Source organism: Aliidiomarina sanyensis, assembly GCF_003987175.1.
Classification (GTDB): Bacteria; Pseudomonadota; Gammaproteobacteria; order Enterobacterales; family Alteromonadaceae; genus Aliidiomarina; species Aliidiomarina sanyensis.
The window spans coordinates 57,672-173,014 of the sequence record NZ_PIPM01000005.1 but is presented as its reverse complement, the minus strand read 5'-3'; the positions used below and the strand labels follow the sequence as shown (position 1 = coordinate 173,014).

The 115,343-nt window shown below is 51.8% G+C and carries 109 protein-coding genes and 1 other RNA gene (2 of these 110 cut by a window edge); 38 read left to right on the top strand and 72 right to left on the bottom strand.

Going from position 1 to position 115,343, the window contains the following annotated elements:
- From suhB to CWE11_RS06860, 4 genes are all read right to left on the bottom strand, one after another.
- A protein-coding gene (gene suhB / locus CWE11_RS06875; RefSeq protein ID WP_126776868.1) for an inositol-1-monophosphatase crosses the window boundary here: on the bottom strand, nt 1-515 show its 5' portion. 286 nt of this gene lie to the left of the window's left edge; the window shows 515 of its 801 coding nt (coding positions 1-515); its start codon is at nt 513-515; its stop codon lies off the left edge, out of view.
- Between the two features lie 343 nt (nt 516-858).
- Entirely contained in the window at nt 859-2,661 is a 1,803-nt protein-coding gene (locus tag CWE11_RS06870) for a DUF1302 domain-containing protein (RefSeq protein ID WP_126776867.1), read from the bottom strand.
- A 192-nt stretch (nt 2,662-2,853) separates the two neighbouring features.
- Entirely contained in the window at nt 2,854-3,786 is a 933-nt protein-coding gene (locus tag CWE11_RS06865) for an electron transfer flavoprotein subunit alpha/FixB family protein (protein WP_126776866.1), read from the bottom strand.
- Nucleotides 3,783-4,532: an electron transfer flavoprotein subunit beta/FixA family protein gene (locus CWE11_RS06860; RefSeq protein ID WP_126776865.1), complete on the bottom strand. Its 750-nt coding sequence runs from the start codon at nt 4,530-4,532 to the stop codon at nt 3,783-3,785. The genes CWE11_RS06865 and CWE11_RS06860 overlap by 4 nt, the downstream gene beginning before the upstream one ends.
- A 175-nt stretch (nt 4,533-4,707) precedes the next feature.
- Here CWE11_RS06860 and CWE11_RS06855 point away from each other — a divergent pair, with 175 nt between their 5' ends.
- On the top strand, nt 4,708-5,130 hold the full coding sequence (locus tag CWE11_RS06855; RefSeq protein WP_126776864.1) for a SufE family protein: 423 nt from the start codon (nt 4,708-4,710) through the stop codon (nt 5,128-5,130).
- Here the strand turns inward: CWE11_RS06855 and tcdA are convergent.
- Genes tcdA through rppH form a run of 6 tightly spaced genes read right to left on the bottom strand, consistent with a single transcriptional unit; the run spans nt 5,108 to nt 11,214 of the window.
- Nucleotides 5,108-5,911: a tRNA cyclic N6-threonylcarbamoyladenosine(37) synthase TcdA gene (tcdA, locus tag CWE11_RS06850; RefSeq protein WP_198675613.1), complete on the bottom strand. Its 804-nt coding sequence runs from the start codon at nt 5,909-5,911 to the stop codon at nt 5,108-5,110. The two genes, CWE11_RS06855 and tcdA, sit on opposite strands and share 23 nt — an antisense overlap.
- 12 nt (nt 5,912-5,923) lie before the next feature.
- The gene (locus tag CWE11_RS06845; RefSeq protein WP_126776863.1) at nt 5,924-6,757 is read right to left on the bottom strand and encodes a thymidylate synthase; all 834 of its coding nucleotides are present in this window, start codon (nt 6,755-6,757) and stop codon (nt 5,924-5,926) included.
- The gene (gene lgt / locus CWE11_RS06840) at nt 6,757-7,608 is read right to left on the bottom strand and encodes a prolipoprotein diacylglyceryl transferase (protein ID WP_126776862.1); all 852 of its coding nucleotides are present in this window, start codon (nt 7,606-7,608) and stop codon (nt 6,757-6,759) included. The genes CWE11_RS06845 and lgt overlap by 1 nt, the downstream gene beginning before the upstream one ends.
- Nucleotides 7,609-7,627: 19 nt before the next feature.
- Nucleotides 7,628-8,422, bottom strand: coding sequence for a sulfite exporter TauE/SafE family protein (locus tag CWE11_RS06835; RefSeq protein ID WP_126776861.1), 795 nt, complete (start codon nt 8,420-8,422; stop codon nt 7,628-7,630).
- Entirely contained in the window at nt 8,422-10,695 is a 2,274-nt protein-coding gene (gene ptsP / locus CWE11_RS06830) for a phosphoenolpyruvate--protein phosphotransferase (protein ID WP_126776860.1), read from the bottom strand. The genes CWE11_RS06835 and ptsP overlap by 1 nt, the downstream gene beginning before the upstream one ends.
- A 3-nt stretch (nt 10,696-10,698) precedes the next feature.
- Nucleotides 10,699-11,214: an RNA pyrophosphohydrolase gene (gene rppH / locus CWE11_RS06825; RefSeq protein WP_126776880.1), complete on the bottom strand. Its 516-nt coding sequence runs from the start codon at nt 11,212-11,214 to the stop codon at nt 10,699-10,701.
- Nucleotides 11,215-11,387: 173 nt separating this feature from the next.
- Here rppH and mutH point away from each other — a divergent pair, with 173 nt between their 5' ends.
- Together mutH and CWE11_RS06815 are read left to right on the top strand one after the other, a co-directional pair.
- On the top strand, nt 11,388-12,080 hold the full coding sequence (mutH, locus tag CWE11_RS06820; RefSeq protein WP_126776859.1) for a DNA mismatch repair endonuclease MutH: 693 nt from the start codon (nt 11,388-11,390) through the stop codon (nt 12,078-12,080).
- The gene (locus CWE11_RS06815) at nt 12,073-12,795 is read left to right on the top strand and encodes a DUF2982 domain-containing protein (RefSeq protein ID WP_126776858.1); all 723 of its coding nucleotides are present in this window, start codon (nt 12,073-12,075) and stop codon (nt 12,793-12,795) included. Before mutH ends, CWE11_RS06815 begins: the two co-directional genes overlap by 8 nt.
- On the opposite strand, the gene CWE11_RS06810 is transcribed toward CWE11_RS06815, so the two are convergent.
- Nucleotides 12,728-13,519, bottom strand: coding sequence for an EAL domain-containing protein (locus CWE11_RS06810; protein ID WP_126776857.1), 792 nt, complete (start codon nt 13,517-13,519; stop codon nt 12,728-12,730). The two genes, CWE11_RS06815 and CWE11_RS06810, sit on opposite strands and share 68 nt — an antisense overlap.
- Nucleotides 13,520-13,737: 218 nt before the next feature.
- Between CWE11_RS06810 and CWE11_RS06805 the strand changes: the two genes are divergently transcribed.
- The 6 genes from CWE11_RS06805 to CWE11_RS06780 all read left to right on the top strand — a co-directional run bounded on the left by CWE11_RS06805 (nt 13,738) and on the right by CWE11_RS06780 (nt 19,771).
- The gene (locus CWE11_RS06805; RefSeq protein ID WP_198675612.1) at nt 13,738-14,193 is read left to right on the top strand and encodes an ATP-dependent zinc protease family protein; all 456 of its coding nucleotides are present in this window, start codon (nt 13,738-13,740) and stop codon (nt 14,191-14,193) included.
- Nucleotides 14,190-15,095, top strand: a complete 906-nt coding sequence (gene rimK / locus CWE11_RS06800) for a 30S ribosomal protein S6--L-glutamate ligase (protein ID WP_126776856.1) — start codon at nt 14,190-14,192, stop codon at nt 15,093-15,095. Before CWE11_RS06805 ends, rimK begins: the two co-directional genes overlap by 4 nt.
- 15 nt (nt 15,096-15,110) lie before the next feature.
- Nucleotides 15,111-16,142, top strand: coding sequence for a succinylglutamate desuccinylase/aspartoacylase family protein (locus tag CWE11_RS06795; protein ID WP_126776855.1), 1,032 nt, complete (start codon nt 15,111-15,113; stop codon nt 16,140-16,142).
- A gap of 16 nt (nt 16,143-16,158) precedes the next feature.
- Nucleotides 16,159-17,196, top strand: a complete 1,038-nt coding sequence (locus CWE11_RS06790; RefSeq protein WP_126776854.1) for a class I SAM-dependent methyltransferase — start codon at nt 16,159-16,161, stop codon at nt 17,194-17,196.
- A complete protein-coding gene (locus tag CWE11_RS06785) occupies nt 17,197-18,903 on the top strand; it encodes an ATP-binding protein (RefSeq protein ID WP_126776853.1) in 1,707 nt (568 codons plus the stop codon). It abuts the gene before it with no gap.
- Between the two features lie 124 nt (nt 18,904-19,027).
- Nucleotides 19,028-19,771: a response regulator gene (locus CWE11_RS06780; RefSeq protein WP_126776852.1), complete on the top strand. Its 744-nt coding sequence runs from the start codon at nt 19,028-19,030 to the stop codon at nt 19,769-19,771.
- 48 nt (nt 19,772-19,819) lie between these two features.
- Here CWE11_RS06780 and CWE11_RS06775 read toward each other — a convergent pair whose 3' ends face one another.
- Nucleotides 19,820-20,185: an Hpt domain-containing protein gene (locus CWE11_RS06775; protein ID WP_157981313.1), complete on the bottom strand. Its 366-nt coding sequence runs from the start codon at nt 20,183-20,185 to the stop codon at nt 19,820-19,822.
- 187 nt (nt 20,186-20,372) lie between these two features.
- Here CWE11_RS06775 and folE2 point away from each other — a divergent pair, with 187 nt between their 5' ends.
- The 4 genes from folE2 (at nt 20,373) to CWE11_RS06755 (ending at nt 24,548) form a co-directional block, all read left to right on the top strand.
- A complete protein-coding gene (gene folE2 / locus CWE11_RS06770) occupies nt 20,373-21,296 on the top strand; it encodes a GTP cyclohydrolase FolE2 (protein ID WP_126776850.1) in 924 nt (307 codons plus the stop codon).
- A 55-nt stretch (nt 21,297-21,351) separates the two neighbouring features.
- A complete protein-coding gene (locus tag CWE11_RS06765) occupies nt 21,352-22,374 on the top strand; it encodes an adenosine kinase (protein WP_126776849.1) in 1,023 nt (340 codons plus the stop codon).
- A 32-nt stretch (nt 22,375-22,406) separates the two neighbouring features.
- Entirely contained in the window at nt 22,407-23,804 is a 1,398-nt protein-coding gene (gene ahcY, locus CWE11_RS06760) for an adenosylhomocysteinase (RefSeq protein ID WP_126776848.1), read from the top strand.
- Nucleotides 23,805-23,969: 165 nt separating this feature from the next.
- On the top strand, nt 23,970-24,548 hold the full coding sequence (locus CWE11_RS06755; protein ID WP_198675611.1) for a GNAT family N-acetyltransferase: 579 nt from the start codon (nt 23,970-23,972) through the stop codon (nt 24,546-24,548).
- On the opposite strand, the gene CWE11_RS06750 is transcribed toward CWE11_RS06755, so the two are convergent.
- From CWE11_RS06750 to rplU, 8 genes are all read right to left on the bottom strand, one after another.
- Complete coding sequence (locus CWE11_RS06750; protein ID WP_126776847.1) at nt 24,545-25,888, bottom strand: NAD(P)/FAD-dependent oxidoreductase; 1,344 nt, start codon at nt 25,886-25,888, stop codon at nt 24,545-24,547. The genes CWE11_RS06755 and CWE11_RS06750 overlap by 4 nt on opposite strands.
- Before the next feature lie 25 nt (nt 25,889-25,913).
- Complete coding sequence (locus tag CWE11_RS06745; RefSeq protein ID WP_126776846.1) at nt 25,914-27,056, bottom strand: ABC transporter permease; 1,143 nt, start codon at nt 27,054-27,056, stop codon at nt 25,914-25,916.
- A complete protein-coding gene (locus tag CWE11_RS06740) occupies nt 27,053-27,787 on the bottom strand; it encodes an ABC transporter ATP-binding protein (RefSeq protein WP_126776845.1) in 735 nt (244 codons plus the stop codon). Before CWE11_RS06740 ends, CWE11_RS06745 begins: the two co-directional genes overlap by 4 nt.
- 12 nt (nt 27,788-27,799) lie before the next feature.
- Nucleotides 27,800-29,245: an alpha/beta hydrolase gene (locus CWE11_RS06735; RefSeq protein ID WP_126776844.1), complete on the bottom strand. Its 1,446-nt coding sequence runs from the start codon at nt 29,243-29,245 to the stop codon at nt 27,800-27,802.
- Between the two features lie 158 nt (nt 29,246-29,403).
- Nucleotides 29,404-29,916, bottom strand: coding sequence for a type 3 dihydrofolate reductase (folA, locus tag CWE11_RS06730; protein WP_126776843.1), 513 nt, complete (start codon nt 29,914-29,916; stop codon nt 29,404-29,406).
- 31 nt (nt 29,917-29,947) lie between these two features.
- Nucleotides 29,948-31,144 (bottom strand): Obg family GTPase CgtA, encoded by a 1,197-nt coding sequence (gene cgtA / locus CWE11_RS06725; protein WP_126776842.1) that lies wholly within the window; start codon nt 31,142-31,144, stop codon nt 29,948-29,950.
- A 128-nt stretch (nt 31,145-31,272) separates the two neighbouring features.
- Entirely contained in the window at nt 31,273-31,530 is a 258-nt protein-coding gene (gene rpmA, locus CWE11_RS06720) for a 50S ribosomal protein L27 (protein WP_126776841.1), read from the bottom strand.
- A 17-nt stretch (nt 31,531-31,547) separates the two neighbouring features.
- Nucleotides 31,548-31,859, bottom strand: a complete 312-nt coding sequence (rplU, locus tag CWE11_RS06715; protein WP_126776840.1) for a 50S ribosomal protein L21 — start codon at nt 31,857-31,859, stop codon at nt 31,548-31,550.
- A gap of 171 nt (nt 31,860-32,030) precedes the next feature.
- Between rplU and ispB the strand changes: the two genes are divergently transcribed.
- Nucleotides 32,031-33,002 (top strand): octaprenyl diphosphate synthase, encoded by a 972-nt coding sequence (ispB, locus tag CWE11_RS06710; protein WP_126776839.1) that lies wholly within the window; start codon nt 32,031-32,033, stop codon nt 33,000-33,002.
- A gap of 70 nt (nt 33,003-33,072) precedes the next feature.
- Here the strand turns inward: ispB and mdh are convergent, their stop codons facing one another.
- Nucleotides 33,073-34,008, bottom strand: a complete 936-nt coding sequence (gene mdh, locus CWE11_RS06705; RefSeq protein WP_126776838.1) for a malate dehydrogenase — start codon at nt 34,006-34,008, stop codon at nt 33,073-33,075.
- Between the two features lie 184 nt (nt 34,009-34,192).
- Here mdh and argR point away from each other — a divergent pair, with 184 nt between their 5' ends.
- Nucleotides 34,193-34,660 carry a transcriptional regulator ArgR gene (gene argR / locus CWE11_RS06700; protein WP_126776837.1) on the top strand — a complete coding sequence of 156 codons (468 nt, stop codon included), beginning with the start codon at nt 34,193-34,195 and terminating at the stop codon, nt 34,658-34,660.
- Nucleotides 34,661-34,680: 20 nt separating this feature from the next.
- On the opposite strand, the gene CWE11_RS06695 is transcribed toward argR, so the two are convergent.
- The 9 genes from CWE11_RS06695 to CWE11_RS06655 form a co-directional block, all read right to left on the bottom strand.
- On the bottom strand, nt 34,681-35,589 hold the full coding sequence (locus CWE11_RS06695) for a Dyp-type peroxidase (RefSeq protein ID WP_126776836.1): 909 nt from the start codon (nt 35,587-35,589) through the stop codon (nt 34,681-34,683).
- Nucleotides 35,590-35,739: 150 nt separating this feature from the next.
- A complete protein-coding gene (gene ggt, locus CWE11_RS06690) occupies nt 35,740-37,443 on the bottom strand; it encodes a gamma-glutamyltransferase (protein WP_126776835.1) in 1,704 nt (567 codons plus the stop codon).
- Between the two features lie 268 nt (nt 37,444-37,711).
- A complete protein-coding gene (acnB, locus tag CWE11_RS06685) occupies nt 37,712-40,300 on the bottom strand; it encodes a bifunctional aconitate hydratase 2/2-methylisocitrate dehydratase (protein ID WP_126776834.1) in 2,589 nt (862 codons plus the stop codon).
- Nucleotides 40,301-40,487: 187 nt separating this feature from the next.
- A complete protein-coding gene (locus CWE11_RS06680; RefSeq protein ID WP_157981312.1) occupies nt 40,488-40,973 on the bottom strand; it encodes an alpha/beta hydrolase in 486 nt (161 codons plus the stop codon).
- Nucleotides 40,974-40,975: 2 nt separating this feature from the next.
- The gene (locus CWE11_RS06675) at nt 40,976-41,362 is read right to left on the bottom strand and encodes a CBS domain-containing protein (protein WP_126776832.1); all 387 of its coding nucleotides are present in this window, start codon (nt 41,360-41,362) and stop codon (nt 40,976-40,978) included.
- Between the two features lie 29 nt (nt 41,363-41,391).
- Nucleotides 41,392-41,742 carry a P-II family nitrogen regulator gene (locus CWE11_RS06670; RefSeq protein WP_126776831.1) on the bottom strand — a complete coding sequence of 117 codons (351 nt, stop codon included), beginning with the start codon at nt 41,740-41,742 and terminating at the stop codon, nt 41,392-41,394.
- A complete protein-coding gene (locus CWE11_RS12245) occupies nt 41,739-43,229 on the bottom strand; it encodes a DUF1538 domain-containing protein (RefSeq protein WP_126776830.1) in 1,491 nt (496 codons plus the stop codon). The genes CWE11_RS06670 and CWE11_RS12245 overlap by 4 nt, the downstream gene beginning before the upstream one ends.
- 154 nt (nt 43,230-43,383) lie before the next feature.
- Nucleotides 43,384-44,676: a chromate efflux transporter gene (gene chrA, locus CWE11_RS06660; RefSeq protein ID WP_126776829.1), complete on the bottom strand. Its 1,293-nt coding sequence runs from the start codon at nt 44,674-44,676 to the stop codon at nt 43,384-43,386.
- Nucleotides 44,677-44,807: 131 nt separating this feature from the next.
- A complete protein-coding gene (locus CWE11_RS06655) occupies nt 44,808-45,695 on the bottom strand; it encodes a LysR family transcriptional regulator (RefSeq protein ID WP_126776828.1) in 888 nt (295 codons plus the stop codon).
- A gap of 125 nt (nt 45,696-45,820) precedes the next feature.
- Between CWE11_RS06655 and CWE11_RS06650 the strand changes: the two genes are divergently transcribed.
- Together CWE11_RS06650 and CWE11_RS06645 are read left to right on the top strand one after the other, a co-directional pair.
- Nucleotides 45,821-46,924 (top strand): efflux RND transporter periplasmic adaptor subunit, encoded by a 1,104-nt coding sequence (locus CWE11_RS06650; RefSeq protein ID WP_126776827.1) that lies wholly within the window; start codon nt 45,821-45,823, stop codon nt 46,922-46,924.
- Between the two features lie 2 nt (nt 46,925-46,926).
- On the top strand, nt 46,927-49,986 hold the full coding sequence (locus CWE11_RS06645) for an efflux RND transporter permease subunit (protein WP_126776826.1): 3,060 nt from the start codon (nt 46,927-46,929) through the stop codon (nt 49,984-49,986).
- A gap of 24 nt (nt 49,987-50,010) precedes the next feature.
- Here the strand turns inward: CWE11_RS06645 and CWE11_RS06640 are convergent, their stop codons facing one another.
- The 3 genes from CWE11_RS06640 to CWE11_RS06630 are packed head-to-tail and all read right to left on the bottom strand — an operon-like array spanning nt 50,011 to nt 52,987.
- Complete coding sequence (locus tag CWE11_RS06640; protein WP_126776825.1) at nt 50,011-50,607, bottom strand: hypothetical protein; 597 nt, start codon at nt 50,605-50,607, stop codon at nt 50,011-50,013.
- Between the two features lie 57 nt (nt 50,608-50,664).
- Nucleotides 50,665-51,147, bottom strand: coding sequence for a methylated-DNA--[protein]-cysteine S-methyltransferase (locus tag CWE11_RS06635; protein WP_126776824.1), 483 nt, complete (start codon nt 51,145-51,147; stop codon nt 50,665-50,667).
- 31 nt (nt 51,148-51,178) lie between these two features.
- Nucleotides 51,179-52,987, bottom strand: a complete 1,809-nt coding sequence (locus tag CWE11_RS06630; protein WP_126776823.1) for a glycerophosphodiester phosphodiesterase family protein — start codon at nt 52,985-52,987, stop codon at nt 51,179-51,181.
- A 179-nt stretch (nt 52,988-53,166) separates the two neighbouring features.
- Here CWE11_RS06630 and CWE11_RS06625 point away from each other — a divergent pair, with 179 nt between their 5' ends.
- Nucleotides 53,167-55,674: a zinc-dependent metalloprotease gene (locus tag CWE11_RS06625; RefSeq protein ID WP_126776822.1), complete on the top strand. Its 2,508-nt coding sequence runs from the start codon at nt 53,167-53,169 to the stop codon at nt 55,672-55,674.
- A 73-nt stretch (nt 55,675-55,747) separates the two neighbouring features.
- Here CWE11_RS06625 and CWE11_RS06620 read toward each other — a convergent pair whose 3' ends face one another.
- Complete coding sequence (locus tag CWE11_RS06620; RefSeq protein ID WP_157981311.1) at nt 55,748-56,836, bottom strand: MBL fold metallo-hydrolase; 1,089 nt, start codon at nt 56,834-56,836, stop codon at nt 55,748-55,750.
- Between the two features lie 137 nt (nt 56,837-56,973).
- Here CWE11_RS06620 and CWE11_RS06615 point away from each other — a divergent pair, with 137 nt between their 5' ends.
- Nucleotides 56,974-57,318, top strand: coding sequence for a hypothetical protein (locus tag CWE11_RS06615; protein ID WP_126776820.1), 345 nt, complete (start codon nt 56,974-56,976; stop codon nt 57,316-57,318).
- Between the two features lie 44 nt (nt 57,319-57,362).
- A complete protein-coding gene (locus CWE11_RS06610) occupies nt 57,363-57,539 on the top strand; it encodes a DUF6435 family protein (RefSeq protein ID WP_126776819.1) in 177 nt (58 codons plus the stop codon).
- Between the two features lie 6 nt (nt 57,540-57,545).
- Here the strand turns inward: CWE11_RS06610 and CWE11_RS06605 are convergent, their stop codons facing one another.
- From CWE11_RS06605 to ampD, 9 genes are all read right to left on the bottom strand, one after another.
- On the bottom strand, nt 57,546-59,612 hold the full coding sequence (locus CWE11_RS06605; RefSeq protein WP_126776818.1) for a M13 family metallopeptidase: 2,067 nt from the start codon (nt 59,610-59,612) through the stop codon (nt 57,546-57,548).
- A gap of 154 nt (nt 59,613-59,766) precedes the next feature.
- A complete protein-coding gene (gene ribA / locus CWE11_RS06600; protein ID WP_126776817.1) occupies nt 59,767-60,369 on the bottom strand; it encodes a GTP cyclohydrolase II in 603 nt (200 codons plus the stop codon).
- A 197-nt stretch (nt 60,370-60,566) separates the two neighbouring features.
- A complete protein-coding gene (locus CWE11_RS06595) occupies nt 60,567-61,073 on the bottom strand; it encodes a hypothetical protein (protein ID WP_126776816.1) in 507 nt (168 codons plus the stop codon).
- 154 nt (nt 61,074-61,227) lie between these two features.
- Complete coding sequence (lpdA, locus tag CWE11_RS06590; RefSeq protein ID WP_126776815.1) at nt 61,228-62,652, bottom strand: dihydrolipoyl dehydrogenase; 1,425 nt, start codon at nt 62,650-62,652, stop codon at nt 61,228-61,230.
- Between the two features lie 93 nt (nt 62,653-62,745).
- Nucleotides 62,746-64,494 carry a dihydrolipoyllysine-residue acetyltransferase gene (gene aceF / locus CWE11_RS06585; RefSeq protein WP_126776814.1) on the bottom strand — a complete coding sequence of 583 codons (1,749 nt, stop codon included), beginning with the start codon at nt 64,492-64,494 and terminating at the stop codon, nt 62,746-62,748.
- A 10-nt stretch (nt 64,495-64,504) separates the two neighbouring features.
- Nucleotides 64,505-67,186 (bottom strand): pyruvate dehydrogenase (acetyl-transferring), homodimeric type, encoded by a 2,682-nt coding sequence (aceE, locus tag CWE11_RS06580; RefSeq protein WP_126776813.1) that lies wholly within the window; start codon nt 67,184-67,186, stop codon nt 64,505-64,507.
- Between the two features lie 27 nt (nt 67,187-67,213).
- Entirely contained in the window at nt 67,214-67,969 is a 756-nt protein-coding gene (pdhR, locus tag CWE11_RS06575) for a pyruvate dehydrogenase complex transcriptional repressor PdhR (RefSeq protein WP_126776812.1), read from the bottom strand.
- A gap of 210 nt (nt 67,970-68,179) precedes the next feature.
- On the bottom strand, nt 68,180-68,974 hold the full coding sequence (ampE, locus tag CWE11_RS06570; protein WP_126776811.1) for a regulatory signaling modulator protein AmpE: 795 nt from the start codon (nt 68,972-68,974) through the stop codon (nt 68,180-68,182).
- 3 nt (nt 68,975-68,977) lie between these two features.
- Complete coding sequence (gene ampD, locus CWE11_RS06565; protein ID WP_126776877.1) at nt 68,978-69,544, bottom strand: 1,6-anhydro-N-acetylmuramyl-L-alanine amidase AmpD; 567 nt, start codon at nt 69,542-69,544, stop codon at nt 68,978-68,980.
- Nucleotides 69,545-69,679: 135 nt separating this feature from the next.
- Between ampD and CWE11_RS06560 the strand changes: the two genes are divergently transcribed.
- From CWE11_RS06560 to yacG, 9 genes are all read left to right on the top strand, one after another.
- Nucleotides 69,680-70,204, top strand: a complete 525-nt coding sequence (locus tag CWE11_RS06560) for a retropepsin-like aspartic protease family protein (protein WP_241971746.1) — start codon at nt 69,680-69,682, stop codon at nt 70,202-70,204.
- A 36-nt stretch (nt 70,205-70,240) separates the two neighbouring features.
- On the top strand, nt 70,241-71,143 hold the full coding sequence (gene nadC / locus CWE11_RS06555) for a carboxylating nicotinate-nucleotide diphosphorylase (protein WP_126776810.1): 903 nt from the start codon (nt 70,241-70,243) through the stop codon (nt 71,141-71,143).
- 118 nt (nt 71,144-71,261) lie between these two features.
- Entirely contained in the window at nt 71,262-71,726 is a 465-nt protein-coding gene (locus tag CWE11_RS12215; protein ID WP_126776809.1) for a pilin, read from the top strand.
- Between the two features lies 1 nt (nt 71,727).
- Nucleotides 71,728-72,723 (top strand): GspE/PulE family protein, encoded by a 996-nt coding sequence (locus CWE11_RS06545; RefSeq protein ID WP_157981310.1) that lies wholly within the window; start codon nt 71,728-71,730, stop codon nt 72,721-72,723.
- Complete coding sequence (locus CWE11_RS06540) at nt 72,720-73,913, top strand: type II secretion system F family protein (protein WP_126776807.1); 1,194 nt, start codon at nt 72,720-72,722, stop codon at nt 73,911-73,913. The genes CWE11_RS06545 and CWE11_RS06540 overlap by 4 nt, the downstream gene beginning before the upstream one ends.
- Nucleotides 73,914-74,023: 110 nt before the next feature.
- A complete protein-coding gene (locus CWE11_RS06535; RefSeq protein WP_126776806.1) occupies nt 74,024-74,878 on the top strand; it encodes a prepilin peptidase in 855 nt (284 codons plus the stop codon).
- On the top strand, nt 74,875-75,483 hold the full coding sequence (gene coaE, locus CWE11_RS06530; RefSeq protein WP_126776805.1) for a dephospho-CoA kinase: 609 nt from the start codon (nt 74,875-74,877) through the stop codon (nt 75,481-75,483). The genes CWE11_RS06535 and coaE overlap by 4 nt, the downstream gene beginning before the upstream one ends.
- Nucleotides 75,484-75,522: 39 nt before the next feature.
- Entirely contained in the window at nt 75,523-76,284 is a 762-nt protein-coding gene (locus CWE11_RS06525) for a cell division protein ZapD (protein WP_126776804.1), read from the top strand.
- Between the two features lie 27 nt (nt 76,285-76,311).
- Nucleotides 76,312-76,515: a DNA gyrase inhibitor YacG gene (gene yacG, locus CWE11_RS06520; protein WP_126776803.1), complete on the top strand. Its 204-nt coding sequence runs from the start codon at nt 76,312-76,314 to the stop codon at nt 76,513-76,515.
- A 43-nt stretch (nt 76,516-76,558) separates the two neighbouring features.
- Here the strand turns inward: yacG and mutT are convergent, their stop codons facing one another.
- The 3 genes from mutT to CWE11_RS06505 all read right to left on the bottom strand — a co-directional run bounded on the left by mutT (nt 76,559) and on the right by CWE11_RS06505 (nt 80,762).
- Nucleotides 76,559-76,954, bottom strand: a complete 396-nt coding sequence (gene mutT, locus CWE11_RS06515) for an 8-oxo-dGTP diphosphatase MutT (RefSeq protein WP_126776802.1) — start codon at nt 76,952-76,954, stop codon at nt 76,559-76,561.
- 1 nt (nt 76,955) lies between these two features.
- Nucleotides 76,956-79,688 carry a preprotein translocase subunit SecA gene (secA, locus tag CWE11_RS06510; protein WP_126776801.1) on the bottom strand — a complete coding sequence of 911 codons (2,733 nt, stop codon included), beginning with the start codon at nt 79,686-79,688 and terminating at the stop codon, nt 76,956-76,958.
- Nucleotides 79,689-79,832: 144 nt separating this feature from the next.
- Nucleotides 79,833-80,762: a M23 family metallopeptidase gene (locus CWE11_RS06505; protein WP_126776800.1), complete on the bottom strand. Its 930-nt coding sequence runs from the start codon at nt 80,760-80,762 to the stop codon at nt 79,833-79,835.
- A gap of 33 nt (nt 80,763-80,795) precedes the next feature.
- Between CWE11_RS06505 and CWE11_RS06500 the strand changes: the two genes are divergently transcribed.
- The gene (locus tag CWE11_RS06500; protein ID WP_126776799.1) at nt 80,796-81,104 is read left to right on the top strand and encodes a DciA family protein; all 309 of its coding nucleotides are present in this window, start codon (nt 80,796-80,798) and stop codon (nt 81,102-81,104) included.
- Nucleotides 81,105-81,153: 49 nt separating this feature from the next.
- On the opposite strand, the gene lpxC is transcribed toward CWE11_RS06500, so the two are convergent.
- The 16 genes from lpxC to mraZ all read right to left on the bottom strand — a co-directional run bounded on the left by lpxC (nt 81,154) and on the right by mraZ (nt 99,140).
- Nucleotides 81,154-82,068 carry a UDP-3-O-acyl-N-acetylglucosamine deacetylase gene (gene lpxC, locus CWE11_RS06495; protein WP_126776798.1) on the bottom strand — a complete coding sequence of 305 codons (915 nt, stop codon included), beginning with the start codon at nt 82,066-82,068 and terminating at the stop codon, nt 81,154-81,156.
- A gap of 289 nt (nt 82,069-82,357) precedes the next feature.
- Entirely contained in the window at nt 82,358-83,524 is a 1,167-nt protein-coding gene (ftsZ, locus tag CWE11_RS06490) for a cell division protein FtsZ (protein WP_126776875.1), read from the bottom strand.
- Between the two features lie 77 nt (nt 83,525-83,601).
- On the bottom strand, nt 83,602-84,810 hold the full coding sequence (gene ftsA, locus CWE11_RS06485) for a cell division protein FtsA (protein WP_420808386.1): 1,209 nt from the start codon (nt 84,808-84,810) through the stop codon (nt 83,602-83,604).
- Between the two features lie 69 nt (nt 84,811-84,879).
- Nucleotides 84,880-85,644 (bottom strand): cell division protein FtsQ/DivIB, encoded by a 765-nt coding sequence (locus tag CWE11_RS06480; RefSeq protein ID WP_126776797.1) that lies wholly within the window; start codon nt 85,642-85,644, stop codon nt 84,880-84,882.
- Between the two features lie 4 nt (nt 85,645-85,648).
- Nucleotides 85,649-86,575: a D-alanine--D-alanine ligase gene (locus CWE11_RS06475; RefSeq protein ID WP_275540958.1), complete on the bottom strand. Its 927-nt coding sequence runs from the start codon at nt 86,573-86,575 to the stop codon at nt 85,649-85,651.
- Nucleotides 86,572-88,047: a UDP-N-acetylmuramate--L-alanine ligase gene (gene murC / locus CWE11_RS06470; RefSeq protein ID WP_126776796.1), complete on the bottom strand. Its 1,476-nt coding sequence runs from the start codon at nt 88,045-88,047 to the stop codon at nt 86,572-86,574. The genes CWE11_RS06475 and murC overlap by 4 nt, the downstream gene beginning before the upstream one ends.
- Complete coding sequence (gene murG / locus CWE11_RS06465; protein ID WP_126776795.1) at nt 88,044-89,129, bottom strand: undecaprenyldiphospho-muramoylpentapeptide beta-N-acetylglucosaminyltransferase; 1,086 nt, start codon at nt 89,127-89,129, stop codon at nt 88,044-88,046. The genes murC and murG overlap by 4 nt, the downstream gene beginning before the upstream one ends.
- Nucleotides 89,126-90,388, bottom strand: coding sequence for a cell division protein FtsW (gene ftsW, locus CWE11_RS06460; protein WP_126776794.1), 1,263 nt, complete (start codon nt 90,386-90,388; stop codon nt 89,126-89,128). The genes murG and ftsW overlap by 4 nt, the downstream gene beginning before the upstream one ends.
- Nucleotides 90,375-91,727: a UDP-N-acetylmuramoyl-L-alanine--D-glutamate ligase gene (gene murD / locus CWE11_RS06455; protein WP_126776793.1), complete on the bottom strand. Its 1,353-nt coding sequence runs from the start codon at nt 91,725-91,727 to the stop codon at nt 90,375-90,377. Before murD ends, ftsW begins: the two co-directional genes overlap by 14 nt.
- Before the next feature lie 13 nt (nt 91,728-91,740).
- Complete coding sequence (gene mraY, locus CWE11_RS06450; protein WP_126776792.1) at nt 91,741-92,826, bottom strand: phospho-N-acetylmuramoyl-pentapeptide-transferase; 1,086 nt, start codon at nt 92,824-92,826, stop codon at nt 91,741-91,743.
- Nucleotides 92,820-94,238, bottom strand: coding sequence for a UDP-N-acetylmuramoyl-tripeptide--D-alanyl-D-alanine ligase (locus CWE11_RS06445; protein ID WP_126776791.1), 1,419 nt, complete (start codon nt 94,236-94,238; stop codon nt 92,820-92,822). Before CWE11_RS06445 ends, mraY begins: the two co-directional genes overlap by 7 nt.
- Nucleotides 94,235-95,692 (bottom strand): UDP-N-acetylmuramoyl-L-alanyl-D-glutamate--2,6-diaminopimelate ligase, encoded by a 1,458-nt coding sequence (gene murE / locus CWE11_RS06440; protein WP_126776790.1) that lies wholly within the window; start codon nt 95,690-95,692, stop codon nt 94,235-94,237. The genes CWE11_RS06445 and murE overlap by 4 nt, the downstream gene beginning before the upstream one ends.
- On the bottom strand, nt 95,685-97,421 hold the full coding sequence (locus CWE11_RS06435; RefSeq protein ID WP_126776789.1) for a penicillin-binding transpeptidase domain-containing protein: 1,737 nt from the start codon (nt 97,419-97,421) through the stop codon (nt 95,685-95,687). The genes murE and CWE11_RS06435 overlap by 8 nt, the downstream gene beginning before the upstream one ends.
- Nucleotides 97,412-97,747 carry a cell division protein FtsL gene (gene ftsL / locus CWE11_RS06430; RefSeq protein ID WP_126776788.1) on the bottom strand — a complete coding sequence of 112 codons (336 nt, stop codon included), beginning with the start codon at nt 97,745-97,747 and terminating at the stop codon, nt 97,412-97,414. The genes CWE11_RS06435 and ftsL overlap by 10 nt, the downstream gene beginning before the upstream one ends.
- Nucleotides 97,744-98,682: a 16S rRNA (cytosine(1402)-N(4))-methyltransferase RsmH gene (rsmH, locus tag CWE11_RS06425; protein ID WP_126776787.1), complete on the bottom strand. Its 939-nt coding sequence runs from the start codon at nt 98,680-98,682 to the stop codon at nt 97,744-97,746. The genes ftsL and rsmH overlap by 4 nt, the downstream gene beginning before the upstream one ends.
- Nucleotides 98,682-99,140 (bottom strand): division/cell wall cluster transcriptional repressor MraZ, encoded by a 459-nt coding sequence (gene mraZ / locus CWE11_RS06420; RefSeq protein ID WP_126776786.1) that lies wholly within the window; start codon nt 99,138-99,140, stop codon nt 98,682-98,684. The genes rsmH and mraZ overlap by 1 nt, the downstream gene beginning before the upstream one ends.
- A 193-nt stretch (nt 99,141-99,333) precedes the next feature.
- On the opposite strand from mraZ, the gene CWE11_RS06415 reads away from it, so the two are divergent.
- A complete protein-coding gene (locus CWE11_RS06415) occupies nt 99,334-101,511 on the top strand; it encodes a putative bifunctional diguanylate cyclase/phosphodiesterase (RefSeq protein ID WP_126776785.1) in 2,178 nt (725 codons plus the stop codon).
- A 27-nt stretch (nt 101,512-101,538) separates the two neighbouring features.
- Here the strand turns inward: CWE11_RS06415 and rnpB are convergent.
- Together rnpB and rsmI are read right to left on the bottom strand one after the other, a co-directional pair.
- An RNA gene (gene rnpB, locus CWE11_RS06410) (RNase P RNA component class A) lies at nt 101,539-101,906 on the bottom strand.
- Between the two features lie 78 nt (nt 101,907-101,984).
- On the bottom strand, nt 101,985-102,809 hold the full coding sequence (gene rsmI / locus CWE11_RS06405; RefSeq protein ID WP_126776784.1) for a 16S rRNA (cytidine(1402)-2'-O)-methyltransferase: 825 nt from the start codon (nt 102,807-102,809) through the stop codon (nt 101,985-101,987).
- 96 nt (nt 102,810-102,905) lie between these two features.
- Here rsmI and CWE11_RS06400 point away from each other — a divergent pair, with 96 nt between their 5' ends.
- From CWE11_RS06400 to CWE11_RS06385, 4 genes are read left to right on the top strand one after another with little or no spacing between them, the layout of a single operon-like run.
- Entirely contained in the window at nt 102,906-104,768 is a 1,863-nt protein-coding gene (locus CWE11_RS06400; RefSeq protein WP_157981309.1) for a penicillin-binding protein activator, read from the top strand.
- Entirely contained in the window at nt 104,746-105,096 is a 351-nt protein-coding gene (locus CWE11_RS06395; RefSeq protein WP_126776782.1) for a YraN family protein, read from the top strand. Before CWE11_RS06400 ends, CWE11_RS06395 begins: the two co-directional genes overlap by 23 nt.
- The gene (locus CWE11_RS06390) at nt 105,096-105,662 is read left to right on the top strand and encodes a D-sedoheptulose-7-phosphate isomerase (protein ID WP_157981308.1); all 567 of its coding nucleotides are present in this window, start codon (nt 105,096-105,098) and stop codon (nt 105,660-105,662) included. The genes CWE11_RS06395 and CWE11_RS06390 overlap by 1 nt, the downstream gene beginning before the upstream one ends.
- A 2-nt stretch (nt 105,663-105,664) precedes the next feature.
- Complete coding sequence (locus CWE11_RS06385; protein WP_126776780.1) at nt 105,665-106,243, top strand: BON domain-containing protein; 579 nt, start codon at nt 105,665-105,667, stop codon at nt 106,241-106,243.
- Nucleotides 106,244-106,326: 83 nt separating this feature from the next.
- On the opposite strand, the gene CWE11_RS06380 is transcribed toward CWE11_RS06385, so the two are convergent.
- The 8 genes from CWE11_RS06380 to zapE all read right to left on the bottom strand — a co-directional run bounded on the left by CWE11_RS06380 (nt 106,327) and on the right by zapE (nt 112,650).
- A complete protein-coding gene (locus CWE11_RS06380; protein WP_126776779.1) occupies nt 106,327-106,794 on the bottom strand; it encodes a ClpXP protease specificity-enhancing factor in 468 nt (155 codons plus the stop codon).
- A gap of 11 nt (nt 106,795-106,805) precedes the next feature.
- The gene (gene sspA, locus CWE11_RS06375) at nt 106,806-107,441 is read right to left on the bottom strand and encodes a stringent starvation protein SspA (RefSeq protein ID WP_126776778.1); all 636 of its coding nucleotides are present in this window, start codon (nt 107,439-107,441) and stop codon (nt 106,806-106,808) included.
- 77 nt (nt 107,442-107,518) lie between these two features.
- The gene (locus CWE11_RS06370; RefSeq protein ID WP_126776872.1) at nt 107,519-108,253 is read right to left on the bottom strand and encodes a cytochrome c1; all 735 of its coding nucleotides are present in this window, start codon (nt 108,251-108,253) and stop codon (nt 107,519-107,521) included.
- The gene (locus tag CWE11_RS06365) at nt 108,253-109,518 is read right to left on the bottom strand and encodes a cytochrome b (protein WP_126776777.1); all 1,266 of its coding nucleotides are present in this window, start codon (nt 109,516-109,518) and stop codon (nt 108,253-108,255) included. Before CWE11_RS06365 ends, CWE11_RS06370 begins: the two co-directional genes overlap by 1 nt.
- Nucleotides 109,518-110,105, bottom strand: coding sequence for a ubiquinol-cytochrome c reductase iron-sulfur subunit (gene petA / locus CWE11_RS06360; RefSeq protein ID WP_126776776.1), 588 nt, complete (start codon nt 110,103-110,105; stop codon nt 109,518-109,520). The genes CWE11_RS06365 and petA overlap by 1 nt, the downstream gene beginning before the upstream one ends.
- A gap of 248 nt (nt 110,106-110,353) precedes the next feature.
- Nucleotides 110,354-110,746: a 30S ribosomal protein S9 gene (rpsI, locus tag CWE11_RS06355; RefSeq protein ID WP_126776775.1), complete on the bottom strand. Its 393-nt coding sequence runs from the start codon at nt 110,744-110,746 to the stop codon at nt 110,354-110,356.
- A gap of 16 nt (nt 110,747-110,762) precedes the next feature.
- Nucleotides 110,763-111,191 carry a 50S ribosomal protein L13 gene (gene rplM, locus CWE11_RS06350; RefSeq protein ID WP_126776774.1) on the bottom strand — a complete coding sequence of 143 codons (429 nt, stop codon included), beginning with the start codon at nt 111,189-111,191 and terminating at the stop codon, nt 110,763-110,765.
- A gap of 331 nt (nt 111,192-111,522) precedes the next feature.
- The gene (gene zapE / locus CWE11_RS06345; protein WP_126776773.1) at nt 111,523-112,650 is read right to left on the bottom strand and encodes a cell division protein ZapE; all 1,128 of its coding nucleotides are present in this window, start codon (nt 112,648-112,650) and stop codon (nt 111,523-111,525) included.
- Between the two features lie 96 nt (nt 112,651-112,746).
- Here zapE and CWE11_RS06340 point away from each other — a divergent pair, with 96 nt between their 5' ends.
- The 3 genes from CWE11_RS06340 to CWE11_RS06330 all read left to right on the top strand — a co-directional run.
- Entirely contained in the window at nt 112,747-113,196 is a 450-nt protein-coding gene (locus CWE11_RS06340; protein WP_126776772.1) for a Z-ring associated ZapG family protein, read from the top strand.
- A gap of 206 nt (nt 113,197-113,402) precedes the next feature.
- Nucleotides 113,403-114,761: a DegQ family serine endoprotease gene (locus CWE11_RS06335; RefSeq protein WP_126776771.1), complete on the top strand. Its 1,359-nt coding sequence runs from the start codon at nt 113,403-113,405 to the stop codon at nt 114,759-114,761.
- Between the two features lie 174 nt (nt 114,762-114,935).
- Nucleotides 114,936-115,343: the beginning of a trypsin-like peptidase domain-containing protein gene (locus CWE11_RS06330; RefSeq protein WP_126776770.1), read on the top strand. 657 nt of this gene lie beyond the right edge of the window; 408 of the gene's 1,065 nt are visible here — the first part of the coding sequence; it begins with the start codon at nt 114,936-114,938; its stop codon lies off the right edge, out of view.

Sequence of the window (115,343 nt, the reverse complement as noted above, 5' to 3'; positions counted from 1 at the left end):
TTGAATACCTTTTGATAGTCCGGCAACAAATGCTTGAGTTTGAATGGGAATCCCGTTGCAAGGAGGGTGCCTTCCAATTCTTTTCGAGCCGAAACGCGAATGCGGTATCCGTTCAATTGTGCTCCCGCACCACGACTTGCAGTGAACATTTCTTCGCGCACGGGATCATACACAACAGCGTGTTGTGTAACGCCTTTATGCATAAGCGCAATCGAGATACAGAAGTGCGGGATTCCGCGCATGAAGTTGGTGGTGCCATCGATCGGGTCGATCACCCACAGGTACTCTCCCTTCGCATGATGCGCGCCAGACTCTTCTGCGAGGAAATCGTGGTCTGGGTAAGATTTTTGAATGGTCGCGATGATGGTCTGTTCGCAGGCTTTGTCGATGTTCGTGACAAAGTCGTTAGCGCCTTTTTCTTCATACTCGACTTGGTCGGGTTGTTGAAAAGATTTCATGGCGACACGGCCGGCTGCACGTGCAGCACGCACCGCAATATTTAACATTGCATGCATGGGAGGTTCCTGTACTGGCAAAGAGCGAGTGAAAAATCGGCGGCATTATATGCAATCCCAATGCGGAATACAACCAAGGGCTTCGGAGGTCGCGGTGTATTACCTCCGCTGCGCTGGGTTTTGCTCGGGCGTGAATTCGCTCTTGGGCCCTTCGCGGGTTAGTCCCTCTGCAGGGACGCCGTGAACCCATCCATGGGGGCTTGACTGCCGCATCCATGCGGCAGACACCCTGCAGAGGGACTAACCCACTCCGGGCCACGCGAAATCCCCCTTGAGCAAAACCCAGCGCAGCTGAGGTCACAAAAAAGGCTCCCGGAGGAGCCTTTTGGAATTTCGTTGTCGTTTAGAATGACATCGAGAAGCTAGCAGAGATGTGGTCACGGTCCTGCATTGGATCGTAATCCGCGCCTTGATAGCGGTTGTAACCCACTGTGATCCGGTATTTGTTGCTCAAGTAGTTCGCGTCAAGCAACAGACCCAAGTTCTGGCGACCTTCGATGAAGTTCGGGTTTGGTGAATACCCTTTCACATCATGGTTCCACGCGATCGTTGGGTTAATGTTCCAGCCCATGAACGCATTCGAGAAGTTAAAGATAAAGCGTGTCCGATAACCCCACGAGAAGCTCGTGACAAACCCATCACAGTTCATGTTGCCAGCAGGGCTAGGATTACCTAGCGCCATTTGGTCAGCCACCGACAAACACTTGCCATACACTGGGCTGCGACCGAAACGCTGCTCATCAAGACCTGGTAGATCAGAAACGTAGTTGGCGCCCACTTCACCGATGAACGTCATCCGATCCGAGCCCCAGAGGCGCTCGAAGAAGTTTACGAAAGTCATCTGTGCTTGCCATACTTCGAGCTCTTCATAACCCCGAGCGCGATTCCCAACCGCAACGCCGTCTGGGCGTGCTTCGATTAAGCGCGGAGTAAACGTACTCGGCACTTCTGGGCGGAGACCCGCAGTCAAAATTTCAGTGGTGTTGATCTGCACCGCTTGATTTGGACGGTAGCTTACCTCACCTGACCATGACCACTCGCTCAGGGTGGTACTGAAGCTCACGCCATAAATCTCGTTATCTTCCGGATATTCAGCGTAGTACATCGGTCCTAGCTGAGAGACCACGTTATTGCTGAAGTTATTCGTCCGCCAATCGGTCGCGGAAATAATCGGCGCCGTGTTGTGAACGTTCAGGTAGTAAAAACCAAATTCCGTGTCGAGATCCATCGAGTAGTAGCGTGCTGAAACACCAAAACTCCCCGTGTCACTCGCTTCCACATCGTCTGTCCGAGTCAGGTACAAACCAGCTTCAACTGACTCACGGTCGCTCAAGAAACGACCCGGCGCCACCTCTGGATTCAGGGTGACTTTGTTACAGCCTGGGCCACCCAAAATATCAACGGTCGAGAAGAAGGTTCCGCATCCGTCGAGCTTGGTGTTATCCCACTCGAACTGCCAGAACGCATCCAAACTCCACGCATCGCTTAAACCGATCGATGTGCTCACCATGCCGACCGGCAACAGGGCTTCACGCACTTCAGCACCGGGACGGCGGGCCGCGTTTACGTCTAGTGGGTTAATCGAGTTCACACCGTTAAAGATGAAGGTACTCTCACCCCAGCTCAACACTTGACGTCCCACCCGCAAATCGACCGGGCTATTGCCTAAATCGAAGCTGGTGTAATAGAAGGCGTCGAGAAGGTTGATGCCCTTCCCTTTGGAGTAATCATCAAAAGAGTTTGGGTCAAGGCGCACATCAGGGAAGTAGTTGGTTCCTGTATGGCCATGCGCTACGCCTTCTCGCTCCAACACTGCGTCGTACCAGTAGTTAAACCGAATGAAGACGCCACCAGCGTTCTGAGTGCGAATATCTACATCGTGAATGCCACGAAAAACCCAAGAGGTTAAGTCACCCCGATCGAAGTTCAGGTTACCATCGTCGGCAACGCCTGATTGGCCCAAGCCACCTTCAAAGTTTCCTGGGTGCAGCACCCGAATATCACGCTGACCTGTCCGCCACGTTGCGCCCACGGAAAACGTGGAATCGAACGATACTTCGAACGGACCTGCAGAAAAATCAGCGGCCTGTGCAGGCATTGCAATTGCAAGTGCGACAGCAGAGGCAAGAGGGAGTTTTTTAAACATAGTTGTTTTTCTTTTCATTGTTGTTGCCACCTATCCTGCGTACCCCGAACTGGGAGTCCCTGGCTAATGACTGTGCAAAAATCATGTCTGATTAATCATGATTTCGCAAGTATTTACACCCATTTAACCAACTTTTTTGTAATACTTTATTAACAAGCAGGTTAGCAGAGGACCGACCTGCTTGTCACGCAGTTAAGATAAAGCGCTTTCGAGTTGTGGTAGCACCTCAAATAAATCAGCCACTAGGCCATAATCCGCGACCTGAAAAATAGGCGCTTCTTCATCTTTATTAATGGCAACAATGACTTTGGAGTCTTTCATTCCCGCAAGGTGCTGTATTGCTCCACTGATTCCCACCGCAATATACAGCTCTGGAGCGACGATTTTGCCGGTCTGACCGACCTGCATATCGTTCGGGACAAAACCCGCGTCAACCGCAGCGCGTGATGCGCCAATTGCTGCGCCTAGCTTATCCGCTACCTTTTCTAGCAATGCAAAGTTCTCACCGTTTTGCATGCCGCGTCCACCGGAGATCACCACCCGAGCTGCCGCCAAATCAGGACGCTCCGACGCCGCGACTTGCTCGCCAACGAAGCGCACTTTATCTGATTCGAAAACTGCATCAAGTGACGTGACCAAACCTTGGCCACCGTCGGCTGCCACCGCATCGAAGGCCGTAGCACGAACGGTAATGACTTTCACCGCTTGCTGACATTGAACTGTGGCAATCGCATTACCCGCGTAAATTGGACGACGGAACGTATCCGGCGCTTCAACTGAGATGATGTCCGAAATCTGGGCAACATCGAGCAAAACGGCAACACGCGGCATGAAGTTTTTACCCGTGGTGGTCGCAGGAGCCACAATATGGCTGTAGCCCTCAGCGAGGCTGACCACCAACGCACTGATATTCTCGGCCAGCTGATGTGCATAGGCCGCATGATCGGCACAGAAAACCTTTTGTACACCGGCAGCTTGCGCTGCTGCTTCAGCGACCGCACCACAGCCTTCGCCGGCCACCAACACATGGACGTCATCACCCATAGCTTGTGCTGCAGTCAGGGTCTTCAGCGTGGCTGGATTGAGCGTTTTATTATCGTGTTCTGCAATGACTAAAATGCTCATAATACTTTTGCCTCGTTTTTCAATTTCTCAACCAACTCTGCTACGTCTGCAACTTTCACCCCAGCGCTGCGCTCTGCAGGCGGCTCTACTTTTAACAGCGCAACCTTTGCCGCAAGCTCAACGCCCAAGTCCGCTGGCGTTTTCACGTCTAGCGGCTTCCGCTTCGCTTTCATAATATTTGGCAGCGATGCATAGCGCGGCTCGTTTAAACGCAGATCGGTGGTCACCACGGCAGGTAACGTGAGCTCAACGGTTTGCAGTCCACCGTCCACTTCACGCGTGACTTGCACTTTGCCATCGTTAATCTTCACTTCCGAAGCGAAGGTTCCTTGTGGCATATCGGTCAATGCAGCAAGCATCTGACCGGTTTGGTTGTTATCTGAATCAATCGCTTGCTTGCCCAAGATAACCAGCTGCGGCTGCTCTTCGGCAACTACTTTACTGAGTAATTTTGCAGCGCCCAAAGAATCGGGCATCGTGTCTGTCTCGACGTGAATGCCGCGGTCGGCACCGAGTGCTAATGCGGTGCGGATTTGCTCCTGGCACGCTTTCGGTCCAATCGATACCACCACAATCTCTTCCGCAGTGCCTTTCTCTTTCAGGCGCACGGCCTCCTCCACTGCGATTTCACAGAAAGGGTTCAACGCCATTTTAACGTTGCTTAAGTCCACATCGGACTGATCGGCTTTCACACGGACCTTGACGTTGTAGTCAATGACGCGCTTTACCGCGACCAAGATTTTCATAACTTCTTCCTTCTCGTCATTCATACGTCAAACAGACATAAGCGTGCATTATGTAAAAGCGGCCTGCACGAAACAAGTGATCAGGCTATAATGCGCGCAAAATTCAGTTGAATAGAGTGTCAACTCAAGCTGGCACCCTGTTTTAAAACATACTTACCGGCGTAGGCACCGAATCATGGCACTCTCCCAACCATTCCCAAACAGCGCACAACTTCAAGCCGATCTGATTGCGCTTCGTCAATGGGAACAGCGACTTCGGTATTTACTACTGCTGGGGCGTGATTATCCTCATACGGACATTATGCGGCCAGAGTTTAGTGTGTTCGGCTGCGAGGCGGCCGTTTGGGTTAATATCCAAGCAGATCACTCAAACACGGAGACTCGGTGGTGGTTTGTCAGTCACAGTGAATCTCGGCTCGTTGCCGGTTTATTGCTGGTACTCCTTGCGCCTATTCAGGGGAAAACGCGCGATGAAGTAAGCGCATTCCAAGCGGCCGATTGGCTGCAGGCATGTGGTCTCGAGCAGCAGTTGAGTCCTTCTCGCAATAACGGGCTTCATCGGGTCTTAAAGACCGTCAAGAGCTCGGTGTGTGCTTAGGAAGGACCCGTTCCATCAATTTGCTTGCCGCCAGCAAACCAAAACTCGCAGTCACCATCATGGATGCTCCAAATCCTGTCGCACAATCGAGTCGCGTTGCTTCATGCCCCGGTTTAGCGTAAGAAACATCACCACCTAGCACTGGGTACCGCAATTGTTCTGTTGAATACACGCAATCAATCCCAAACTTGCGCTTAGGATTCTTACTAAACCCATGATCACGACGCAATTGATTGCGTACTTTTGCCATCAGTGGGTCTTGCGTCACCTTGGAAATATCCGCAATGGCTAATGCGGATGGATCAATCTGTCCACCCGCACCTCCCGTGGTGACGATCGGGATTTTACTCCGCTTACACCATACCAACAGGGCAATTTTGGCACGCAAACTATCAATTGCATCCAATACCCCATCGGGACGCTCAGCGAACACCTCGGATAAATTGTCAGGGGTGACGAAGTCGTCAATGATCCGCAGCTCCAAGGATGGATTGATATCGCGTAAACGGGCAGCCACGACTTCGGTCTTTGGTTGGCCCACCGTTGATGTGAACGCATGGGACTGCCGATTGGTATTGCTCAGGCACACATCATCCAAGTCGATGAGAGTGAGTTTTCCCACACCCGTTCGTGCGAGCGCTTCGGCGGCCCACGAACCGACACCTCCAAGACCCACGACGGCGAGGTGCAGTTGTCGGATGTGCGCCGCCTGTTGAACTCCATACAGGCGTTCAATTCCACCAAAGCGACGTTGCCACTCCTGCAAATCTGTCTCGTTCATTACCCGTACCGTTTAGATAGCGACTGGCGCTTTGATATGTGGATGCGCTTGGTAGTTTACAAGCTCAAAATCATCATAGGTGAACGCAAACAGGTCCTTCACGTCTGGATTTAAACGCATTTGTGGAAGCGGATGAGGTTCGCGACTTAATTGCAGCTTAGCTTGCTCCAAATGATTGGAATAAAGATGTGCATCGCCAAACGTATGAATAAACTCGCCGAGCTCCAGTTCACACACTTGCGCAACCATCATCGTAAAGAGTGCGTAGCTTGCAATGTTAAAAGGCACACCTAAAAAGATATCCGCACTTCGCTGATAAAGCTGACACGACAACTTGCCGTCTGCGACATAAAACTGGAATAGCGTATGGCAAGGAGGTAACGCTTGCTTGCCGGCTGCCGCATTTTCCCGTGGGGTCATTCGCGTATCGGGTAGAAGTGCCGGATTCCATGCACTAATTAACAAACGACGAGAATCAGGGTTGCGCTTAATCTGCGCTATAAGTTCGCTGATTTGATCGACAGTACCACCATCCGGTGTCGGCCAGTTGCGCCACATCGCACCATACACGGGGCCTAAATCGCCATCTTCGGTCGCCCATTCATCCCAAATACTTACACCATTCTCTTTGAGGTACTGAATATTGGTTTCGCCTTTCAAAAACCACAACAGCTCATGAATGATTGAGCGCAAGTGACACTTTTTTGTGGTCACCAGGGGAAAGCCAGCGGCCAGGTCAAAACGCATCTGATAGCCAAAAATACTGCGTGTGCCAGTTCCAGTCCGATCTTCTTTTACGGTCCCATGCTCAAGAACATGGCGCATTAAATCCAAATATTGACGCATTACGAACCTCGTTTCTTTTTGGGTTGTGCTTGCTTTGTTTTCTTGGCGGGAGGCGGCGTCGAAGCACTGAAGCGTCCTTGATATGCCAGCGTCATCAAAATAGCCCCAGCAATGATCATTGGGATGGAGAGCCACTGTCCCATCGTAAACACACCTAACATTCCAAGATGCGCATCTGGCTCCCGGAACAGTTCCGTAATCATTCGCGCGGTACCATACCCGACCAAGAATAGACCACCAACTGCACCCACTGGACGGGGCTTGCGGCTAAATGCCCAGAGAATTAGAAAAAGGACTAAACCTTCTGCAAATGCCTGGTAAAGCTGGGATGGATGACGTGGCAAAGGTCCTCCGGTTGGGAATACCATAGCCCACGGAACATCGGACACGCGTCCCCAGAGCTCGCCATTAATAAAGTTGCCAATTCGTCCGGCTCCCAAACCGACGGGTACCAAGGGAGCAACGAAGTCACCGACACTTAAAATCGAACGGTTGGTTTTGATTGCGTAGATGACGATTGCCGTAATTGCCCCAATTAATCCACCATGGAACGACATACCACCTTCCGCAAATCGGAATAAATAAAGCGGGTCACTCACCACGGTGGGGAATTGATAAAATAGCGCATACCCGACCCGACCACCGACGATGAGCGCGATGAATCCCCAGAACAACAAGTCCTGCCAGTTCTCACGACTCCAATTCGGATCGCGATCGGCTTGGCGATTCCCCCACCAATAGGCAAAGCCAGCACCGACCAGATACATCAGACCATACCAATGGACAGCGAGCGGTCCGAGTGAGATAGCCACGGGATCCCAACCTGGAAACTGCAAATAATCTGAACTCATGACGTGAAAGCCTATATCCCTACGAAATAAATAAATGGACCGCAATGGTGATTAAGAGTACCGCAAAAGCTCGCTGTAAGTAACGCACTGGAAGTCGATGAGCGATCGACGCACCCACGCGCGCAAAAACCGCCGAGGTCGCCACGATAGCAAGCCATGCGGGTAAATACACATAGCCAACCAACCCCGGAATCGAGGCATCCCCTAAGTCGGGACGGCCCAGCATATAGGTGAGAGTCCCGACCGCGGCCAATACCACACTTGTGACAGCAGCAACCGCCACGGCGTTGCGCATCGCGATTTGATAAAAATGAAGCAGTGGAACCACGAGCGCACCACCACCAATCCCAACAAGCGCTGAAACCACACCAATCACCGCCGACCACGCACGAACAATCCAATTGGGCGGACCGCCCTCACGTTTACTCGGCTGTCGCTTCCAAATCATGCGCAGTGCCAGCAGCGACAGGATTACCGCGAATATGCGCTGGAGTAATTCCGGTGCGAGCTGAGTGCCCAAATAAGCGCCGAGGAAGCCCCCTAAAATCAAAGTAGGTAGGATCACGCGAACCCAGGGCCACAACACATAACCGCGCTTTGCATGCCCTCGCGCACTCGCCAACGTGGTGATCATAATGGTCGCGAGGCTCGTTCCAATCGCTGTGGGGACAACGATACTGGCAGGTAAGCCAAGGCTCGGTAATAGGTAAATCAGGAGTGGGACAATCAAGACACCACCACCGATGCCAAGCATACCTGAAAGCAATCCTGCAAAAACGCCCGCGATCACACACATCAGCAGACTGATCAGCATTACTTACCTGCCCTTACGAAGCCGCCCAGACCGAGAGCCTCAAGTTTTAAGGTGACCAACCGACGCACTTGGTCTGGATGTGAACACGACAATGCTTGCGTCAGAAGCACCTGCAGTACGTTGCTATCCACATGGCGCAGAATCCAGCGAATCTTATCAAGATTATGCGTACTCATCGACAGCGTTCGATAGCCCATCGCCACGAGCAGAAGTGCCCCACCTGGGTCCCCGGCCATTTCCCCACAGACACTCACTGGCTTTCGCAATTCCTCACAGCGTTCAACAATATGTTGCAGCGCGTGAAGCAATGCAGGGTTGTAGGTATCGTAGAGGCTAGCCACCCGCGCATTATTACGGTCCACTGCGAACAAATACTGGGTTAAATCATTGGTACCCACTGAGAAGAAATCGACTTTTTTTGCTACCGCTTCCAATTGATACAAAAGCGCTGGAACCTCGACCATAACGCCTACCAGCGGCCGAGTCAGCTGTTCTTGCTTATCGCTTTGCGCGAGCTCATTTCGGACTTCGAAGTACGCTTGATTAATCAACCGTGTCGCTTCATCGACTTCATCGAGCGTGGTGATCATCGGGAGCAGAATGTTTAGATTCTCATACCCCACGCTCGCCCTAAGCATGGCGCGTACTTGCACCAAGAAAATCTCGGGGTGGTCTAGGGTCATGCGGATTCCGCGCCAGCCCAGAAACGGGTTTTCTTCCTGAATCGGAAAATACGGCAATGGCTTATCACCACCGATATCGAGCGTCCGCATCACGACGGGAACCTTTTTGTGAGCTCGGAGCGTTTGACGATAGAGATCCAATTGCTCTTTTTCCGTTGGAAACCGCTCGCGCATCATAAACGGAATCTCGGTTCGATAAAGGCCAATGCCTTCATAGTGTCCCCAGCGATCCTGACCATGCTCAACGTTCATTCCAGCATTGACTTGCAAGCTCACCCGCACACCGTCCTCGGTTTGCGCGGGTTGATCTCGCCCTTCTGCAACAATTGCTGCAAGCTCGAGTTCTTCGTTACGAAGTACCTCGTACTCTTCGAGAAGTTGCGCGGGCGGGTTGACAAACACATCACCGCTGTAGCCATCGACGATCAGTTCGCGTTCCGATAAATAGGTCAGCGGGACTTCATTGATTCCGAACACGGCAGGGATACCCATGCTGCGTGCCATAATTGCCGCATGCGAGTTTGCAGAACCATGAAGTGATACTAAACCCTGTAATTTATCCCGCGGGACCGATGCCAACATGCTGGCTGTCACTTCATCTGCAACCAAAATGCACGATTCAGGGAAACTTTGTTGGGCTCCATTCCGTTCTTGCAAATACGAGAGAATTCGTTGTCCGAGGTCTCGCACATCAACCGCGCGCTCACGCAAGTAGGGATCGTCAAGACCTTCAAACTGTGCAACAAAATCTTCGACCACCATCTTCACGGCGGTTTGTGCCATCCAGCCATCTTTGATTTTTTTCTCGACCGCATCCCCAAGGCTAGCCGCATCCAACATGCCTTGGTAAACATCAAAAATGGCGAGGGTATCCTCCGCAACATACTCGGCTACTTGTTCCGCCAAGCTGCGTAACTCCATGCGGGTCTGAAGCACCGCCTTCCGGAACTTGTGAATCTCACGCCAGGGATACTCGGTGCGCCGAGGGACGACCGAACTCAGTGTTGCTGCAGGTTTTCCGATAAAGGCTTGTCCAATGGCAACCCCGGGGGCGCCGGCCAGTCCGGTTAAGTTGCGCAACCATGGCGAGTGTTGCCCTGTGACCAGTCCTTTCGCTTCAGCGTGGGCAATGACAGCAGCAAGCTGTGCCGCCAGTGTCACCACAAATGCTTCTTCCTCGCCCGAAAATGCGCGTGCTTTTTTTTGCTGAACCGCTAGGACACCGAGGACTTTACGTTGGTGAATAATGGGCGCAACCAGCATTGCGCGGTAGGCTTCTTCACCCACCGATTCGACCAACTTAAAATTGGGATGCTCCGCGGCGTTCGCGAAGTTGAGGGGTTCTTCTCGTTGTGCCGCGAGGCTTATGAGACCCTCGCCGAATTGGAGACTAACACGTTGATGAGTATCTAATTTTAGGCCTTCAGTGGCCATCAAAACAAACTCTTGGCGATCGTGATCCGCAAGATAAACACTGCAAACATCACTTCCAAGCGCCGCGCGAACTCGATTGACAATAGCGCGCAGCGCCGAATCAAGATCCGGAGCCTGATTCACGACCTCTACTATGCGCTGCAGCGTTGTCAGCATAATCTATCGCTTTCGTTTATGACGTTTTGGACGTGGTTTCCCTCGAAAAGGCATCGCGACGTGAGCGAACTCTTTCATCACTCGGCGGTATACATCGCGCTTAAACGCGACGACCTGGCGAACCGGATACCAATAGCTTACCCAGCGCCAACCATCGAACTCAGGGTGACCTGATTGCAGTACGTCGACCTCGGACTCAGGACATGTGAGTTTGAGCAAGAACCATTTTTGCTTTTGGCCAATACAAACTGGCTTAGCTCCTTTACGAACGAGTCGTTTCGGAAGTCGGTAGCGATACCAGGTGCGACTCGTGTAAACAATTTCTACCTGCTCTGGCCGCAGTCCAACTTCTTCGTAGAGCTCACGATACATCGCTTGTTCCGGAGTTTCGCCATCGTCGATTCCTCCTTGGGGGAACTGCCAACTTTGCTGGCCAAAGCGTCGTGCCCAAAAAACTTGCCCTTGCTCGTTACATATCACTATGCCGACATTTGAACGATATCCCTCGGCATCAATCACGCGAGCATCCTCATAAATTCCTCTTGAGTCCGATTCTTCCATAAAGCAGGCCCCGCGGCAAATATCTTCACATGCGCCTTGGCCGACTTCACTTCATACACAATTGCGCCTGAGACTTGCACCCTGCCGGTGAAGTCCATACCATGAACCCCGATTAACAACGAGTAAATGTCGTGGCTTTAACTGTACCCTCCGCACCACCCAAACATCTTGCTGAATTGCAGGCGCGAGCGCATGCACTGACAGGATACACGTTTGCTGATCTTGCACATGTTGCAGGATGGCAGGTCCCTGCTGATTTTCGCAAAGCAAAAGGCTGGACGGGGCAACTTATTGAGCTTTTTTTGGGGGCCACCGCAGGGTCAAAACCTGAACAAGACTTTCCAGACCTCGGGGTTGAATTAAAGACAATTCCCATCACCCCGGACGGCAAACCCCTTGAGACCACGTATGTTTGCATTGCGCCACTGACCGGTTACAACGGTGTCGAATGGGAAACCTCCAATGTGCGCAATAAATTACGCCATGTCCTATGGATTCCTGTCGATGGTCGTCGCCAGATTCCAATTCCAGAACGGATCGTCGGTGTCCCTATCCTATGGCAGCCCAGTCTTGAAGAAGAAGCCATTTTAAAAGCTGACTGGGAGGAACTCACCGAGTTCATTACCCTAGGGCGGGTTGACCAAGTGACTGCACGCCATGGCACGGCCCTTCAATTGCGCCCGAAAGCAGCAAATGCCCGCGTCGCAACACGCAGTGTCGGCCCGGACGGGGCACCCGTGCAAACGCTTCCGCGCGGCTTTTATCTAAAAACACATTTCACGCAGCGCATACTGCGCCATGCGCTAGGACTGACTGATGGCTGAACAACCCGCAAATACCTCAATGCCCGAACAAATTGTGCATCCGCAAGCAAAACGCAATGGTCTGGTCATCACCGTGCTGGGGGGAAGTTTGTTGGTTGCCACATTCCTGTGCAATGCAATCTTTCAGGAATTTCCGCTTGCCTTGCTGATCACCGGCACCGGTTTTTCACTGGTTACCCTAGCCGTGGGGATTGGCAAGCTGATCGAGCCCCCCGCGTCGTTGATCATGAATCCTAAAGCGATCGTTTATCAACATCGAAAAGGACAATGGCAGTTAACCTGGGACAATATTCAACGGATTGGAATTCCGACGATTCAGCGCGGCATTGATCGAATTGAAGTCCCAGTGATCGGTTTTCGGCTGCATTCGTATGACGCCTTGCTACAGAACATCGACAAGCGCATGGCGGTCCATGTTTTGCTCGAACAACGTCAGCTCCTCGTGGTGGCCCTGCGGGCTGAGAAGCCCGACTTGGAAGATTTCACGCCCTATTTTGATGTTCCTTCAAAATACAAAACGGACTCCGAGACGATCTACGATGGTGTGCTCGCGTCTTTTGCACTGCGCATGCAGCACATGCGTGAGCTGCTCGGATATGACCTGTTTATTTCCGACAATGCGCTGGACCGTCCCGCAGAAGAATTCGTTAATTATCTTCGGGAACTACAAGCGACGCGCAGTGACTATCTTGTAGACGAGTCGTCCGCTGAGTAAACGGGTTCGTCAGTCCTTCGATCAGTGGCTTACTGAAATAGTATCCCTGCATCAGCTGAACACCTTGGTCGAACAAAAAGCTGTATTCATCGTGGGTTTCAACACCCTCAGCGACAATGCAGATTTCAAGTTCCCGAGCCACGCTCAGAATACCCCGTAAAATAGTCTGTGAAACGCGACGCTGGTGAATATTTCGGATCAGCGCCATGTCGAGTTTAATCATGTCCGGCTGAAACTCAGCAAGCAGATTGAGTCCCGCATAGCCTTCACCAAAATCATCAATGGTCGTTAAAAAACCATTTCGCTTGTAGGTTTCAAACACTTCAAGAAGGAGACTATGATTTTCAACCCGCTCATGCTCGGTGACTTCGAAGATAATGTTTTGATGGGGAAAATCGAGTTTCTTTGCCATCCGAAAGGTCCGCTCGAGGCAGGTTTCTGGCTCATAAATAGCATTGGGTAAGAAGTTAATGCTAAGTTTTTCCTGCATTTTTAATTTGGATGCCGTTTCAATTGCGGTGGTTCTGCAGGTTTGGTCAAAGCTGTAGATGTTATCGGAGTTCACCCGCGCAAGGACTTCCCCCGCACCTTCGCCATCTGCACCACGAACCAGCGCTTCGTACGCGTACACTTCTTTCTTTTGTACCTGTACGATCGGCTGAAACGCCATCTTAATTTTAAAGCCCATTCCTTTATAGCAATTACATTGCTCACAGACTGACATGAGTTTCACTCCATTCGGTTTTACGTTACATTTGCGCTATAACCTGTCAGCGACTGTGTGAATGTGGTGAGCGACTTCGTTGCAGCGCGGTCCTTCACTGCCACGCTATGTTTTGTCCGTGCGCACCCCATCGTGACAACATCACGATCGCCGATATATCGACAGCAATAAAACGAATGCCGATATACTTAAGATCAACTCTAACATGAGGTTTTTGCGTGAGCGAGCAAATACATCCAGAAAAAATAACCGGTTGGCGTGAATGGCTCGCCCTGCCCGATTTAGGCATCAACGCGATCAAAGCGAAAGTAGATACCGGTGCGCGTACATCTTGCTTGCACGCGTTTCGGCTGGAACCTTTTGAGCGAAACGGCGAAGAATGGCTGAAAATTTGGGTTCACCCCATTCAAAATGACCTGACCGAGCACGTATGTGAAGCGCCTGTACTCGAGCAGCGGGAAGTGACCGACTCGGGCGGGCACAAAGAAATTCGCTACGTCATTCGCACACGCGTACAAGTTGGCTTCGGACCATCGGCGGACGAATTTTTGGCTGAGCTCACCCTGACAAACCGTGATACAATGAAGTTTCGGATGTTACTCGGACGGCAAGCACTCAATGGGCGCTATCTCGTGGATCCGCAAGCGTCATATCTACAAGGAAAACCCTTATGAGAATCGCCATTCTCTCGCGCAATAAACATTTATATTCAACGCGTCGTCTGATTGAGGCGGGTGAAGCGCGTGGACACGAGATGCACGTTCTCGACCCATTACGTTGCTACATGAACATCAACGCCAAAGAACCAGAAATTCATGTCCGAGGGAAAATCCTGCCAGAATTTGATGCCGTCATTCCGCGAATTGGCGCGTCGATCACATTTTATGGAACTGCCGTTCTTCGTCAGTTTGAGATGATGGGTACCTACCCACTCAATGAGTCCGTTGCGATTAGTCGAAGCCGCGATAAACTGCGCTCATTGCAATTACTTTCCCGGAAAGGGATCGGCCTGCCAGTCACAGGCTTTGCCAGCAAACCAACCGATATTCCTGACCTGATTGATATGGTCGGCGGTGCCCCCCTGGTCATCAAGTTACTTGAAGGGACACAGGGGATTGGGGTGGTATTGGCGGAAACCCGCAAAGCAGCCGAGAGTGTGATTGAGGCGTTTATGGGGCTCAATGCCCATTTTATGGTGCAAGAATACATAAAAGAAGCGGGCGGTGCGGATCTCCGTTGCTTCGTGATCGGGGACAAAGTAATTGCTGCGATGAAGCGACAAGCCAAACCCGGGGAGTTTCGTTCAAATCTACACCGTGGCGGCAGCGCAACGCTGGTGAAATTAAGCCCTGCGGAACGTGCTACAGCTGTCAAAGCGGCAAAAACCATGGGGTTGAACGTTGCGGGGGTTGATATCCTTCGTTCAAATCACGGCCCACTGGTCATGGAAGTGAATTCCTCACCTGGTCTTGAAGGGATCGAAACTGCGACTGAGAAAGACGTCGCAAGTCAAATTATTACCTTTATTGAAAAGACGGCTAAGCAAAATCGTACGCGCACCAAAGGTCGCGGATAAGTAGGAACTCGCAGTATGGCTCGTAAACGCGCACTTCCTTTCGAATTGGGCGACCACGCGATCGCCCCTGGCACTCAAGAGCGTGTGCTTCTCCCCGCCGCACGCTTATATAGCGATACCCCCTTGGATTTGCACGTCGAAGTGCTGCACGGCGTTAAACCCGGGCCGGTTCTTCTCGTGTGTGCCGCCATTCATGGTGACGAACTCAATGGTGTCGAGATCTGCCGCAGATTGATTCAAGTGATTGACCCGAAACAACTCACTGGAACCTTATTGCTTGTGCCGGTCGTCAATATGTTCGGATTTATCCAGCAAACCCGCTACCTGCCGGACCGTCGTGACTTAAATCGATGTTTCCCGGGTTCTGAGCGCGGTGCACTTGGGAGTCGCTTAGCGCACCTTTTCCGCACCAAACTGGTCGAACGGGCGACCCATATCATCGATCTTCACACGGGTGCGATTCACCGCAGCAATCTACCGCAAATTCGGGTAAATCTGGATAATCCCGAGGCAACTGCCATGGCGGAAGCGTTCAATTGTCCCGTGATCATGAATGCCAAAGACCGCGATGGCTCGCTCCGATCACAAGCATCAGAGCTGGGTATCCCTCTGATTTTATATGAGGCAGGAGAGGCGCTCCGGTTCGATTACTCAGCCATCAAAGCAGGGGTCAATGGCGTGACCAACGTCATGAAAATGCTCAAGATGATGAAAGGCCGTCGTACCCGTAAGAAAGTGACGCCGGTATTTGCCCAACGTTCGGTATGGATGCGAGCTGAAGGCGATGGTCTTGTCCTGCATAAGGTTTCTTTGGGGGATACTGTCGCACGAGGCCAACTGCTCGCGCACATCGCCCCCCCTCACGGTGGGGAACATACGAGCGTGTATGCGAGTGTCGGCGGCATTGTGATTGGAATCAGTAATATCCCAGTGAGTCATGAGGGTGAAGCACTGTTTCATATTGTCTGCTTTGATGCGGATGAAATACCCCATGCGTCCGAAATGGTCGATACCTTTGTTGAAGCGTATCCTGATCGTCCTAGTTAACCGATGAGTCCGTTCAATGCTTGATGCTGCAGCCCAACTTATTCTTCGGCAAGCCACTGAAATACAGGCCAATCGGCTTCTCGTGGTCAATCCCGCAGAAGGCACCATAGGAGCACTTCAGCACCATTGGCCGGAACGCGAACTCGATGTCTGGGCGTTGCATGTACGCGGTAAGCAGGGTGCGCTCCATTCAGTCTGCTTCGCAGCACAATTCGAATCACCCAAATCCGTTAACTATGACGGTGTGCTTGTATTTTTACCGAAGGAAAAACAATTAATGGCCATGCTGATGGCCAACCTGCGCGCGGTCGCTCAACCAGGAACGCCATTGTGGCTGTGCGGCCATAAAGATACGGGCATTAAATCTCAATTAAAGACGGAACACGAAGGCTGGGCCCCTTTTTATAAAATCGCCAACGGCAACCATTGCCAACTGCTTCGCACCGAGCTTCATCACGCGTGTCCATTCTCCCTCGAGGCGTGGTTAAGTCGCTATCAGATTTCACGGCCCGAGGGGGACATCACGGTCACGACCCTCCCGGGTGTTTTCAGCGCACAACATCTCGATGCGGGCACAGAACTGCTACTCGATCATTTGCCGCCTCATATCAGTGGTCACGTGCTCGACTTCGGCTGTGGTGCTGGCGTTATCAGTGCGGTCCTCGCGTTGCACCCTCAAGTCACGCAGATTAGCGCGCTTGATGTCAGTCCGCTCGCGTTAGCCGCAACTCAACTGACCTTGGCTCCTATCCTCCAACGCGAAGATGGTCTACCACAAAAGCAGCTCTCCCTGATCGGTTCGGATGGGCTGAGTGATTTTAACGGACCTGTCGACTGGATCGTGACCAATCCACCGTTTCACACCGGAAAACGCACGGATTACGAAATTACCCGAGATTTTATTAGGAAAAGCCGCACTATTCTGAGTCCTGGGGGAAGATTACTGCTCGTCGCGAATCGGTTTTTACCCTATCGTGAGCACCTGGAGGCCATTTATCGCCATGTCGATATCCTGGCTGAGAATTCAAAATTTACTGTCTGGAGCGCACATTAAGTGGCTACCCTGAAGCAGTCTGAGACGCCATCGAACACGCAGCAGAAGCGGCGCTTTGAGCGGTGGTCGCTCGTGCAACGTCTCAATGTGATTGTTTCTGGGATTGTCGCCTTTGCCTTGCTTATATTTATCGCGATGACGGCGCTCTGGGTTTCTAATTCAGAGCGCAATCAACTGGCCCAACAAACCACAACCCTTGCACAGCAAATTGCGAGTCAAGCCGCTGGAATTGAGATGGGTGAATCTCAACTACAAATGATGTTGAGCGGCCTTTCTCCCTATGAAAGCATCTTGCATGCCCACATTTATACCATCAGCCCCGATGGCGAAACCTTAACTTACCTGATCGGCTATCATCAACAAGGGCGCTCACCTCTGCCCAGCCAAGAGAACCAAATCGATGGCTCGGTGCAGCATGTATTTACATCCGATTACATACAAGTCACAGTCCCCATCTATCAAGACCGGAATCTTACCGGTGTGGTCATGCTCCGTTCTTCGTTGCATGGGGTAAAATCGCAGTTTCAACGTCATTTATCGTTCTCGCTCGGTATCTTTTTGGTCGTGATGCTCAGTGTGACTGTCGGTCTGCGATTCTTTACTCGCAGCCTCGAAACGAGCATTCATCGCTTCACACGAGCCATCGCCGATGCTAGTCAGACCAAAGAACGAACGCTGGATAACACGCCGTATTTACCCTCTGAGTTTTCCGAGCTACGGCACCAAGTTCGTCGTTTGCTGGAAAAGTACCGCCAAGAGCAACGTTATGCGGAGCACGCATCGGCTCAAGCACGCAACGCGACTGAACGTCTGGACTCGGAAGTAAGTGAGCGCACACATGCATTACTTGAAGCCAACCGCAGGTTGACGCAGGCGTTGGAGGAATTACATCAATATCAGCGCAAACGCTTAACCGAAGATAAGCTCGCTTCGCTGGGTGATGTGATTGCCGGTATTTCTCATGAGCTGAATACGCCCATTGGCGCTGCCATCACCGCTGCAACCCTTCTGGAGGATAAGCAGCGAGAACTTGAGGATGGATTGCTGGAGCATGAGCCCGAATCTCCAGAGCACTCCTCGTTGCTCGATAGCTTTTTTGAACAAGGGCGTGAAAGTCTGCGGATTATAAATAAGAACCTCGATCGGTGTGCAGAACTCGTGCGTCACTTTCAACAAATGGCGATGTTTAATCGTAACGATACACCCCACGAGGTCAATCTGCGCGCATGTGCTGAACGAACCATTGAACGCGTTGAAAATGCACTGGTGGTTCCAGAACACGTCCGCATTGTGCTCGAGTGCTCCGAAGATCAAACCGTTCAATTGCGCCCATTGGTGATGGAGCAGCTCCTCACCGAATTGATCGAAAACGTCATTCGACATGCAACCATTTATACGGATGATGGCGAACCGCTGCCGCTGACCACAACCATTCGTATTTGGATGGAACATGGTCAGATACTTGTGGAAGTCGCAGATGATGGCCGGGGTATCGCACCAGAGATTCTTGCCCGTATGTTCGAGCCCTTTGTGACCTCCGGTCGCTCGCAAGGCGATAAAGGCCTTGGTTTGTACCGAGTCTTCAATTGGCTCACCCACCTGTTGCATGGGGACGTGCAGTGTGAGAGCGATGTATTTGTCAAAAACGAAGACCGCCCGCATGGGACACGCGTGACGCTCTACATTCCCATGGAACCCTCAGCCTAATTTCCGGTCAACATGGCATCAAGTTGTTAAAAAAAAGGGGGGATAACTTGCATTATTCACTCCTGAAATCATATTCTTATATATTGAGCAAATTGCTAGCACCGCGCGGAGAATAAAAAACAGCATGGAACCAACAAATAACGTCAGACTCTTAATCGTCGAAGACGAAGTGGTGACGCGCCAAACATTGACTCGCTTGTTCCAACAAGAAGGGTACGATGTATTTGATGCCGCCGATGGTCGCCAAATGGAACACATTATGGCTCAGCAACCCATTGATATTATTATCATGGATGTGAACTTGCCCGGCCAAAGCGGTCTGGAGCTGGCTGAGTCCCTGCGTGAACAAGACAATATTGGTTTGGTCTTTCTCACCGGCCGCGATAGCGATGAAGATCGCCTCCTCGCCCTCGAACTCGGTGCCGATGACTATCTGATTAAGCCGTATAACCCGCGGGAATTGACGGTTCGGGTGCGCAATCTTGCGCGCCGCATCGAGCAAATTCGACAGCCGAGTGATGAACAGGTTGAGGGCAGCTTACAGTTTCACTTTAACAACTGGGTTCTTGACTGCGACAGCCGTTGCTTATATTCCCCAGATAAGAAAGTATTCCGGTTACCGAAGAGTGAGTATCGGGCCTTAGAGCTGTTCTTGACACAGCCCGGTAAAATTCACGATCGCGATACACTCGTGCGCAAAATGCTAGACCGCGAGCTGCGTCCGAATGATCGGACGGTCGACGTCGCAATCCGCCGTATCCGTCGCCATTTTGAAGCGCATCCTGATACACCGAATCTCATCACCACAATTCACGGTGAAGGGTATCGCTTTGTGGGAGACGTCTCGACCAAAGTAGCTGACCGCTAAGGGACTATGCCAAGCAATCTGAAAAAACGGGCCGCAGGGTCCGTTTTTTTAATCTCGTGCACCCGTTTGTTGAGCCAACCAGTGTTCAAGCTGCTCGAGATCTTTGGCGAGTTGAGCCTCCCATGCCTCAACTCGGGCCGGTAAATCGGTAAACACCCATTCGTCACGCTCGATTTCCTGCATCGATTGTCCCAATCGAATAAATCCCAAAGCGCGACAACTTCCCTTTATTTTGTGTGCCGAACGACGCACCTCAACCTCATTTTGAGCATTCACCAAGCCTTTGAATTCCGTTAAATATTCAGGTGCCATTTGCTTAAAAGTGGCCACACTGGCTCCGAGGCCTTCAGGACCAAGGATTTCTAAATACTGATTGAGTAACTCGTAATCAAGATATGTTGTTTGCGTGTTCATAAATCCAATCATCTGCTTTGCTGCGTATTGTTCACTGTAATATACGCTGACTGCTCTAACAAATCCGCGTTCCGTGAATGAAATCGTCCGAGAGGGGTGAAGCGTTCACTGAATTTGAGGTATACTTAGCGGTCATATTTTCGACACAGCGCGTTGGCTCGGGCCAACCTGGACGGAGAAGTACTGCATGCCGACTTCTATGCCGGATATCGCAAATCAAGCCCAAGCTCAAACTGAGGGTTCACTCGATTGGGTGGGAATGAGCAACATAGAAATGCCAGTAATGGTCGCCAGTGAGTCGGGGTTACCGCAACAAGTGGGCGCCCGAATTGAAGCTTTTGTGAGTCTTGATGACCCGAAAGCGAAAGGCATTCATATGTCACGACTCTATTTGGCCGTGGACGAACTCGCAAACGACGACGTGTTGAGCGCCAGCAGCGTTCGGAGGCTGCTCGATCGCTTTGTGGAAACTCACGATGACTTGAGCACGAAAGCCCATGTTTCGTTTGCCTTCGAATATCTCTTGCGCCGTAAGTCGCTTATTAGCGGAAAGCAGGGCTGGAAAGGCTACCCTGTTTCCGTGTCCGCGACCTTCAATGGCAAAGAGTATGATATCGAACTAAAAATCGGTGTGACCTACTCCTCAACCTGTCCTTGTTCAGCGGCGCTTGCACGACAGCTCATTCAAGAAGCGTTTCAAAAACGGTTCAAAGATGCTGAAGTGAACGCTGAGGACGTCAAAGCATGGCTCGGTACCACCGAGGGAATCGTGGCAACACCGCACAGCCAGCGTTCGCTAGCCGAAGTGCAAGTCAAGCTGCGCGATGATGTTGATATTCTGCCGATCGTCGCCATGATTGATCGAATTGAAAGTTCACTGAAGACGCCAGTCCAAGCAGCGGTTAAGCGTGAGGATGAGCAAGAGTTTGCTCGTTTGAACGGACAGAATCTGATGTTCTGTGAAGACGCGGCGCGGCGCCTCCAACATGAACTCAATAAAGTCTCCACCGTGCTCGATTTCAAGATCCGTGTGAACCACTATGAGTCGTTGCACGCGCATGATGCAGTGAGCGTGACAACAAAAGGAATTACGGGCGGTTATCGCCCGTAATTTCCTGTATACTAGCCGGCTCGTTTTTAATCAAAGTTAGCGTGAAGCAACCGTAATGAAATCTTACGACGTCGTTGGCGTGGGGAACGCCTTGGTGGATCAAGAATTTAAAGTCACAGACGCATTCTTGGCCGAACACCGCATTGAAAAAAGTATCATGACACTGCTCGATGAGGCGCAGCAACAGCTGCTCCTCAATGAGCTTCATAAACACTTCAAGCTTGAGAAACGCGCAGGTGGCGGGTCGGCAGCAAATAGCTTGGTCGCGTTCAGCCAATTCGGCGGGAAAGCGTTCTATTGTTGTAAAGTGGCGAACGACGACGATGGTGACTTTTACCAACAAGACCTCGCTCGTGCTGGGGTGCAAACCCATCTGATCAAGCAAAACAATGATGGACACACGGGGAAGTGTGTCGTCATGGTTACCCCCGATGCAGAACGCACCATGTGCACGTTTTTGGGCATTACGATCGACTTCTCAACCGATGAGTTAGAAGAAGCTGTAGTGGCTGATTCACGCTATTTGTATGTAGAAGGCTATTTAGCAACTTCTGAGATTGCCCGGGACGCGGTACGTCGCGCACGTGAAATCGCAGTAGCGAACGATACGAAAATCGCCCTCACCTTCTCTGATTCGTCCATGGTGAAGTACTACAAAGAAGGTCTGGATGAGTTTCTCCAAGCGGGCGTTGAGATTCTGTTCTGTAATCAGGAAGAAGCAGAGCTCTACACCGGCATCGAAGGGCTCGAGCCCGCCATGGAGAAACTGTTAGATTATGCGCAACAGGTGGTCATTACGCGTGGGAAGCATGGCGCGCTGATCGGCACCCGTGAGCGTCGGATTCAAGTTCCTGGTTTTCCGGTCCAAGCAATCGATACGAACGGAGCCGGTGATATGTTTGCGGGAGCCTATTTATTTGGCATCTCCCAGGGCATGACGCCTGCCCAAGCTGGCACCCTCGCGAGCCGTGCCGCGGCTGAAGTGGTCAGCAACTATGGTCCGCGTCTCACACAAGCGATTCAACAGGAGCTGCTTGCAGAACTCGGTCTTGAACAGACCGCTCAGGTCGCGTCCTAATCACCCTATTTTGTTTTAGAGAGAGAATTACTATGTCTGCACAACCCGCTGTCGCTACTGCTGCGAAACAAGACTTCAAAGTCGCGGATATCAGCTTGGCTGATTACGGCCGCAAAGAGATCCAAATCGCCGAGTCTGAAATGCCAGCATTGATGAAGATTCGCGACAAATATAAAGCAAGCCAACCGTTAAAAGGCGCGCGGATCATTGGCTGCATTCACATGACAATCCAAACTGCAGTGCTCATTGAGACGCTCGTCGATCTCGGAGCCGAAGTGCGTTGGTCATCGTGCAACATCTTTTCGACCCAAGACCATGCCGCTGCGGCGATCGCTGCGGCAGGAATCCCTGTATTCGCATGGAAAGGTGAAACAGAAGAAGAATACGAGTGGTGTCTCGAGCAAACGTGTTTGAAGGATGGTCAGCCGTGGGATGCCAACATGATCCTCGATGATGGTGGCGATGTCACGTTGCTCATCCACGACAAGTATCCTCAAATGCTTGAAAAAATTCATGGCATTACCGAAGAGACCACCACGGGTGTTCATCGCCTGCTGGAAATGTTGAAAAAAGGCACCTTAAAAGTACCGGCCATCAACGTCAACGACTCGGTGACCAAGTCGAAAAATGACAACAAATATGGTTGTCGACATTCATTAAATGACGCAATTAAGCGTGCGACCGACCACCTACTCTCCGGCAAGAAGGCCTTGGTAGTGGGTTACGGTGACGTGGGCAAAGGGTCAGCCGCCTCATTGCGCCAAGAAGGAATGATTGTAAAAGTCACTGAGGTCGATCCAATCTGTGCCATGCAAGCCTGTATGGATGGTTATGAAGTTGTGTCTCCATACCTGAACGGTGTAAACACAGGTTCAGCAGCGGGGATTGATACCGACCTACTAGGCAATACTGATCTGATTGTCACGACAACCGGCAACGTGAATGTATGTGATCGCTATATGTTAGCGGCCCTGAAAAAGGGTGCTGTGGTCTGTAATATCGGTCACTTTGATAACGAGATCGACACCGCGTACATGCGCAAAAACTGGCGATGGGAACAGGTGAAACCACAGGTTCACACAGTTTTCCGTTCAGATAGCGCAGACGATTATTTGATCCTGCTCTCGGAAGGTCGTTTGGTGAACTTGGGGAATGCAACCGGACATCCAAGCCGGATCATGGACGGCTCTTTTGCCAACCAAGTCCTCGCTCAAATTCACTTGTTCGAGAAAAAGTATGCGAACATGAGTGCCGCAGAGAAACAAGCAAACTTGACTGTCGAAGTGTTGCCAAAACACTTAGATGAAGAGGTTGCTCGCTACATGGTCGAAGGATTTGGTGGTGTCATTACGAAAATGACCAATCAACAAGCCGAATACATTGGCGTGAGTGTCGAAGGCCCATTTAAGCCAGACAGCTACCGCTATTAACAGCGAATCTGTCCTGGGGGGCGATGCCCCAGGACGCCTCACACGAAACAAAAGCCATGGTGTCCCATAGAGACCATGGCTTTTTTTATAGAAGTCCTGTCGAGCGTTGGCAGCCAACCGACAAAGGGGTGTATAATCGCGACATCATAAAAAGGAGCAGGTTGTATGGCGGCAAACATTCCCCAGCTCCGTTTCCGGCAAATGGAAATGGCAGACTTCCCCAACGTCATGGCACTGGGTAACAAAGTGCATGGCGACAATTATCTCACCGAAGAGAATCTTCCTGACTACTTCGCACGCGGTCAATCCGATGACGGTCGCAATTTGCATTGGTTAGCATTTGCTGACGATATTCTGGTAGGAATTCGGATTACGTTTGCTCCGGGAAAGTGGGATGTCGATACCTGGTGTACTCCAAGTGCTTGGCCGTTTCCTGCAACACAGCTTTGTTATTTTAAATGCTCGGCGGTCGACCCTGATTTTCAAGGCGGCGGTGTGGGCAAGTCCTTGCTATATCACTCCATCATTGAAGCGCAGGGTGCGGGGTGCCAAGGTGGCTTAGCCCATATCTGGCGACAATCCCCGAACAACAGCGCCTTTGAGTATTTTAGTCGTTGTGGCGGTGAACTGATTCAAGATCACAAAGACCGCTGGTATCGTTCCTCGGTAGACGATGGGTATTATTGCCCCGTGTGTGACGGGATCTGTCACTGCACTGCAGCGGAAATGCTGCTGCGCTTCTAGCGCAGCGCGCTCCACGCATACATTGCGCGCAGGGCTGCACGGCGTAAGCTTGGAAATGGAAAACGTGGGAGCTCTCCGTGATAAAACGGCAATTCCGGTAATTTATCCCCTGCCGCCTTTTGGGCCAGCCGTTTTCCCGCAAGGCTCGCAAACGCAACGCCCGCCCCGCAGTATCCCATACTCGTAAACACACCAGAACTCGGTGAGTACACGCGCGGCATTGCGTCAAACGATACACTAACCCAACCGGACCAATAAAAATCCGTGGTGAGTTGGCGTAAACGCGGGAACGTTTGTGCCAGTGCGCGTTCAAGACGCGCACGATGCCTTGGATGGGTTGATTCACTCCCGCTGACTGCGCCTCGCCCACCAAACAATAAACGTCCATCCGGCAAGAGTCGGTAGTAGTATTTCAGAGTGCGCGTATCCATCATCATGTCCGTCGAACGGAGCCCGTTTTCCGCTTGCTCTGCTGCTGTGAGAGGACGCGTGACCAAGATACTCGAAAGTACCGGAAAGTGCCTTTGGCTCAATGCCGCAAAGGGTTGTTTTGAAAGATAACCGTTGGCACAAATGAGAACCTGATTGCAGCGAATCGCCCCTTGTTCGGTCACAATTCGGTGCGGGGCGTTGTCCCCGCGACTGTTCGGGCTGCCGCTTGTCTGCCAATCAATGACTGGATGATGGGGGACACACAGAACGCCTGCAGTCTGAGCTTGTTCAAGGTACACCCCGACCAGAGCGCGTGGATTCACTGATCGCGCGGGTGTAATCGCCAGTGCGCCATGGCTCCATGAAATGCCCGGAATCGTCTCCTGTAGCTCGCTAGGAGACACCCATTCAGCATCAAGTAGGGTTGGTTGATATAGTGCTTGCTGGGCTTGTAGCGACCGTCCCATCTTAGCGCTATGCGCCAGCCGTAAATACCGCGACGGAATCAAATCGCACGATACGGATGCGCTATCGACCGCAGCATCAACGTGGGCCAAGCTCGCGGCAAATTCGTTTTGTACCGCTTGGGCAACATCCGCACCAAATTTACGTTGGTAATCCGCGAAACCCAGGCGCCCAGTTCCCGGTAGCAAAAACCCGGCATTACGAGAACTACACCCCGCCCCTATTGCGCCAGCATCAATGAGAACGACTTCGCGCTGGTAGTCCCGTGCAAGCGTTATGGCGGCATTGAGGCCGGTGTAGCCCGCACCAATCACAACCACATCGGTTCGGTCCGGTAAAGCGTGCTCCGCGACCGGAGGTAGCACTGTGTGTGCTGCCCAATAGGAATGCACCCCCCGTTCGTGATCCCGAGGGATCACGGATTGTTGGAGCGGATCGTACATCGGTGTGGTTGCCTCCTACCGAAGATTAAAGTCCAAAAACCACTTTCTCACTCCGCAACATGCGGGTGACCACCCAAACCAACAATCCAGTTAGCAGCAAAGTCACCAATCCACCGATCAACACCGGAATAAACGCGATCGGTTGGCCTGCAATGGTGGAGAATAATACATGATGTTGCGAAGTAACGGGCAGCAGTTGTAATACCGGATGCTCGAATCGGCTGAACTCGAGCGCAAAGACCGCAGCCATCGGTGCAAACATAACCAGTGAGATATAAGTCTGCGCCTCTTTAAATGACTTCGCACGGAAACTCACAAACAACTGCAAAATACTCGCGAATAATGCCAATGGGATGAGCGTGAGTGCAATCACTAACTGATCCATTGGACTGAACGCAAAGTCGATTCCAAGTTTTTCGAGGGGAACAAAAAGAAACACCGCAGGAATCAACAAGAGCGCCAACACCCCCCCTAAAATAGCGAAGGTCGCAGCGGCGGTCATTTTGGCAGCTACCAAAATATGGGTGGCAACCGGCTGAGCAAGCAAAAACTCAAGGGCGTTCCGCTCCCGTTCTCCTGCACTCGTGTCAATCGCCACGTTCATGCCGGAAAAGAACACGGACATCAGGACAAAAACCATAACCATGCCCAAGACGAGGGCAGCGCGGGAGCCTTTGGTTGCCGTATCCTGCCGTTCCACACGTAACGGTTGAATGACTTCCCCACTGATACCTCGCAGCGTTAAACGATGCATGGCAATGGTTTGATTGTATTCACGCAGTGCGCTTTCGAGACGCGAACGTTGGCTCTGCAAGTTCCGTTCGCTGTAATCCGACCGCACAATAATCGGAATCGGACGTGCGCGCTCCAGACGACTTTGGTAATCCTCGGGAATGGTTAACCAGATATCCTGGGCAGGATGCTCATCATTCCCCGCCAAAATACGACGAGATTCCAAAAATTCCACCAGTGCAGGCGCATATTCTGCACCATCGATATGTACCCGGACATCACGCTCTGACACCACATCTTTAATTAAAACCAGAAAGGCCACCGCCATCAAAAGAGGACCAAATAAGGCATAAGACATGGCGGCCATCAGACTCCGTCGGTCACGAACTGCGTCGATCATCTCTTTACGCCAAATCGTCAAGAACACAGAACTCATAACATAATTCCTTCTTCAGTGCCGATCAGCGTGACAAACGCATCCTCAAAACTCGCTTTCCCAGTCCGTTCACACAATGCTTGCGGGGAGCCCTCTGCTTTGACTTGTCCCGCCACCATAATGACCACATGGTCACATAAGGCCGCAACTTCTTGCATTACATGGCTCGAAAATAGAATACACCGGCCCTGCTCCCGCAGCCGGTACAATAACTGACGAAGGATGCGCGTACTCATGACGTCGAGTCCACGACTCGGTTCATCCAAAATCAGATTTTGCGGTTGATGCACAATCGCTTGTGCGAGAGCAACTTTCATCCGCTGTCCCTGAGAAAATCCTGCCGTTCGGCGATCGGCAATTTCTTGCATATCAAGGTCTGCAATGACCCGATCAACGGCCGCTTTCAAAGCTTGGCCTTGCAAGCCGTGCAGCGCGGCAAAATAAGCCACGTGCTCGCGCGCCGTAAGACGCTCTTGAAGGCCGAACTTATCCGGAAAAATCCCAATGCGACGACGAACCTCAAGCGGGTTTTCCGCTGCGTTAACCTGATCGACTTCTGCATAGCCCGCATCCGCCTTAATCAGACCATAAATAGAACGCAAACACGTGGTTTTCCCTGCTCCATTTGGGCCAAGTAACCCGGTAATCTGCCCATCGTCGGCAGTAAATGACAGGCCGTTCAAAGCCTGAACATCTTTGTAGGCTTTCGCTAATCCCTCTGTCTTAATCATCCTGAGTGCTCCTCACATGCCCGCAGCGTTAACATTTCGCACAAACGGCAACAACCGAGTGCGGTCGATACATGAGGCATCAAGTTCTGCCCCAGGGCGATCGAGAAACTGTGCCACCAAGCGGTTTGCACAAGTGTGGGACACAATCGTATGGCCGCCGTGCTCAGCAACGATATGTCTGCTGTTGGGGAGCGTTTCCGCCGCGAGTTCAGCCCACTCCGGTGGTGTCACCGGATCCTGTTCACCCGAGAGCAAAAGCACCGGTAACTCGCTATACACTGGTTCAGCCCACTGCGGATCCCCTGAGTTCACCGGCCAACCCGCACACAGGCTCATGAAATCGTCGGTCAGTTGTCCACCCATGAAAATGTTTTCACGGTCGCGGGTTAACAGCGTTTCATCGACGCGGGGCATGTCTTCTTGGCACAGCACCGATAAGGTTAAACCAAGATACATTGGATTCTCAGCATCCATCGAATTGAAAAGACCAATCAACGGTCGGTAGTCCCCACGTGCCGTGGCATCCATAACGAGCGGGATAAGTTGCCGTGTGCGGGGACTATATAACGCGTTGCGTAAGGTGCCAGAGAGCCGGGGTTCGGTCAGTAACAGCTCAACTATTTCGTCACTGCGCGGATCGCGGTATTGCAGAACCGGAGGTTGCTCCCGCAGTGCTTGGCGGAGTGCCTGATAATTAGCATCGACATCACCAAATCGCTCATGACATGCTGTGTCCGCCGCACAATCTGCGACCAAGCGCTCATAAGCCCGTTGACTGAATGTACCAAATGGCCCCACGACGACTTGCGTCGGAGCGAGACCATCTAACACAACCGCACGGATTGCTTCTGGTTTTTCACGCATCCACACCAGCCCTGCTCGTGTCCCATAGGACCCGCCATATAGGTTGATCTGTTGGTAACCGAGCGCACGCCGGACGGCGTCAAAATCATGAATGGCATTGACCGTATGATAATGCTGGAAATTCACATCCAATGCGTCAGCGCATGTTTGTGCCGCTGCCGTCAGATCAATCTCTTCTTCGCTTAGCAACAACAGGTCAAGATCCTGCAAATCGCACTGCAAAGGGTTTGACTTACCCGTCCCGCGCTGGTCGATCAGCAGGATATCGCGGGTTTGGCGAACCTCCGAAAAAATGGACGCAATAAAAGCAGTCAGTTCCGTTGCGGCTTGACCCGGCCCTCCGGCCAAGAAAACGAGGGGATCCGGTGATTTCCCCGAGCTAATTGCCGGCAAGCGAACCACGTAAATATCAAGCGTTTCATCGGTCGGATTGAGGTGATCTTCCGGAACCGTTAAGTAGCCACATTCGATCTGTTCCGCGTGACCTCGGACATGGCATGGCTCCAACACGAGACCTGACGCGTGCGCCGGCATCGCGAGCGTGCTCAAGCCAACGAGCACAAGCGCGCTGAGCAATACGTTTCTTTTCATCATTATTTTTCTCGTTTTATAAACGTCGAGGTAGTTTTATCGAAGTTGCGTTTGACCTCAAGGTAAATTCAATCAAATACACAGTTGGTTACAAAATAATGACACCCCTTGCATCGCCATCCTTGCAAAAAAAAGCCCCGCACATGGCAGGGCTCACGTTGTTAGTTTTTGCGTTCGTACCGATAGCCACGAAAGCTCAATGGGTTTTGAGAATCCGCTTGGTGTTCACGCAGCAAGGTCTGTTCCCATTGCATTTCGGACCAATCGGGAAACCAGGTATCACCGTCTACTGTCAAGTCAATATGTGTCAAGTAGAGGCGTGTGGCTTGCGGAAGAAATGCCGCATAAATTTCACCACCACCAATGATCATCACTTCATCATTTTCAGGTTGCTGCACATCCAAGTGCTGCCGGGCTATCTCCAATGCGTTCGAAACGGAGTCGGCTACCAACACCCCTTCAGGTAGCGCATGCGGATTGCGAGTCAAGACGATATTGGTCCGCCCCGGAAGCGGTCGACCGATCGACTCGAAGGTTTTCCGCCCCATGATAATTGGCTTACCCATCGTGATCGCTTTGAAGTACTGTAACTCAGCGGGGAGATGCCATGGCATCTTACCTTGATACCCAATCACTCGATTTTGCGCCATCGCCGCAACCAGTGCTACCTGCATAGACCGCCGTCACTCCATTTGAAATCTTTGATTAGGGGCGATAGATCACGTGACCATCATCGGGCTCATCATCGTCCCAATCATCGTCATCTTCATCCCAGTCGTCATCCCCCTCAGCAAACGCCTCATCGTCTTGCTGACGGCGCATGGTCTCAGAGTGATAGTTACTCCACTTAAACTCGACCGCTTCTGGCTCATCTTGCAGCGGAGCTTCAACCTTCGGCAAGGTTTCAAGGTATTGCATAATGGCATGCATGAGTTCATTACACGCTTGCCCGGTCAGTGCGGAGAGTTCATAAACCGGCCCGTCCCACTCGAGGGCTTCCACAACACGAGCACGGACTTCAGCCAAGGCTTCTGGTTGCAATAAATCGGTCTTGTTGAGAACGAGCCAACGGGGCTTTTCTGCTAGCTCCGGGCTGTACTGCCCAAGCTCATTAATAATCGTGACCGCAACTTCAGCGGGGTCTGAACCATCATATGGAGCGACATCAATAAGATGAAGGAGCAATCCACAGCGCTCAAGGTGTTTCAAGAACTGAATACCGAGTCCTGCGCCATCAGCAGCACCTTCAATCAAACCAGGAATATCCGCGATCACGAAGCTTTGTGAAGCCGATAACCGGACCACGCCCAAATTCGGGGTAAGCGTCGTAAATGGGTAATCTGCCACTTTTGGCTTGGCCGCAGAAACAGAGCGAATCAATGTGGATTTGCCTGCGTTCGGCATCCCCAGAAGACCCACATCTGCGAGCAGAAGAAGCTCGAGCAACAAATTACGATGCTCACCTTTGGTGCCATCCGTCCGTTGCCGTGGTGCCCGATTGGTGCTGCTTTTAAAGCGCGTATTCCCAAGGCCATGAAAACCACCCTTTGCAACCATGAGGCGTTGACCATGGCGGGTGAGATCTCCTAAGACTTCACCGGTATCCAGATCTTTGATCCGGGTTCCAACAGGCACTGACAAGACTTTGTCTTCACCTCGTTTACCGGTGCAATTCCGCCCCATCCCATTTTGACCTCGAACGGCTCGATGTAAGCGCTCAAAACGATAATCAATCAGGGTGTTTAGGTTTTCATCAGCGACAAGCCAAACATCTCCACCATCTCCGCCGTCGCCGCCATCGGGACCACCTTTCGGAATAAATTTCTCGCGCCGGAAACTGACGCAGCCATTGCCGCCGTCACCTGCCTCGACTCGAATATCGACTTCATCTACGAATTTCATGGGGGATGCCTGTATTACCAATGCTTGCTTGCTAAAGTTACTCGCTTCGGACTGCGTTCGCAAATGCGAAAGCGAGATACAAAAAACCCCGCGCAGCGGCGGGGTTTTTCTCAGAGTATTTCGTCTCGTTAGTCAGCGCGAACGCTGATGAACTTACGGTTCTGAGGTCCACGTTGTTCGAAGGTTACTTTACCATCGACTTTGGCGAACAATGTGTGGTCACGACCAACACCTACGTTATCGCCTGCGTGGAACTTGGTGCCCCGCTGACGCACCAGAATGTTACCGGCCAAAACTGACTCGCCACCGTAACGCTTAACACCAAGGCGTTTGCTTTCGGAATCGCGACCGTTTTTAGTTGAACCACCAGCCTTTTTGTGTGCCATGTGTCTCTACTCCTCTCTTAACCGCTGATACCAGTGATTTTCACTTCCGTGAACCACTGGCGGTGACCCGCACGCTTCATGTGGTGCTTCCGGCGACGGAACTTGATGATCGTCACTTTATCACCACGGCCGTGCGTCACAACCTCAGCTTTAACTTTTCCACCCGCAACGAAAGGCGCACCGATCGTTACTTTTTCACCATCAGAGAGCATGAGCACTTGCTCAAATTCTACGGTATCACCGGTAGCTGCTTCGAGCTTTTCCAGGCGAACGGTCTGGCCCTCGGTGACACGGTGTTGCTTACCGCCACTTTGAAAAACCGCGTACATATTCTTCTCCACATGCTCGTAATGAGCGCAACAAACTTAATTTAGGCCGCGGATTTTACGGAAAAACGAATCGCAACGCAAGACAAAACTCAAAAAATCATCAAACTGGCAGAATTCTGTAATTCCGGTAAAATCAGCGCAAATTTTGTGGACAGATTGAACCGAGTTGCCATGACCCTGGATGACGTAAAGACCCTCAGCGACGCCGATATGCGTGCTGTGAACGCCATTATTACTGCCCAACTCACGTCGGATGTGGCCCTGATTAATCAATTGGGATTTTACATCATCAACAGCGGTGGCAAGCGCTTGCGTCCGCAGCTAGCGGTGTTAACGGCCCGAGCACTCGGATATGAAGGTGATAAACACCAACTCCTCGCCGCAATTGTTGAATTTATTCACACGGCCACCCTACTGCACGACGATGTAGTCGACGAATCCATGACCCGTCGCGGCAAAGACACTGCAAATGCACTTTTCGGCAATGAAGCAAGTGTTTTAGTCGGCGATTTTCTGTATACCCGCGCTTTCCAGTTGATGGTAAAAACGGAGAGCATGCGCGTGCTTGAAGTGATGGCCGACGCCACCAACATCATTGCCGAGGGTGAAGTCTTGCAGCTCATGAACTGCAATGATCCAGATACTTCAGAAGCATCATACTTTCAGGTGATTTACAGCAAGACCGCCAAATTGTTTGAAGCGGCAACCGAACTCGCTGCAGAGTTAGCCGGTCAACCACCGGAAATGCAACAAGCCGCAGCGGATTACGGCCGTTACCTCGGTACTGCATTCCAGCTCGTGGACGATCTCCTCGATTACACCTCCGACGCCGCCACCATGGGCAAAGACGCCGGTGACGATCTGGCGGAAGGCAAGCCAACCCTGCCGTTGCTATATGCGATGTGGAACACCGATGCAGAGCATGCGGCGCTCATTAGAGAGGCCATTGAGCAAGGGGGTAAGCGCGATGCGTTAGCGCCTATTCTTGCTGTGATGAAGCAAACCGGGGCGCTTGAATATACGCGTAAAAAGGCGCTCGAGCAGCGCGATCATGCACTGGACGCACTGGCACCATTCCCCGAGTCTGCACACAAAGAAGCGCTCAAAGCCTTGGCACATCTCGCCGTTGAGCGGCTTGCTTAACTCGTTCCAGAAGAATGTGATATCAAACAAAAAACCGCCCGAAGGCGGTTTTTTTACGAGCAGTATTCGCTTACTGGTTCGCGAAGTCGATACCCATTTGAATATCTTTCTTCAAGCCATCCAGCATATCTGTTTTTGCCTTCGCTTCAAACGCGCTGAGCTTGCCGTAGGGGAGAATTTCTTCAATACCGTTCTTACCCAGACGAACCGCCTGCGCAAAGTACGGGGCATCGCTGCCATCACCTTCAACGTAAGCGTATTCCGTGACGTTCTCGCCTTGCAAACCTTTCACCAAAGAGAAACAGAAACGCGCTGCTGCTTGGCCCATCGACAAGGTTGCAGATCCGCCACCCGCTTTTGCTTCAACCACTTCGGTCCCTGCATTTTGGATCCGGTGCGTCAGGCTTTCAATTTCATCTTGGGTAAACTCAACGCCTTCCACTTGAGAAAGCAAAGGAAGAATTGTGGTACCACTGTGGCCACCGATCACGGGAACGTGCAGTTCCGCTGGGTTTTTCCCTTTCAGCTCACCCACAAAGGTTTCCGCGCGAATCACGTCAAGCGTGGTCACACCGAATAGGCGATTTTTGTCGTACACGCCTTTTTTCTTCAATACTTCCGCAGCAATCGCGACCGTGGTGTTGACCGGGTTCGTGATAATCCCAACCAAAGCTTTTGGACAGGTGTCCGCAATGTTCTCCACCAGGTTTTTGATGATGCCGGCGTTCATGTTGAATAAGTCTGAACGATCCATCCCGGGCTTACGTGGAACGCCTGCAGGAATCAAAACCACGTCTGCACCACGCAGTGCGTCGGTAAGTCCTTCCTGACCGTATCCTTTCACAGTGACGGCTGTTGGGATATGGCTAAGGTCAACCGCGACACCGGGCGTTACCGGAGCGATGTCAAACAAGGCCAAATCAGAACCAGCGGGTAGCTGGGTTTTCAAAAGAAGAGATAACGCCTGACCAATACCGCCAGCGGCGCCTAACACTGCTACTTTCATATCGCACTCCATTTAGTCAGTTGCGGGGGGCTAAACCATATAGGATCAGCGCTAAAATTACAATAAAACGCCCGGCTTGTGGGCGCTAAAAACGGTCTAATTCGCCGACAAATTAGGTGTTCTAAAAAAATTCCGATACACTGTGCCGAAAAGTCCGGCAACCCACAATCCGACGAAAGTAGATATGGCATCCCAACAACACGAATTACTGATTGAAGCCTTCAAGGCCCTGCTCAAAGAAGAACGCTACGCCTCCCAAGCGGAGATCGTTGAAGCGCTGCAAGACCGTGGTTTTCAATCGATGAATCAATCCAAAGTATCGCGGATGCTCAGCAAGTTCGGTGCAGTGCGCGCGCGAAATGCGCGGGAAGATATGGTGTATTGCTTGCCACCCGAGCTTTCCATGCCTTCGGCCAAGAGCTCGGTTCGCCAACTGGTGATGGACGTTGAACATAATGATATGATGATCATTATCCGCACCACACCGGGTGCAGCGCAGCTCATTGCACGATTACTTGACTCAGTGGGTAAAAAAGAAGGTGTGCTTGGTACCATTGCAGGCGACGACACGATTTTTATCGCACCCGTGGATATTGCTCGCATTGATGACACATTGAAAAACGTGCAAGCGTTATTTGACGCTCCGATCTAAGCCATTTTTCTGAGCGTCGCTCAGTCCTCAATCTCGGCTAACCGGAACAGACCATGCTCGGACGGAACGAAATACAGACTATTGTGTTCCACCTGAAGGTAATCGAGTAAGGGATCAGTCGCCCCGTCGGCATCCGGGAGAAAACGCGATGCCATCCAATCTTGCAATGACCCCATCTTACGACTAAACGCGAAAAGCATCTCGGCAGGCTTACGCACGGTTGCTGTCGGCATGCGTTGACACCAAACATCACCATGCTCTCGGCTCGCAGCACTATTTTTTGCCGTCTGTAATTTACGTCCATGCAGGCGATCATAGCCGACGATCCGTTCTTGTTCGGCGGTCGTGAGGCGTTTAAACCGGTCTATTTCAGTCAAACTTTGTTGAATCCAAAGAAAACTTCCATCGGCAAATTCAGGATCATCCTCTGTGCGAACCAGCGCCCGCTCGCGGCGCTGAGCTGCATGAATCTGCTGCGGGTTAACCTTGAATCCAAAACGATCCCGTCCGTCTAAATGACGGTAGGTATGGCGTTCTTCAGCCAAGACTGCAACACCCGCGAGCTCAGCCATCAAGGCTTGCGCTGTCGCATGGTTAGCATCCATCCGATCGGAACAAATCACAATCACCACATCAAAGGGCGTGGTGGGAAACGGATGGTCACTGCGACTAAAATCCGGGACCCCGCGTAAGCCATCTGGACGATTGCTCGGTGAGACCACGTCCCAGTAGGCATCACCAATCCCAATGGCAACCGATAATTGCGCTTCGGAGAAATAATCCTGCCAGTGATGATAACAATCAGGGAGTGCTGCGAGCGCCTGACGCGCCCTTGAAACTTCATCCGTATCAATATGGAAAAACAAAAACAGGCCATGCAGGCTAGGCTCTGCAAATATACCCGTTTGGGGGCGCTGCAAACGATTCATCGGACGTTCTCTCCTTGCGCGGCCTGTGCCTAATCATCAAGCGAATGGGAATAAGCTCATCATGCCACGGCAAGGACCGAAGAAAAAGCGCAGAACACCGATGTGTCCTGCGCTTTTCAGTATTCCCTTGCGATTATCTTGAGAACGCGTCTAGTAGCCAGCCGCGTAACCGTCTTTACGGCTCTCAGAGGCGCCGATATAGATACCCTGCTCCGCGTCATACCAGATGGCCTGGTAGCCCCCATACGGCCCAACCGCTTCTTGCAGTCGATGGCCCATCTTAATGAGTTCGCGACGGGTATAATCGGAGAAACCATTTTCGAGACTGACCACGCCACCATCGGTCATAGTCTCACCCGTTGGTTGGCTTGAGCCCGTATGCAAAATACGTGGTGCATCCCCCGCCTCTTGTAGGTTCATGCCAAAATCAATCATGTTAATGAGAATCTGCGCATGCATTTGTGGCTGCGTTGCGCCGCCCATCACCCCATAACTCATCACCGGCTTGCCGTCTTTGGTCACAAACGCAGGAATAATGGTATTAAAGGGACGTTTACCCGGCTCATACACATTCATGTGGTCTGGATCGAGGGCAAATAACTCACCCCGGTTCTGCAGCACAAAGCCAAGGCCTGTGGGAGTGATCCCAGAGCCCATTCCGCGGAAGTTACTTTGAATCAACGACACCATGTTACCGTACTTGTCCGCCGTGGTGAGATAAATGGTATCACCCGTGGTCGGCGGATTCCCCGGTTCATAACTCATCCCTGCACGCTCCGGATTGATCAGCTGAGCGCGCTCTTGGGCGTATTCTTTTGAAATCAGCCAATCCACCGGAATGTCATTGAAATCAGTGTCTGAATAAAACTTCGCACGGTCTTCAAAAGCCAGTTTCTTCGCTTCCACAAAATGGTGGACATATTCAGGGCTATCAAAGCCCATGCCGGCGATATCGAATTGCTCAAGAATATTCAATATCTGCAGGGCCGCAATGCCTTGGGTGTTTGGTGGGAGTTCCCACAGATCATAGCCGCGGTAGTTTGTCGAAACGGGGTCGACCCATTCGGAACGGTGCGCCGCCATATCCTCGTAACTTAAGAAACCGCCGTGTTCCTGCACAAAGTTACCAATGACGCGGGCGATCTCGCCCCGATAAAACACATCACGACCCCCTTCGGCAATCTTCGTATAGGTGTCTGCGAGATCCGGGTTCCGGAACATTTCCCCTTTGCGCGGCGTGCGGCCCTCTTTCATGAACACCTCCCGAAATCCCGGGAAGTCTTGGAGAACCTGCGCGTTGCGCTCAAAATAGAAAGCAATCACCTCGGTCACAGGAAAGCCATTTTCTGCATAATGAATGGATGGCGCCAAGATATCTGCCATGTCCATCTGGCCGAAACGCTCATGCATTTCAAACCAACCATCCACCGCGCCAGGCACGGATAGAGGCAAAAGGCCCCGTTGTGGAATACTTTCGTAGCCATTATCAAGGAAATAATCGAGCGTCAAACTCATTGGCGAGCGGCCGGACGCGTTCAGGCCATACAACTGCTGGCTTTCTGCATGCCAAATAATGGCGTAGAGATCACCGCCAATTCCGTTCCCAGTCGGCTCGACCAGCCCCAACATCGCGTTGGCCGCAATGGCTGCATCGATTGCATTGCCGCCCGCCCGCATGACTTCAAGAGCAGCTTGAGTCGCAAGGCCTTGACTGGTTGCCGCCATGGCTTCCGGTGCCATGACTTCGGAGCGTGATGCAAAATGATGGCCAGTGATCCGATCATAGGCCGAGACTGAAAAAACGCAGGCGGCCATCAAGGTCGCCACCAACGATTTTTTAAGTATGTGCTGCATGATTATTCCTCCAGTGCGGAGCCAACTAACGGCTGGCCTCGCGAAGTGTATGATGTGAGAGCCCTATGAACATAACGGAAGATAGTGCACAACTGGACTACTTTGCGGTCAACTGCGCTTATTCTAGACAAGTTGATGGATGTTGACCGTTTCGCATTTAGCGCGCAATGCCATTACCGCAGGCGTCAACCACACCTGAATCACAGCCATAAAAAAACCCGGGCATACGCACCGGGTTTTGCTGTTCATAGAAGCGAAGAATCAATCACTACGCGACGTTAATAGTCGGAATAATTGTATCTTTCGCTTTTTGCTCTGCCGCACGGAAATCAGGCATCTGATCAAAGTTCAAATACTTGTAGACTTCTCCTGCCATTGCATCGATGTTTTGTGCGTATTGCATGTATTCTTCACGCGTTGGGATTTTGCCCAAAATCGCGCCCACCGCTGACAATTCTGCAGATGCAAGATACACGTTCGCACCATCACCCAGGCGGTTCGGGAAGTTCCGTGTTGAGGTTGAAAGCACAGTCGCGCCTGCTTTCACACGCGCTTGGTTCCCCATGCAGAGTGAACATCCTGGCATTTCAGTGCGCACACCGTTACGACCATAAATGTTGTAGTACCCTTCTTCCATCAACTGCGCTTCGTCCATCTTGGTCGGCGGCGCAATCCACAGCTGTGTTTTCAAGGCATCGGTATTTTGCTCAAGCAATTTACCGGCAGCACGGAAGTGACCAATGTTCGTCATGCACGAACCAATGAAGACTTCGTCGACTTTATCACCCGCCACATCCGACAACGTTTTCGCATCGTCTGGGTCATTCGGGCAGCACAGAATCGGCTCGACGATTTCATTCAGATCGATTTCAATCACCGCCGCATATTCAGCGTCTTTATCCGCTTCCATCAGCTCGGGGTTTTCCAACCATGCTTCCATCTTGCGTGCACGACGCTCAAGCGTGCGCGCATCGCCATAGCCTTCGGCGATCATCCAACGCAACATGGTGATGTTAGAACGCAGATATTCTGCAATCGATTCTTCCGATAACTTGATGGTACAACCGGCCGCTGAGCGTTCCGCCGAGGCATCAGAGAGCTCGAACGCCTGCTCGACCGTCAGATCCTGTAGACCTTCGATCTCTAAGATACGGCCAGAGAAGATATTTTTCTTGCCGCGCTTCTCAACGGTCAGCAACCCTTCTTTAATGGCATACAACGGAATGGCATGAACCAAATCCCGTAAAGTCACGCCCGGTTGCATCGTGCCTTTAAAGCGCACCAGAACCGATTCTGGCATATCCAAGGGCATCACGCCTGTTGCCGCCGCAAACGCCACCAAACCTGAACCCGCTGGGAATGAAATCCCGAGTGGGAAACGGGTGTGAGAATCACCACCTGTTCCCACGGTGTCTGGCAATAGCATCCGGTTCAACCAGCTATGGATAATTCCATCTCCCGGACGCAAAGACACCCCGCCACGATTCATGATGAAATCTGGCAGCGTATGTTGTGTTTCGATATCGACCGGCTTTGGATACGCTGCGGTGTGACAGAACGACTGCATGACCAAGTCCGCATTAAAGCCAAGGCACGCCAAGTCTTTCAATTCATCCCGCGTCATCGGACCGGTTGTATCCTGCGAGCCAACAGTGGTCATCTGCGGTTCACAGTACATTCCTGGACGCACACCGTCCATACCACAGGCCTTGCCGACCATCTTCTGGGCCAGGGTAAAGCCTTTACCGCTGTCTGCAGGTTGCTCTGGCGTGCGGAACAAGTCGGAACGGCCCAGACCCAAAGATTCCCGTGCCTTGGTGGTCAAACCGCGACCGATGATGAGGTTAATCCGACCGCCTGCACGCACCTCATCAATGATGACGTCCGATGCATAGGCATATTCAGCAATCACTTCACCAGCTTCGTTCTCAATTTTTCCAGCATACGGGTAGATGTGGATCACATCGCCCATATTCATTTGGTCAACATCCGCCTCGAAAACCAAGGTTCCCGTGTCTTTCATGGTGTTGAAGAAAATTGGTGCGACTTTACCACCGATACAGATTCCGCCTGAACGTTTGTTTGGCGTTCCTGGCATGTCATCACCGATGTACCAGAGCACCGAGTTGGTCGCTGATTTACGCGATGAACCGGTACCCACGACATCACCAACAAAGGCGACCGGATGTCCTTTTTGTTTCAATTCGGCAATTTGCGCTGCGGCGTCAGTGACCCCTTCTCGCGGCATTTTGTACATTGCTTTTGCATGCAATGGGATGTCCGGACGTGACCATGCATCTGGGGCGGGTGACAGGTCATCAGTATTTGTTTCACCAGGCACCTTAAATACGGTGGCGGTGATCTTCTCAGGCATCGCTGGACGGTTTGTGAACCATTCCGCTTCGGCCCATGATTCAATCACAGCCTTCGCGACTGCATTCCCGTTTTTCATCCGCTCTTCCACATCATGGAATGCGTCGAACATTAAAATCGTGTGTTTTAGCTCTTCTCCGGCAAGCTCTGCAAGCTCAGCGTCGTCCAACAACGAAACCAATGTCTCAATGTTGTAACCGCCATGCATGTTGCCAAGTAATTTAACCGCTCGGGCTTTATCGATGATCGGAGAAACCACTTCACCTTTGGTGATCGCTGCAAGAAAACCTGCTTTCACATACGCGGCTTCGTCCACACCTGGCGGGACACGGTCGCTAATCAACTCAAGCAAGAAGTCCTCTTCGCCGGCGGGCGGGTTCTTTAAAAGCTCAACTAAGTCAGAAACTTGCTCTGGGGTCAGAGGCTTTGGTGGAATTCCTTCTGCGGCTCGCTCGGCCACATGTGCGCGATACTGTTCTAACACAAATGATTCCTCTTAAATGCTTGCCCGCCGCCCTCGCAGAATTGCGCAGGCCGCCGACATGATGAAAAAACGGGCGAATTATACGTGAATTAGGGATGGATTTGAATGAAAGCAGCGCCAGTAAACGCTGATTTCAGTCATTCAGCGTGTTTATGGCACCTCGGTACGGGCTATAAGGCCATTGGATTTACCGCACCGCCGGATAGACATCTGCGACACAACTCAGAATCATTCGCTGAGAAGCCTCCGACGCCAAACGATGCTGGTCGTCCACCGCAATTAAGTTAATGCCAAAACGCTGACAAAACTGGGCGACTTTATCGAATGGAACAATTTCGTCTTCACGGCCATGCAGTACGCGGATATGCGAAGCAGATGGCAGGGCTTGCACCCGATCGCCCTCTTCCGTATGGACTGCAGGTGCTAACAAAACGAGTGATTTAAATCGCTCTGGGTACATTGAGTACAGTCGAGCGGCCAGCAGACCTCCAAATGACGACCCCACCAACGTAACTCCGTGCTGATCGCGCGTCACGGCGTCTGCATGTTGGATACGTGCGTTTAAGTCCATGCCCTGAAAATCGGGTGACTGGAGCTCCGGATACTGGCCTTTCAGCAAATGGTATTTTTGCCCATGGGGTCCGCTTTCGAGGCCATGAAAAAAATACAGCATCGTCATTCTACCTGTTTGAGCAAGTCATCCATGATGTCGTCCATGGTGACAAAGCCCACCAGTTGATTATCATCCAACACGACCAGTCGTTTCACTTTATGCTGCACCATCATCGCTGCCACATGCTTCACCGCGAGGCTTCGACCGACACTGACCGCTGGTTTTGCACAAATGTCATAGACATTGAGCATATCAATATCGCCTTCCTCCGCGATCACTGTTTTTAAAATGTTGGTGTAAGTGATGATACCGTAGGCATCCGCATCATTTTGTTTCTCCACCACCAATGATTTCACATTATGGCTTTTGAGCTTACTCAACGCCTCGCGCAACTTTGCGAAAGGTGAAATAGTAATGACGTTTTTGACCATGACATCGTTGACGACCATATCGAGTTCCTCTGTCGGTGCGCATTGCGCTACATACATTCTTTCACATATTGTTCAAATTTTTCCAACTGCGATGCATCGATCCCGCCGATATGTTCAAGTGGAACCGTAAATACAAGACCGCTCGAGTCTTGACCATCCGGCATAATAACCTCTTGCACCGCTTTCATGACTTGCAGGGACAGACTTTTCTCCAACACCATCAGCAATACCACTTGGCTTCCATCGTATTGAAGTCCGAAGAATGACTTCTTCGCCGAATTACTGATGCCGCGTCCAGACAACACTGTCATCCCACCGGCCCCCTCGTTGCGCGCTGCGTCGATCGCTTCTTGCTCACGATCCTCTGGCACAATCGCCACTAACACTGAAAATTTCATGCTTCAGCCCTCTTTTCTTGAATGTGATTCCACGCATGCATCAGGATCGCATAGACCATCACGGTCACGATCGGGAAGATCGAGGCAAAGGCAATTAAACCAAAGCCATCAATCAGGACGTTCCGTCCTTCAATTTGGGTCGCGAGCCCAATGCCCAGCGCCGTGACCAATGGGACCGTCACTTCGGAGGTGGTCACCCCACCTAGGTCATACGCCAGTGCGATGATGTATTTCGGAGCGATGATGGTCAGTCCAATCACAAGAATGTATCCACTCATCACATAGTAGTGCATGGATCCGCCCTCGATAATTCGATGGACGCCAATGGTAATTCCGATCGCAACCCCGAGGGCAACCAACAAGCGAATCGCGTTGCCGTTGAGCTTCCCCGACGCGGCCTCTTCCGCTTGCTTACCAACCGCAATCAAGGCCGGCTCCGCCATGGTGGTGGCAAACCCAATCGCGAACGCAAACAGGTAAACGAAAAGAAACCCATCGAGCGCCATCAATTGCTCAGCCATACTCTCACCGATGGGGAACAAACCTATTTTTAGCCCCACCACAAAGGCATACAGACCAAAAATAACCAAGATAAACCCAAGCAGCACTTTGCGTGGATTCGCCAGTTGGCGTTTTAATACGATGTACTGGAAAAACAAAATGGTGATGATGATGGGGAGCACATCCCGAATCATGGTGGCGAGATCCAGAAGCATCACCACTAGGCCCGAAGGTGCAGTGGTGTCTTCGGCGAGTAAACTTGCGTCGATCTCCGGTGCGGGCTGACTAAAGACAACGATGCCATAAATTTGCACCGCAATCATCGGGACCATGACTGCCAACGCAACCAACCCAAACCCATCCATGAGCGGGTTACGGCCCCGAATTGATGCCGCGAGCCCAATTCCCAAGGCTGCAATCAGCGGCACCGTGACGATATTCGTGGTCACCCCACCGGAGTCATAGGCAAGGCCAACAATTTCCTCCGGTGCGAAGTAGGTCACGAGCACGACCAAGATATAGCCGATAATCATAAACCATTGGATGGGATACCCGAAAATGGTCCGGAACACCCCGAGGGCGACGACGAAACCAACGGAAAACGCCACCAGCAAACGCAAGGTTAATGCGTTAATGCGCCCTTCGCTGATTAATTGGGCTTGCTCTGCGACCGCAATCAACGCAGGTTCGGCAACAACCGCAGAAAACCCGAGGCAAAAACCAAATGCTAAGAGCAGTAGGACCGAGCCACGCTTCGCGAACTGGTTGGAAAGGCTTTTTCCAACCGGAAAGATACTGAGTTCAAGACCTTGTAGAAAGAGTGCGACACCGATGGCAACGATACCAAGTCCGATCACCATAGAAAGGCCATCATCTGGAATCTGACGCAGGACCGCGAACTGAAAAATCAGGACCACCGCTACGATAGGTAACAGATTATTGAGCGCGTGCAATAACGCTTTGCCCAAGTCACGCAAAAAGGTCAATGAATTCCTACTCCCTGGCGAAGTGACGCATATGGTATTGGTTTGTATTTGAGTGTACGGACTGATCCCGCACGAAACAACAACGGTTATCGAAATGAATGACCTTGATCAAAATTTTACGTACCGCGTGTTGTTGTGCAAGACCCGTCCTCGCTTACCGAATAAATTGCAATAAAATACCGATCGCAGCCAGAACCCCAAGCAAGCGGAAAATCCCCTGCTTCGCCACAAATACCAAGAGTATGGCGACCCCAGTCAAACCGAGGGCGTACAGATCCAGTGCCGCTAAATTTGGTAACAAGACGGAGATGCCGGCCGCTTCAAAGGTCGAGCGCTCTGTGAACAAGTAATTCAGCGCAAACCACAATGCGAGATTGGCAATAACACCTACCACAGCCGCTGTGATCGCACCCAGTGCAGCACTTAAGCGAGGCATGCCTCTGAGTTTTTCGACATACGGTGCGCCAGCAAAAATCCAGACAAAACATGGAAGAAAAGTGACCCATGTAGTCAACAAGGCCGCCAGCGTTGCACCCGCTAGCGGATGAAGCCCTGTGGCTTCACGTAAACCAGCCAGGAAGCCCACAAACTGTGTCACAAGAATCAAAGGTCCGGGTGTAGTTTCCGCTAACCCGAGGCCATCGAGCATCTCACCCGGTTGCAACCAACCATAGTTCTCCACCGCTTGTTGTGCGACATAGGCGAGCACTGCATAGGCACCCCCGAAGGTGACGACGGCGAGCTTGGAGAAAAAGAGCGCAATCTGACTCCAGACACTGCTATCGCCAAACAGCAAGAGCAACCCAATAATCGTCCCAAGCCACAACGCCGCTGCAATAATTGCCGCTCGCTTCGTGCCCGGCCTCGGTTCAATTGCCACGATAGGCGCACTGTGTTCCTTGCCATTGAAGCGGTGCGCAAAACCCCAGCCAATCACACCAGCACCAAGCACCACCAATGGAAACGGCACTGAAAATACGAACAACGCTAAAAATCCCGCCACAGCCAAGAGCATCGCAAAGGTCGTTTTGAGGGCTTTTTGACTGAGCCGCACCATGGCTTGTGCCACAATCGCAAGGACCGCGGCTTTCAAACCAAACAAGAGTCCTTCAACCGCGGTCACATCCCCAAGCAACACGTAAGCCCAGGATAAGCCCAGAATCATCGCTGCTCCCGGCAGGATAAACAGAACGCCCGCGACTAACCCCCCTTTGACGCCATGCAGCAACCAACCGACATAGGTAGCAAGCTGCTGCGCCTCAGGTCCGGGGAGCAACATGCAATAATTCAACGCGTGCAAGAATCGGTCTTCATCGAGCCATTTTTTTTCTTCCACGATCAGCCGGTGCATCAGGGCAATTTGCCCGGCCGGGCCGCCAAAGCTCAAAATGCCTATTTTCCACCAGATGGCCAAAGCCTCGCGAAAGGGGATCGAATTCTGTTGCATTTTAGCTCCAGCTGTTTAGGTGGGTTGCCGCCAACGCAATGTGTTGGGTCGTAGCGCATAAGTTACTAAACTTGAGTATATGGCATTTGCGTAAAATTTGTGTGACACCACTGCCGAGCACCTTCATGGCTTTACAACTCTCGCGTTGCAAACGTCTGCCACATTCTTTGCCCTGCGGGTCCTAGTTCGCGAGTGGCTAATTTCACCAAATGAACCTCTGCTGAAATATGGTCTAAAAATCCGGGAATATCTATTTCGCGGAGGGTTCCACTGTGCAATTCGCGGGTTACGAGATCGCGCGGGACCACACCCCAACCGAGCCCCGCCCGCAAATAACGAACCAGCGTATGTGCATCGTTGACGCGAAGGCGCGATTTACCCGCTACCCGATAGATCTGCTCTGGATTGATGCCCATGTTCATATTTCGTGGTAAGAGATACGGTAATGCGGCAAGTTCATCGCGGCTTTGCGGCAGCCCATGCGCATCCACGAGCGACTGCGCAAGCGTGACAACCAACTCAAAACGAGAAATCCGCAAACTCTCGAAGTCGGCAATCTGTTGGAAGGTAGGCAGCCACGGCGTGAGCGTGAGGTCGGCTCGCCCTTCTGCCACCTCTTGCAGAGAGTCAAGTTGTGAGTACCCACTTACAATGAGTTCTGTTACAGGAAATGCTTGCTGTACTTCTCTTAACGCAGGTAAGAGGAGATCGGGATTGCAGGTGTAGTCATAGCCAATCAGCAATTTAGGCTCGGCCCCCTCTCGCAACTGAGTTACCACGGAATTCAGGCGATCGTGCTGCCGCAAAAGTTCTTGGGCATGGCGCAGGAACTGCGCTCCCTGTGCGGTAAGTTGTAATCGATAGCCACTTCGGTCGAGCACGGCAAACCCGAGTTCATGCTCCAACCCCGACAAGGCCATGCTCAAAGCAGCCGGCGTACGATGCAACTCAGCCGCACCCGCTTGCAGGCTGCCAGCCCGAATCACCGTATCGAGAACGCGCAATGGCCAAATCTTCATATTCAGCTTTTCTTAATGATTAACTCAATTTAATTCAATATAACTTTATCTTCAAAAAAAAGTACATTAATCGGCTCATACTGCATACATGAGCATTAGTTTTGGGAAGAAGCTGGAGGAGAAGTATGGTACGTCATATCAATCGAATCGGTCTGCTTTCGATCGGGATTCTTGTGCTCCTGGCAGGCTGTCGTGCCGACCAGCACACCCCCACTGAACTCCCGTTACGCCCGGTTAAAGTCCTCACCGTTGGGGCGGACGAAGGCGCAGAGATTCGCCGCTTTCCAGCGGTTGTCGAAGCGACCCAAACTGCTCATCTCACCTTTCGGGTCGGTGGCGAACTTCAATCACTCCCTGCACGCCCGGGCCAATCGGTCAATCAAGGCGAGTTGATTGCAGCCTTGGATCCAACCGATTACGAACTCGCCGTTGCGCAAGCACGCGCGCGGGCTGAGCTTGCTGATACGCAATTCGAACGCCTCGAGCGGTTACTGGCGCAAAATATTATCTCCCAATCGCAATTTGATGAGGCACGGGCAGAACGCCAAGTGGCACGGGCTAACCTCGACACTGCGGAAGCTAACTTACGGTACACCCAGCTGAAAGCCCCATTTTCCGGTGTGATTGCCAACCTACATGTCGAATCATTCGAAAACATCGCGCCTCAACAACCGATCGTCACCCTGCACGTGGACGACATGATTGATGTGTCGATTCAGGTTCCGGAACGCCTTTTTGCGCAGGTTCGCCGGGAAACCGACTATCAGCCAGATATTGAATTCGATAGTTTGCCTGGGCAGATTTTCCAAGGACAATTACGAGAGTGGGACCGCATCGCCGATCCGGCAACCAATACCTATCGAGTTGTATTTACCTTACCCAAGCCCGACACGGGAAATATTTTGCCGGGCATGACGGCAAGCGTCGTTATCGATAGTCGCCAGGTGTTGCCACAGCTCGCTGATGCGGTTCGTATTCCAATTGCTGCTGTCTTTATGCCTCCTGAGCGTCCTCTCGCTGCGCAAGAACGCATGGTGTGGGTCTTTCAACCCACCGAGGGAACGACCGGAATTCTCGAAATGCGTCGCGTGACACTCGGGCAAGCCGCATCCTCTGATGTGGTGGTGGTCGCGGGCTTGGCCGCCGGCGAGCAAATTGTCGTCGCTGGCGTGCACCAGCTTCGTGATGGACAGCGCGTCCGTCGGTGGGAACGCGAGCGGGGACTTTAAGCATGAATATCGCGCGTTACAGCATTGAACGCCCGACCAGCAGTTGGATTTTTCTTCTGTTACTGCTCATTGGCGGGACCATTGCCCTACAAAACTTGGGTCGTCTAGAAGATCCTGAGTTCACAATTAAGCAAGCCTTGGTGGTTACACCCTACCCAGGGGCCTCGCCACAGCAAGTGGAAGAGGAAATCACCGTTCCGCTTGAAAATGCATTACAAGAATTACCTTATATTCGCCACATTACCTCCACGTCCACCGCAGGCCAGAGCCAAATCATGGTCGAAATGCAGGATCAATACCGTGCGCAGGAACTGGCGCAAATCTGGGATGAATTGCGTCGCAAAGTAAATGACTACGCTCGCTATCTCCCTCCCGGTGCTGGCCCGGTTGTCGTAAATGATGATTTTTCCGATGTCTATGGCGTTTTGCTGGCACTAACAGGTGACGGGTATAGCCTCCCCTCACTGCGCGATCATGCCAAGTACCTGCGCCGCGAGCTCGCACTGGTGCCGGGCGTCGCCAAGGTGGTAATTGCTGGAGAACAACGAGAGCAAGTGGTTGCGGAGGTCTCACGCGCGCGGCTCGCAAATTTGGGAATCCCACCGCAACGAATTTATGAGCTTCTGGCGACCCAAAACACAGTGTCGAACGCAGGTCGCGTTCGCTTGCAAGATGACGCGGTCCGTTTCGCGACCAGTGGCGAGTTCACCTCGGTTGAACAACTACGTGATTTAATTATCAGCAATCCCGGCGCGCGCGAGCAAATTCTGCTAGGCGATGTCGCAAATATCTATCGGCAGCTTGAGCCCATTCCGACCAACCTACTTCGCTTCAATGGCGAGCCTGCGCTTTGGATTGGAGTGTCATTTGCCCGTGATGTCAATGTGGTGAATGTCGGCGCACAATTAAATCAACGCATTGCGGAATTAAACTATGCAACGCCAATCGGTATGGAGCTGACCCCGATATACAATCAACCCGAAGAAGTCCAGCGCTCGGTCTCCGGCTTTTTGTTGAACCTCGCTCAAGCCGTCGTCATTGTGATGGTGGCGTTGCTCCTCACCATGGGTCTGCGGAGTGGTTTTCTGATTGGTTTCGTCTTGCTGTTGACGGTGCTCGGTACATTTATCTTCATGTATCTGGGTGGAATTAATCTCCACCGAGTTTCCTTGGGTGCTCTGATTATCGCACTCGGGATGTTGGTCGATAACGCGATTGTGATTACCGAGGGAATGCTCGTTGGCGTACAAAAAGGGCAAACCCGCCTTCGCGCAGCGCAGGATGTGATTCGTCAAAATGCGCTCCCCTTGCTGGGGGCTACAGTCATCGCGATTATTGCTTTCGCCCCGATAGGACTGTCTTCAGATGCAACCGGGGAATTTGCCGGTGCGCTATTCTGGGTTCTCCTGATATCGCTCGGTTTAAGTTGGCTCACGGCGCTGTTGCTGATTCCATTTTTGGGTGAGCGCTTATTTCGCAAGGGTATTCCCGTCGCGAAAAGTGAGGCAGAGCTCTACAACAAACCAATTTACAATGGGTATCGCGCATTGCTGCAGTTGAGTCTTCGACATCGTCTGCTCACGATGTGCTTAATGGGTATTCTATTGATTAGCAGTGTGATTGGCTTTGGTGCGGTGCGACAAAGCTTTTTCCCGAGCTCCAACACTCCGGTCTTCTTTGTGGACATGTGGTATCCCCAGGGGACCGATATTCGTGCAACCTCGCAAGACATGCAGGCCGCCGAGGCTTGGCTGCTCGAACAGCCCAAAGTGGCTCAAGTGGCTACAACCATCGGACGCGGTGCGCCGCGCTTTTCGCTACCGTACATTGTTGAGCTGGATAATGAGAATTACGGCCAACTGATCATTCGAACCCATCGTCCGGACGATCTGGAGCCAATGATTGCAGCAACTCGGGACTATCTCGCAGAATATCACCCACAGGCCCGCACCAAATTGAAACGGATGGAGATCGGCCCACCGGTCAAAGCGGCGGTCGAAGTCCGTTTTTCTGGTCCTGATCCCGATATCTTGCGCCAACTGTCCGCCCAAGCCCAGCAGATTTTACTCGATGATCCGGGGCTGAGTTTTGTTCGAGATAACTGGCGGGAACGCACCAAAGTCTTGCGTCCTCAGTTTAATGAAACCAGTGCCCGGCGCGTCGGCGTGACAAAACAAGATGTTGATGACCTCCTTCTTGCCAACTTCCGAGGTAAACGGGTCGGTGTGTATCGTGATGGAACGGATTTATTGCCTATTATCGTCCGCGCACCGGAGCAAGAACGAGTGTATTTGGAACAATGGCAAGACATTCAAGTATTCAGTCCTGCCCTGAATCGGTACGTGCCGATCGCCCAAGTGATCGATGATATGCCGTTAGATTGGGAGGACGGCGTGATTCAACGACGAGACCGCAAACGAACGTTGACCGTGATGGCGGATGCAGATCCATTGCATCATGAAACCCCAGCACAAATGTTTGCCCGGGTTCGCCCTGCGATCGAAGCCATGCCTGTCCCGCAAGGGTATGAACTGGCTTGGGGCGGTGAACATGAGGCATCCAGTGACGCCCGTGGAGCCGTTTTTGCATCGTTGCCGCTCGGCTACTTGGCGATGTTTATCATCACCGTTCTGCTCTTCAGCTCAACGCGCAAGGCCTTGGTGATTTGGACCACAGTCCCACTGAGCATCATCGGTGTGACCTTAGGTCTGTTGCTCACCGGGCAGTCGTTCACCTTTATGGCCCTGCTGGGCATTCTCAGTCTCACCGGGATGGTGATCAAAAATGGGATTGTTTTGGTGGAGCAAGTTAACACCGAGGCTCGCAGTGGAAAAGCGCCCGTTCAAGCCTTGCAAGATGCGGCAATTAGCCGTGTTCGCCCGGTCACCATGGCTGCGATTACGACCATTCTTGGCATGATTCCGTTGTTATTCGACGCCTTCTTTGCCAGCATGGCGGTGACCATTATGTTTGGATTAGGCTTTGCGACCCTGCTGACCTTGATTGTGGTTCCGGTGATGTACTCGCTGATCTTGCATGGCCGCGAGGGTAATCCAGCCTAACCAACCGATAAAATACTGGATGCGTTAGTCTGCGAGCGCATCCAGTTCGACGATTTGCGGCCGCGCATTAATTTCCAGCGTGGTGTAACCGGATCTTGGCATGTTGTAACCCATGTACATAATCAGGTTGTTGGGCGTAAGACTCGCTTGTACCATGTCGCGAATGTCCGGAGGCGTGATTAGATAGCGGCTGACATCGGAGCGCATCCGCATTCGTTCATCCGGATGGTCGACCCCTGCGAGGTGAAAAAATACCCCTAAGAGCGCAATCATCCCCGGTTCATACCCGCGACGAAACTCCAAGCGAATTTGTTGTCCCGTTTCATTCCCAGGCGCAGCAAAAATCGTAATGGCATAGCGATGCTCCGACGATGTGGTTCCCCGGCACACCCAATAGTTCTGATAGCCCGCGACGCCAAGAATAGAACCTCGCTCCATATCCACATTACATCCGCGCCACTGACCCAATTGAAAATCGTTCATAATGCGCTGCATATGGGCAATGGTGGGCAATTCACCCTCAGGCCAACTACTTCGCGAGTCTGCTGCCCGACCGCACGCACTCAACATGATCACCATGGCACACAGCGCAGCAACTCGAATACTCCAAAGCCAACTCATGGTTATCTATTCGTTCCTTATCGGTTATTCAATGTGGAAAAGAAGCTGTTATTTCCATCAGAACCCAGATACCTTCCGAAGTTCATGACGCAAAAGCCATGCCTTTCGCTCAATACCACCGGCATAGCCTCCGAGCCCGCCATCCGCGTTAATCACTCGGTGGCAGGGAATCAAAATGCCAATCGGGTTACGCCCATTAGCCTGCCCGACCGCCTGGTACCCTTTGGGGCGCCCGACCGCTTGGGCGAGCTCGCGATACGACATCGTTTCGCCGTATGGAATATCTTTCAGGACAGTCCACACTTCCTGTTGGAACACAGTCCCCTGGGGTGCGAGTGGGACGCTGAATCGCTCCAATGTGCCCGCAAAATAAGCCTCAAGCTCTTCTTTTAACTGCGCCAGCACACCGAGGGTTGGTGCCGAAATGGGCGCCGCATTCGGCACACTCGGAGCGACAAATGAAACCGCTAAAATGTGCTCGTCGTTGGCCATCAATTCAAGATCACCAATGGGAGATGCCATGATGTAGGTGTGTTCCATACAATGTACCCCTTTGACTGTGTCGATTGAATTAATCCCATAACCAGTAACGCAAACGCATCAGCAATCGCTCGGCTCGATTCATCTCAGCGCGTTCGCGCATCATGTCCGCCAAGACATCAGGCCGGTCGGTAATGATGCCATCCACGCCAACATCGAGAAAGCGTCTCATGTGGTGTGGATCGTTCACTGTCCAGACATGCAGCGCCTGCCCTTGCCTGCGCACCCGACTTAACCGTGCCGGCGTCACCAGAGCGTCCCGCATGGCGAGTATTTCAAACGGTTGGCGCTCCACCACCCCAACGGCCGTATGGACCAGCAAACTGGTCCGTAGATCTGGTTGCAGCTGCTTTGCTTGGATCAGGTCCTGCACGGAGAGTGATGCAAATATGGTGTCTTCCAGCATATCGAGTGACGCGAGCTCTTCCATGACCATCGGCACCAAGTGAGGCATTTGTGGGGCCCCTTTGGTTTCAAGATACAGCCCCGCGCGTCCGCGAATGACCTCGACCGCTTCCGCCAGAGTCGGCACCGGCTCACCGGCAAATGCTGGATCAAACCAACTTCCAGCATCCAGAGCACGAAGTTCCTCGAAGCGGATCTCCCAGATGGCTCGAGGGTCTCCCGCAACCCGCAGCATATCGCGGTCGTGTTTAAGAACCAGCACCCCATCGGCGGTATGCCGGACATCCAGCTCAATATAATCCGCACCATCCTGGATAGCGCGCTCGATCGCCGCGAGCGTATTCTCCGGCGCATCCCAAGAGTTTCCTCGATGCGCAATATTGAGAATCTCCTCCTGATCGGAAAACGCGTTGAGTGCAAGCACCAAGTGGGCAACGGCGATCACCACGACCGCGAATTCGACGCCAGCGGCACACCAACCCGCATACCGAGGTTCATGATCGACGGTCACTCCACGCGCGCGTTGGCAGCGGCGATGGTAAATCTTCAGGGTCAGTAGGCTGTTTACACTCACACCAAAGAATGCTGCAAGGAGGTTTACCGCTGCAAACAATGCAAGTAGAACGAGCAGAATCCCAATTTGCACCGCGTAGTGCTCCGGCAGAATAGAAAGCAACAGCCAGCCCATGCCATCAAACAACAAGGAGACAAGCACCGGAATGACCGCCACGACCGCCGCTACAGACACCACGATGATTGCCAGTCGCAAACGCACACTGCGAGTCAACTCCGCACTACGGCGCAAAGCAACCCATGGACGCTCATGTTCCATCAGCAAAATCGGTAAAGCCAACATCCAACGAAGGTAGAGATTTCCATTCACGGCCACGAGTAACACAACAGCAAAGCCAAGTACCCCAAGGAACTGCCAAAACTCGACTGGGCGTACATTGATGACATAATAAATATCATACGCCCCGAGCAGGGCTTGAAAGGAAAACGCAACGAGCGCAATCACTGGAAGCGCCAAGATTAAGTGCGTCATCACCTGAATCAAGCCGAGCAGCAGTAACTTCGGAAGTCGCAAGACCACCTGCCACAAAGCCGATGTTGCAGAGTGAAAACGCCCCCGAGCATCTCGGCTCGCAATCAGCATCATGCCCGCGTGTTGGAAGAAAATAAGCACCGCGGCAAAGGTCAGCGCGAGCAGGATCCACGTTCCACCCACTGGCGTTACCGCGAAGGCAAGTAGCGCTTCGTTTCCAATGGCCGGCTCACCCGACACATAGATCAGGCCCTGAAGTAACCAGCCGGTCACCGGTGCCCATAGCGCAAAGGCAAAAAGTGCAAAATATAAATGGAATGCGAGGAGCGGCTTCCGATGGTAGCGCACCGCTGCCACAATATCGCGTTTTAAGTGCGTTAAACGAATCATGTCTTCCCTGCTTTCTGAATGCAATTAGCCAACAATAGCGGTCAATTTACCGCAAAAACACATTTTTTTACGTTTTCGTTTTGTCTTTTACCCCCTGCACTCGCTAGAATCAGAGCGTAATTTAGACACGCTCACACATGAATTGTGTCGTGTGCCCCCACAACACCAAGGAAGCCACAATGAAAAAAACACTCCTTGCCAGCAGTATCCTGTGCTTGCTGCTCGCTGGCCCTGCGTTTGCGGATACGCCACCTGAAAATGGCAACAATGACGAAAAGTCCTACGCAGATTATGTGAAAGATCTTACAGCCCATCAGGGATTGTTTAATTTTTATCAAAATACCGAGACGGGCGAGCTCATGCTTTCGATTGACGAAAGTCAGCTCGACACGCCATTTATCTACTTTGCAACCACCGCAGATGGTGTGGTCGAAGCCGGTCATTTCCGTGGTAATTACCGGGAAACGAAACTGATTGAATTTCGTCGCTACTTCAATCGCATTGACATCGTAACCCGAAATGACCGCTTCCAGTTTGATCCAGATTCAGCGCTATCACGCGCTTCGGATGCAAACATTAGCGAAGCCGTGCTCGCAAGCTTACGCATTCGGGTAGAAGAAGACGGCCGCATTCTTTTGAATGCGCAAGATTTGTTTTTGAGCGAAGCCCTGCACCGAGTCACACCGTGGGCAAACCCGGGTCAGTCGGGACCAGCGTTCTCGTTGGGAAATCTCAATAAAGAACAAAGCCGTATCGTCAACAAACGTGTGTACCCTGACAACATGGACGTGATCGTTGATTATGTCTTCAATAATCAGAACCCAACGGTCTGGGGTTCATCAGCCATCACGGATCCACGCTCAATCAGCATTAAGCTTCAACACTCGTTTATTGCTGTTCCAGAAAACGATTTTCAGCCGCGTCGTGACGATGCGCGCGTCGGATATTTCACCCAGCAGTTTGACAACATGACCAGTGCCGACTGGGCTCCATTCAACGATGTCATCAATCGCTGGCATTTGGTAAAAAAAGACCCTGACGCAGAGTTATCTGAGCCAGTTGAGCCTATCGTCTGGTGGATCGAGAACACCACCCCAGAGGAGTGGCGTGACACCGTAGCCGAAGGTGTCTTAGGTTGGAATAAAGCATTTGAGGCGGCTGGTTTTAAAAACGCCATTGAAGTTCGGATTCAACCGGATGATGCTGAATGGGACTCGGGCGATATTAATTACAACGTGATCCGTTGGACCTCCTCGCCACGTCCTCCATTTGGTGGCTATGGACCATCCATTGCCCACCCATTGACGGGACAAATTATTGCCGCTGATATCATGATGGAATACGTCTACATGAGTAATCGGTGGATTGAGGACCAACTCTATGGGGAAAGTCATTCACATGCCCACGACAACGCTCTGTATTGTTCACAAGGGCACAAGATCCACACGGATCTGATTGCCGGTGGTGCCATGTCAGGCCTACTTGAGGGTGAAGACATGGACAACAATGAGCTGCTTCGTCAGGCACTCATTCACGTTATTCTGCACGAAGTCGGTCACACATTAGGCCTCAACCACAACATGAAAGCCTCGATCTTATGGGATGAGAAGCAAGTTCATGATGCAGAATTAACTCAGGGCGTTTTGACTGGGTCGGTCATGGATTATGCACCGGTCAATATTGCACCTCCCGGTACTCCACAAGGTGACTTCTATCAATACGTGGTCGGTCCGTACGATATTTGGGCGATTGAATTTGGCTACAGCGTCGGCTTAGATGATGCTGAAGCCGAAGAAGCTCGCTTAGAGTCTATCCTAAGCCGTTCCCATGAGCATGAGTTGGCATTTGGTAACGATGCGGATGATATGCGCGCGCCGGGACGACACATTGACCCGCGCGTAATGATCGGCGATATGTCTTCGAATCCAGTGGCCTATGCGCGTGACCGATTTGTGACGGTAAATCATACGTTAGGTGAGCTGCTCGAGCGCGCGCGGGTTGACGGACGTTCACACCAGCGCGTTCGGACCTCCGCAATGCGCTTAGCAGGTCATTACGCCAGTCAGGCCGGTGTGGTTTCACGCCAAATTGGGGGCGTTCATGTGGAACGAGCCGTGGTTGGCCAAGCAAATGATGTGAAGCCATTTACACCCGTTTCACGCGAAGAGCAAAAACAAGCAATGCGCGTGCTGCGTGACTATGTGTTCGCACCCGATGCAATGAGCTCAATGGAGCCAGTGCTTGCCTACATGCAACAGCAACGTCGCGGGTTCGGGCACTGGGGACAAAACGAAGATCCAGCGTTCCACACCATGGTCTTGGGCATGCAAAGCAACGTGCTAAACCATGTTCTGCACCCATTTGTCATGCAGCGGATCACGGACAGCACCCGTTATGGCAATGCGTATCCACTGCAAGAGGTTATGCAGGATCTAACGGACGCCGTATTCCAGCGTGATAAACCATTGACCACCACTGCCAAGAACTTGCAGATTGAGTATGTGAACCGGCTCATTAGCATTGCTGGCTTTGAGGGGGGATCGCAATACGACAACCTGAGTAAATCTGCTGCGGTGGCCGAATTGAATCGCATCAAGCTGATGCGGGCACCCCGTCGTTCTGATGTGGCTGCTTCACAGCACCATGAATATGTACGGATGCTGATTGAGCGCGCGATGAAAGCCTAATTCGCGCAGCGTAACAAACAAAACGCAGAACCTTTTATCGGGTTCTGCGTTTTTTTATGTCGCAAAACAGGGCTTAGCTTTGGCAAAAGTCATCGGCATATTGACGTCGTTCTCCAATAGCAAACACCTGAAATTCATCCGAACTCACCTGATGCAATTCTTTTGCCTCACGCAACGCATGGACCGGTTGTAGCAACCCTTCGGCAGAGAGCGGAAATGTACCCCAGTGCATTGCAATGCTTTGGCAGGCTCGCAAGTCTTGATGCATCAACACAGCCTCCTCCGGGTTTACATGTTGCTCCTTCATAAAGGACCGCGGCTCATAGGCGCCGATCGGTAGTAAGGCAACCGACACGCGGTTGAGACGTGCAGGTACTGCACGAAATTGATGCGTGTTGTAACCTGTATCGCCCGCAAACCAAACGCTATGTCCATCAAGATCGATGTGCCACGCCGCCCACAATGAGTGATTGCGATCAAACAGTGTTCGGGCCGACCAGTGTTGACTTGGTGTTGCCGTAATCGTGACGCTCTGGGCATTGTGCTCGAAGGCCTCGAACTCCCACCAATCGAGTTCTCTCACGCGATCTGAAGAGATACCCGCACGCTCAAACCAAGACTTCAGGCCGAGCGGCACAAGGTACATGGGTTCATTGCCAAGCGCTTGAATACTTCGAATATCTAAATGCTCGTAATGATTGTGCGAGATGACCACATAGTCGATACGCGGGAGCTCATCCACCTGCAAGGCCGCTGGAACATGACGGACCGGACCCGCGAAATTCACAGGAGATGCGCGACGAGAGAAAATTGGGTCTGTGAGTACATTTACATCATGATACTGGACTAAAAAGCTCGCATGGCCAAGCCAACTGATTTGCAGTTTCGACTGGGGCCCTCGCAGCGGCTCAGGGTCTAGCGTTACAATCGGAAGCTGGTCAACCTCGGCCGATTGGTCGGCCCATTCGTATCCATCAAACAAGCGCATGCGCCAATAGGAAAATACGTTCTTGTCAAACGGCGGTAGGTGCGGGTTCTGGAAGCCATCGTCAGTATGGTGCGCAGGGCGTTGTGTGTCAGTTCTGACTGCGGGGGTCGAACAGCCGCTCATCAATCCAAAACTGACCAGCGCCAACACAAGCAGTCCGAGTGATATTTTCATCCAATGCCTCATTCGCTGATTTCCTTTCGATCTCCTGTTAGCAATCCACTACGTATCTGCTCCTTTTAAGGGTCAATGCATGATACAACTGAGTGAAATCCACGTATTGATTTCAGAATACACGAAAGCGGTACCCCATGAGTCAAACCCGTTACGATTTCATTCGACATCGCAGTCCCCGTCCACGTCGGCAACGACATACGGCGACGTCAACGCTGCAATACATCGAGCGTGCACTTGCCTGTTTACAGGCTCAGCCTGAGAAAATTTCGGTCATTCGGGATAATGTGACTCACTACGAAGCACAACCACACTTACCAAAAGCCGCGCGAAATGCACTCAAACGCTTTCAATATGTTTTAGCCGTCACAGACGACCCACAGGAAATTGCCCGTTGGATTCTTGAGGATTCAGAGGAAGGACGAAAGTTTCGTCAGTTCCCGCTGCTTCTAAAAGGGGTCTGTGATGATGAGGACAATTAGTACCGCTGCCACAAAAACATTCAGCCATTAAAGAGGACATCAATATGTTTGGCTTGTTTAAAAAGAATCCGACCAAAGCGTTGCGGAAACAGCTCGCTCAGATCCAAGAGAAATCCATGAATGCACAACGTAATGGAGACATCCGCCTACACTCGGAGTTATCGGCGCAGGCAGATGCCTTATGGAAGGAGATCCAGCGCCTCGAAAACGAGGCGCCGTAAACCTGATTACCAGAGGATAACGCGCTCTTCGGGTGGAAGGTACATTCCGTCTCCCTCTTGCACATTAAAGGCCTCATAGAACCCAGGGATATTCCGCGGCGCACCAAGCGCACGGTACTTTCCAGGTGCATGAGGTCCACGTGCTAATTGCGCACGCATCGCATCATCACGGAACTTAATTTTCCAGATCTGCGCCCAACTCAAGAAGAAACGTTGTTCACCGGTGAAACCATCCATCACAGGTGATGGCTCACCACCGAGTGAGTTCTGGTAAGCACGGAATGCGCTGAGCAAGCCAACGTGGTCCCCGATGTTTTCACCTAACGAGACTCGTCCATCAACATTGAGCCCAGGGAGTGGTTCGAAGCGACTATATTGCTCGACCAGAATATCCGCACGCGCTTCAAACTGCGCGCGGTCTTCATCGGTCCACCAATTGCGCAGATTGCCATCGCCATCATAACGCGACCCTTGATCATCGAAACCGTGTCCAATTTCGTGGCCGATTACCGCGCCAATTCCGCCATAATTCACGGCGTCATCTGCGTTCATATCAAAGAACGGCGGCTGAAGGATACCGGCTGGGAAAACGATTTCATTCGCGGTTGGACTGTAATAGGCATTCACCGTCTGCGGCGTCATTCCCCAGCGCTCACGATCAACCGGCTGCCCAATATCAGCCATGCTATCCTGGTAGGCAAACTGGCTCGCACGAACCGTATTACCTATCAAATCATCGGCGGCGACGGTCAGCGCCGAGTAGTCTTTCCACTGATTCGGATAGCCGATTTTTGGTGTAAACTTTGCCAACTTATCGAGCGCTAGTTCCTTCGTTTCATCCGTCATCCACTCAAGTTCGCGAATGGACTCTTCGAAAGCAATCAACAAGTTATCAATCAATTCACCCATGCGAGCTTTGGCTTCAGGTGGGAAGTAACGGGCGACATATTCTTGGCCAAGCACTTCACCGAGCGCGCCATTCACGGCTTGAACGCCTCGCTTCCAACGTTCTTGCTGCTCGGGAACTCCATTCAGAGTGGTAGAATAGAAACCAAATTGGATATCCGCAATATCACTGCTTAAGCGCGATGCGAATGTGCCAGCAAGGCGCAGCTGCATGTAATCTTGCCAGGTTTCCAGCTCGGTTGCTCCGTAGAGCTCACCGAATGCTTCAAAGAATGAAGGCATACGCACAATCATCTCGTCTGCTGCCGTAATGCCCGCACTTTGCGCGAAGGTTGCAAGATCAAAGCTGGCCAGCATTTCCTCGACTTCCGCGAAAGATTTCTTATTGTAGGTTGCCTCGGCATCGCGGCTTTCAGCGCGAGTCCAGCTTGCTTCTGCTAACTTCTCTTCCAAGGCATAAATGCGTTCTGCAGCATCCGCTGCATTCTCATGACCGATCACCGTCAACATATCGGTGATGTATTGCACATAGGCTTCCCGAATCTTCTGGAAGTCTTCACTATCTCGGAAATAGTAGTCTCGGTCAGGAAGACCCAGTCCACCTTGATTCAGATAGAGCGCATAGTAATCTGGATTCCGCGCGTCAGCCCAGACGTAGTAGCCAAACGGACCGCCGACACCAATTTGGCGTAATTCACCCATGAGGGATGTCATTTCCGCATGGCTTTGCACGGCTTGAATTTGCGCGATAAATCCTTCAATTGGCGTCACACCCAGTGATTCAATTCGGTCTTCGTCCATAAAACTGGCGTAAAAATCACCAATTTTCTGCTCGTTGGAACCCGCTTCATGTGAGCTGCCCTTGGCGTCTTCGATAATACGGCGCAATCGGCGTTCGTTCTCTTCCGCCAACATATTGAAAGCTCCGTAAGTTGGGCGGTCGGAAGGAATTTCGGTCGTCTCGTACCACGTCCCGTTAACGAACATGAATAGATCATCTTGAGGGCGCACGCTCATATCAAAATCTTCGAGCATCAAGCCTGAGTGTAACTGCTGTTGTTCTGCTTGCGCTTGCGGTTCCTCAGCACCTTGCTGGGGCGCAGGTGAACACGCGGCTAAACCAAGCGCGAGCGCGACGCTTGCGGCGACGATAGAAATTCTCTTCATAGATCACTCCGTCTTCATAAGGTTTGAGCACGCAGCGTGCCCAAATGTTAGTAGAATGTAAAACGGATCGATTCTAAGCGTTCTGCCCCTATTTCGCAAAGGGGCAGCCATAAAAGTGCGGGGATTCGTCGGTTTTTAACGGTTGGAGTCGTTTTTAAAGCATATGCCCAAATTTTTGCGACTTCGTCTTGAGGTAATTTTCGTTGTGCGGTGTCCCTTCCGTACGATGCGGGATTCGTTCCACCACATCAACGCCGAGCTCTCGCAACGCCGCAATTTTCTTTGGATTGTTGGTCATTAGACGAATGGACTTTACCCCCAGTTGGGCGAACATATCCGCGGCAATATCGTATTCACGCGCATCCGGGGCAAAGCCAAGAATTTCGTTGGCTTCGACGGTGTCTAATCCTTTGTCTTGTTCCGCGTAGGCTCTTATTTTATTAATCAGGCCAATTCCACGCCCCTCTTGCCGCAGGTAAGCGATTACCCCGCGCCCTGCTTGGGCAACTTTGCGCATCGCCGCCTCTAACTGCGGGCCACAATCACAGCGCTGAGAGAATAACGCGTCGCCGGTCAAGCATTCGGAATGAACCCGCGCCAAGACCGGCGTATCTGTGGTGACATCGCCCAGCACCAATGCCACATGTTCCTTGCCTGCACGATCGACAAAACCCACCAAGCGAAATTCCGCAAAAGGAGTCGGTAGTTTTGTTTCCGCAGCGCGAGTCAGAAGCCGGGTAGATGCAGAGTCACTCATCAATACACTCTCGATAGGTAAAAACGAACGGCGATGTAAGGATGTGGATTATACCAGAATTCGGCTTGAAAGGATCGTTTTGACCAACGCCAAATATGAGAAACCCGGCATAAAGCCGGGTTTCAGAGAGATGAGGTCGCAATTCGTTACGGCTGACTTCGTTGCCTGCCTCTTTCTTTAGTTGCCTGCCTCTTTCTTTAGTTGCCTGCCGGCAAAGGCGTCATCCCGCTATCGACCATGTCATTAAAGAAGCGAGAGGCATAATCGCGTTCTGCGTCCGCTTGGGCACGGGTCATGCAGCGTGTTTGACGCAGGTTCGAACCAATGCTCTGCTCACGACGACAAATCACTTGCTGTGACGGATCGCCAATGACCACAGTTTGCAAACGTTGATGGAGATTGAACAAGCGTTCCTGTTCATAACGCTCCATTTGTTCGATATCTTCTCGGTCTCCGATGAGAGTCACTAAACGCCCTTTCAGATATTTAAACTGGTCAAGCTCGCGCTCGTTTAGTTCGCGAGGTTCACCCTCGGAGATTGAGCCTTCAAGCTCATCAAGAAAGACGAGATACTCTGGAATTGACACACGCTCCGGTGTGAGCACCGTTGAGCTTGCGACTTGATTGCCGGTGGTGTTACAGCCTGCTAGTACGAGTGCGGCAATTGCTACCAATAAACCGCGAAGATAATGCCGTCCTGACATAATAAAGTCCCCTTATTCTTAATAATCATTAGACCAAGGGAAGTTAACAACCCATAACAATAAGCACAAGGTGAAATGACAATTTGTTACAATTTTTCAGCCATAAAAAAAGCCAGTGGACATGACTGCCCACTGGCTTTTCTATGCAAACTACTTATTTTTTCTTGGCTTTCTTGTTTGGCAAATCGGTAATAGAACCTTCGTAAATTTCCGCCGCCAAACCGACCGATTCATGCAAGGTCGGGTGTGCGTGAATGGTCAACGCGATATCTTCCGCATCTGCACCCATTTCGATCGCAAGGCACACTTCGCCCAACAATTCACCTGCATGGGAGCCAACCATAGCACCACCAATGATGCGGTCATTGTCTTTATCAAACAACAACTTGGTAAACCCGTTCGTCGCGCCTGATGCAATTGCTCGGCCCGATGCAGACCATGGGAAGGTCACGGCTTCATAGTTCAGGCCTTGCTCTTTCGCTTCTTTCTCTGTCAAGCCAGCCCATGCAACTTCTGGATCTGTATAGGCAATTGATGGAATCACCTTCGGATCAAAGTAGTGCTTCTTGCCCGCAATCACTTCAGCGGCAACATGACCTTCATGGACCGCTTTATGCGCCAGCATCGGTTGACCAACAATGTCACCGATTGCGAAGATGTGCTTCACGTTGGTGCGCATTTGCTTGTCTACTTCAATAAAGCCTTTGTCTGTCACATTAACGCCGGCTTTCTCTGCACCCAGTTTCTTCCCGTTTGGTGTCCGACCAACCGCGACCAAGACCGCGTCGTATTTCACGGGCTTCTCAGGTGCATTTTTACCTTCGAACGTGACATGGATACCATCTTTCTTCGCTTCCACAGCGGTTACTTTGGTTTCCAGCATGATGTTCTCGAACTTCGAGCTCATCTCCTTCGTGAAGACTTTGATAATGTCTTTGTCGGCCGCAGGAATTAGTTGATCCATAAACTCAACGACATCAAGGCTGGAGCCCAATGCCTTATAGACACAACCCATTTCCAAACCGATGATGCCGCCACCAAGAACCAACATCTTCTTCGGTACGAACGGTAGCTCGAGCGCATCCGTTGAGTCCCAAACACGCTCATCATCATGCGGAATAAATGGCAACTCAACCGGCTGAGAACCCGCAGCAATAATTGCATGCTCAAACTTGATGACGGTCTCTTTGTCGCCCGATACTTTCAGTTCATTCGAGCCAGTAAACTCACCTTTACCGGTGACCACTTGGACTTTCCGCATCTTACTCATTTGGCTCAGTCCACCCGTCAATTGACCGATGACTTTATTTTTGTGCTCGCGCACTTTGTCGAGATCGATTTTCGCTTCACCGAAACTGACACCCGCATCATTCAAGTGCTTCGCATCTTCGATGTGCTTTGCCAAATGCAGCAGCGCTTTTGAAGGAATACAGCCCACGTTTAAGCACACACCACCTAAGGTGCTGTAGCGCTCAACTAGAACGACATCCAAACCTAAGTCTGCAGCACGGAACGCTGCTGAGTATCCACCAGGGCCGGCACCTAAGACCACAACCTGGGTTTTAATTTCGTTGCTCATGATTACCCCTATCCGTTAATGCTCGCTGCTACCGGAGCATGGCGCGTCAATTTTCGCGCAATATTGTACCGAGATTTCCTCGGTACGTCTTGTTTAGAGAATGATTTTCCGAATATCTGACAAAACGCTGCTCAAATACACAGTGAACCGCGCCGCCAACGCCCCGTCAATCACACGATGGTCGTAGGACAGGCTCAGAGGCAACATCAGGCGCGGCTCAAACTCTTTGCCGTTCCAGATGGGCTTGATATCACTCTTTGAGACACCCAAGATAGCCACTTCAGGCGCATTTACGATTGGTGTGAATGCGGTACCGCCAATCCCGCCCAGGCTCGAAATTGAGAAGCAACCACCCTGCATATCGGCTGCTTTCAACTTGCCGTCCCGTGCACGAAGGCTGACATCAGTTAACTCTCGAGACAGCTCAATGATGCCTTTCTTGTCGACATCACGAATAACCGGAACGACCAATCCGTTTGGCGTATCGACCGCAATTCCAATATGCACATACTTCTTCAGGATTAGACGCTCGCCGTCTTCATGCAACGAAGAGTTAAACACTGGAAACTCTTGCAACGCTTTTGCCACCGCCTTCATGATAAAGACCAGCGGCGTAAATTTCACATCTGCCTTACGTTTGGCCAGCTGTTCGTTTTCGCCCTTCCGGAACGCTTCGAGCTCAGTAATATCGGCTTCATCAAACTGAGTCACATGAGGAATCGTGACCCAGTTACGATGCAAGTTAGGACCTGATATGCGTTGAATACGTGTCAATTCGACTTCTTCAACATCACCAAACTTACTAAAATCGACCTTCGGTGGCGCAATCACTTGCAAGCCACCGGTTCCGCCTGTGTTTGCCGCAGCAGACGCTTTCGGACGCGAGAGTTCATATTTCACGTATTCTTGGACGTCTTCTTTTAGAATACGTCCTTTGGGACCAGAGCCTTTTACCTGACTCAGATCCACCCCAAACTCCCGGGCGACTCGACGCACAGCAGGCGACGCATGGGCTAACCCAGCAGCTTTGCCTTTTTTACCGAGCGGGTGATCAGGGACCGGTGGGTCACGGCGCTCGCTCCGACTTTCAGATGAGCTCTCATCGCGCTTCTCAGCTTTCTCACTCGACGCTTGTTGTTCACTCTCCGACGCTTCACGCGTGTCGTCTGAATCGTCCGCATCGTCATCCGCACCCGCAATCTCAAGCTCGAGTACCAGACTTCCTTCGCTGACCTTGTCACCCACTTTCACCTTGAGCGACTTTACTTTACCAGCTTTCGGACTCGGCACGTCCATCGTCGCCTTGTCCGTTTCAAGCGTGATCAAGCCGTCTTCTTCTGCAACTTCATCACCCTCTGCAACCAAGACCTCGATCACGTCCACTTCACCGGAATCACCGATATCAGGCACTTTCACGTCAATCACTTCCGATGCACCGGATGATTTCTTCGGCTTCTTGTCCGTATCCGCAGATTTCTCAGCGGACTGCTTTTCGTCTTTCGGTTCGTCTTTCTTCGACTCGTCCTTTTTCGATTGAGAATCCGCCTCGTCCTGCTGATCATCGGACGATGTTTCTTCCTTGCTGTCGTCGGAAGAATCACTTTCTGCGGCCTCGATCAGCGCGAGCAAATCACCCTCGCTAATCTTGTCGCCGACACTAACTTTGAGACTCTTAATTTTTCCAGCGAAAGGCGCTGGAATATCCATCGAAGCCTTATCACTTTCCACAGTCACCAACGAGTCCTCGGCTTCAACCGAATCCCCTTCACTGACCAGAACTTCGATGACCTCAATGCTTTCCCCACCGACATCGGGAACTTTTACTTCTTTTGCATCTGCCATGAGTCGCTCCTTACGCGTACAGTGGGTTTACTTTCTCAACATCGATACCGTAATCTTTGATAGCTTTTGCCACCACTTTCTTATCGATATCGCCCGCTTTGGCAAGCTCGCTCAGGGCGGCTACCACGACATACTCCGCATTCACTTCAAAGTGACGACGCAGGTTTTCACGACTATCCGAACGTCCAAATCCATCGGTTCCGAGGACACGATATGCCCCAGGGACCCAAGCGCGAACTTGGTCTGCATACAGCTTCATATAGTCTGTCGCTGCAATCACTGGACCATTGCCTTGCTCTAGCACTTCGGTAATGAACGCCCGTTTCTCTTTCTTCGTCGGGTTCAGCATGTTGTAACGCTCGACATCCAATCCATCCCGCGCCAGCTCGTTGAAGGATGTCGCACTAAATACGGTCGCTTGGATATCAAAGTCATCTGCCAGGATCTGTGCCGCTTTACGCACCTCATTGAGAATGGTACCTGAACCGAGGAGACGAACCTCGCCTTTTGCCTTGGTTTTGCCACTCTTGGCTTTCACTTCATCCAGCTTGTAGATACCGCGTAAGATGCCCTCTTCCACGCCTTCAGGCATTTCTGGTTGCTTGTAGTTTTCGTTCATAACGGTGATGTAATAGAACACATTTTCCTGTTCCGCGAACATCCGACGCATTCCGTCCTGAACAATTACCGCAACTTCGTATCCAAACGTTGGATCATAGGTAATGCAGTTCGGAACGGTTCCGAAATGCAAATGGCTGTGACCATCTTGGTGCTGCAGACCTTCACCATTCAGCGTGGTTCGGCCGGCGGTGCCACCAATCAGGAAACCGCGCGCTTGGCTGTCACCCGCGGCCCAGACCAGATCACCCACGCGCTGGAAACCAAACATAGAGTAGTAGATGTAAACAGGAATCATCGGCTCGTTGTTCGATGAATAGCTCGTTCCTGCCGCAACCCACGAAGCCATGGCTCCCAGTTCGTTGATCCCTTCTTGCAGCACTTGACCTTTCTTATCTTCCCGGTAATAAGCCACCTGATCGGCATCTTGCGGGGTATATTTCTGCCCTTGTGACGAGTAAATACCCACTTGACGGAACAGACCTTCCATACCAAAGGTTCGTGCTTCATCAGGAATAATGGGAACAACACGTTGCCCAACTTTTTTGTCTTTCAACATGGCCGTCAGGACACGCACAAAGGCCATCGTAGTGGAGATTTCTCGGTCTCCCGAGCCCTTCAATACCGCTTCGAATGCTTTCAGGCCTGGGACTTCCAGTTCCTTATCGGTTTCTGCACGACGCACCGGCATAAAGCCGCCAAGCTTCTCACGGCGCTCACGCAAATATTTGAGCTCTTCGCTATCATCCTCAAACTTGTAGTATGGGATGTCCTCAAGCTCGCTGTCTTTGATTGGGATATTAAAACGGTCACGGAAATGCTTGATCGCATCCATGTCCATTTTCTTCACTTGGTGAGCGACGTTCTTTCCTTCGCCTGCCGTGCCCATACCGTAGCCTTTGACAGTCTTCGCAAGGATGACTTGCGGACGGCCTTTGGTATTGACGGCCTTATGATAGGCAGCATACACCTTCACTGGATCATGACCACCGCGGTTGAGGCGCCAAATGTCTTCATCGGATAAGTTGGCCACCATCGCTTTGGTTTCTTCGGTTTTACCAAAGAAATGCTCACGGGTGTACGCACCACCTTTCGCTTTGTAATTCTGATACTCGCCATCCACGCTATCTTGCATGATCTCCGCGAGTTTGCCGTCCGTATCCCGATACAGAAGTGGGTCCCAGTACCGACCCCAAATGACTTTGATGACTTCCCAACCAGCGCCACGGAAGGTGCCTTCGAGTTCTTGGATGATTTTTCCATTTCCGCGAACTGGGCCATCCAAGCGTTGCAGGTTACAGTTCACAATGAAGGTCAAATTATCGAGTCCTTCACGGCTCGCCATACCAATGGCACCCAAACTTTCCGGCTCATCGACTTCACCGTCACCCAAGAAGCAATAGACCCGTTGGTTCGAACAATCTTTAATACCGCGATCAGTGAGATATTTCAGGAAACGCGCGGTGTAAATTGCCTGCATTGGCCCAAGTCCCATTGATACCGTGGGGAATTGCCAAAAATCGGGCATCAGTTTGGGATGTGGGTATGAGGAAAGCCCTTCCCCATCGACTTCTTGACGGAATTTATCGAGTTGCGCCTCAGTCACACGCCCTTCAAGGAACGCACGCGCATAGATACCTGGGGAAGCATGGCCTTGAATAAACAAGAAATCGCCGCCGTCTTGTTCGGTCGGAGCGCGGAAGAAATGATTGAAACCAATATCGTAAAGCATCGCAGATGATGCAAAGCTTGAGATGTGGCCACCCAATTCCAACTCTTTCTTTGATGCACGCAGTACCATCGCCAACGCATTCCAACGGATTGCCGCTCGAATTCGTGCTTCCAATGTGTGGTCACCTGGCATGACAGGCTCTTGGCTCACAGGAATTGTGTTCAAGTAAGCGGTGGTCGGCTGATAGGGTAAATACGCTCCACTGCGACGCGCTTTATCGATCAGCTGCTCAAGAATAAAATGCGCGCGCTCTGGGCCCTCGGCATCGAGCACCGCTTCGAGGGCATCAATCCACTCTTGCGTTTCTTGCTGATCAATATCTGTTTGATGAAGTTCTGCCATAATCTTTCCTTACATCTCCATGGGAGTTCAGGGTTCATTGCGTCGCAGCGAGCGCTGCAAACGTGTGTGTTCCCGATTGATCTGTAATAAGGTCCGTTCAATATAGGCCAAATGCGCGTGACAGGCATCCCGCGCTTGTTCTGGCTCCCTTGCACTGATTGCATCGACAATTGCTTTGCGATGGATATGGAGTTGGTCACGCACATCACTGCGCTCGAGCAAAACTTCCAAGTTCCTTCGCATATTCTGTTGCAACAAGCCTCGCATACCGCGCACCAAATGGAGCAACACCACATTGTGGGACGCTTCTGCGATACTGGTATAAAAGGTCATCAGGGCGTCTGCTTGCGCTTCAACGGATTCAGTCCGAACCTGTTGAATTGCAGCAAAGCTGTGTTCGATACGCTGTAAGTCAGTATCTGTACCACGCATTGCAGCGTAAAAAGCAGAAACGCCTTCTAAAGCATGACGAAATTCGAGGAGATCAAACTGAGATTCAGGATGCCGCGCCAAAAGCTCAAACAGTGGGTCTGTCACTTCGGTGGCAAGTCCCCCTCGCACGTAGGTTCCACCCCCTTGTCGGCGGGTGAGTAATCCTTTGGCTTCGAGTTTTTGAATCGCTTCACGTAACGACGGACGAGACACAGCAAAACGGACTGCAAGTTCACGCTCCGCGGGGAGTCGTTCACCTGCCGCCCAGGTTCCGTCCACGATCATCCGCTCCATCTGGCTGACAATCATGTCCGACAATTTGGTATGTGCTATCCGTTCAATCGAGCTCATATTCAGTTCGCCATGCTTCTGTAAATTGGTCTTACCAATTTACCGATGACGACCATTATAGCCCCAACCCAAGCGAATGACTAGCCCCCGTGGACCGACCACCAAACAAGCGCCCTTTGCGTTGGCTTTATTCAGACCGGAACCACACGCTATGCACCGATTGAGCTTCGATTTCAACGCCACCATCAAGGAGTTCCGACAAGCCATAGATCAAAGGGCCCAGCCGAAGAGTGTGGCTACTGCTACAACCACCAACAACAAAATCACATTCCGACGCGCCAAATTCACCATGGCATCGGGCTCGGAGGTATGGTCATCCTCATCTGCATGAACTTCTTCGGCCGCTTGGGCGATCTCGCCGAGAATCCGTGGCGGATGTTCAATGCCGCGTGTTAGGGATTTCACCCAGACAGGCATCGCGCGGGAGAAATGCCCCACCAAGAGAAAGCCGAACCCGGCGGCGCGTAAAGGTAGCCATTCAACCCAGGCTAGTAGCTTTTGCACTTCATTGGCGCGGGCGCGAAGAAGCACATAGGCGAGTGCGCCGGCGGCACCGAGAATGGCAAACCAGAACGCAACCGCAAAGTAATAACGGAAGTTTAGCCAGATTAATTGCTGCCCTATGGTGAGTTCTTCGTCGTCAACGTAGTGTAAGGCTTTCGCGTGCTCTTCACGGCTTTCTTGGTCGCCCCGGTTGGCTGCGAGCAAGAACTGACGTAAGGCAGCGCGTTGAGGCCGACAACCAATGGCCAGCGATAACACGAGGACATTGACGATCAGCAACGCGAGGTAACTTTGTGAAAACAGTAACAGGACAGCCAGTAAAATTGCGGGTGAGATGAGCAACAGGGGGCCCAATAAATCATGTTTCCGCCAGGGACCGATCTGTTCATGCTCTGTGAGCCATTCGTCCCACCGAGCAACCGTTGGTTCTAGCCGCCAGTTTTCTGACGTGATGCGCAGGCGCTCTAATATCAACGCAATCAATAAGGACAACACGACCATAGCTTATTTACCATCCTTTTCGGTAAGCGCAGCAATTTGCTGCCGATAATATTCCCAATCAAATGCCGGGCCGGGATCTGTTTTTCGTCCTGGCGCGATGTCTTCATGGCCGACAATGTGGTCGGCGGTGATTGCTGGATAGGCCGATTGCAAGGCGACGGTCAATGCAGCAAGTGTATGATATTGCTCTTTAGTGTAGGGGGTGTGATCGGTTCCCTCAAGTTCTATGCCGATCGCGAAGTCATTGCAGCGTGATTGTCCTTGCCATTCGGAGACACCTGCGTGCCAAGCACGCCGATTAAAGTCGACATACTGGATAATCTCCCCGGTCCGACGAATGAACGCATGGGCAGAAACTCGCAGCTCGCGCAGCTGTTCAAAATAAGGATGTGCATCGCAATCGAGGGTACCAAGGAACAAATCTGTTACGTATGGGGTCCCAAACTCACCGGGGGGCAATGAGATATTGTGCACTACTAACAAGCGAACGGCTTCGCCCGAGGGGCGCTCGTCCGCATGAGGCGAGGGGTAAAAAGAAACCCCTTCGCAGCGGTGTTGGATGATCCGGATATCAGCCACACATCAGTCCTTCTCTCATCAGCTTTTGTTCACGTCGCTATTGAACAAAATGAACGAAAACAGCCATCTGTCAGTAATTGAAGTATGATAATGTTGTACCACAGAAGCGAGTAAGAGGATACGGGAATGCGCTCTGAGATGCCTTCCGACGATAGCACACGCACGATCGGCAAACGCTTCGCGTTTATCGCGTGGATCGCTATTTTTGGTGTGCTGTACCTCTTTTTCGATTCTTACTTGGGACGTCAGCAAAATCCAAATCAGCGGGTTCAATCGTGGACTGAAGGAAACACCGCGGTGGTCGAGCTGCAACAGAATCGTGCGGGGCATTACCTCGCAAATGGCACCATCAATGGCTACGACGTATCCTTCCTGTTGGATACTGGGGCGACTCAAGTCGCTATCCCGGGCCGCTTGGAAAACCGACTCGGTGTGACACGCGGTCAACGGGTCCAAGTCCGCACCGCAAGTGGTATTGCTACCGCCTATCAAACGGAGATCGACGTGCTGACATTTGGTGAGATTCGCCTCTACAATGTCGCTGCCACTATTGTTCCTGATTATGACAGCAGTCACATTCTGCTGGGCATGAGTGCCCTTCGCGCGTTAGAATTCACGCAGCGCGACGGCGTTTTAACGATTCGTCAGTAAACCCCATACAAAACCAAACTCAAGGAGCGTGTTGGCATGAGCATCCGCCCCCCCTTTGCTATGATGGAAGCATTGCACGCGGCCATTCCCCAACAAGTTCGCCAAGCCCTCGCCGAGGATCTGTGTGGCTACCTCGACCAAACAGCCAACCCAGACGACGACATTACGGCAGCGCTCATTCCTGCAGACCAGCATGCCAACGCAACGCTAATTACCCGGGAAGCAGGCATATTTTGTGGTCGGGCATGGCTCGATGAAGTGTTTCGTCAGCTCGGAGGTACGGTTCAAATCGACTGGCAGGTGAGTGATGGAGATAGGATTCAGCCGAATCAACCACTATGCACACTCTCGGGGCCAGCGCGGGCTATTCTTACTGGCGAGCGAACGGCCATGAATTTCGTTCAGACATTGTCGGCCACCAGCACCGTTGTTGCAGATGCTGTGGCACATCTATCGGGTACCTCAACCCAGTTATTGGATACGCGAAAGACAATTCCAGGACTTCGGATCGCCCAAAAATATGCCGTCTATTGTGGGGGTGGGATGAATCACCGGATGGGTCTATTTGATGCCTATTTGATTAAAGAGAACCATATCGCAGCCTGCGGTGGTATCGCATCAGCCGTACAGGAAGCACGTCGCGCGCATCCGGATCGTCCCGTTGAAGTAGAGACCGAGAATCTTGAGGAGTTGCAACAAGCGCTCCAAGCGGGTGCGGACATTATCATGCTCGACAACTTCAGCATGGAGATGATTCGTCGTGCAGTCGCCCTAACCCGTGGGCAAGCAAAACTCGAGGTTTCGGGGAATGTGACCCCCGATCAACTCGCCGACTACGCGGCTACGGGGGTCGACTTTATCTCTTCGGGCGCCCTGACCAAGCATGTACGGGCCATCGACCTCTCCTTGCGTGTGATGACTCGCCCATCGGGACATTAACAGGCGAAACGTATTGATAAATCTGTCCGCGATAACTGATCGCGGACCGCTTACCTTGTGATTTTTGCGTCTTCCCTCCACCCTAAGAGAACACTTTCATGGGCCACGGAGGGCTTCCATGCAATCTTATGCTTCTCAAATCCGGGGATTCAATCTCGTTGAGTTAATGATCGTGGTGGCAATCATTGCGATTCTCAGTTCGATCGCAATTCCTGCTTACACCGATTACACCATGCGCGCTCGGGCGGGCACGGCGCTCTTGGGATTACAGCCATGGCAAACCGCAATCAATTTATGTTGGCAAATGGAAGGAACCCTTTCTTCCTGTTCTTCTTTTGGTCAACGAGGCATTCCTGCGGTTGAAAGCCCTCTTCCTGTTGGGCTCTCCGCATTGGGCGCGGGAACCACGGCGGGCAGTGTGCGAGCGACACTGGACGTGCGCGACCGATCCGGTGAGCCACTCATTGTCGAAGTCCGGCCTGCTGCCTCCGCCGCACAACTTCAGTGGCAAGTGAATTGCTCCGATTTTGTCGCGTTACATGATAGTGCGATGCGAATTCCCCATTGTGCGGGAGGTCTCTAGTATGTCAGCCCAACTGAGCCGTGATTTGGTCGATTTTATTTGCTCAGCGGCACACGATGGATGCTCCGACCTCCATTTGGAAGTCTTTCCCGAAGGGGCTTACTGGCGAGGACGTGTGCTTGGAAAATTAATCCGGCGCAGCCGACTCACGCCGGCCCAGGCCACACGAATAATCGCCGCACTCAAAACGGCTGCGGGGATGGATACCACCGAACGACGTCTACCTCAGGACGGCCGACTGCGGGTCAGCGGTGCGACCCTCGAAGTCGACTGTCGTCTCAACACCCTGGCCACCTTGCATGGAGAGAAAATTGTGCTCCGTTTGCAAGTCCGCGGAGAACGTGCGCTGCCGCTTACTGCACTGGGGCTAATGCCGCCACAGCTTCAGCGCATTCGCAGCAACCTTACTCGAAGTGAGGGCTTAATTCTGGTCACCGGACCCACGGGCAGTGGAAAAACCCGAACACTCTACGCCATGCTGCAAACCCTCGATACCCAGAAGCTAAATATCAGTACCGTAGAAGATCCGGTCGAGATTGCCCTGACGGGAATCAATCAAGTCCCGATTCGTACGGCAGTTGGAATGGATTTTGCCGTTGCCCTGCGTGCCATGCTGCGGCAAGACCCTGATGTCCTGATGATAGGGGAAATACGCGATGCGGAAACCGCGCATATTGCATGCCAAGCCGCCCAAACCGGGCATCTCGTGCTAGCAACACTTCATGCAAGCCATCCACTCAGTGCGGTCGTCCGATTACAGCAACTGGGTGTTGAGCGTTACCAACTCGCGGCGTGCTTAAATCTACTGATTAATCAACGCTTACACGTCATTCAGGGCCGGCGACAAGGTGTATTTACCCTGTGTGAGGGGGACGGCGCATTTGCCGAAGCCCTGCTCGGTGGACCCGCTCAGCTCGAATCGTGGAAAGACGTTCCGGCCTATGGGAATGCCGCAGAGACAGCCCAGCGTCAGTACGTTCTTGAGCTCGGGTCATGAAACAATTCTGGTTTCAGTGGGAAGCGATATGCCCTCGCGACGGGCCGACGAATGGGCTATGTAAAGCACCGAGCCTGAACCGCGCGAAACAACACCTTATCCGTCACCAGCTGATTGTGCGACGCCTTACACGGTTACCCAACGAATCCCGCTCAAAACGGCATCGAATGCGGCGGATTTTGACGTTTTTGCATCGCTGGAAGGAATTGCTCGAAGCGGGCATTGACCAACACGGTGCATGGGGCTATCTCCATCAATCCAGCACTGATCAGGCGATGGCGAATGCCACCTCACATATTCAAAAGCAACTTGCTCAGGGCGACACGCTGGAGCACGCATTACGACATCAATCCACGTTTCCACCGACGCTCAGTGTTTGGGTCGGGATCGGCGAGCAAACAGGACGGCTTCCTGAAGTACTCACGCATGTGTATACCACCATGACTCATCAGCATGAGGAACGCGAGGCCGTGCAGGCTGCACTGCGCTATCCAATCACCGTGTTCAGTATGGCGGTGCTTATGCTGGTAGGCATGATTGCATTCTTACTGCCTCGATTTGCAGACGTCTTTTCGCAACTAAATACTCCATTACCGGCGCTCACCCAGTGGGTTATGGCGCTCAACGACATTCGCGTTTTGCAGGGCATTCTGATAAGTGCTGGGCTCAGCCTTCTCACTTTGTTTTGGATTCGGGGACATTGGGACCACTGGTTGCAGCAACGGCGCATCAATCAACGTCTTTACCGAATTCCTTGGGTTGGCCCCAATTGGCGTACGACACACCTACTCCGCGACTTGCAAATGCTCCTACTTGCCTTAAAAAGTCACGTTCCGCTGCAACAGGCTTGCACATATACGGCGACATTTAGTGCCAGTGCTGTGTGGCGCACACATTGGTCTCGCACGGCTGATCAATTGAAGCAAGGTCAGACGTTCACCCTGACCCAGCGACACCAAGCGCTTCCTCCTGAGCTCATTCAGGCAATCCGAATTGGCGAGGAAAGTGGTCGGCTGCCGAATCAACTCGCCTTTGTAACCCAGCAGCTGCACCAATCATTACACGCAAAACGTCAACAACGATTAAGTTTCTTACCGACGGGGGTGCTTATTGGCGTCAGTGCCATTACACTGGTGGTATTACTTTCGCTCTACCTGCCATTGTTTCAACTGGGGCAAGCCCTTGGTTAAAACGCGGGGGCAGACATTAAGAATTTGCTGTGGATTTTCTCAAGCCATGGGTTACGCACTCACTTGCTTGAGGCTTGCCAAATACAAAACAATCACAACAGAGGCACCCGATGGAACTTCTTCAACAGCACCCCCATCTCGCATGGATTTTTGCGCTGCTCTTGGGGCTTATTTTTGGCAGTTTTGGGAATGTGGTCGTCGCCCGGCTTCCCAAAATGCTTCAACGTCAATGGCGTATTGATTGTGCCGCTCTGCAAGGGCAAGCGTCACAGGATGAGGCTCAGTTTAATCTTGCCTACCCGGCCTCTCAGTGCCCACAGTGTTCTGCGTCGATTCGTTGGTATGACAACCTTCCTGTGCTCAGTTTTCTCGCGCTTCGCGGCAAGTGTCGTCATTGTGGCGCGCGCATTAGTGTGCGATACCCCGTCACCGAATGTCTGACAGGTTTGCTGGCCGTCGCATGTGTGCTGACGTTTGGGATCTCGATCGAAGCGCTCGCTTATTGGGCATTTCTGTATGTGTTGCTACTCCTGACACTGATTGATGCAGAACATATGCTCCTTCCTGATCAGCTTACCCTACCCTTGATCTGGGCTGCGCTGCTGCTCAGTATCCAAGTGCTTCCAGTCAGCCCGACCGATGCGATTATCGGTGCAGCCGCCGGTTATCTTTTTCTCTGGTCCGTGTACTGGTTATTCCTCTTACTCACCAAAAAGGAAGGGATGGGGTATGGCGACTTCAAGCTCTTGGCAGCCTTGGGGGCATGGTTAGGTTGGCAATTTCTACCATTAATCATCCTATTGAGCTCACTTGTCGGCGCAGCCTATGGGATCTTGATGATTCTAAGGAAACGGCATGCATCCGGAAGTCCAATGCCATTTGGCCCCTTTCTTGCCGTAGCAGGTGGCATCGCCTTATTCTTTGGTGAAGCCATTTATCAGTGGTACTGGAGCCTTTACCTGTGAAGCAACCCTACATTGTTGGCGTGACCGGTGGTATCGGAGCGGGGAAAACAACCGTCACCAATCAGTTCCTTCGTTTAGGCATTGAAGTAGTCGATGCCGACCTCATAGCCCGTTCGGTTGTGGCCCCGGGCAGTCCGCTATTGAAGGATATCCAAGCGGAATTTGGCAATAGCATGATCAAGTCGAACGGAGAGCTCGATCGTGCTGCATTAAGAGCGCTTATTTTTAGCGATGAAAATGCTAAAACAAAACTCAACGCGCTTATGCACCCGGTGATTCGAGACCAACTGCTCGCCGCGCTTGAACGGGCAAAGTCCAGTTATGTGATTCTCTCTGCTCCTCTGCTTTTTGAGAATAAATTGGATACCCTCTGCCAACGTGTTTTGGTGGTGGATGTTCCGGAATCAGAGCAAATCGCACGAACGCAAGCGCGCGATGGTGTGGACGCAAATCAGGTCGCAGCAATTATTGCAGCGCAAATCTCCCGGACCGAACGGCTCGCACGGGCGGACGATGTGATCGACAATACGCTCCCCATCACGCAACTTGCCGAAACCGTATCGCAACTACACGAAAAATATCTGCACTTTGCGAAGTCCCAATGAATCGCTATCATGTAAGCAGACTGGCGGAAGAAGAAGAATATGGACTGGATCGTCTACGAGCATCCTCTTGAGGAGAAAACAAGAGTATACCTGCGCATTGAAGCCCTGCTGAAGCAAATAGAGGCAGGATGTCAGTGTGTGGATACGATTCGCTACCCATTATTTTTTGGTGGCTTGTTTAATTTGTTAGACCTCCTAGAGCGCACGGATGTGCGTGCTGATCTGATAAAAGATCTCGAGCGGCGGGAAGGCCGACTGCAAGCGTATATTAATCACCCTGCGGTTGATCAGGAACGTCTAAAAGCACTGCACAGTGATTTACAGACCATCCTTCAAGCCCTTTGTGAGGGGCATAAATTTGGCTATGCGTTGCGCGATAATCGTTTCCTTGCCAATTTGCGTCAACGTATGGGGATTATGGGTGGGCAATGCCACCATGAGTTACCTGAGTTTCAGCGTTGGTTACAACAACCCGAAGCGGCACGCATGAACCAAGCAATGCGTTGGCTTGAGCAGCTGGCCGTGTTACAGCATGCCTTGCACATGGAATTAAAAATGGTGCGTGAACAGACTGACTTCGAACCGTACGTGGCCGAAAATGGCAGCTGGCAAAGCAACGATGAGAAGCTATCGCTCCTGCGCATTCGGGTCGATGCTGACTTAGCAACCTATCCGCTAGTCAGTGGGCATCGTCAGCGATTTACCATCCGGTTTATGCAAGCCAATGGTATGCAAGGTACACAAGAACGCATACACTTTAACGAATCCGTCCCATTTCAGCTTGCACGCTGCCCGGGTTAACTTACTTGTGATTGATTGAGCAGTTTCATGTCAAAGAAGTCAGAGATTACCACCGTTCTATGCCCCACCTGTCAAACAAGTGTCAGCTGGACACCAAGCTCTACCTATCGGCCTTTTTGCAGCGAACGCTGTAAGCTTATTGATCTCGGCGAATGGGCCGGTGAAGAAAAGCGAATTCCGGGTGAGGAGTTACCACCCGAAGCAAATGATCCGTACAACGACGATTTCTAAGGATTGATTGGCCATGACCACGGTGAGCATGGCCTAGGCAAACTTACAATGCGAGAACGGCGTTCAAGATAGGGCTGTTCGCCGGTGGAAAAGCATAGTTGATTAGATCGGGACGCGCGACCCAGCGCCAAGGTTGTCCCTCATTTGAACGAATCTCACCGGAAAATCCAGTTACATGCCAAACGTCAAGCAACACGGATTTATCGGGATAGTCGTAGGGGACTTGTAATAACGGCGTTGCTTCATGCACTCGCAGATTGAGCTCTTCTTGAAGCTCTCGATCAAGCGCCACGAGGACTGATTCCGAGGGCTCGACCTTACCCCCTGGAAACTCCCAAAACCCACCTTGATGGAGGTGCTCAGCCCGCTGACTAATCAAAATGTGGCCGTTGGAGTTCTCAATTACACCAACAGCCACATGGATCAGTTTCTTCGACATCTTAGGTCAGCTTACCGTGGCACTGCTTGTACTTCTTACCAGAGCCACAGGGGCAGGGATCGTTACGGCCCACTTTCTCACCGTCCCGCACGACAGGACGCCCGTCAGCGCCTGGTGCCGCTGGCTTGCTGTCAGTACCCGAGGTCGGCGAACTTTCATGTTGGAAGTTCTTTGGTGCGCTCGCTGCCTTTTCGCGCCGCTTCGCTTCCATTTGCTCCACGTCTTCTTCTGCGCGCACCTTCACCTTACTCAAAATACTGATCACATCGAGCTTGAGTGCTTCAAGCATGTCCGTAAACAAATTGTACGCTTCGCGCTTGTACTCTTGCTTCGGGTTCTTGTTCGCATAGCCGCGTAGGTGAATGCCTTGACGCAAATGGTCCATCGCTGCCAAATGCTCTTTCCAGTGTGAATCAAGGCTTTGTAACATGACCGCTTTTTCAAAGTGACGAAGGACTTTCTCACCCACTTGAACTTCTTTCTGTTGATACGCCTTCAGCGATTCTTCAAGGATCTTGTCACGCAGGACTTCCTCGAACAACTTGTCATCTTCATCCAACCACTGCTGGATCGGCAGCTCGAGATCAAAATCGGCACGAAGGCGATCTTCAAGACCTTCGATATTCCACATTTCTTCCAAGGACTGCGGCGGAATATACTCATCAATGATGCGATTGAAGACATCTTCACGAATGACGTCAATCGTCTCTTTGATGTCGTCCCCATCGAGCAATTCATTTCGCTGTTCGTACACCACTTTCCGTTGATCATTCGCGACGTCATCATACTCAAGAAGCTGCTTCCGAATATCAAAGTTACGGGCTTCCACTTTCCGTTGGGCGTTTTCAATCGCTTTGGTGACCCACGGATGCTCAATCGCTTCACCGTCCTTCATCCCCAAGCGTTTCATCATCGCGCCCATCTTCTCGGTGGCGAAAATCCGCATGAGATTATCTTCAAGGGATAAATAGAAACGTGATGAACCAGGATCACCCTGACGGCCCGCTCGACCTCGAAGCTGATTATCGATACGGCGTGATTCATGACGCTCGGTTCCGATGATATGCAAACCACCGGCTTCCACCACCGCATCGTGACGCACGCGCCAGGCCTCTTTTACTTTCTTTATTTGATCATCGGTTGGATTTTCAAGTGCATCCACTTCCACCATCCAGTTACCTCCCAACATGATGTCGGTTCCCCGACCTGCCATATTGGTTGCGATCGTCACCGCACCGGCTTGGCCGGCTTGCGCGATAATTTCCGCTTCTTGCGCGTGGAACTTGGCATTCAATACTTTGTGCTTAATTTTTTCTTTTTTCAGCAAACGGGATACCAGCTCCGAGCTCTCGATTGAGCTCGTACCGACCAACACAGGGCGACCCGCCTCGCGCTGAGCCCGAACGTCGGCGATAATTGCGTTGTATTTCTCGGCGGCAGTTAAAAAGATCAGGTCTGCCATATCATCACGAACCATCGGTTTGTTCGTTGGTACGACGACCGTCTCAAGACCATAAATAGACTGGAACTCGAACGCTTCAGTGTCTGCTGTACCGGTCATACCCGCCAACTTCTCATACAGACGGAAGTAATTCTGGAAGGTAATGGAAGCCAGCGTCTGGTTTTCGTTTTGGATCTTCACACCCTCTTTGGCCTCAATCGCCTGGTGGAGACCTTCTGACCAACGCCGTCCTTCCATCGTCCGGCCCGTGTGCTCGTCAACGATAACAATTTGGTCATCCTTCACGATGTAGTCGACGTCGCGCTGGAATAAGTGATGTGCACGTAAAGCGGCATTCACATGGTGCAGCAATGCAATATTGCTCGCAGAGTAAAGTGAGTCACCCGCTTCGAGTAAGCCATTCTCAATCAAGATCTGCTCGATATGCTCTTGACCGTGCTCGGTCAAATATAGCTGGCGAGCTTTTTCATCAATGGTGAAATCGCCAATATCATCCCCTTCTTCACCCTTCCCATCTTCATGCGCTTGGCGCGTCAGTTGGGGCACTAGGGTGTTAATACGCTTATAAAGCTCTGAGGAGTCTTCGGTAGGGCCCGAGATAATCAGTGGAGTCCGCGCTTCATCAATCAGGATCGAGTCGACTTCATCGACGATCGCGAAGTGCAGATCCCGCTGAACCCGCTCTTCTTTTGTGAACGCCATGTTGTCACGAAGATAATCGAATCCAAATTCGTTATTTGTTCCATACAAGATGTCGCACGTGTACGCTTCTTTTTTATCTTTCGGGTGCATTCCCGGGACATTCACACCCACTGTCATACCGAGGAATTCGAAGAACGGACGACACCAATCGGCATCACGACGCGCGAGGTAATCGTTGACCGTCACAATATGCACACCACGACCGGTCAATGCATTCAAATAGGCAGGAAGCAATGCAGTGAGGGTTTTACCTTCACCTGTCCGCATTTCTGAAATTTTGTGCTCGTGCAAAATCATGCCACCGATCAACTGAACGTCGAATGGGCGCATTTCAAATTTTCGCTTACTCGCTTCGCGGACGACAGCAAAGGCTTCCACCAACAAACTGTCTAGGGTCTCGCCTTTTTCAAGACGGTCTTTAAACTCAACGGTTTTGGCTTGCAGCGCTTCGTCGCTCAGCTGCTCATACTCTGATTCCAAAGCATTGATGAGTTCAACTTTCTTGCGCGCATTACGAATCACGCGATCATTTCGACTTCCAAAAATGCGAGTAAAAAGACTACCTAACATGTTGATTCAGATTCCTGTTACCAAGCGTTTTTAAGACCCCGTAGATTACTTTTTCTTTCTTCTTATTTACGGCGTCGACAAAAGAACGTTTAACAAAATAAAACGGCACCCCTTAGGTGCCGGAGTCATACAAGCGATTCTACACTATTCGCCGGGAAGTTGCCGAAAGACAAAACTCGACGGATTAACATGCCGTCCATTTTCAAGCACTTCATAATGGACATGAGGCCCGGTGGAACGTCCGGTCGTTCCGACCCGCGCGATCGTCTGCCCACGTGTTACCACGTCGCCCACTTGCACATCAATCGATTTCATGTGCCCATAACGGGTGCGTAGTCCAGCACCATGATCAATCTCGACCAGTTTCCCGTAGCCTGCGCGTCGTCCGGCAAAGGTGACAATCCCCGCACCAGTTGCAATGACCGGGCTTCCCTCTGGGGCAGCAAAGTCAATTCCTCGGTGCATCGTCGGATTTCCGTGAAACGGGTCTTTTCGTACCCCGTACTGCGACGACAGCCAACCTTCCACAATCGGGCGCCCCGCAATGAAGCGTTCCCCTTCGATATGGTGATTCAACAGCAGAGATTCAAGGAGGCGAAGTTGTTTTTGTCGTGAAGCCAGTTGTTCAATAACCTGATCAATATCGGCTAAGAGCTGATGTTCGCCGACCACGGGCCATTCCACCTCCGCTTGATCCGGCCCACCGATTGGCATGGGTTGGTTGAAGCTAAACTCGCCTTGGTCTAATTGCGTCGCTGTTGCGAGGCGCTGACCGAGCGCTTCAAGCCGCATAATTTGCGCCTGAATTTCCCCGAGCCGCATTGACATTGCGGTGAGCTCACGTTGCGCATTCGTTCGAACCTCCTGCACAACATCCGACTGCATTGCAATTGCACGTTGTTCCTGCTTAATACGATCTTGCGCAAGCAATGCATTAACGCCCTTATCTTGCCACGGTTGAACATAGGCAATTGCAGCGAACGCAGCGATACCCGCAAACGATAGTAAGCGACGGCTTGAGAGCTGAATTTTAAAACGTACCTTTCTGCCACGGTACAAGATTGCTAAACTCATGCAATATCCTACATAAAAGCGCACATTGATTCGATGTTACGTAAACCACCCAAGACCGTTCAATCGTTACTAAACGACAGTCCACTGACGCGACTGCAAAAAAAGCAGGATGCGCAGGAGCAACTTCAGGTGCTCTGGGCTGAGACAGTACCGGCTGATCTTCATGCCAACTCGCGCTGCCTCGCGGTTCAGGGGCAAACCCTGATTGTGATTGCTCGAAGCGGGGCCTGGGCCACGCGCATTCGATTAATGCAACCCCATATTATGGCTAAATTCTCTGAATTGCCAAACTTGAATGTTCGCAGTCTTGAAGTAAAGGTTCGTCCGAACCTCTCGTCATGAACTGCAATAATAAAAAAGGCCGCGTGGTTTAGACGCGGCCTTCATCCTATCAGGCAAGTGCGGGCTGCAGATAGTGAATCGGCGCCTCGGCACTTTTTTCTTCAAATGTCACATATTCCCAAGCTTCTTGGTTTTGCATCAGCGCAACCAATAACTGGTTATTCAATGCGTGGCCAGATTTAAACGCACGCAGGTGACCCAGAATACTGTGTCCACCCATGTACAAATCACCAATCGCATCAAGAATCTTATGCTTCACGAATTCGTCGTCGTAGCGTAAACCATCCGCGTTTAATACGCGGAATTCATCTAATACGACAGCGTTTTCAAAACTTCCGCCCAATGCCAGATTGTGCGCACGCAGATATTCGATATCTTTCATAAAACCGAACGTCCGCGCCCGGCTAATCTCTTTAATAAAGCTCTGGCTACTGAAATCCATGCTTACCACTTGGTTCGTGTCAGCAATTGCGGGGTGGTCGAAATCGATCGCGAAATCAATCTTAAAGCCGTTGTGGGGTAACAACTCGGCCCATTTGTCGCCATCTTCAACCCGAATAGGCTTTTTCACGCGCACAAAACGCTTCGCCTTATTCTGCTCCTGAACGCCTGCAGACTGCAGCAAGAAGATAAATGGATGCGAACTCCCATCCATAATCGGAATCTCATGCGAATCCACTTCAACGATCAGGTTATCAATCCCCATGCCTGCAACGGCCGCGAGCAAGTGTTCGACGGTGGAGATACGGACGTTCTCATCATTAATGAGACACGTACACATACGGGTGTCTTTCACAATCTCAGGCGTTGCTTTGATATCGACATGCGGAGATAAGTCGGTACGACGAAACACGATTCCCGTGTTCACCGGCGCAGGTCGCAACACGAGATTCACCTTGTTGCCCTTGTGCAGGCCAACACCGGTGGTTGCGATCATTTGCTTGATCGTACGTTGTTTAATCATGACTTACCCTCCTTCGACCAACGTTTGGCGGTGTGTTGGTCCCGATATCAGTAAACCCCTCGCGGAGCTTACCAAATGCTGTCTTGCTACCGAAGTATTCGGCTTCTTTTCAAATAGTTACCCGAACCATCTGGTTTATCGGCATGTCGCTTCAGATCTTCATGAAAAACGCGCGATGCCAATCTGGTCCGATGTCTCTTCTGAAAAGGCCGGATACTATACCAAATGGTAAAGCAATGGTCAATCCAGTAAAGCCTTTACTTTCTATCCGTTCAATCGAACAAATCGATTAGTCAGCCTGACGTCGTAAGAACGCTGGAATGTCGAGAATATCTGGTTCTTGCTTCTTCGGCACGGTCCGCTCTTCAGCATCCACGATCGTCTCTTCTTCATATTTGGCGGCAACCGCAGTTGCGGTCCGGCTATAGCCTCCAGAAGAAGTTGGGCGAGCAATAACGGGCTCTGGTTTTTTCTCAACCAGTGAGATTTCCGGCTTTTTCTCAGCACCAATCCCAGTCGCTACCACCGTGACCCGCATCTCGTCTGACATATCCATATCGATCACGGTACCCACGATCACAGTCGCGTTCTCAGACGCAAACGAGCGAATGACGCTACCCACGGTTTCGAACTCATCAATACCCATGTCCATTCCGGCCGTAACATTTACCAATACGCCACGAGCACCCGAGAGATCAATATCTTCCAGCAATGGGCTGTTGATTGCCATTTGTGCCGCTTCTTGTGCACGGTCTGGGCCGCTGGCAACGCCGGTTCCCATCATCGCCGTACCCATTTCACGCATAACCGCTTGCACGTCTGCAAAGTCAACGTTGATCAAGCCCTGACGGGTAATCAATTCAGCGATTCCCTGAACAGCTCCAAGCAGCACATTATTGGCAGCGCCGAAAGCATCCAACAAGGTGGTACCTTTCCCAAGAACCTTCAACAGCTTCTCGTTTGGAATGGTGATCAGCGAATCAACGTGCTTTGCCAACTGAGAAATCCCTTCCTCGGCCGCAGCCATCCGCTTTTTCCCTTCAAATGGGAATGGCTTGGTTACCACCGCAATGGTCAAGATCCCAAGTTCTTTTGCAATCTCTGCAACAATCGGTGCTGCACCCGTTCCGGTACCACCACCCATACCTGCCGCGATAAAAATCATGTCTGCCCCTTCGAGGTGACGGGTGATTTCTTCGCGGTTTTCTTCTGCTGCAATACGCCCAACTTCTGGGTTCGCTCCTGCACCCAACCCTTTGGTGATTTCACCGCCGAGTTGAATCAGAATGTCAGCATCGTGTTTACGAAGCGCCTGCGCATCGGTGTTAGCAGCTAAAAACTGCACACCTTCAATCTTTTGCGCGACCATGTGTTGGACTGCGTTACCGCCGCCACCACCGACGCCGATGACTTTAATCACCGCATCGGATTCTGAGTTATCCATGACTTCAAACATGTTCATAATTATTACCTCTCCACTTACCCGTATTTTCTGTTGTTACCCCAAAAAAAGCAAAGTAAACCATTGAAAAATCAAAATTCTCCGCGGAACCAACTTTGGATTCGTTGCAACCAATGCGGTCGCTGACTCCGTTGTTTCTCTTTTTGTTGCTCTGCGAGTTCAATTTGACCGAATTTCAACAGTCCAACACCCGTTGAATACACAGGGTCCGCGACATAGTCACTTAATCCCTGAATCCCAATGGGCGCGCCGAGTCTGACCGGCATTTGGAAGATTTCTTCAGCAAACTCCACTGCACCTTCCATCTTTGCCGTTCCACCTGTCAGCACGACTCCTGCAGCAATTTGCTCCTCGAGCCCACTGCCGTAGATTTCATCCCGCACCAGCTCAAACAGCTCTTGATAGCGGGGTTCCACAACCTCTGCGAGGGTGTGGCGTGACATCGTTCGGGACGGACGTCCGCCCACCGATGGCACTTCAATGTTGTCTTCCATACTCACCATTTGGCGCAATGCACACGCATATTGCACCTTGATTTCTTCTGCATGACTTAATGGCGTTCGAAAGATCTTCGCAATGTCATTCGTAACTTGGTTGCCTGCCACCGGAATGACTGCGGTGTGGCGTAACACCCCCCCGGAGAACAAGCTGATATCGATGGTGCCGGCTCCCATATCAACAAGGGCCACGCCAAGCTCTTTCTCGTCATCCGTCAACGCCGCATGACTCGAAGCCAACGCCGAGAACACAAGACTCTCGACTTTTAAATCACAGCGCTCGACTGCTTTCACAATATTGCGAGCCATATCATTGGCACAGGTAATCATGTGAACCCGTGCTTCCATCCGAACACCAGACATCCCGACCGGACTCTTAATGCTCTCTTGGGAGTCAATCACAAACTCTTGCGGGAGCACGTGGAGAATGCGGCGCTCCTGCGCAATAGGAACAGATTTCGCCGCATGAATCACACTATCCACGTCATCTTGCGTCACTTCGGTATCGTTGATAGGGACCATGCCATTTTCATTCTGACAGGAGATATGGCGCCCTGAGATATTCAAATACACCGAAGAGGCACGACAATCCGCCATCAACTCGGCTTCATTGATTGCCCGTTGGATCGACTGAACCACGAGATTCAAATCGTTGACGCCGCCCTTATCCATTCCCCGTGCAGCCGTGACACCGACCCCAATAATGTTGAGATCACCTTCCGGTTGTACTTCAGCAATCAGTGCCGTGACCTTATTGGTCCCGACATCGAGGCTTACAATCATGTTGTCGTCGTCATTTTTTGTGATCACAGCTTTCTCACTTTTTTCTGCGTCTTGTTCTATTTGTTTTCACTATTTCGACTCGGAGCGCCAACCCACTGCAATCCCCGTGTCATACCGTAAATCTGCATACTTCACCGGCTTATCACTCTCATCCTGAATCAGCGGATACAAATCCATAAACCGCTGAATCCGTTCAAGCCGTGCTTCCCGACCGAGGCGAAGCTCAATATCCTGTGCGAGCCAGACGCGAACTGAGTACCGTTCACTTAATTCAACTCGGGTAATTTCCATATCCGCGATCCGCAGTAAGTCACGCATCTGCCGAAACTGCTCAAGCACGTCTTTGTGGGCATGTTCCGGACCATACAATGCCGGAAGCTCACCGACTAATGCACTGGGGTCCGCTGCAAACACGTGACCTTGTCCGTTCATCACCGCGCGATCATTCCATATCGCTACCGGGTCCTGCTCAACTACGTACACACGCAGGCGGCCCGGCCACTCTTTGCGAATTGAGGCGGAAAACACCCAAGGTAGCGCCTCAATTCGCTCGCGGATATCATCCACATCCGCGGTAAAAAAACTTCCAACTTCTCCGGCGAGAATGGCAGCGCGAATATCGTCCGTCGCCGTATGAACCAACTCACCTTGTAAAATAAGCCCTTCAAGTGGCACCTGTTGCTCATCGGTAATAATGCGAAGCAACTGATAGCTGCCAAACACCAAGCCAATCACAATCGCCAGAAAAATGGAGACACCGATCATGAATTCCCATTTTTCCCGTTGATCAATCGGTTCCTGTGCTGCCTTTGATCGCGATTGCGTGGACGTCATCGCATCACTCCAGGGTTAGCTCAAGAATCCTCAGCACCAATGCCTGAAAACTCAGACCGTGTTGCTTCGCTGCCATGGGGACCAAGCTTTTTGCCGTCATCCCCGGCGCAGTATTCAATTCCAACAACTGCAAATTCCCGTGAGCATCCTCCATCAGATCAATACGTCCCCAGCCGCGCGCTCCAGTCGCATGAAATGCACGTAGAGCGAGTGTCCGAACTGCATTCTCACGGGTTTCACTTAAGCCAGCTGGACAAATGTATTCCGTTGTATTGTCTTGGTACTTCGCCGCATAATCATAAAACGCATGGGGTGTTTTCACGCGAATGGTGGGCAAGGCTTCATCGCCAAGAATGGCCACCGTATACTCGGGTCCAGACAACCACGCTTCAATCAAGATCTCTGCATCAAACCGGGCCGCTTCGTTCAGCGCAGCCATCAACTCTGAAGCACTGGCTGCTTGGCCCATCCCAATGCTGCTGCCTTCATGGGCAGGCTTCACCATGACTTTTCCACCAAGCTGCGCTAACACCGTCACCGCATCAAACTCATGTAAATCAGCGCGGTGAACGGTGCGTGATGCCGCGGTTGGCAGCCCCATGCCCTGCCACATCGCTTTCGTGCGGCTCTTGTCCATAGACAATGCACAGGCAAGCACTCCACTTCCGGTGTAGGGCAAACCAAGCATCTCTAACACCGCTTGGACACGCCCATCTTCTCCTGCCCCGCCGTGCAAGACGTTAAAAACACGATCCACTTTCTCTGTGCTCAAGGACAGAAGTGAGTGCTCACTTGGATCGACAATATATGCATCAACACCGGCATTTCTTAATGCCTCATGGACCGCAGCCCCTGAGCGCAGCGATACCTCACGCTCGGCAGATGTTCCGCCGGCAAGCACTGCCACACGTCCAAACTTCATGTGACTCATGGTTGCCCCTCCGATGGAAGCGCCTGACCCATTCGCTCACGATTCAGTTGCAATTCATTTAGCAACTTGGCGAGTCCCCCAACATTTCCGGCCCCTTGAGTCAGAACAATGTCACCGGGTTGCAGAATCTCAGCCAACCGCGCGGGGACGCCCTGAACTTCTTTGACATAAACCGGATCGACTTTGCCCCGCTGGCGAATCGAACGACACAACGAGCGACTGTCTGCGCCCGCAACCTGTTCCTCGCCTGCGCTGTACACTTCAAGCATGACGAGCACGTCGGTTTCGCTCAAAACATCCACAAAGTCTTCATACAAATCGCGGGTCCGGCTGTATCGGTGCGGTTGAAAACACATGACAAGACGCCGCTCTGGCCATCCAGCACGAACCGCCTTGACCGTAGCGGCGACCTCCGACGGGTGATGACCATAATCATCCACCAACAGCACGTCCCCGTCGTCACAGGCAAAGCTGCCATATTGCTGGAAGCGTCGGCCGATTCCTTCGAACTTACCGAGAGCCGCCACAATCGCTTCGTCTGCAATTCCTTCGTCGGTCGCCACAGCGATCGCTGCCGCAGCATTGAGCGCGTTGTGTTGCCCAGGTAAATTCAGCTCAATCGCTAATGGGTCGCGCCCTTTGCGCAACACCGTAAATTCACTGCGGTTCCCCGACTGACGGTACTGGGTGACGCGGACGTCGGCCTGTTCGGAAAATCCGTAGGTAATCATTTGGCGCCCGACTCGAGTCAACAAACTCGCGATCACCGGATCATCCACACACAACACCGCAAGTCCGTAAAACGGCAGGTTGTGTAGGAAATCAATAAAAGTATCCTCCATGCGACTGAAGTCACCTTCATAGGTATCCATGTGATCGGCTTCGATATTGGTCACCACCGTTACCATCGGCTGTAGGTGCAAGAACGACGCATCACTCTCGTCGGCCTCCGCGATCAAATACTTACTGCTTCCGAGCCGTGCATTGGTTCCCGCACTATTCAAAAGACCGCCAATCACGAAGGTCGGATCCAGGCCGCCTTCGGCGAATACGCTGGCCAATAGACTCGTCGTGGTTGTCTTTCCATGCGTCCCCGCAACCGCGATACCGTGGCGGAACCGCATCAACTCAGCGAGCATCTCAGCTCGCCGGACAACCGGAATGAGCAATTCTTTCGCTGCAACAAGTTCCGGGTTATCTTTTTTTATCGCTGTAGAAACAACCACCACACTTGCAGTCGCTACATGCTGCGCACTATGACCTATCGCGACATGTGCACCCAGTGCACGTAGACGCTGAGTGCTCGGATTCTCAGCAATATCCGAGCCACTTACTTGATAACCTTGGTTCACTAGAACCTCTGCGATACCGGCCATACCGGCACCACCAATGCCGACAAAGTGAATGCGTCGTACCCGGCGCATCTCGGGGACATTAATCACTTTAAATGCAGGCTCTTTGGAGACGGTCATACGTCTTTCCTCTCCATCATTAATTCGTTACAAACCGCGGCAATCTGCTCTGTTGCGGCAAGCGGTGCGACCGACCGTGCTGCCGCTGCCATCGCCAGCGGACGTTCTGCGTCTTGGGCAATTGCGAGCAGGATCTCGCGCAAGCGGGCCGGCGTACATTCAGGCTGAGACAGTAATTCAGCCGCATTCACTGCGCGTAATACCTGCGCATTTGCTGTTTGGTGATCATCGACCGCATGAGGGTAAGGCACCAGTATCGCGGGTTTTCCGGCCATACTAAGCTCGGCAACGGTTAAAGCGCCCGCCCGTGCGATCACGATATCCGCAGTGCGATATGCATCTGCCATGTCGTTGATAAATTCTTCTACAGCCACCGACACATTCGGGGCAACATCCGCGTAGGCCGCCTGAACGGTTTCAACACGGCCACGGCCCACCTGATGCCGAACCCGTAACGCTGGGCCTTTCCAATCCAATAACGCCATTGGGAGCGTCTCGTTTAAGTGCTGCGCTCCCAAGCTTCCACCAATGACCAAGACTCGGAACGGAGTTTCAGCCCCAGTTACCGGTATCTCATGCAGTGCACAAATGTCGTCTCGAACCGGGTTTCCAGTGACTTGTGCTGCGGGTAAATAGCGCTTCGCTGCTGCGAAACCAAGTAAGGTTCGCGAAGCAATACGCGCCAACAATTTGTTGGTGAGCCCTGGAATCGCATTTTGCTCATGCACGACCAGCGGAATCTTCCGGCGCCATGCAGCAACACCTGCAGGTCCTGCCGTATAACCCCCAAAACCAATCACTAGATCGGGCTGAAAGTGATCCATCACCTCTCCGCAGGCTTTGATACCGCGCAAAATCCGACCTGGCGCTTGGAGCCAGCCAAAAATACCTTTTCCACGGAGCGCTTGTTGCTGCAACCCATGGAACGTAAATCCTGCCGCAGGAACTACCGAGGCTTCAATCCGATCGGAGGTTCCAAGCCAAGCAATTTCGTGCCCCTGTGCCTGGAGTGCATGCGCCACGGCTAATGCAGGAAACACATGGCCTCCGGTTCCACCGGCTGTCACTAACACCCGACTCATGCCACACCTCCCCGAGCCGGAAGTGGCTTGCCTTTCTGTTGTGCGGCCTCACCTGCCGATCGTTGCAAGCGATATCCGGTGCGCACCTCATAATCAATCCGTAGCAGAATGGCGATCGCAATCGACATCACCAACAAGCTTGAACCGCCATAACTCACGAGTGGGAAGGTTAAGCCTTTGGTTGGGATCAGACCGGAGGCGGCTCCCATGTTGACTGCGGCCTGCAAACTAAACCAAATGCCAATGCCTTGGGCCAGATACCCGCTAAATGGACGCTTCTGCTTTAATGCGCGTTGCCCGAGCAACATCGCTTTGAGGACCACAAAAAATACCAATAAAATGGTGGCTGCGACGCCCACAAAGCCGAGCTCTTCACCAATTACGGACAAAATAAAGTCGGTATGGGCTTCCGGCAAATATTGGAGCTTTTGCACGCTATTCCCCAGCCCTTGACCAAACCAGTCACCACGCCCAAACGCCATCAATGACTGGGTCAATTGGTATCCAGTGTTGAACGGGTCATCCCAAGGGTTCATAAATGAAGTCACCCGCGCCATCCGATAGGGTTCGACCACGATCAACATGACGAAAGCGGCAATAACCGTCACGACTAAACCAATAAACTGCGCCAATTTCGCACCCGCCAGCCATAACATGGCCATTGCGGTGGCGGCGAGGACAACGACGGTCCCCAAATCGGGTTGTGCTAGCAGGAGAACGGCCAGAATGCCTAAGACCAACAAGGCTTTCACAAAGCCCTTCCAATTCTTGCGGACTTCGTCGTACCGACGATCAAGGTAACTTGCCATATAAATCACGAAAAATAGCTTGGCCGCCTCAGCCACTTGCAGCGTCATTGGGCCAAACTTGATCCAACGTTTCGCGCCGTTCACCTCATGCCCGATAAATAAGACGGCAAAGAGCAAGAAAATTGCCAGCAAACATAACCATCCACTGAAAGTCTGCCAGCGCGCCACCGGAATCATCATGACCAAAAGCGCTGCCAGAAGGCTGACCACCACGTAAAAACCGTGACGAATCAGAAAGTAAAACGGATTACCCGTCAGACGCTCTGCGGTCGGTAAGGATGCTGACGCCACCATGACACAACCAAGCGCGACAAGAATGAAGACCGCCCACAGCAATTGGCGATCATAAATTTGCATGGAGGAAGAACGGTTGAAGACGTTCTTCACGCGCTGCAAGAGACTTTCTCCTGCTCGGATCTCCAGTTCGAGTTGCGGCTCAGTTGTGCGCATAATATGCCTCCACTGCCGCTTTGAACTTCAATCCACGCTCTTTGTAATTAGAGAACATATCAAGACTGGCGCAGGCGGGGGAGAGCAACACCATGCTACCCTCCGAGGTCTGCTTCGCCGCGTAGGCAACTGCTTCATTGAGCGTCTGTACCTGTCGCGCACCTTGCTTCAACCCAGCAATTTTAGCGCCGTCTCGACCAAGGGTAATCAACACATCGATTTGCTCAAGCACCGGCTGAAGTACGCTGAGATCTGCTCCTTTCGCATCCCCGCCGGCAATGAGAATAAGTTGACCGGGGACCGTCGCCCGTAAGCCCTCAATTGCAGCGATCGCCGCTCCTGGGTTGGTTGCTTTGGAATCATCGATCCAGCGCACACCTCCATGCTCCGCAATTAGCTGACAGCGGTGAGGTAACGCTTTGAACCCTTGAATTCCTTTGGCGGCAACTGCCGGCTCAATGCCAAGACCCTTTACGAGCCCGAGGGCAGCCTGCACATTCAAAACATTATGCATGCCTTGGATAGGTAAGCTGGCAACATCGAGCAAGGGCTCATCTTCCCACGTGATATAACTGCGTTTGCCGCTTCGCGTAACACCAAAACCTTTCGCAGCATCCCCTGCACCAAATGCGATTTGTTGCATTCCTCTTCGCTTAAAGAGTGGCATGGTTTTCGCGTCGTCTCGGTTCCACACACAGAGCTTGGCGTGCTGGTAAATCCGATGTTTTGCGCGCTCATAAGCCCGCTCGTCATCGTAGCGATCAAGATGGTCCGAAGTAATGTTGAGAATGGTCGCTGCATGCAGCTTCAAAGAGTCAATCAACTCCAACTGGAAGCTAGACAACTCCAAAACAAAGCAATCATGAGATTCTTTAGTCGTCAGATAGTCCAACACCGGAACACCGATGTTGCCGGCAACGGCAGGGTTCATGCCACAGCTGCGCAGAATGTGTCCGGTCAGCTCGGTCACGGTCGATTTACCATTAGACCCCGTAATCCCTACGACCGGGACATCAACCACCCACGCAAACAGTTCAATGTCCGACACCATCGGAATACCTGCATCAATTGCCATCTGAATGACCGGCTGACGACGGTCAATCCCTGGGCTGACAATGATCAAATCGGATTGCAAAAGATGCTCGAGTTGCAAGGGACCAAAATAACATTCGCTGGCTTTAGCTAATGCTGGGTCTTGCTCAAGACCCGGCGGGGCCGCGCGCGTATCAAGGACTACGGGGGTAATCCCCAGGCTCTGTAAATAGCGCACGCAGGACACCCCGGTTAGGCCAAAGCCCAACACGGTGATGGTGGTGAAATCCTGCAACGCTTTTAGCATTCTGTCGCCTTAATTAACGTAACTTTAGAGTCGCCAGTCCGATGAGGACGAGCACCAATGAGATAATCCAAAACCGGACGATAACCCGTGGCTCCGGCCAACCTTTCAATTCGTAATGGTGATGGATAGGGGCCATCCGAAAGATCCGCTTTCCGCGCAGCTTATAACTGCCGACTTGCAGCATGACGGACAGTGTCTCGATGACAAACACTCCACCCATAATGAACAGCACGAGCTCTTGGCGCACAAGGACAGCGATGATGCCCAGGACTGCTCCGAGTGCAAGGGAGCCCACATCACCCATAAAGACTTGCGCGGGATAAGTGTTAAACCACAGAAACCCTAAGCCGGCTCCAACAATTGCAGCGCAGACCACCGTTAATTCCGCCGCGAGTGGGATATAGGGAATTTGCAGGTAGTCAGCAAAGTTCACATTACCGGTGACATAGGCAAATACGCCCAGTGCACCGGCAACCATAATAGTCGGCATAATAGCCAGCCCATCTAACCCATCCGTCAGGTTGACTGCATTACTGGTGCCTACCACCACAAAATAAGCAAGCAACATGTACATCATGCCGAGCTGTGGCATGACATCTTTGAAAAATGGAATGAGAAGTGCCGTCTCCGCCGGTTGCGTGGCGGTATAATACAGATACACCGCGGCTGTCCCCGCGAGCACCGATTGCCAAAAATACTTCCAGCGTGCCGCAAGCCCTTTTGGGTCCTTGCGCACGACTTTGCGGTAATCATCAACAAAGCCAATGATTCCAAAGCCCGTCAATGTGAGCAGCGTGACCCAAACGTAGCGGTTGGTCAGATCAGCCCACAAAAGCCCCGATACCAAGATGCTGATGAGAATCATCAAGCCGCCCATGGTCGGCGTACCGGATTTGCTTAAATGACTTTGCGGACCATCATCCCGAACTGTTTGCCCAATCTGCAAACGTTGCAACCAACGAATCAGTCGTGGTCCAATCCACAGCGACAGTACCAGCGCGGTCAAGATGCCCATAATCGAGCGCATCGTGAGATACGAAAATACATTGAAGCCCGAAGCCACATTTTGTTGTAAGTATTCGGCCAGCCAGACTAGCATGCCGTTTTCCCCCGTCTTTGCGTATTAAGATCGTGTGCCAGCAGAGATGTCACAATGCGCTCCATACGCGAACTGCGTGATCCCTTCACTAAGACGGTAATCTCCGGTTGCTGACGGATTTCTTCGAGTAACCCATCGACTAATGCTTCAATGGAATCAAAATGACGACCTCCGTGACCGTTGAAAATTTCGCTGGCACTCTGGCTCAAGACCCCAAGGGTGAACAAGCCATCGATGCCAGCGGAAATCGCGTACGCACCCACCTCTTCATGGTATGCCCGCGCGTTTGCCCCCAGCTCCCCCATATCTCCGAAGACAAACAGTCGCCGTCCGGGGAGGCTTGCGAGCACGTCGATGGCCGCTTTTGCCGAACCCACATTGGCGTTATAAGTATCATCAATTAACTGCACTCCCGGCACAGGCTTATGGACCACCATGCGTCCTGGCACAGCCTGCATGTTGCTGAATCCACGAACGATTTCAGCAAAACTTAGACCCAGTGCCCGACACATCGCGACCGCCGCCAAAGCATTGAGCACATTGTGCTTGCCCGGCAACGTAAGCGTGACACGGTGCGTTTCCCCTTCCGCGTGCAGCGTGAATTGCGCGCAACCGTCTTGGTTTATTTTGATATCAGTCGCGCGCAAATCGGCTTCGGGATTCTCAATCCCGAAGGTTTTATGGTTACGCCCCTGGAGTTCGCGTAACCAAAACTCATGAAATTCGGAGTCCGCATTGGTCAATGCGAGCCCCGTTTCCCCTAAGCCTCTAAAAATCTCTGTTTTCGCTTTTGCAACACCGCAAATGTCCCCGAACCCCTCCACATGGGCGGGTGCCACATTATTGATCATTGCAGCATCGGGCTTGACCAAACTAGTGGTGTAGGCAATTTCGCCTCGATGATTTGCCCCGAGCTCTAACACCGCATGCGTATGTGCTTGCGTCAGACGCAGCAGGGTTAATGGCACACCAATGTCATTGTTATAATTGCCAGCCGTGACGAGCACTTCGCCTTTCACCGAGTCCGCCTGGGCTAAAATCGCGCCGATCATCTCTTTGACCGTGGTTTTACCACTGCTTCCGGTGATCGCGACCGAGCGCGGATTGACTTCCGCTTTAACCGCTGCGGCCAAGTCACCGAGAGCACGACGCGTATCCTGAACAATAATTTGTGGCACCTCGATCGGCATTTCACGCTCGCAGATCACGCCACACGCGCCGGCTTCAGCAACTTGCGCAAGAAAATCATGGGCGTCGAAGTTCGGGCCCTTAATGGCAATAAATAGGTCCCCTGCAGCAACCTGGCGACTATCAATCACCACGTGCCCTTTCACTTTGATAGCTCCGGTCGTGGTATCTACAAGCTGCCCGTCGACCTGCTTTGCAATCCAATGTAATGTCACCGGAATCATGATTGTCCCCCCAGCACGGACTCAACCCACGCGCGCTCGTCATAATCGACCGACTTGGTTCCAATAATTTGATAGGTTTCATGCCCTTTTCCAGCGAGCACCACGACGTCATCTGCGGCTGCATTGCGCAGCGTCGCAAGGACTGTCTGGGACCGACCGGGGGACGCATGGACGTGCGTTCCTGCTGGCATCCCGCTGACAATATCTTCAATAATGGTGTGCGGATCTTCAGTCCGTGGGTTGTCGTCCGTCACGACAATTTCATCTGCAAAGCGAGCGGCGACCTGCCCCATTTGTGGACGTTTTCCGCGATCTCGATCGCCTCCACAACCAAAGACGCACCAGAGCTTGCCGTGACAATGACGACGAGCAGCCCGTAAAACTTGTTCGAGCGCATCCGGTGTGTGGGCATAGTCGACGAGTACCAAGGGGTAACCTTCACGACGGAACGTTTCCATCCGGCCAATCACAGGGCGTAAACGACCCACTAAGGCCGCAACATCGGTTAAACGATACCCTGCAGAAAGTGGGCTCAGCATCGCCGCGAGGAGATTCGCCACATTGAAGTCCCCAAGCAGAGGACTGCGAATCCGCAAACGATGTTCAAACCATGCCAATGTCAGTTCGGTTCCTGCATCGGTGTACTCAATATCCAGCGCCACCAGTGTGTTCGCACGCCCAGCAAGTTTTGGATTTAGAGAGAACCAATAGTCGTTGCTGGTGCCCCATGTGGCAATCACAGGGTCGTCTGCATTTAAAATTCGTGCTTTGGCATCAAAATCAGTAAACAAACTGCGCTTGGCAGCAACATAGGCTTCCATCGTGCCGTGATAATCGAGGTGATCGCGGCTGATATTGGTCGCAATGATCGTATCGAACCGCAGAGCATCCACTCGGCCTTGCACCAAAGCATGGGAGGAAACCTCCATCGCGACGCACCGTGCGCCCTCAGCCTTAAAGCCAGCAAGCCGTTGTTGAACAGTCACCGCGTCCGGCGTGGTGTTTTTCTCGGGCAACAACTGGGGAAGAATACCACTGCCAATGGTCCCCAACACGGCCGCTGCCGGTTCCAATTCATGCCACAGTTGAGCAATCAAGTGACTCACCGTTGTTTTGCCATTGGTGCCTGTCACACCAATCACGCGCAATTGGCTTGAGGGCGATCCGTAGAAAATATCCGCTAATGCTGAGACACGCTGTTTTAAGTGCGGAACACCGATGATCCAGACCGATTCCATTTCACCTGTTGTCCAGGTGTCCATATCAGCCAAGACCACACAAGCGCCCGCCGAAATTGCTGCATCGATATAATCACGCCCATCCGTGTCATAACCTGGCACAGCAATAAAGGCATCACCTGCAGCAATGCGACGGCTATCAAGCTTCAATCCCTGGATTGCAAGATCAGGAAGTGGGTAGGGACAATCTGGAAGCAGAGCGCTCAGCTTAATCATTGCGCACCCCCCACCCAGCGACCCGGATTTCACGGCCAGTCAAATTATCTGGCGCTACATTTAAAATTCGCATGGTTTCTTCTGCAATGGCGGAAAATACTGGGGCCGCCACTGTTCCCCCGTGATAACTATCCCCTGCAGGCTCATTGATCATCACCACAATCGAGACGCGTGGACGACTCGCTGGAATCACGCCTGCAAATAACCCGATATACTCGTCACCGTAACCGCCCGCAACCGCTTTGCGTGAGGTTCCGGTCTTTCCGGCCACCCGATAGCCAGGCACGCGTGCCCGTGTTCCCGTTCCGCCTTCCAAGGTAACGGACTCCATCAGACGGAGCGTTTCACGGGTAAGTTCACGAGGAAATACCTGGCGACCTGCAAAGGGTTGATCAACCTTGAGAATACTGAGCGGCCGTTTCACGCCCCCATTCCCGATAATGGAATACATCTGCGCAAGTTGCAGTGTCGTCACCGAGAGACCGTAGCCGAAGGATAAGGTCGCAATCTCAAAATCAGACCAACGCCGTTGGTTGCGCATCAACCCCATGCTTTCGCCAAGCATATTGATGCCGGTATCGGTTCCAAAGCCCGCGAGACCAAACAGCCCCAAGAAGTCTTCCTGCTCCATATCGAGCGCCAGCCGCGAAGTTCCCACGTTGCTGGAATGCGCGAGAATTCCCGCTAAGTCTAACTCACCGTAGTTACGAGCGTCTTGAACCCGTCGTCCACCGACCCGCATCCAGCCAGGGCTGGTATTCAAACGTTCATCCGCCTGCACATGTCCATGGCTCATTGCACCCAACACGACCAAGGGTTTGATAGTCGAACCCGGTTCGAAGCTGTCTGAGATAGCCCGGTTACGCATTTGATGGGGTTGAATTGTGCTGCGGTTATTTGGGTTGTACGACGGACTATTCACCATCGCCAACACCTCACCGGTGTTCACATCCAACACCACCACTGAACCCGAGGTCGCTTGGTGATAACGGACCGCTTTCGCTAATTCGCGATAAGCGACCGCTTGAATCCGCTGATCAATGCTCAGCGTCAGATTTTGCGGGAACTCACTTTCCGTGACTTCAAGCTCTTCGACCAAACGCCCTTGGCCATCCCGTCGCACTCGACGTTGCCCCGGCGTTCCCGTTAATAGTCCGTTATAAACGGCTTCGACCCCATCAAGGCCCTCTGCATCGATGTTGGTAATCCCCACAACATGGGCCGAAATCTCACCCGTCGGATAAAACCGCCGAGACTCTTCTTTCAGGCCCACGCCCGGAATTCGAAGCTGCGTGATGTAGTTGGCAACGCCCGGAGTGACCATGCGCTCAAGATACACAAATCGACGCTGTGGATTTTCGACTTTACGCAATAATTGCTCTGGCGTGGTGTTCAATACATCGGCCATCGCTTGCCAGCGCCGCATATCACTCATGCCATTGCGGTCATGCACCACTTTCGGATCGGCCCACACAGTGTGAACTGGCACACTAATGGCCAAATCCACCCCATTTCGATCGGTAATATTACCTCGTTGTACTCGGTCTTGCGCCACCCGAATTGAGCGGAGGTCTCCCTCATAACGCAAGCGGTCGGGCTCAATCACCTGGATATAAGCAGCACGCGCTACGAGCGCCGTAAATCCCAGACACAAGAGGACGAGCAGGAACATGAAGCGTCCCGGCATAGGTTCCGGACGCAGTATCTTCTCATTGCGTCTCACCGCCATGGCACCAGAACCTCCTGATCATCCGAAGGACGACGCATCCCCAACTCACGCTGAGCGATCGTCTCGATTCGGCTGTGTTCAGACAGCGCAGTTTGTTCAATCACCAAGTGACGAAACTCCACATCAATGGCATCCCGCTGTCGCATCATTTGCTCACGCTCTGCAAGCAGCTCTCGATTTAAGTGTGTCAAATACACGGTCGTCAGCGCACTGACGATCGCAACGAACGACCAGAAGACCAAGCCACGGTAATGCCGCAAATCGGAGAAAATGACTTGCAGTAATCCTGGGTGTGCTTGCAGTTTCTTCAGGTCGATTCGTTTCATGGCAGTCGCTCCGCAATTCGCAGCACGGAACTCCGCGCTCTCGGATTGGCCTTGAGCTCCTGAGCACTCGGCTTGATTGCTTTACCAATAGGATTCAGCGTCCGCGTATCCTCAATTTGATCTTCACGCAACGGCAAACCTGCCGGGAGCTGTGCTCGGCGACTCTGGGCTCGGATAAACTGTTTTGCAATCCGGTCTTCCAAACTATGGAAACTAATTACCGCGAGACGCCCACCGGGCTTCAACGCATCGACCGCAGCTTTCAAAGCCACTTCTACTTCCTCGAGTTCACGATTAATGTGAATCCGAATGGCTTGGAAAACGCGTGTCGCGGGGTGCTTGTGTTTCTCGCGAGTTGGACTCACTTTACTAATGAGATCAGCCAACTCATGGGTGCGCGTAAGCGTATGTTCTTGGCGATGCTCAATGATGGCGCGGGCAATGCGTCCAGCAAATCGCTCTTCGCCATAGGTCCGAAAAACGTGAGCCATTTCATCCATGTCTGCTCGGGCCAGCCAATCCGCAGCCGATTCATCCTGTTCTGGATTCATCCGCATATCGAGGGGCCCATCGCGCATAAAACTAAAACCGCGTTCAGCGTCATCAAGCTGTGGGGATGAGACGCCGAGGTCAAAGAGAATGCCAGCAACACGGCCGTGAAGGCCTTCTTGCTCAATAATGTCTGCCAATGCAGAGAAAGGCGTGTGGAAGAAGTGGAAACGAGGATCGTTCGTCAGGGCTTGAGCAGCCTGGGCGGCAGTAGGGTCTCTATCGAATGCAATGAGGCGTCCCTCGGGACCGAGTTCTGCGAGCACAGCACGACTGTGCCCTCCACGTCCGAAGGTTGCATCGATATATATTTGGTCCGGTTGGATCGCTAACGCCTCAATCGACTCCGCTAGCAACACCGGTACATGTTGCGGTGTCTGCGCCATTATAATGAAAAGTCTTGTAGTCGATCACTTAACGTAAAGTCGCCTGCTTGCTCAGCCGCGATATCATCTGCGACCTGCTGCTGCCATACCTCTTCATCCCAAATTTCAAATTTGTTCAGTTGACCAACCAACATTAATTTCTTGGTCAATCCGGCATGTTGACGAAGCGGCGTTGCAATCAGGACTCGACCGTTTTTGTCCATTTCACAATCATCCGCATATCCAAGCAGCAAACGCTGAAGGCGACGCTCTGCGGGGTTCATGGTTGAGAGGGTGGCAAGTTTCTGTTCTATCACTTGCCATTCCGGAAGCGGGTATAACAAAAGGCATGGCTGCTTGATATCAATCGTACAGACCAGTTTGCCTTCACAGTCTAACGAAAGGAGATTACGATACCGAGCCGGTATCGCAAGGCGACCTTTATCGTCAAGACTGATGCTATTTGCGCCACGAAACATATTTATTTAGCGGGATCACCAGAATGATCCACTTCTCTCCACTTTTCCCCACAATGATACAGTCTAGGTGTCACATTGATCCCCTGTCAAGGAAAATTGCAGGAGAATTAATCAAGCGGCAGCGCCTTTTTCACTTGCGTTTAAGCATGTATTCGTTAACTATTTGTTTAATTTATAAACGCGGGTGTATTCGGTGAAAAAGAAGCTCTGGATCGGCCTTTTAAGTCTTATCGTATTTTTGATCTGCGAAGCGGTTTTGATCCGGTTTATTCTGACTGATCGTGAGCGGGATGTAGAGACTCAGCGTTATGTTGCACTTGAACAACTCAGTACGGTGCGGGCGCGCCTTGAAGGGTTGATGCAAACCAACTTGATTGCCATTCGGCAAATATATACCGAGCTCTCAATTAATCCTGAGCTGTCCGAAGAGCGCTTCGCCCTCCTGACACGTAACTTAATCTCCCAACATCTTCATGTCCGACACTTGGCGATTGGACAAGATTATCGCATAACGATGATTTACCCCCTTGAAGGAAATGAAGAGGCCGTCGGCTTCGACTATCGGAGCCGCCCTGACCAACTTCGGACGCTGCAAAAGGCAATTGCAACACGACAAATCACGATCAACGGCCCGGTCGCTTTAACTCAAGGGGGAGAAGCCTTAATCGCGCGTGTTCCCGTCTACGCTGAAGACAATGAAACCTTGCAAGCCATCATTTCACAGGTCATCCGTCATGAGTCGTTGTTTCGCGATGCAGGATTATTTGACCACCCAGAACTCGCCATTAGTTTGCGGGGTATCGACGGTACCGGCGTGACAGGTGAATTAATCACCGGAAATTATGGCATTTGGGATAGTAATCCGGTCGTGCTCGATGTCAATCTTCCAACCGGCTCATGGGCACTCGCCGCAGTTCCTTTGCGAGGCGACTGGCTCCCTGCAGGACATCCGACCGTCTTGTATTTTACCTTCGGCACGCTGATCGCGATGTTACTGGCCAGTATGACATTTTTGATTTTGCTCAATCAGCAGCGACTTCAGGCGGCTTTTGGCCTGATCAGCAATCAAGCACGCTTCGACAACTTAACTGGGCTTGCGAATCGGCACTTCTTTGAAGAACAACTGAGCGCCTACATCAGCGCCTGCGAACGCAGAAGCGAAAAGTTCGCCATACTTTTTATCGACTTAGACCATTTTAAAGAGGTCAACGACTCGCTCGGACATGCAGCGGGGGATGAGCTATTAAAAATTATTGCGGACCGATTGCGCGCCTCGTTACGTCGAGACGATATTATTGCCCGATTGGGTGGAGATGAGTTTGTTGTTGTACTCAAAAATCTCGCCGAGCCGTTCCATGCGCAATTGCAAGCACAAAAACTGTTAAAGCACATTCAAGAACCGATGAATGTGCAAGGCCACGATGTCGTCATTAACAGTTCGATCGGAATCTCGTTGTTCCCAAGTGACGGCGCAACCTTCAGTGACTTGCTCAAGTCGGCAGATATGGCCATGTATGCAGCAAAAGATGCAGGCCGTGCCACATCTGAGTTCTTTAACGAGGGGCTACGAGAACAAGCGACCAATCATCTGCATATGCACCATGCGATTTTACAAGGATTGCAGAACAATGAGTTCTTGGTGCATTACCAACCGGTGATTAATTCCAAAGATGGAACCCTACACAGCATCGAGGCCCTTGCCCGTTGGCAACATCCTACGCGAGGCTTGCTGCTGCCCAAAGAATTTATCTCCATCGCTGAAAAGAGCGGGGCAATTCGTGAGCTTGGGCATTTTGTGCTGACTCAAGCAAGCCGTGACCTCAAGAAACTTCATGCAGCCGGTATTGATGGACGTATCGCGATCAACTTCTCCTCCCACCAGTTCTATGATCGCATTGCCGTAGAACACTGGTTTGCCATTATGAAAGAGGAACACGCAGCCCCAGAGAATTTTACCTTTGAAATCACGGAGTCGATGCTGTTGCCTGATCGTGAGCGGCAGCGCGAGTTGCTGCTTGAGATACACGATGCGGGAATCACCCTCACCATCGATGATTTTGGCACCGGTTACTCATCCGCAAACTATCTTCGTCACTTCCCCATCTCGATGCTAAAAATTGATCGCGCTTTTGTTGAAGGGGTTCCCGATGATCCGCACCAAAATGCATTGCTCTCTGCACTGATTCACATGGCCCGCGCTCTGGGTATTGATGTGGTGGTCGAAGGGGTTGAAACGGTCAGCCAAGTCAACTTTTTAAATATGCAGACCGCTAACTTAATCCAAGGGTTTTACTTCGCAAAACCCATGAGCATTGAGCAATTGATCAAGCACTACGGCCGCAAAGAAAAAACCGCACGTTCGGATGGTTAAAGGACCAAAAACGTGCGGCTTTCGAAAATGGGGAGTTGGCCATTAAGCCGGGTTCTGTCGAGGACAATCATTCGTCTAGGACTGCAGTCGCCCACAGCCTCAAGCAACCTACCCGGACCCGAGGCGGGCCACCCCATGGATCCCTATTTGGTCTTGCTCCGAGTGGAGTTTACCGTGCCATGAACTGTTACCAGCCACGCGGTGCGCTCTTACCGCACCCTTTCACCCTTACCTGATCTTCTGCTTTCCGAGGAAAACAAAAGCCATCGGCGGTCTGCTCTCTGTTGCACTAGTCGTCGGCTCGCGCCGCCCAGGCGTTACCTGGCACTCTGCCCTATGGAGCCCGGACTTTCCTCCCCTTGCTAACGCAAGCAGCGATTGTCTCGGCCAACTCCGCCGCGCAGTATACGCGATCCCCATCCGAGCTCCAATGATTTCCGTAGCAAGCAACGCGGCAGCCTAGAATGTCGGCACTATATCAAATGCTGATACAAGGTATTTGCACTTAAACCGTAATGCTCTGCGACAATCTTGGCCGCTTTCTTAGGTGGAAGTTCTTCACTCAGACGTTTTAAAAGTTGCAGTGCTTCTGTGGGGATTAAATCCCCATCACGAACAACACCACCAATCAGCAAAACAATTTCACCGCGCTGTTGGTTGGCATCTGTCGATACCTGCTCTAACACACTTTGCGCAGAACCGGACAGGTAGGTTTCAAACTGCTTGGTAATCTCCCTTGCTATCACAACCGGGCGATCCGGCCCAAACACCTTAACAACCGCAGTGAGCGTCTCTAAAATTCGGCGCGGTGCCTCATAAAATATTAAGGTTCCCGACTCTCCTGCGAGTGCATCCAACGCCTTTTCCCGTGCCTGTTGCTTTGGCGGTAAAAATCCACAAAATACAAAACGGTCTGTGGGAAGGCCCGCCGCTGAAAGCGCTGTAATCGCCGCACAGGCGCCGGGAAGTGCAATGACTGAAGCTCCCGCAGCTCGGCATGCATTGACCAACGGATAACCTGGGTCACTAATGAGTGGTGTACCCGCATCACTGATCAAGGCAATATTTTTCCCGGCGGATAGCTGCGCTAAAATCGCCTCGATCTTTTGGCGTTCGTTGTGTTCATGGACGGCCCAAAGTTTACTTTCGATGCCAAAATGATTGAGCAGCACGGCGCTGTGGCGCGTGTCTTCCGCAGCGATGATATCGACCATCCGCAACACCTCGAGGGCTCGAAGTGTGATATCGTTCAGGTTGCCGATGGGAGTGGGGACAATATATAACGTGCCAGTGCTCATTTTCTGTCTCTTTACGTGAATCTTCAGAGCGCTTATTTGTCTGAATGACACGGTCAGTTTATAGTAGGGCCTTCCGGTCCAAGCGAGAAGTCTATTGTGCCAAAGTTGAGTTCCCGATGCATTCCTGTTTTTGCCTTGAGTCTGATCACACTGGGCTTGACCGGTTGTTCATCACCGCCAGAACCTTCGGTACCACCGAGCGAACGTGCAACACCACCTGCCGCTGAGCAGGTGACTCCGTTGCAAGATCCTCGGCGCCTGATTGCTCAAGCGAAGGAAGCATCCCGCACCCACGAGCAACATGAGCAGCTCGTTACCGCCGCGACACTTTATCTTGATCAAGGCGCATATGATCATGCAGCGGCCGTATTGAGCTATGTGGATGCCCGGCAATTGCGACCGGAATTTGCAAATCTCTACCGGCTCCAGCAAGCCCGTGTGTATGCGTCTCTCGATGAATGGGCTCGGGTCCTTGAACTGACTGATAACTTGGAGCGGCAGTTCAGTCAACGGCAGTATCGTGCAGAAGTGCTGGACCTTCGTTTCCAAGCGTTTTATGCAAAGCGTGATTATCTGTCCGCGACTCTCATGCGCATTGAGCAAAAGCGCTATGACGATCAAGTCACCCCGCCCGATATCTGGGATGTCCTGAAGCGCGTTTCTTTCTCGGAATTACAAAGTCGAACCATTCCCTCTGACGAAAATACTCGGGGATGGATCCAACTCGCAACACGTTTGCATCAATCAACGCAGCAAGGAACCTCCGCAGCTCAGGCCCTCGCCTCATGGCAGCGAAGCTACCCTTCCCACCCGGCCCAACCGTGGGTTGCAGAACGAGCGGAGCAGACTGCGTACATCGCAACGCCGCAAGTAATTGGTGTGCTTCTTCCGTTAAGCGGCCAGTTCGCATCACAAGGGCAGGCCGTGCGAAACGGGATACTAGCGGCGGCGACGTCCGAGCGGCGCGAGCAGCTCCATTTCTTCGATACAACGACGACGTCCATGAGCGATATTCACGCGCAACTCCTTTCTCTTGAAGTTGAATTAGTGATCGGCCCTTTGGTCCGTGAGCACATTGAGAATTTCCGTGCGCTTGAACCGGGTCCATGGCAGCAGCTCTGGCTTAATCAAGTGGATGACCCGCAACAAGGGGACCGTGTATCGGCGTTCTTTGCACTGGACCTCACATCAGAAGTTCAGGTTGCGGCGCAATATTTAGCGCAAAAAGGTCATCGTAATGTCCTCCTGCTTGGTCCCGACACGTCCCGTGGCCGACAAATGTCTGCGCTGTTCAGCGACGCATGGGAGTCTGAGTTTGGTGCTCGTTCCGTGCGCACCGGCCTCTATACGTCAAGCAGTGACATGGTTGATATCGTGCGGGCAAGCCTGCGTGTTGATGCCAGCCAACAGCGTATCGAGGCGCTTGAACGAAATCTGCAACAACGCATGCGCAATGAAGAATTGCACCATGAATTTCGGAGCCGACAAGATATCGATGCCATTTATCTGTTAGGCGATGCGCAACAAGCCCGGTTGCTCAAACCCTACGTAGATGTCAACTTAAGCGCATTTGGCAGCCGCATCCCAATGTACGCGAGTTCCGCGATCCACCAAGAGCAAACCAGCCGTGGGCAAAATGACTTGGCGGGAATTACATTTTCGGATGCACCCTTTTTGGTCAATCCTGAGCGGGCAACAACCCTACGACAAACCATTCAGGAAGTGATGCCAAGTGCCTCGATGAGTCAACAGCGACTGATCGCCATGGGCTACGATGCAATGCAGCTTGCGGTCCGCTTACCGCTGATGAGCGAACTCCCTGGTTATCGCTACCAAGGATTGACTGGGACATTGCGGATTTCCGACCATATTGTGGTTCGAGAGCTCGATTGGGCTACCTTTGAAGGTCATTCGCTTTCATTGGAGCACACCGCGCATGTCGAACAAGTCCGTCGGTAATCACTACGAAGCCGTTGCTATTCGTCATTTAACTTCTTATGGCCTCGAGCTGGTGATGCAAAATTACCGGTTGGACAATGGTGAAATTGATTTGATCATGCGCGAACAGGAATTTTTGGTCTTCGTTGAAGTCAAATATCGAGCCAGCCAAGACTTCGCCGATGTGCTTGAACAGTTCAGTGCCAAACAATTACAGCGCGTTCGCCATACCGCACGGGTCTGGATGTCTCAAAATGGAATCAATGAACACATGACCGCGGTTCGCTTTGATATTATTGCAATCACAGGTACCCCATTTTCAATTGAATGGCTGAAGGACGCATTTTGATGATGCAAGACACCATCCGCACGTATTTTAACGAAAGCATTCAAATTCAAGTGGCCGCGGCCGATACCTTGGCCCAAGCTGTTGAGCAAGCCGCTTCATTGCTGGTGCAATCGTTATTGTCTGGACGGCGTATTTTTAGTTGTGGTGATGGCAACAGCGCATTTATTGCCCATCACTTTACTGATTTACTCCTCCACGGGAGCCGTCTCGAGCGCCCGCCCTTTCCTGCGATCACGCTAGGTGCGAATTCCACTCACCCGAATCAAGAGGAATGCCTGTCGCGGCAAATCAGTGCGCTTGGTTCTGCGGGTGATTTGTTGGTGACGTTCGTGTGTCAGCAACATTCGGAGCGCGTTCACCAGGCAATGGAAGCGGCGCTTTCTCGCGAAATGACGATCGTGACGGTGGTTGGAGAAGAAGCGCCGGAAATCACCGGGCTACTTGGGCCAAGTGACGTAGAAGTTCGTATCCCAAGCTCCAATCCAGCGCGTATCGTGGAACAACAACTCTTTTTCAGTCAACTGCTCGTTGATTTAATTGAACGACAAATTTTTGAAGGGGAATAGTTATGCGCTTAGTTCGTCTGTTCGCTTTGTGGATTGCTGTTATCGTTGGCGCAAGCCAGATGAGCGGGTGTGCGGCCGTTGTAGTGGGTGCGACCGTTGGGGGAACCGCGGTCGCTCTGGATAGTCGGGATGTGAACACCCAAGTGGATGATTCAGCGTTGCGCGTTCGTATTGTTTCCGCGTTCAACGAGACCGAGGCGTTTCGCAATCAACGGGTTAAATTTGTGCCATATAATGGTGATGTCTTATTGTATGGGCAAGTCGATACGCAAGGGCGTGCTGACGAAGCCGAGCGAATTGTCCGTGACGTCGATGGTGTAAATCGGGTGTTTAACCAAATCCGGGTTACAGATGTCGCAAACTTTCGGACGCGCGCAGACGACACGTGGATCACCACACGTGTAAAAACCTTATTGCTGCGGGATCAAGACTACGATGCCTCTGGTGTGAAGGTAGTGACCGAAGATGGTGAAGTCTTTTTGTTTGGCATCGTCGAGCGCCCTACCGCTGACCGTGCTATTGAGATCGCCCGTAACGTTCGCGGTGTTCGCAAAGTGGTCGATGTGATGCAGGTTCAATAGAACACGGTAGACAACGCTTTATTGAATAAAAAACGGTGCTCAACAGCACCGTTTTTTTGTCTATGTTCTTCAGAGAACAGCCGTTACTTAACAACCGTTAAATGGGGGCGTCCTTTTTTAGTCACTTCCGAATCGTCGCTCGACCCCTCATCCGACTCTAACGCTGCTTCAGAGGCCTCTGTGCGCTCTTCCTGACCGTCCGCGCCTGCAAGCTCCGGCGCGATATCTTCAAGCAGCAGACCTTGCTCTGGCTCAAAGATGGTGCCTGCGCCGTTCTCACGGGAATAAATCGCAAGTAACGACCCCATTGGAAGAATAACCCGCTGATCCTGTCCGCCAAATCGAGCACGGAAGCTGACTTGATCGTTTTCAAGCTGCAAACCATGCACAGCGCCTGGCGCGATGTTCAGGACTATCTGCCCGTCCTGAACATACTGACGGGGTATTTCGGTTCCTGGGAATTCAGCGTCAACCACTAAATGTGGTGTGAGATCGTTGTCTAACAACCAATCATACAGCGCACGCAGAATATAAGGACGACGAGGTGTCATGCTCATCCCTTTTACTGGCGACCGATTTCGCGTTCTTCTTCCGTGAGTGAATCACGGAATGACTCACGCTCGAAGAGTTTCAACATATAAGATTTTACTTCCTTCGCACCGGCACCATTGAGTTCAATACCGTACAGTGGAAGGCGCCACAATAATGGGGCCAAGTAACAATCAACCAGTGTGAATTCTTCGCTCATAAAGAACGGCGTATCCGCGAACACAGGAGCCAGCGCCAAGATGCTCTCTTTCAGCTCCTGCCGAGCCGCTTCCGCATCTTTCTTCGTTCCTTTCACGATAGTGTCAGCTAATGCGTACCAGTCACGCTCGATACGATACATCATTAAGCGACTGGTTCCGCGAGCCACAGGATAGACAGGCATCAAAGGTGGATGTGGGAACCGCTCATCAAGGTATTCCATGATAATTTGTGCTTTGTACAGCACCAACTCACGGTCCACGAGTGTTGGCACGTTATCCGGGTAAGGATTGAGTTGCAAAAGATCTTCCGGTTGATTCTCCGGAGCAACATAGGCGATTTCAACGCTGACACCTTTCTCAGCCAACACAATACGTGTTTGGTGACTGAATAAATCATCTTTCCCTGAATACAGGGTCATTACTGAACGCTTATTGGCAGCAACAGCCATGGTTTTCTCCACTCTTCGAAAACAGCAAAGGGGGCGCTGTACGCCCCCAAAAGACTTTCTATTTGTAATTCAACGAATTACTTAATGTCTCGCCAGTACTCACGTTTCAGTAGAATCGTAAGAATCAGGAAGACAATCAGGAAACCAATGACGTAGTAACCCATACGCTGACGCTCAAGGTACATTGGCTCACCGGTGTACACGAGGAATGCTGTCAGATCGAGCATCGCCTGATCAAACTCTTCATCGCTTAACCGACCTGATCCGTCAGAACGAATTCCGACGTAAACGTCACGCATTTCGCCATCGACCATCCGACGCTCATACGTACGGCGCGGAACACCTTGAAGCTCCTGAACCGCATGTGGCATACCGACGTTTTCAAAGATCTCGTTGTTCACACCAAATGGGCGACTTGGATCTTCATAGAACGAACGGAAATAGGTGTACAGCCAATCAGCACCGCGCACCCGGGCAACCATGGTCAAATCCGGAGGTGTCAAACCAAACCAGTCACTCGAGGCATCCGCGTCGATCGCAGAAACCATAAAGTCACCTGGACCGTCGCCCGTGAATTGCAACAGTTCCTGTCCAAGATCTACCGGAATTCCCAAATCTTCGAACGTACGCTGATAGCGCTGATGCTGCATTGTGTGACAACCCAAGCAGTAGTTCATGAAGATTTGTGCACCACGTTGCAATGACGCTTTGTCACGCAAGTCATAGTCGGCCTTGTCCAGCGGACCGCTGTAGCCTGCCGCGAATGCGGCAGACGGCAGCAGAAATGCCAGGGCCATCAAGAATCGCTTCATCATTTCGTTACTCTCTCAGGCAGTGGTTTGGTTTTCTCGTTTTTGCTGTAGAAGAACAGCAAGACGAAGAATGCAAAGTACAAGAATGTGAACACCTGTCCGATGCGCGTCCAGAATTCAGTCGGTGGCAATGCACCCACGAATCCGAGCACGATAAAGCTGACCACCAACATCGCGAGGTTCGCTTTATGCAAGCTGCTGCGGTAGCGAATTGAACGCACGTTTGAACGGTCAATCCATGGCATCAAGAACAGCAACACAATAGAACCGAACATCAGCACCACACCCCCTAACGGGTTTGGAACCGCCGCAAGGATTGCGTAGAACGGTGTGAAGTACCAGACCGGCGCAATGTGCACAGGTGTCCGCATTGGATCAGCGGCTTCGAAGTTTGGTGGCTCAAGGAAATGGCCGCCCATTGTTGGTTCGAAGAAAATAACCCACGCGAAGAAGATCAAGAAGACCGCGAGTCCGACCAAATCCTTCACCGTGTAATACGGATGGAATGGAATGGAGTCGACAATGTCGTACTTCTTCGTGTAACGCTCGTGGAACTCGTACGGCGATTTATCTTCTTCCTTTACGCTTCCCTTCGGTTTCTTCAAATCGATACCGTCTGGGTTATTCGAACCCACTTCGTGCAAAGCAATCAAGTGCAAGAACACCAGAATGACAATGACTAACGGCAATGCAATTACGTGCAATGCAAAGAAACGATTCAAGGTCGCGCCAGAGATGACGTAGTCACCGCGGATCCAAGTGGTAAGTGCTTCACCGATACCAAACGGAATGGTTCCGAAGAGCGAGATAATGACCTGAGCTCCCCAGTATGACATCTGACCCCATGGCAGCATGTAGCCCATGAAAGCTTCAGCCATCAACACGAGGAAAATCAACATTCCGAAAATCCACAGCAGCTCACGCGGTTTCTGGTACGAGCCGTACATCAGACCACGGAACATGTGTAGATAGACAACGATAAAGAAGAACGATGCACCTGTAGAATGCATGTATCGGAGCAACCAGCCATACTCCACATCGCGCATAATGTATTCGATTGACGCGAATGCACCTTCTGCACTTGGGTTATAGCTCATTGTTAACCAAATACCCGTCACGATCTGGTTGACCAAGACCACGAGGGCAAGTGAGCCCATCAGATACCAAAAGTTAAAGTTCTTTGGCGCTGGATACTGGGTCACGTGTAATTTCAGGGTATTGCTCAGCGGGATACGCTGATCAATCCAGTCGATAATGCGTGACATTAAGCTGCCCCCTCTTCTGCACCCACCATAATGGTGTCGTCATCAACATAATAATGCGGTGGAACCATGAGGTTCGTTGGTGCTGGAACGCCTGCAAAGACACGGCCGGCGATATCAAAGCGCGAACCGTGACATGGACAGAAGAATCCGGAGTCTACGCCTTCAGCGACACCGAAGTTGCGCGGCAGGAACTGCGGCGAACAGCCAAGGTGTGTACAAATACCAACCGCGACAAACAACTCAGGTTTGATGGAACGATATTCGTTCTTCGCATAATCCGGCTGCTGCGGCTGGTTGGACTGCGGGTCGCGGAGACGCCCTTCAACCAAAGGCAAACTATCCAGCATTTCTTGAGTACGGCGAATAATCCACACTGGACTGCCGCGCCATTCTGCGCGAATCAATTGGCCGGGCTCAATCTTGTCAACTTTCACTTCCACCGGTGCTCCCGCGATACGGGCTTTAGCACTCGGATTCCATGACGCTATAAAAGGAACGGCGACACCCACGACCCCTGCACCGCCGACTACCGAAGTAGCAACAGTGAGAAATCGACGGCGGCCTTTATCTACAGGCGCATTGCTCATCCATCTTTCTCCAGTTTTGGACGCTGTGCGGAAAAACCGCAGCAAAATAACCTAGTGCGTGCGAGAAAAAATTGCTCCCCGATCATAAAGAAAACCCTTGCTCTTTACAAGGTAAAAGGTACCGATCTGGGAGTATTCCTTGATTTCTCGATCGCTTCTACTTATGAGGGATTGTTGCTAGCTGAAAGCCACAAAAAAGCCCGGAAAAATCCGGGCTTTCGAAGGGTCTTTGCTCTGTTCTCGGCGAATTAACGCTTGCTGAACTGAGGACGCTTACGCGCTTTGTGAAGACCCACTTTCTTACGCTCAACTTTACGCGCATCACGGGTAACGTAACCTGCTTTACGCAAGTCGCTACGAAGTGCTTCGTCGTATTGCATCAGCGCACGAGTAATTCCGTGACGGATAGCACCCGCTTGACCCGTTGTACCACCACCAGCAACGGTGATGTACAGATCAAACTTCTCAGCTACGTCGAGCAGCTCAAGAGGTTGACGAACGACCATGCGCGCCGTTTCACGACCGAAGTACTCTTCGATTGAACGGTTATTGATTTTGATCTCGCCGCTTCCAGCACGCAGGAAAACCCGCGCTGTAGAGCTTTTGCGACGACCTGTACCGTAGTATTGATTATCTGCCATCTTCATCTGCTCCGTATTAAATCTCTAAAGTTTGCGGCTGCTGAGCTGCATGTTTGTGCTCTGGGCCCGCATACACTTTCAGTTTACGGAACATGGCACGACCCAATGGACCACGTGGAAGCATACCTTTAACCGCTGCTTCGATGATCATTTCAGGCTTCTTCGCCTGCAGCTTTTCAAAGCTGATTGACTTCAGACCACCTGGGAACCCGCTGTGCGCGTAGTACATTTTGTCTTTAGCCTTGTTACCAGTAACGGCAACTTTTTCCGCATTGATGATGACGATGTAGTCACCGGTATCAACGTGCGGAGTGTATTCAGCTTTATGCTTGCCGCGTAAACGACGAGCGATTTCGGTGGCCAAACGACCAAGCGTTTTGCCTTCAGCGTCGATGACGTACCAGTCGCGCTGGACTGTTTCTGCTTTTGCTACAAAAGTTTTCATGAGTTATCTATACCCAGATTCATGAGTTTACCTGCGGCTTTCCGGGCTTCCCCGCGAAATGCCAATTATATAACCCCGTTTCACCGCTTTCCTCAGGTGAAAATCGGGGAGGTAACGTGGGCGGCGGGTAGTATATAAGAACGCCCACCCCAGATCAACGACAATTCCACTCTAGGTTTGGGTAGCCAACGCATTGCGTTGGGCTTTGCTCGGGTGGGAACCATGCCTTCTCCGGGACGCCGTGAACCCATCCATGGGGGCTTGACTGCCGCATCCATGCGGCAGACACCCGGTGAAGGCATCGCTTCCAACCCTCACGCCCAGCGCAGCGTTACGGTAAATGCGGAAGCGCGAGGTACTCTTGGCTTTGCATTTCTTGCAGGCGGCTGAGGCAACGTTTGAACTCGAAACTCAGTTGGCCGCCCGTGTATAGGTCATTCAACGGGACCTCAGCAGACATAATCAACTTCACTTTGTGTTCGTAGAATTCATCGACGAGCGCAATAAACCGACGGGCCACGTCATCAGTTTCCCGCCCCATCTGGCGCACGTTACTTACCAACACCGCGTGATAGAGGCGCGCCAGCTCGATATAGTCATTTTGGCTCCGCGGCCCTTCGCAGATATCTTTGAAATCAAACAGCACCACATCGTCTGCTTCACAGCGCGCATGAATCTGCCGATGGTTGATTTCAATAGACACATTACGATTGTGGGCGTGGTGGTCCGGCGCCAGCTGATCGAAATAACGCAACAGGTTGGTATCCGCTTCAGCGTCTAACGGCGAATGATATATCTCTGCTTTACTCAGCGTCCGCATCCGGTAGTCGACACCGCCGTCTACATTGACAATGTCACAATGCTTTTTAATGAGCTCAATGGCTGGAACAAATCGGGCTCGTTGCAAGCCATTTTTGTACAGGTCATCCGGGACGATATTTGACGTCGCAACCAGCACGACCCCTTTGGCAAACAAATTGTCCAATAGCGTCGCCAGAATCATTGCATCGGTAATGTCTTGTACATAGAACTCATCAAAACAAATGACCCGCGCTTCCTTGGCCAGCTTCGTGGCGATAATAACCAGCGGATCTTGCTTTCCTTTGAGTAACTTGAGTTCATCGTGTACACGGTGCATAAACCGATGAAAGTGCACACGCCACTTATCTTCGAACGGGAGCGCATTGTAGAACGTATCTACTAGGTAGGTTTTCCCACGGCCTACGCCACCCCAAAAGTAGAGCCCCTGAACTGGTTTGGATGATCGTTTAAAAAGCTTTTGAGAAAGCTTCTTCAATCCCTTTTTATCGTGACCTTGCAATAAATCATCGAACAAACGCTGCAGGTGCTTGACCGCATCTTCTTGCGCTGGATCGTGCTGAAAATCATCGCGTTTTAAATCTGCTTGGTATGCCGCCCATGGCGTATTTACAGTTTCCACCACAAATTTGCCTGTCATCTGACTACTGTTCTGAGAATTACATGATACCATTATTGCTGAATCGGGATCATATTTGTGTCATGCTCGATTCTCGCACTGTAGAGGAATAAGAATATGGATTGGCTCATTGGACTTTTGTTGTTAGTCGCAGGTGTGGTGATTGGCTTTTTTGCGGCACGCTACTGGTTTTTAAATTCAGGCGAAGCAGCAGAATTGCAGGAGCAGGTCGCGAATGTCCAGCAGCAATTCGAAGCCTACCGCAAGGACGTCAGCGAGCAACTCGCCACAGCACGGCAAATTGCCTCTGAAGTGACCGACATTCAGCATCGGTTGAACCTGTTTTTACAAGATAGCCAACAACTGCTTGAACAAAACAAAGAATGGCAACAACCGCTCCCGTTTTTTGCAGAAGAAACCATTCGGTCAATTCGCCAAGCAAATATTTTGAACAAGGAGCGTCGCGAAGACAGTGAGAGAACAGAGGACGGCGAGCCACCTCGGGACTACTCGGAGCCAGGCAGCGGCCTGTTTTCACCGCCTGTGAAAGAAGAGAAATCGAACTGACGGATTTCTCTGCGCAAGAAATTCAATCACGGGAGCAGCAATGCTCCCGTTTTTTATGCTCACACTCCAACCAGATGACACGCGTTTTATCCCCTTGAAATCAAAAAATCAGAACTTATTTCTCGTTTTGATGGTCAGTTAGGGAACGGCTTTGCCTGTCCACTCGGCAGCAAGCCTTCCTGAATTACGATTTCGGAGAGATTCTGATGAAAAAGTTGGTAACCCTGCTGGTCGCGTCCAGTTTGGCTGTAGTTTTTTCAATTCAACCCGTTTTCGCCAATATCCCGCCAGCAGCGATGACGGATGAACGCGGTGTTCCGACCCTCGCCCCCATGCTAGAAGAAGTCACCCCTGCGGTGGTGAATATCTCAGTGGCAGGCAAGCGGGTCACACGGCAACGCCTGCCCGACGCATTTCGCTTTTTCTTTGGCCCCAACACACCGCAAGAGCAGGTGCGTGAACAACCATTCCAAGGGCTTGGTTCAGGCGTCATTATTGACGCCGAGAATGGCTATGTTGTCACCAATAACCATGTCATCAACGATGCAACTGAAATTACCGTCACCTTAAAAGATGGACGTCAGTTCAGCGCCCAAGTTTTGGGGCGCGATGCCGAATCGGATATCGCGCTGTTACAACTTGAAAACCCCCGCAATTTGTCTGAGATTCCAATCGGAGACTCCGATGCATTGCGGGTTGGTGACTTTGTCGTAGCCATTGGAAATCCGTTTGGACTCGGTCAAACCGTGACCTCCGGAATTGTTTCTGCACTCGGTCGCGGAGGATTTGGAATGGAGCGCCTTGAGAACTTCATTCAAACCGATGCAGCCATCAATAGTGGTAACTCAGGCGGCGCGCTGGTTGATTTGCATGGCAATCTGATTGGCATTAACACGGCTATTATCGGTGCCTCTGGAGGCAACATCGGCATCGGCTTCGCCATTCCCTCGAACATGATGAAAAACCTCGTCGACCAAATCGTCGAGCATGGTGAAATCCGCCGTGGCGTGTTGGGTGTTCGCGGCGGAAACCTAACCCAAGAACTGGCGGAAGCGCTTGGGATTGATCGCGCGCGCGGAGCTTGGGTCAGTGAAGTCATTACCGATGGTGCCGCATATAAGGCTGGGGTTCAGGCTGGCGATGTCATTATCGCCGTCGATGGCTCTCCCGTGCAGTCGTTCACTGAATTGCGGGCAAAAGTTGCAACCGTTGGTGCGGGCCGTGAAGTTCGCCTCACACTCCTTCGCGATGGACGGGAACAAACCGTGCGTGTGACCCTTGATTCGCAAGAACAGCAACAAGTGCGCGCGGATAACGTGCACCCTGCGCTTGAAGGAACCGAACTGAGCAACGATGAGCGTGGTGGGATTCGGGTCAGTGAAGTCGCTAGCGGCTCCCCTGCCGCACGCCTCGGTTTACGCGAAGGTGATGTGATTATTGCCGTGAACCGTCAGCGCGTCGAATCAGTGCAAGATCTTCAGCGCAGCGTGGAAGGGGCACGCGGTGTTGTGGCTTTGCATATTCGCCGCGGTAACTCCACCTTGTACGTCGTATTACCTAATTAACCCCCCAGATCATCCTCACTGCATGCCCGCTTCGGCGGGCATTTTTTTGGCTGCAACCCAAAACATATTCTAGCCATTTCCCTTTGATCTCGGCTGTGGTTTAATTTTAACCTACCTGTCGGTCATCATTAATGCTAGAATTTGACGCCCTGCGAACGAATACCGGAAGCATCCATGACAGCACAAAAACGTCCAATCCACAGCTTAATCGAGTACTTGGTGAAACCTGCCTTGCTCGGTCTCGTCGTGGCAGTGATTGTGCTTTGGGTCCTTCCCACAATTCAGCAAGACACGTCACAAAGTGAGCCCCCCTCCATGGGCCTTGCCTCCTATTCTGATGCCTTTGAGCGGGCAGCTCCCGCTGTGGTAAATATCTACACCACCCAGTCATTGCGTGAGCAACGTTTGCAGAGCCGCCCGACCACTGTCATGCGTCTTGGGTCCGGTATTATTATGGATTCGCGGGGATTTATTTTGACCGCCCTGCACGTGGTCGAAGATGTCGACCTGATTCAAGTCGCACTACAAGATGGTCGAATTTTTGGTGCCTCTCTGATTGGCAGCGATGCACTGACCGATTTG

What these genes read in the sequence shown, in the direction of transcription:
- rimK (WP_126776856.1), top strand. Translation starts at nt 14,190, where the DNA reads ATGAGAATCGCCATTCTCTCGCGCAATAAACATTTATATTCAACGCGT.
- lpdA (WP_126776815.1), bottom strand. Translation starts at nt 62,652, where the DNA reads ATGAGCAACGAAATTAAAACCCAGGTTGTGGTCTTAGGTGCCGGCCCT.
- CWE11_RS06445 (WP_126776791.1), bottom strand. Translation starts at nt 94,238, where the DNA reads ATGATTCCGGTGACATTACATTGGATTGCAAAGCAGGTCGACGGGCAG.
- CWE11_RS06540 (WP_126776807.1), top strand. Translation starts at nt 72,720, where the DNA reads ATGAAACAATTCTGGTTTCAGTGGGAAGCGATATGCCCTCGCGACGGG.
- rsmH (WP_126776787.1), bottom strand. Translation starts at nt 98,682, where the DNA reads ATGGCGCAGACACCGCAACATGTACCGGTGTTGCTAGCGGAGTCGATT.
- CWE11_RS06755 (WP_198675611.1), top strand. Translation starts at nt 23,970, where the DNA reads ATGGCGGCAAACATTCCCCAGCTCCGTTTCCGGCAAATGGAAATGGCA.
- CWE11_RS06335 (WP_126776771.1), top strand. Translation starts at nt 113,403, where the DNA reads ATGAAAAAGTTGGTAACCCTGCTGGTCGCGTCCAGTTTGGCTGTAGTT.
- CWE11_RS06645 (WP_126776826.1), top strand. Translation starts at nt 46,927, where the DNA reads ATGAATATCGCGCGTTACAGCATTGAACGCCCGACCAGCAGTTGGATT.
- mraY (WP_126776792.1), bottom strand. Translation starts at nt 92,826, where the DNA reads ATGCTAGTCTGGCTGGCCGAATACTTACAACAAAATGTGGCTTCGGGC.
- zapE (WP_126776773.1), bottom strand. Translation starts at nt 112,650, where the DNA reads ATGACAGGCAAATTTGTGGTGGAAACTGTAAATACGCCATGGGCGGCA.
- CWE11_RS06480 (WP_126776797.1), bottom strand. Translation starts at nt 85,644, where the DNA reads ATGACGTCCACGCAATCGCGATCAAAGGCAGCACAGGAACCGATTGAT.
- CWE11_RS06650 (WP_126776827.1), top strand. Translation starts at nt 45,821, where the DNA reads ATGGTACGTCATATCAATCGAATCGGTCTGCTTTCGATCGGGATTCTT.
- cgtA (WP_126776842.1), bottom strand. Translation starts at nt 31,144, where the DNA reads ATGAAATTCGTAGATGAAGTCGATATTCGAGTCGAGGCAGGTGACGGC.
- folE2 (WP_126776850.1), top strand. Translation starts at nt 20,373, where the DNA reads ATGCCGACTTCTATGCCGGATATCGCAAATCAAGCCCAAGCTCAAACT.
- CWE11_RS06380 (WP_126776779.1), bottom strand. Translation starts at nt 106,794, where the DNA reads ATGACACCTCGTCGTCCTTATATTCTGCGTGCGCTGTATGATTGGTTG.
- CWE11_RS06370 (WP_126776872.1), bottom strand. Translation starts at nt 108,253, where the DNA reads ATGAAGCGATTCTTGATGGCCCTGGCATTTCTGCTGCCGTCTGCCGCA.
- CWE11_RS06535 (WP_126776806.1), top strand. Translation starts at nt 74,024, where the DNA reads ATGGAACTTCTTCAACAGCACCCCCATCTCGCATGGATTTTTGCGCTG.
- CWE11_RS06625 (WP_126776822.1), top strand. Translation starts at nt 53,167, where the DNA reads ATGAAAAAAACACTCCTTGCCAGCAGTATCCTGTGCTTGCTGCTCGCT.
- CWE11_RS06695 (WP_126776836.1), bottom strand. Translation starts at nt 35,589, where the DNA reads ATGAATCGTTTGCAGCGCCCCCAAACGGGTATATTTGCAGAGCCTAGC.
- CWE11_RS06620 (WP_157981311.1), bottom strand. Translation starts at nt 56,836, where the DNA reads ATGAAAATATCACTCGGACTGCTTGTGTTGGCGCTGGTCAGTTTTGGA.
- CWE11_RS06790 (WP_126776854.1), top strand. Translation starts at nt 16,159, where the DNA reads ATGCTTGATGCTGCAGCCCAACTTATTCTTCGGCAAGCCACTGAAATA.
- ggt (WP_126776835.1), bottom strand. Translation starts at nt 37,443, where the DNA reads ATGCAGCACATACTTAAAAAATCGTTGGTGGCGACCTTGATGGCCGCC.
- CWE11_RS06735 (WP_126776844.1), bottom strand. Translation starts at nt 29,245, where the DNA reads ATGATGAAAAGAAACGTATTGCTCAGCGCGCTTGTGCTCGTTGGCTTG.
- murE (WP_126776790.1), bottom strand. Translation starts at nt 95,692, where the DNA reads ATGATTAAGCTGAGCGCTCTGCTTCCAGATTGTCCCTACCCACTTCCT.
- CWE11_RS06845 (WP_126776863.1), bottom strand. Translation starts at nt 6,757, where the DNA reads ATGCGTCAATATTTGGATTTAATGCGCCATGTTCTTGAGCATGGGACC.
- CWE11_RS06780 (WP_126776852.1), top strand. Translation starts at nt 19,028, where the DNA reads ATGGAACCAACAAATAACGTCAGACTCTTAATCGTCGAAGACGAAGTG.
- CWE11_RS06750 (WP_126776847.1), bottom strand. Translation starts at nt 25,888, where the DNA reads ATGTACGATCCGCTCCAACAATCCGTGATCCCTCGGGATCACGAACGG.
- CWE11_RS06365 (WP_126776777.1), bottom strand. Translation starts at nt 109,518, where the DNA reads ATGTCACGCATTATCGACTGGATTGATCAGCGTATCCCGCTGAGCAAT.
- CWE11_RS06615 (WP_126776820.1), top strand. Translation starts at nt 56,974, where the DNA reads ATGAGTCAAACCCGTTACGATTTCATTCGACATCGCAGTCCCCGTCCA.
- ftsW (WP_126776794.1), bottom strand. Translation starts at nt 90,388, where the DNA reads ATGCGCACAACTGAGCCGCAACTCGAACTGGAGATCCGAGCAGGAGAA.
- ahcY (WP_126776848.1), top strand. Translation starts at nt 22,407, where the DNA reads ATGTCTGCACAACCCGCTGTCGCTACTGCTGCGAAACAAGACTTCAAA.
- CWE11_RS06835 (WP_126776861.1), bottom strand. Translation starts at nt 8,422, where the DNA reads ATGCTGATCAGTCTGCTGATGTGTGTGATCGCGGGCGTTTTTGCAGGA.
- mdh (WP_126776838.1), bottom strand. Translation starts at nt 34,008, where the DNA reads ATGAAAGTAGCAGTGTTAGGCGCCGCTGGCGGTATTGGTCAGGCGTTA.
- CWE11_RS06870 (WP_126776867.1), bottom strand. Translation starts at nt 2,661, where the DNA reads ATGTTTAAAAAACTCCCTCTTGCCTCTGCTGTCGCACTTGCAATTGCA.
- ftsA (WP_420808386.1), bottom strand. Translation starts at nt 84,810, where the DNA reads ATGATTGTAAGCCTCGATGTCGGGACCAATAAGGTCACGGCACTGATT.
- lpxC (WP_126776798.1), bottom strand. Translation starts at nt 82,068, where the DNA reads ATGATTAAACAACGTACGATCAAGCAAATGATCGCAACCACCGGTGTT.
- CWE11_RS06745 (WP_126776846.1), bottom strand. Translation starts at nt 27,056, where the DNA reads ATGAGTTCTGTGTTCTTGACGATTTGGCGTAAAGAGATGATCGACGCA.
- CWE11_RS06640 (WP_126776825.1), bottom strand. Translation starts at nt 50,607, where the DNA reads ATGAGTTGGCTTTGGAGTATTCGAGTTGCTGCGCTGTGTGCCATGGTG.
- chrA (WP_126776829.1), bottom strand. Translation starts at nt 44,676, where the DNA reads ATGCAACAGAATTCGATCCCCTTTCGCGAGGCTTTGGCCATCTGGTGG.
- ptsP (WP_126776860.1), bottom strand. Translation starts at nt 10,695, where the DNA reads ATGCTGACAACGCTGCAGCGCATAGTAGAGGTCGTGAATCAGGCTCCG.
- yacG (WP_126776803.1), top strand. Translation starts at nt 76,312, where the DNA reads ATGTCAAAGAAGTCAGAGATTACCACCGTTCTATGCCCCACCTGTCAA.
- CWE11_RS06675 (WP_126776832.1), bottom strand. Translation starts at nt 41,362, where the DNA reads ATGGTCGTCAACGATGTCATGGTCAAAAACGTCATTACTATTTCACCT.
- CWE11_RS06815 (WP_126776858.1), top strand. Translation starts at nt 12,073, where the DNA reads ATGGCTGAACAACCCGCAAATACCTCAATGCCCGAACAAATTGTGCAT.
- CWE11_RS06435 (WP_126776789.1), bottom strand. Translation starts at nt 97,421, where the DNA reads ATGGCGGTGAGACGCAATGAGAAGATACTGCGTCCGGAACCTATGCCG.
- ampE (WP_126776811.1), bottom strand. Translation starts at nt 68,974, where the DNA reads ATGGTCGTGTTGTCCTTATTGATTGCGTTGATATTAGAGCGCCTGCGC.
- petA (WP_126776776.1), bottom strand. Translation starts at nt 110,105, where the DNA reads ATGAGCAATGCGCCTGTAGATAAAGGCCGCCGTCGATTTCTCACTGTT.
- CWE11_RS06395 (WP_126776782.1), top strand. Translation starts at nt 104,746, where the DNA reads ATGTCGAACAAGTCCGTCGGTAATCACTACGAAGCCGTTGCTATTCGT.
- ftsL (WP_126776788.1), bottom strand. Translation starts at nt 97,747, where the DNA reads ATGAAACGAATCGACCTGAAGAAACTGCAAGCACACCCAGGATTACTG.
- aceF (WP_126776814.1), bottom strand. Translation starts at nt 64,494, where the DNA reads ATGGCAGATGCAAAAGAAGTAAAAGTTCCCGATGTCGGTGGGGAAAGC.
- CWE11_RS06595 (WP_126776816.1), bottom strand. Translation starts at nt 61,073, where the DNA reads ATGTCAGGACGGCATTATCTTCGCGGTTTATTGGTAGCAATTGCCGCA.
- mutT (WP_126776802.1), bottom strand. Translation starts at nt 76,954, where the DNA reads ATGTCGAAGAAACTGATCCATGTGGCTGTTGGTGTAATTGAGAACTCC.
- sspA (WP_126776778.1), bottom strand. Translation starts at nt 107,441, where the DNA reads ATGGCTGTTGCTGCCAATAAGCGTTCAGTAATGACCCTGTATTCAGGG.
- mraZ (WP_126776786.1), bottom strand. Translation starts at nt 99,140, where the DNA reads ATGTTTCGTGGCGCAAATAGCATCAGTCTTGACGATAAAGGTCGCCTT.
- rplM (WP_126776774.1), bottom strand. Translation starts at nt 111,191, where the DNA reads ATGAAAACTTTTGTAGCAAAAGCAGAAACAGTCCAGCGCGACTGGTAC.
- pdhR (WP_126776812.1), bottom strand. Translation starts at nt 67,969, where the DNA reads ATGAGCTCGATTGAACGGATAGCACATACCAAATTGTCGGACATGATT.
- CWE11_RS06670 (WP_126776831.1), bottom strand. Translation starts at nt 41,742, where the DNA reads ATGAAATTTTCAGTGTTAGTGGCGATTGTGCCAGAGGATCGTGAGCAA.
- lgt (WP_126776862.1), bottom strand. Translation starts at nt 7,608, where the DNA reads ATGAGTTCAGATTATTTGCAGTTTCCAGGTTGGGATCCCGTGGCTATC.
- CWE11_RS06545 (WP_157981310.1), top strand. Translation starts at nt 71,728, where the DNA reads ATGTCAGCCCAACTGAGCCGTGATTTGGTCGATTTTATTTGCTCAGCG.
- aceE (WP_126776813.1), bottom strand. Translation starts at nt 67,186, where the DNA reads ATGGCAGAACTTCATCAAACAGATATTGATCAGCAAGAAACGCAAGAG.
- CWE11_RS06385 (WP_126776780.1), top strand. Translation starts at nt 105,665, where the DNA reads ATGCGCTTAGTTCGTCTGTTCGCTTTGTGGATTGCTGTTATCGTTGGC.
- CWE11_RS06765 (WP_126776849.1), top strand. Translation starts at nt 21,352, where the DNA reads ATGAAATCTTACGACGTCGTTGGCGTGGGGAACGCCTTGGTGGATCAA.
- CWE11_RS06500 (WP_126776799.1), top strand. Translation starts at nt 80,796, where the DNA reads ATGTTACGTAAACCACCCAAGACCGTTCAATCGTTACTAAACGACAGT.
- CWE11_RS06655 (WP_126776828.1), bottom strand. Translation starts at nt 45,695, where the DNA reads ATGAAGATTTGGCCATTGCGCGTTCTCGATACGGTGATTCGGGCTGGC.
- CWE11_RS06635 (WP_126776824.1), bottom strand. Translation starts at nt 51,147, where the DNA reads ATGGAACACACCTACATCATGGCATCTCCCATTGGTGATCTTGAATTG.
- tcdA (WP_198675613.1), bottom strand. Translation starts at nt 5,911, where the DNA reads ATGAACGAGACAGATTTGCAGGAGTGGCAACGTCGCTTTGGTGGAATT.
- CWE11_RS06340 (WP_126776772.1), top strand. Translation starts at nt 112,747, where the DNA reads ATGGATTGGCTCATTGGACTTTTGTTGTTAGTCGCAGGTGTGGTGATT.
- CWE11_RS06680 (WP_157981312.1), bottom strand. Translation starts at nt 40,973, where the DNA reads ATGCTGTATTTTTTTCATGGCCTCGAAAGCGGACCCCATGGGCAAAAA.
- murG (WP_126776795.1), bottom strand. Translation starts at nt 89,129, where the DNA reads ATGAGTCGGGTGTTAGTGACAGCCGGTGGAACCGGAGGCCATGTGTTT.
- CWE11_RS06505 (WP_126776800.1), bottom strand. Translation starts at nt 80,762, where the DNA reads ATGAGTTTAGCAATCTTGTACCGTGGCAGAAAGGTACGTTTTAAAATT.
- CWE11_RS06860 (WP_126776865.1), bottom strand. Translation starts at nt 4,532, where the DNA reads ATGAAAATCTTGGTCGCGGTAAAGCGCGTCATTGACTACAACGTCAAG.
- folA (WP_126776843.1), bottom strand. Translation starts at nt 29,916, where the DNA reads ATGCAGGTAGCACTGGTTGCGGCGATGGCGCAAAATCGAGTGATTGGG.
- CWE11_RS06610 (WP_126776819.1), top strand. Translation starts at nt 57,363, where the DNA reads ATGTTTGGCTTGTTTAAAAAGAATCCGACCAAAGCGTTGCGGAAACAG.
- CWE11_RS06810 (WP_126776857.1), bottom strand. Translation starts at nt 13,519, where the DNA reads ATGTCAGTCTGTGAGCAATGTAATTGCTATAAAGGAATGGGCTTTAAA.
- murC (WP_126776796.1), bottom strand. Translation starts at nt 88,047, where the DNA reads ATGACCGTCTCCAAAGAGCCTGCATTTAAAGTGATTAATGTCCCCGAG.
- CWE11_RS06605 (WP_126776818.1), bottom strand. Translation starts at nt 59,612, where the DNA reads ATGAAGAGAATTTCTATCGTCGCCGCAAGCGTCGCGCTCGCGCTTGGT.
- CWE11_RS06795 (WP_126776855.1), top strand. Translation starts at nt 15,111, where the DNA reads ATGGCTCGTAAACGCGCACTTCCTTTCGAATTGGGCGACCACGCGATC.
- CWE11_RS06775 (WP_157981313.1), bottom strand. Translation starts at nt 20,185, where the DNA reads ATGAACACGCAAACAACATATCTTGATTACGAGTTACTCAATCAGTAT.
- CWE11_RS06390 (WP_157981308.1), top strand. Translation starts at nt 105,096, where the DNA reads ATGATGCAAGACACCATCCGCACGTATTTTAACGAAAGCATTCAAATT.
- CWE11_RS06475 (WP_275540958.1), bottom strand. Translation starts at nt 86,575, where the DNA reads ATGAGTCACATGAAGTTTGGACGTGTGGCAGTGCTTGCCGGCGGAACA.
- CWE11_RS06525 (WP_126776804.1), top strand. Translation starts at nt 75,523, where the DNA reads ATGGACTGGATCGTCTACGAGCATCCTCTTGAGGAGAAAACAAGAGTA.
- argR (WP_126776837.1), top strand. Translation starts at nt 34,193, where the DNA reads ATGGCATCCCAACAACACGAATTACTGATTGAAGCCTTCAAGGCCCTG.
- CWE11_RS12215 (WP_126776809.1), top strand. Translation starts at nt 71,262, where the DNA reads ATGCAATCTTATGCTTCTCAAATCCGGGGATTCAATCTCGTTGAGTTA.
- rplU (WP_126776840.1), bottom strand. Translation starts at nt 31,859, where the DNA reads ATGTACGCGGTTTTTCAAAGTGGCGGTAAGCAACACCGTGTCACCGAG.
- CWE11_RS06865 (WP_126776866.1), bottom strand. Translation starts at nt 3,786, where the DNA reads ATGAGCATTTTAGTCATTGCAGAACACGATAATAAAACGCTCAATCCA.
- rpmA (WP_126776841.1), bottom strand. Translation starts at nt 31,530, where the DNA reads ATGGCACACAAAAAGGCTGGTGGTTCAACTAAAAACGGTCGCGATTCC.
- rsmI (WP_126776784.1), bottom strand. Translation starts at nt 102,809, where the DNA reads ATGAGCACTGGCACGTTATATATTGTCCCCACTCCCATCGGCAACCTG.
- CWE11_RS06855 (WP_126776864.1), top strand. Translation starts at nt 4,708, where the DNA reads ATGGCACTCTCCCAACCATTCCCAAACAGCGCACAACTTCAAGCCGAT.
- ispB (WP_126776839.1), top strand. Translation starts at nt 32,031, where the DNA reads ATGACCCTGGATGACGTAAAGACCCTCAGCGACGCCGATATGCGTGCT.
- secA (WP_126776801.1), bottom strand. Translation starts at nt 79,688, where the DNA reads ATGTTAGGTAGTCTTTTTACTCGCATTTTTGGAAGTCGAAATGATCGC.
- murD (WP_126776793.1), bottom strand. Translation starts at nt 91,727, where the DNA reads ATGCTAAAAGCGTTGCAGGATTTCACCACCATCACCGTGTTGGGCTTT.
- ftsZ (WP_126776875.1), bottom strand. Translation starts at nt 83,524, where the DNA reads ATGTTTGAAGTCATGGATAACTCAGAATCCGATGCGGTGATTAAAGTC.
- rpsI (WP_126776775.1), bottom strand. Translation starts at nt 110,746, where the DNA reads ATGGCAGATAATCAATACTACGGTACAGGTCGTCGCAAAAGCTCTACA.
- ribA (WP_126776817.1), bottom strand. Translation starts at nt 60,369, where the DNA reads ATGAGTGACTCTGCATCTACCCGGCTTCTGACTCGCGCTGCGGAAACA.
- CWE11_RS06740 (WP_126776845.1), bottom strand. Translation starts at nt 27,787, where the DNA reads ATGATTAAGACAGAGGGATTAGCGAAAGCCTACAAAGATGTTCAGGCT.
- nadC (WP_126776810.1), top strand. Translation starts at nt 70,241, where the DNA reads ATGAGCATCCGCCCCCCCTTTGCTATGATGGAAGCATTGCACGCGGCC.
- CWE11_RS06560 (WP_241971746.1), top strand. Translation starts at nt 69,680, where the DNA reads ATGCGCTCTGAGATGCCTTCCGACGATAGCACACGCACGATCGGCAAA.
- CWE11_RS06630 (WP_126776823.1), bottom strand. Translation starts at nt 52,987, where the DNA reads ATGATTCGTTTAACGCACTTAAAACGCGATATTGTGGCAGCGGTGCGC.